General features: G+C 56.3%; 103 protein-coding genes and 2 tRNA genes (2 of these 105 cut by a window edge). 84 read left to right on the top strand and 21 right to left on the bottom strand.

Annotated features, from left to right (window positions below; all coding sequences use genetic code 11):
- The 14 genes from BM395_RS09195 to BM395_RS09130 all read left to right on the top strand — a co-directional run.
- Positions 1–679: the 3' portion of an amidohydrolase family protein gene (locus BM395_RS09195; protein WP_090510866.1), read on the top strand. It extends 386 nt beyond the left edge of the window; only the last 679 of its 1,065 coding nucleotides appear in the window; its start codon lies off the left edge, out of view; the stop codon is at positions 677–679.
- The gene (locus BM395_RS09190; RefSeq protein WP_090510864.1) at positions 679–1,530 is read left to right on the top strand and encodes a fumarylacetoacetate hydrolase family protein; all 852 of its coding nucleotides are present in this window, start codon (positions 679–681) and stop codon (positions 1,528–1,530) included. The genes BM395_RS09195 and BM395_RS09190 overlap by 1 nt, the downstream gene beginning before the upstream one ends.
- 13 nt (positions 1,531–1,543) lie before the next feature.
- A complete protein-coding gene (locus BM395_RS09185; protein WP_090510862.1) occupies positions 1,544–2,446 on the top strand; it encodes a 3-hydroxyacyl-CoA dehydrogenase in 903 nt (300 codons plus the stop codon).
- Positions 2,443–3,618: a thiolase family protein gene (locus BM395_RS09180; RefSeq protein WP_090510860.1), complete on the top strand. Its 1,176-nt coding sequence runs from the start codon at positions 2,443–2,445 to the stop codon at positions 3,616–3,618. The genes BM395_RS09185 and BM395_RS09180 overlap by 4 nt, the downstream gene beginning before the upstream one ends.
- Before the next feature lie 34 nt (positions 3,619–3,652).
- Complete coding sequence (locus BM395_RS09175; protein ID WP_244528959.1) at positions 3,653–4,123, top strand: carboxymuconolactone decarboxylase family protein; 471 nt, start codon at positions 3,653–3,655, stop codon at positions 4,121–4,123.
- A gap of 138 nt (positions 4,124–4,261) precedes the next feature.
- Positions 4,262–5,539, top strand: a complete 1,278-nt coding sequence (locus tag BM395_RS09170) for a cytochrome P450 (RefSeq protein WP_090510857.1) — start codon at positions 4,262–4,264, stop codon at positions 5,537–5,539.
- A gap of 274 nt (positions 5,540–5,813) precedes the next feature.
- Positions 5,814–7,121, top strand: coding sequence for an amidohydrolase family protein (locus BM395_RS09165; protein ID WP_090510855.1), 1,308 nt, complete (start codon positions 5,814–5,816; stop codon positions 7,119–7,121).
- 109 nt (positions 7,122–7,230) lie between these two features.
- The gene (locus tag BM395_RS09160) at positions 7,231–8,379 is read left to right on the top strand and encodes an acyl-CoA dehydrogenase family protein (RefSeq protein ID WP_090510852.1); all 1,149 of its coding nucleotides are present in this window, start codon (positions 7,231–7,233) and stop codon (positions 8,377–8,379) included.
- A complete protein-coding gene (locus BM395_RS09155; protein WP_090510847.1) occupies positions 8,379–9,455 on the top strand; it encodes an acyl-CoA dehydrogenase family protein in 1,077 nt (358 codons plus the stop codon). Before BM395_RS09160 ends, BM395_RS09155 begins: the two co-directional genes overlap by 1 nt.
- Entirely contained in the window at positions 9,452–10,252 is an 801-nt protein-coding gene (locus BM395_RS09150) for a crotonase/enoyl-CoA hydratase family protein (RefSeq protein ID WP_090510844.1), read from the top strand. Before BM395_RS09155 ends, BM395_RS09150 begins: the two co-directional genes overlap by 4 nt.
- 40 nt (positions 10,253–10,292) lie before the next feature.
- Entirely contained in the window at positions 10,293–11,417 is a 1,125-nt protein-coding gene (locus BM395_RS09145) for an acyl-CoA dehydrogenase family protein (RefSeq protein ID WP_090510838.1), read from the top strand.
- Positions 11,418–11,441: 24 nt separating this feature from the next.
- A complete protein-coding gene (locus BM395_RS23575) occupies positions 11,442–11,732 on the top strand; it encodes an alpha/beta fold hydrolase (RefSeq protein WP_244528958.1) in 291 nt (96 codons plus the stop codon).
- Positions 11,733–12,176: 444 nt separating this feature from the next.
- Entirely contained in the window at positions 12,177–13,379 is a 1,203-nt protein-coding gene (locus tag BM395_RS09135; RefSeq protein ID WP_090510836.1) for an MFS transporter, read from the top strand.
- A 131-nt stretch (positions 13,380–13,510) separates the two neighbouring features.
- Positions 13,511–14,368 carry a cache domain-containing protein gene (locus BM395_RS09130; protein WP_090510833.1) on the top strand — a complete coding sequence of 286 codons (858 nt, stop codon included), beginning with the start codon at positions 13,511–13,513 and terminating at the stop codon, positions 14,366–14,368.
- A 778-nt stretch (positions 14,369–15,146) separates the two neighbouring features.
- Here the strand turns inward: BM395_RS09130 and BM395_RS09125 are convergent.
- The 4 genes from BM395_RS09125 to BM395_RS09110 all read right to left on the bottom strand — a co-directional run bounded on the left by BM395_RS09125 (position 15,147) and on the right by BM395_RS09110 (position 20,203).
- Positions 15,147–16,412 carry an MFS transporter gene (locus tag BM395_RS09125; protein WP_090510830.1) on the bottom strand — a complete coding sequence of 422 codons (1,266 nt, stop codon included), beginning with the start codon at positions 16,410–16,412 and terminating at the stop codon, positions 15,147–15,149.
- A gap of 58 nt (positions 16,413–16,470) precedes the next feature.
- The gene (locus BM395_RS09120; protein ID WP_090510827.1) at positions 16,471–17,529 is read right to left on the bottom strand and encodes a sugar phosphate isomerase/epimerase family protein; all 1,059 of its coding nucleotides are present in this window, start codon (positions 17,527–17,529) and stop codon (positions 16,471–16,473) included.
- A 120-nt stretch (positions 17,530–17,649) separates the two neighbouring features.
- On the bottom strand, positions 17,650–19,149 hold the full coding sequence (gene pdxR, locus BM395_RS09115) for a MocR-like pyridoxine biosynthesis transcription factor PdxR (RefSeq protein WP_090510824.1): 1,500 nt from the start codon (positions 19,147–19,149) through the stop codon (positions 17,650–17,652).
- Positions 19,150–19,264: 115 nt separating this feature from the next.
- On the bottom strand, positions 19,265–20,203 hold the full coding sequence (locus BM395_RS09110) for a LysR family transcriptional regulator (protein WP_090510820.1): 939 nt from the start codon (positions 20,201–20,203) through the stop codon (positions 19,265–19,267).
- Between the two features lie 157 nt (positions 20,204–20,360).
- On the opposite strand from BM395_RS09110, the gene speB reads away from it, so the two are divergent.
- The 12 genes from speB (at position 20,361) to BM395_RS09055 (ending at position 33,024) form a co-directional block, all read left to right on the top strand.
- On the top strand, positions 20,361–21,347 hold the full coding sequence (gene speB / locus BM395_RS09105) for an agmatinase (protein WP_090510818.1): 987 nt from the start codon (positions 20,361–20,363) through the stop codon (positions 21,345–21,347).
- Between the two features lie 2 nt (positions 21,348–21,349).
- Entirely contained in the window at positions 21,350–22,858 is a 1,509-nt protein-coding gene (locus tag BM395_RS09100) for an aldehyde dehydrogenase family protein (RefSeq protein ID WP_090510815.1), read from the top strand.
- 81 nt (positions 22,859–22,939) lie between these two features.
- On the top strand, positions 22,940–23,113 hold the full coding sequence (locus BM395_RS23325) for a hypothetical protein (RefSeq protein WP_170860569.1): 174 nt from the start codon (positions 22,940–22,942) through the stop codon (positions 23,111–23,113).
- Positions 23,114–23,116: 3 nt separating this feature from the next.
- Positions 23,117–24,586 carry a purine-cytosine permease family protein gene (locus tag BM395_RS09095; RefSeq protein WP_090510814.1) on the top strand — a complete coding sequence of 490 codons (1,470 nt, stop codon included), beginning with the start codon at positions 23,117–23,119 and terminating at the stop codon, positions 24,584–24,586.
- A gap of 3 nt (positions 24,587–24,589) precedes the next feature.
- Complete coding sequence (gene betA / locus BM395_RS09090; RefSeq protein ID WP_090510810.1) at positions 24,590–26,278, top strand: choline dehydrogenase; 1,689 nt, start codon at positions 24,590–24,592, stop codon at positions 26,276–26,278.
- Between the two features lie 363 nt (positions 26,279–26,641).
- Entirely contained in the window at positions 26,642–27,622 is a 981-nt protein-coding gene (locus tag BM395_RS09085) for a quinone oxidoreductase family protein (RefSeq protein WP_090510807.1), read from the top strand.
- Positions 27,623–27,636: 14 nt separating this feature from the next.
- Positions 27,637–28,485: a TauD/TfdA dioxygenase family protein gene (locus BM395_RS09080; protein WP_090510804.1), complete on the top strand. Its 849-nt coding sequence runs from the start codon at positions 27,637–27,639 to the stop codon at positions 28,483–28,485.
- A gap of 77 nt (positions 28,486–28,562) precedes the next feature.
- Positions 28,563–29,615 (top strand): beta-keto acid cleavage family enzyme, encoded by a 1,053-nt coding sequence (locus BM395_RS09075; protein ID WP_090510801.1) that lies wholly within the window; start codon positions 28,563–28,565, stop codon positions 29,613–29,615.
- A gap of 88 nt (positions 29,616–29,703) precedes the next feature.
- A complete protein-coding gene (locus BM395_RS09070) occupies positions 29,704–31,035 on the top strand; it encodes an MFS transporter (protein WP_090510799.1) in 1,332 nt (443 codons plus the stop codon).
- A complete protein-coding gene (locus tag BM395_RS09065) occupies positions 31,032–31,694 on the top strand; it encodes a DsbA family oxidoreductase (protein ID WP_090510795.1) in 663 nt (220 codons plus the stop codon). The genes BM395_RS09070 and BM395_RS09065 overlap by 4 nt, the downstream gene beginning before the upstream one ends.
- Positions 31,691–32,017, top strand: a complete 327-nt coding sequence (locus BM395_RS09060) for a Rieske (2Fe-2S) protein (protein WP_425287593.1) — start codon at positions 31,691–31,693, stop codon at positions 32,015–32,017. The genes BM395_RS09065 and BM395_RS09060 overlap by 4 nt, the downstream gene beginning before the upstream one ends.
- Positions 32,014–33,024, top strand: coding sequence for a YeiH family protein (locus tag BM395_RS09055; RefSeq protein ID WP_090510792.1), 1,011 nt, complete (start codon positions 32,014–32,016; stop codon positions 33,022–33,024). Before BM395_RS09060 ends, BM395_RS09055 begins: the two co-directional genes overlap by 4 nt.
- Positions 33,025–33,130: 106 nt before the next feature.
- On the opposite strand, the gene BM395_RS09050 is transcribed toward BM395_RS09055, so the two are convergent.
- Positions 33,131–34,150 (bottom strand): AraC family transcriptional regulator, encoded by a 1,020-nt coding sequence (locus BM395_RS09050; RefSeq protein WP_090510789.1) that lies wholly within the window; start codon positions 34,148–34,150, stop codon positions 33,131–33,133.
- Between the two features lie 248 nt (positions 34,151–34,398).
- On the opposite strand from BM395_RS09050, the gene BM395_RS09045 reads away from it, so the two are divergent.
- The 7 genes from BM395_RS09045 (at position 34,399) to BM395_RS09015 (ending at position 45,300) form a co-directional block, all read left to right on the top strand.
- Entirely contained in the window at positions 34,399–34,953 is a 555-nt protein-coding gene (locus tag BM395_RS09045) for an RBBP9/YdeN family alpha/beta hydrolase (protein WP_090510786.1), read from the top strand.
- Between the two features lie 147 nt (positions 34,954–35,100).
- Positions 35,101–36,933 (top strand): DUF1302 domain-containing protein, encoded by a 1,833-nt coding sequence (locus tag BM395_RS09040; protein ID WP_425287594.1) that lies wholly within the window; start codon positions 35,101–35,103, stop codon positions 36,931–36,933.
- A gap of 39 nt (positions 36,934–36,972) precedes the next feature.
- Positions 36,973–38,331: a DUF1329 domain-containing protein gene (locus BM395_RS09035; RefSeq protein ID WP_090510778.1), complete on the top strand. Its 1,359-nt coding sequence runs from the start codon at positions 36,973–36,975 to the stop codon at positions 38,329–38,331.
- Between the two features lie 145 nt (positions 38,332–38,476).
- A complete protein-coding gene (locus BM395_RS09030) occupies positions 38,477–39,550 on the top strand; it encodes a WD40/YVTN/BNR-like repeat-containing protein (RefSeq protein ID WP_090510775.1) in 1,074 nt (357 codons plus the stop codon).
- 32 nt (positions 39,551–39,582) lie between these two features.
- Positions 39,583–42,114 (top strand): efflux RND transporter permease subunit, encoded by a 2,532-nt coding sequence (locus BM395_RS09025; RefSeq protein ID WP_090510773.1) that lies wholly within the window; start codon positions 39,583–39,585, stop codon positions 42,112–42,114.
- Between the two features lie 393 nt (positions 42,115–42,507).
- Complete coding sequence (locus tag BM395_RS09020) at positions 42,508–44,040, top strand: phospholipase D-like domain-containing protein (protein WP_090510770.1); 1,533 nt, start codon at positions 42,508–42,510, stop codon at positions 44,038–44,040.
- Positions 44,041–44,181: 141 nt separating this feature from the next.
- A complete protein-coding gene (locus BM395_RS09015; protein ID WP_090510766.1) occupies positions 44,182–45,300 on the top strand; it encodes an aromatic ring-hydroxylating dioxygenase subunit alpha in 1,119 nt (372 codons plus the stop codon).
- Positions 45,301–45,384: 84 nt separating this feature from the next.
- Here BM395_RS09015 and BM395_RS09010 read toward each other — a convergent pair whose 3' ends face one another.
- From BM395_RS09010 to BM395_RS08995, 4 genes are all read right to left on the bottom strand, one after another.
- Entirely contained in the window at positions 45,385–47,829 is a 2,445-nt protein-coding gene (locus BM395_RS09010) for an EAL domain-containing protein (RefSeq protein WP_090510763.1), read from the bottom strand.
- 180 nt (positions 47,830–48,009) lie between these two features.
- Complete coding sequence (locus BM395_RS09005) at positions 48,010–48,354, bottom strand: YdbL family probable chaperone protein (RefSeq protein ID WP_069901707.1); 345 nt, start codon at positions 48,352–48,354, stop codon at positions 48,010–48,012.
- Between the two features lie 11 nt (positions 48,355–48,365).
- Entirely contained in the window at positions 48,366–48,557 is a 192-nt protein-coding gene (locus BM395_RS09000) for a YnbE family lipoprotein (protein WP_090510762.1), read from the bottom strand.
- A gap of 13 nt (positions 48,558–48,570) precedes the next feature.
- Complete coding sequence (locus tag BM395_RS08995) at positions 48,571–51,186, bottom strand: intermembrane phospholipid transport YdbH family protein (protein ID WP_090510759.1); 2,616 nt, start codon at positions 51,184–51,186, stop codon at positions 48,571–48,573.
- A gap of 872 nt (positions 51,187–52,058) precedes the next feature.
- Between BM395_RS08995 and BM395_RS08990 the strand changes: the two genes are divergently transcribed.
- A complete protein-coding gene (locus BM395_RS08990) occupies positions 52,059–52,466 on the top strand; it encodes a tetratricopeptide repeat protein (protein WP_090510755.1) in 408 nt (135 codons plus the stop codon).
- 178 nt (positions 52,467–52,644) lie between these two features.
- Positions 52,645–53,994: a DNA recombination protein RmuC gene (locus BM395_RS08985; protein WP_170860579.1), complete on the top strand. Its 1,350-nt coding sequence runs from the start codon at positions 52,645–52,647 to the stop codon at positions 53,992–53,994.
- Between the two features lie 23 nt (positions 53,995–54,017).
- On the opposite strand, the gene BM395_RS08980 is transcribed toward BM395_RS08985, so the two are convergent.
- Both BM395_RS08980 and BM395_RS08975 read right to left on the bottom strand, forming a co-directional pair.
- A complete protein-coding gene (locus BM395_RS08980) occupies positions 54,018–55,265 on the bottom strand; it encodes an MgtC/SapB family protein (RefSeq protein WP_090510750.1) in 1,248 nt (415 codons plus the stop codon).
- Between the two features lie 67 nt (positions 55,266–55,332).
- Positions 55,333–58,815 (bottom strand): hybrid sensor histidine kinase/response regulator, encoded by a 3,483-nt coding sequence (locus BM395_RS08975; protein ID WP_090510746.1) that lies wholly within the window; start codon positions 58,813–58,815, stop codon positions 55,333–55,335.
- A 263-nt stretch (positions 58,816–59,078) separates the two neighbouring features.
- Between BM395_RS08975 and BM395_RS08970 the strand changes: the two genes are divergently transcribed.
- From BM395_RS08970 to BM395_RS08950, 5 genes are all read left to right on the top strand, one after another.
- Positions 59,079–59,648, top strand: coding sequence for a GNAT family N-acetyltransferase (locus BM395_RS08970; RefSeq protein WP_069901713.1), 570 nt, complete (start codon positions 59,079–59,081; stop codon positions 59,646–59,648).
- A 7-nt stretch (positions 59,649–59,655) separates the two neighbouring features.
- The gene (locus BM395_RS08965; RefSeq protein ID WP_090510744.1) at positions 59,656–60,495 is read left to right on the top strand and encodes a helix-turn-helix transcriptional regulator; all 840 of its coding nucleotides are present in this window, start codon (positions 59,656–59,658) and stop codon (positions 60,493–60,495) included.
- Positions 60,496–60,582: 87 nt separating this feature from the next.
- Entirely contained in the window at positions 60,583–61,293 is a 711-nt protein-coding gene (locus BM395_RS08960; RefSeq protein WP_090510741.1) for an AzlC family ABC transporter permease, read from the top strand.
- Entirely contained in the window at positions 61,293–61,622 is a 330-nt protein-coding gene (locus BM395_RS08955; RefSeq protein WP_090510737.1) for an AzlD domain-containing protein, read from the top strand. Before BM395_RS08960 ends, BM395_RS08955 begins: the two co-directional genes overlap by 1 nt.
- Positions 61,623–61,771: 149 nt before the next feature.
- Positions 61,772–63,646 (top strand): MFS transporter, encoded by a 1,875-nt coding sequence (locus tag BM395_RS08950; protein WP_090510734.1) that lies wholly within the window; start codon positions 61,772–61,774, stop codon positions 63,644–63,646.
- A gap of 347 nt (positions 63,647–63,993) precedes the next feature.
- On the opposite strand, the gene sugE is transcribed toward BM395_RS08950, so the two are convergent.
- The 3 genes from sugE to rdgC form a co-directional block, all read right to left on the bottom strand.
- Positions 63,994–64,308 (bottom strand): quaternary ammonium compound efflux SMR transporter SugE, encoded by a 315-nt coding sequence (gene sugE, locus BM395_RS08945; RefSeq protein WP_069901718.1) that lies wholly within the window; start codon positions 64,306–64,308, stop codon positions 63,994–63,996.
- A 158-nt stretch (positions 64,309–64,466) separates the two neighbouring features.
- Positions 64,467–65,414, bottom strand: coding sequence for a bile acid:sodium symporter family protein (locus BM395_RS08940; protein WP_090510731.1), 948 nt, complete (start codon positions 65,412–65,414; stop codon positions 64,467–64,469).
- A gap of 138 nt (positions 65,415–65,552) precedes the next feature.
- A complete protein-coding gene (gene rdgC / locus BM395_RS08935) occupies positions 65,553–66,473 on the bottom strand; it encodes a recombination-associated protein RdgC (protein WP_069901720.1) in 921 nt (306 codons plus the stop codon).
- A 163-nt stretch (positions 66,474–66,636) separates the two neighbouring features.
- On the opposite strand from rdgC, the gene BM395_RS08930 reads away from it, so the two are divergent.
- The 7 genes from BM395_RS08930 (at position 66,637) to BM395_RS08900 (ending at position 69,927) form a co-directional block, all read left to right on the top strand.
- Positions 66,637–66,712: transfer RNA gene (locus BM395_RS08930), tRNA-Val, on the top strand.
- Between the two features lie 21 nt (positions 66,713–66,733).
- Positions 66,734–66,810, top strand: a tRNA-Asp gene (locus tag BM395_RS08925).
- A 222-nt stretch (positions 66,811–67,032) separates the two neighbouring features.
- Positions 67,033–67,788 carry a BamJ family beta-barrel-assembly machinery protein gene (bamJ, locus tag BM395_RS08920; protein WP_090510728.1) on the top strand — a complete coding sequence of 252 codons (756 nt, stop codon included), beginning with the start codon at positions 67,033–67,035 and terminating at the stop codon, positions 67,786–67,788.
- Positions 67,789–68,134: 346 nt separating this feature from the next.
- A complete protein-coding gene (locus BM395_RS08915; RefSeq protein WP_090510726.1) occupies positions 68,135–68,581 on the top strand; it encodes a YkvA family protein in 447 nt (148 codons plus the stop codon).
- A 190-nt stretch (positions 68,582–68,771) separates the two neighbouring features.
- Positions 68,772–69,098: a helix-turn-helix domain-containing protein gene (locus BM395_RS08910; protein WP_090510723.1), complete on the top strand. Its 327-nt coding sequence runs from the start codon at positions 68,772–68,774 to the stop codon at positions 69,096–69,098.
- Positions 69,095–69,460: a hypothetical protein gene (locus BM395_RS08905; protein ID WP_069901724.1), complete on the top strand. Its 366-nt coding sequence runs from the start codon at positions 69,095–69,097 to the stop codon at positions 69,458–69,460. Before BM395_RS08910 ends, BM395_RS08905 begins: the two co-directional genes overlap by 4 nt.
- A complete protein-coding gene (locus tag BM395_RS08900; protein ID WP_170860568.1) occupies positions 69,460–69,927 on the top strand; it encodes an SEL1-like repeat protein in 468 nt (155 codons plus the stop codon). Before BM395_RS08905 ends, BM395_RS08900 begins: the two co-directional genes overlap by 1 nt.
- Before the next feature lie 13 nt (positions 69,928–69,940).
- On the opposite strand, the gene BM395_RS08895 is transcribed toward BM395_RS08900, so the two are convergent.
- Both BM395_RS08895 and BM395_RS08890 read right to left on the bottom strand, forming a co-directional pair.
- Positions 69,941–71,701, bottom strand: coding sequence for a bifunctional diguanylate cyclase/phosphodiesterase (locus BM395_RS08895; RefSeq protein WP_090510721.1), 1,761 nt, complete (start codon positions 71,699–71,701; stop codon positions 69,941–69,943).
- Positions 71,702–71,853: 152 nt separating this feature from the next.
- On the bottom strand, positions 71,854–73,935 hold the full coding sequence (locus tag BM395_RS08890; RefSeq protein WP_170860567.1) for a carboxy terminal-processing peptidase: 2,082 nt from the start codon (positions 73,933–73,935) through the stop codon (positions 71,854–71,856).
- Positions 73,936–74,063: 128 nt separating this feature from the next.
- Here BM395_RS08890 and BM395_RS08885 point away from each other — a divergent pair, with 128 nt between their 5' ends.
- The 4 genes from BM395_RS08885 (at position 74,064) to BM395_RS08870 (ending at position 78,649) form a co-directional block, all read left to right on the top strand.
- Positions 74,064–75,029, top strand: a complete 966-nt coding sequence (locus BM395_RS08885) for a zinc-binding dehydrogenase (protein WP_090510715.1) — start codon at positions 74,064–74,066, stop codon at positions 75,027–75,029.
- A gap of 247 nt (positions 75,030–75,276) precedes the next feature.
- On the top strand, positions 75,277–75,840 hold the full coding sequence (gene ahpC, locus BM395_RS08880; RefSeq protein ID WP_069901729.1) for an alkyl hydroperoxide reductase subunit C: 564 nt from the start codon (positions 75,277–75,279) through the stop codon (positions 75,838–75,840).
- Between the two features lie 131 nt (positions 75,841–75,971).
- Entirely contained in the window at positions 75,972–77,528 is a 1,557-nt protein-coding gene (gene ahpF, locus BM395_RS08875) for an alkyl hydroperoxide reductase subunit F (protein ID WP_090510712.1), read from the top strand.
- Positions 77,529–77,854: 326 nt separating this feature from the next.
- The gene (locus BM395_RS08870) at positions 77,855–78,649 is read left to right on the top strand and encodes an SDR family NAD(P)-dependent oxidoreductase (protein WP_090510710.1); all 795 of its coding nucleotides are present in this window, start codon (positions 77,855–77,857) and stop codon (positions 78,647–78,649) included.
- Between the two features lie 68 nt (positions 78,650–78,717).
- On the opposite strand, the gene BM395_RS08865 is transcribed toward BM395_RS08870, so the two are convergent.
- On the bottom strand, positions 78,718–79,284 hold the full coding sequence (locus BM395_RS08865; RefSeq protein ID WP_090510707.1) for a TetR/AcrR family transcriptional regulator: 567 nt from the start codon (positions 79,282–79,284) through the stop codon (positions 78,718–78,720).
- Between the two features lie 134 nt (positions 79,285–79,418).
- Positions 79,419–79,958, bottom strand: a complete 540-nt coding sequence (locus tag BM395_RS08860; protein ID WP_090510703.1) for a PaaI family thioesterase — start codon at positions 79,956–79,958, stop codon at positions 79,419–79,421.
- Positions 79,959–80,148: 190 nt separating this feature from the next.
- On the opposite strand from BM395_RS08860, the gene BM395_RS08855 reads away from it, so the two are divergent.
- Both BM395_RS08855 and lpdA read left to right on the top strand, forming a co-directional pair.
- Positions 80,149–81,312, top strand: coding sequence for an MFS transporter (locus BM395_RS08855; protein WP_090511037.1), 1,164 nt, complete (start codon positions 80,149–80,151; stop codon positions 81,310–81,312).
- 87 nt (positions 81,313–81,399) lie between these two features.
- The gene (gene lpdA, locus BM395_RS08850; RefSeq protein WP_090511034.1) at positions 81,400–82,803 is read left to right on the top strand and encodes a dihydrolipoyl dehydrogenase; all 1,404 of its coding nucleotides are present in this window, start codon (positions 81,400–81,402) and stop codon (positions 82,801–82,803) included.
- Between the two features lie 42 nt (positions 82,804–82,845).
- Here the strand turns inward: lpdA and BM395_RS08845 are convergent, their stop codons facing one another.
- Entirely contained in the window at positions 82,846–84,279 is a 1,434-nt protein-coding gene (locus BM395_RS08845; RefSeq protein WP_090510702.1) for a catalase, read from the bottom strand.
- A 362-nt stretch (positions 84,280–84,641) separates the two neighbouring features.
- Between BM395_RS08845 and BM395_RS08840 the strand changes: the two genes are divergently transcribed.
- A complete protein-coding gene (locus BM395_RS08840) occupies positions 84,642–85,328 on the top strand; it encodes a phosphatase domain-containing protein (protein WP_090510699.1) in 687 nt (228 codons plus the stop codon).
- A 91-nt stretch (positions 85,329–85,419) separates the two neighbouring features.
- Here the strand turns inward: BM395_RS08840 and norR are convergent, their stop codons facing one another.
- Positions 85,420–86,979 (bottom strand): nitric oxide reductase transcriptional regulator NorR, encoded by a 1,560-nt coding sequence (gene norR / locus BM395_RS08835; RefSeq protein WP_090511031.1) that lies wholly within the window; start codon positions 86,977–86,979, stop codon positions 85,420–85,422.
- A gap of 196 nt (positions 86,980–87,175) precedes the next feature.
- Here norR and hmpA point away from each other — a divergent pair, with 196 nt between their 5' ends.
- The 6 genes from hmpA to arsH all read left to right on the top strand — a co-directional run bounded on the left by hmpA (position 87,176) and on the right by arsH (position 91,460).
- On the top strand, positions 87,176–88,357 hold the full coding sequence (gene hmpA / locus BM395_RS08830; protein ID WP_090510697.1) for an NO-inducible flavohemoprotein: 1,182 nt from the start codon (positions 87,176–87,178) through the stop codon (positions 88,355–88,357).
- Positions 88,358–88,445: 88 nt separating this feature from the next.
- Positions 88,446–88,688 carry a hypothetical protein gene (locus tag BM395_RS08825; RefSeq protein ID WP_069901738.1) on the top strand — a complete coding sequence of 81 codons (243 nt, stop codon included), beginning with the start codon at positions 88,446–88,448 and terminating at the stop codon, positions 88,686–88,688.
- Between the two features lie 106 nt (positions 88,689–88,794).
- A complete protein-coding gene (locus tag BM395_RS08820; protein WP_069901739.1) occupies positions 88,795–89,151 on the top strand; it encodes a metalloregulator ArsR/SmtB family transcription factor in 357 nt (118 codons plus the stop codon).
- Positions 89,152–89,160: 9 nt separating this feature from the next.
- The gene (locus tag BM395_RS08815; RefSeq protein WP_090510695.1) at positions 89,161–89,631 is read left to right on the top strand and encodes an arsenate reductase ArsC; all 471 of its coding nucleotides are present in this window, start codon (positions 89,161–89,163) and stop codon (positions 89,629–89,631) included.
- Positions 89,632–89,648: 17 nt separating this feature from the next.
- Positions 89,649–90,710 (top strand): ACR3 family arsenite efflux transporter, encoded by a 1,062-nt coding sequence (gene arsB, locus BM395_RS08810; RefSeq protein ID WP_090510692.1) that lies wholly within the window; start codon positions 89,649–89,651, stop codon positions 90,708–90,710.
- 3 nt (positions 90,711–90,713) lie between these two features.
- The gene (arsH, locus tag BM395_RS08805) at positions 90,714–91,460 is read left to right on the top strand and encodes an arsenical resistance protein ArsH (protein ID WP_141124084.1); all 747 of its coding nucleotides are present in this window, start codon (positions 90,714–90,716) and stop codon (positions 91,458–91,460) included.
- A 3-nt stretch (positions 91,461–91,463) separates the two neighbouring features.
- Here the strand turns inward: arsH and zapE are convergent, their stop codons facing one another.
- Positions 91,464–92,651 carry a cell division protein ZapE gene (gene zapE, locus BM395_RS08800; protein WP_090510690.1) on the bottom strand — a complete coding sequence of 396 codons (1,188 nt, stop codon included), beginning with the start codon at positions 92,649–92,651 and terminating at the stop codon, positions 91,464–91,466.
- A 368-nt stretch (positions 92,652–93,019) separates the two neighbouring features.
- Between zapE and BM395_RS08795 the strand changes: the two genes are divergently transcribed.
- The 24 genes from BM395_RS08795 to fliQ form a co-directional block, all read left to right on the top strand.
- Positions 93,020–94,501: a flagellin gene (locus BM395_RS08795; RefSeq protein ID WP_090510687.1), complete on the top strand. Its 1,482-nt coding sequence runs from the start codon at positions 93,020–93,022 to the stop codon at positions 94,499–94,501.
- A gap of 79 nt (positions 94,502–94,580) precedes the next feature.
- On the top strand, positions 94,581–94,952 hold the full coding sequence (locus tag BM395_RS08790) for a flagellar protein FlaG (RefSeq protein ID WP_090510684.1): 372 nt from the start codon (positions 94,581–94,583) through the stop codon (positions 94,950–94,952).
- A 108-nt stretch (positions 94,953–95,060) separates the two neighbouring features.
- Positions 95,061–96,473, top strand: coding sequence for a flagellar filament capping protein FliD (gene fliD, locus BM395_RS08785; protein ID WP_090510682.1), 1,413 nt, complete (start codon positions 95,061–95,063; stop codon positions 96,471–96,473).
- A 150-nt stretch (positions 96,474–96,623) separates the two neighbouring features.
- On the top strand, positions 96,624–97,001 hold the full coding sequence (gene fliS, locus BM395_RS08780; protein WP_069901746.1) for a flagellar export chaperone FliS: 378 nt from the start codon (positions 96,624–96,626) through the stop codon (positions 96,999–97,001).
- 31 nt (positions 97,002–97,032) lie between these two features.
- On the top strand, positions 97,033–97,329 hold the full coding sequence (gene fliT, locus BM395_RS08775; RefSeq protein WP_069901747.1) for a flagellar protein FliT: 297 nt from the start codon (positions 97,033–97,035) through the stop codon (positions 97,327–97,329).
- Between the two features lie 221 nt (positions 97,330–97,550).
- Positions 97,551–99,032, top strand: a complete 1,482-nt coding sequence (locus BM395_RS08770) for a sigma-54 dependent transcriptional regulator (RefSeq protein ID WP_090511025.1) — start codon at positions 97,551–97,553, stop codon at positions 99,030–99,032.
- 183 nt (positions 99,033–99,215) lie between these two features.
- The gene (locus BM395_RS08765; RefSeq protein WP_090510679.1) at positions 99,216–100,466 is read left to right on the top strand and encodes a sensor histidine kinase; all 1,251 of its coding nucleotides are present in this window, start codon (positions 99,216–99,218) and stop codon (positions 100,464–100,466) included.
- Positions 100,467–100,470: 4 nt separating this feature from the next.
- The gene (locus BM395_RS08760) at positions 100,471–101,871 is read left to right on the top strand and encodes a sigma-54-dependent transcriptional regulator (protein ID WP_069901748.1); all 1,401 of its coding nucleotides are present in this window, start codon (positions 100,471–100,473) and stop codon (positions 101,869–101,871) included.
- Positions 101,872–101,959: 88 nt separating this feature from the next.
- Complete coding sequence (fliE, locus tag BM395_RS08755) at positions 101,960–102,286, top strand: flagellar hook-basal body complex protein FliE (protein WP_069901749.1); 327 nt, start codon at positions 101,960–101,962, stop codon at positions 102,284–102,286.
- 13 nt (positions 102,287–102,299) lie between these two features.
- On the top strand, positions 102,300–104,099 hold the full coding sequence (gene fliF, locus BM395_RS08750) for a flagellar basal-body MS-ring/collar protein FliF (RefSeq protein ID WP_090510676.1): 1,800 nt from the start codon (positions 102,300–102,302) through the stop codon (positions 104,097–104,099).
- Positions 104,092–105,108, top strand: coding sequence for a flagellar motor switch protein FliG (gene fliG, locus BM395_RS08745; RefSeq protein WP_090510674.1), 1,017 nt, complete (start codon positions 104,092–104,094; stop codon positions 105,106–105,108). The genes fliF and fliG overlap by 8 nt, the downstream gene beginning before the upstream one ends.
- A 3-nt stretch (positions 105,109–105,111) precedes the next feature.
- Positions 105,112–105,894 (top strand): flagellar assembly protein FliH, encoded by a 783-nt coding sequence (gene fliH, locus BM395_RS08740; protein WP_090510672.1) that lies wholly within the window; start codon positions 105,112–105,114, stop codon positions 105,892–105,894.
- Complete coding sequence (gene fliI / locus BM395_RS08735; RefSeq protein ID WP_069901753.1) at positions 105,884–107,248, top strand: flagellar protein export ATPase FliI; 1,365 nt, start codon at positions 105,884–105,886, stop codon at positions 107,246–107,248. The genes fliH and fliI overlap by 11 nt, the downstream gene beginning before the upstream one ends.
- A 3-nt stretch (positions 107,249–107,251) precedes the next feature.
- The gene (fliJ, locus tag BM395_RS08730) at positions 107,252–107,701 is read left to right on the top strand and encodes a flagellar export protein FliJ (RefSeq protein WP_069901754.1); all 450 of its coding nucleotides are present in this window, start codon (positions 107,252–107,254) and stop codon (positions 107,699–107,701) included.
- A gap of 141 nt (positions 107,702–107,842) precedes the next feature.
- Positions 107,843–108,148: an STAS domain-containing protein gene (locus BM395_RS08725; protein ID WP_069901755.1), complete on the top strand. Its 306-nt coding sequence runs from the start codon at positions 107,843–107,845 to the stop codon at positions 108,146–108,148.
- A 13-nt stretch (positions 108,149–108,161) separates the two neighbouring features.
- Positions 108,162–109,889, top strand: a complete 1,728-nt coding sequence (locus tag BM395_RS08720; RefSeq protein WP_090510669.1) for an ATP-binding SpoIIE family protein phosphatase — start codon at positions 108,162–108,164, stop codon at positions 109,887–109,889.
- Positions 109,886–110,239 carry an Hpt domain-containing protein gene (locus BM395_RS08715; protein WP_090510663.1) on the top strand — a complete coding sequence of 118 codons (354 nt, stop codon included), beginning with the start codon at positions 109,886–109,888 and terminating at the stop codon, positions 110,237–110,239. The genes BM395_RS08720 and BM395_RS08715 overlap by 4 nt, the downstream gene beginning before the upstream one ends.
- A 97-nt stretch (positions 110,240–110,336) precedes the next feature.
- Positions 110,337–111,665: a flagellar hook-length control protein FliK gene (locus BM395_RS08710; protein ID WP_090510660.1), complete on the top strand. Its 1,329-nt coding sequence runs from the start codon at positions 110,337–110,339 to the stop codon at positions 111,663–111,665.
- A 218-nt stretch (positions 111,666–111,883) separates the two neighbouring features.
- Positions 111,884–112,405 (top strand): flagellar basal body-associated protein FliL, encoded by a 522-nt coding sequence (gene fliL, locus BM395_RS08705; RefSeq protein ID WP_069901759.1) that lies wholly within the window; start codon positions 111,884–111,886, stop codon positions 112,403–112,405.
- A 12-nt stretch (positions 112,406–112,417) separates the two neighbouring features.
- Positions 112,418–113,386 carry a flagellar motor switch protein FliM gene (gene fliM / locus BM395_RS08700; RefSeq protein ID WP_069901760.1) on the top strand — a complete coding sequence of 323 codons (969 nt, stop codon included), beginning with the start codon at positions 112,418–112,420 and terminating at the stop codon, positions 113,384–113,386.
- A gap of 56 nt (positions 113,387–113,442) precedes the next feature.
- Positions 113,443–113,916 (top strand): flagellar motor switch protein FliN, encoded by a 474-nt coding sequence (fliN, locus tag BM395_RS08695; protein ID WP_069901761.1) that lies wholly within the window; start codon positions 113,443–113,445, stop codon positions 113,914–113,916.
- 1 nt (position 113,917) lies between these two features.
- Positions 113,918–114,370 (top strand): flagellar biosynthetic protein FliO, encoded by a 453-nt coding sequence (gene fliO / locus BM395_RS08690; protein WP_090510657.1) that lies wholly within the window; start codon positions 113,918–113,920, stop codon positions 114,368–114,370.
- 35 nt (positions 114,371–114,405) lie between these two features.
- Entirely contained in the window at positions 114,406–115,125 is a 720-nt protein-coding gene (fliP, locus tag BM395_RS08685) for a flagellar type III secretion system pore protein FliP (protein WP_244528964.1), read from the top strand.
- A gap of 2 nt (positions 115,126–115,127) precedes the next feature.
- On the top strand, positions 115,128–115,343 hold the 5' portion of the coding sequence (gene fliQ, locus BM395_RS08680; protein ID WP_069901764.1) for a flagellar biosynthesis protein FliQ. It continues 54 nt past the right edge of the window; the window shows 216 of its 270 coding nt (coding positions 1–216); the start codon lies at positions 115,128–115,130; its stop codon lies beyond the right edge, outside the window.

Here is a 115,343-nt window from a genome sequence, read left to right as displayed (position 1 = left end):
GGCCCATGCGCCGCTGAACGTGCCAGAGGCCGCTGCTGCAGAACTGCGTTACGCCTGCACTGAGCTGGGAGCTAAAGGCTTAGTAGCCGGTGGTGCCAACTTCGGTGGCCTCGAATTTGATTCGCCAGAGCTGGATGTGGTTTGGCGCACTCTTTGTGATCTTGATCTGCCGATGTTCATCCATGGCTATAACCAGTCGGTTACTTGGGGCAAAGATGCGAACACTGATCGTTATGAAACGACTGCCATCGTCGGCATGCAGTACGACGAAAGCCGTTGCTTCTGGAATCTGATTTGCGGCGGCGTGCTCGATCGTTTCCCAGATCTCAAGGTGTATATCACCCACGGCGGCGGCTATGTGCCTTACCAGTTGGGTCGTCTGGCCAAGACCAACGAGAACTTGGACGTCAAATACAACAAGAAGCCGCTGCTTGATTACATGAAGAACTTCTACTTCGACGTCGAGCTGCACGAAGTTCCAATGCGCCAAGCGTTGGTCGACATAATCGGTGCAGACCATGTTTTGTACGGCAGTAACTTCGGCGGTAGTGACGCCGTGCGTCACGATCTGACTCATGGTTTGAAGTTGTCCGATGCAGATTTGAACAAAATTCGCTATGGCAATGCTTGTCGTTTGCTGCACCTCGACCCAGCTAAGTTGGGCAAGGTAGGTGGCTGATGAAACTGGCGCGCTGTGAGTACTTAGGGACCGGTTTTTTTTGGGCCGTTGTCGATGTTGCTCAAAATCAGGTAACACCTATTTCTGGGGAGTTCAAAGACTGGGCGCCGGCAGTTGCTGCCGGCCGCGGGATTAGCTCGGTGCGCATCGCCGGCCCGTCGCTGCCGTTGTCCAGTGTGCGCCTTCTGCCACCGATTGATCCGGTCAATCGGGTGGTGGTTGCCGGGGCCAACTACGCCAAACATTTGGTGGAGTTTGGGTTGGCCGCACCGGCTCAGCCGGTGGCATTTCTTAAGGCTTATGGCGCGCTGATTGGCGCCACTGACCCGATCCGTTTTCCACCCTTGACCGAAGAACTCGATCACGAAGTGGAATTGGTGGCGGTCATTGGCACAGGCGAAATTGATATCAACAATCCTATGGCCTGTGTGCTGGGTTACACCGTTGGTAATGATGTGAGTGCACGAGATCTCCAACGCAGTGGCCCGGCGGGCATTGGCATGGATTTGTTCGCGGCTAAAAGCCAAGATCAAACCACCGGTTTGGGCCCGTGGATTGTGACTAAGGATGAGTTCCCACAAGGCTCGCCTAAGCTGCGCCTCAGCTTAAAAGTGAACGGTGAAACCAGGCAGGAAGGCAACACCAGCGAGATGACCTGGGATGTCGGCCAGTTAATCAGCTTTGTGCAACAACGCTCCAGCTTCGCCTGCGGTGATGTGCTGTTTACCGGTTCACCCGCCGGCGTAGGAATGGGCACTGGCCTGTTCCTCAAGGAAGGTGATGTGGTTGAGGCCAGCGTCGAGGGCATTGGCACATTACGTAACGTTGTCAGCCAAAAAATCCTAGCCTAATTGAGAGCGAACTATGAATTCTGAAAAACAAAAAGTAGTCGTTGTAGGTGCCGGCTTAATGGGTACTGGCATTGCTCATGCATTCGCCAGTTGCGGTTTTCAAACCTTGTTGGTCGATACCAATGCAGCTTCGCTGACTCAAGCTAAAGCGAGTATCGAAAAGATCCTTGGCGATGGCGTGCGTCTTGGCAAAGTGAGCGAGGAGAAAGCCCAGCAATCATTGGCCAATTTGCTCACCTGTAATGATCTGAGCGAAGCCGCCATCGGTGCCAACTGGCTAGTTGAGACGGTTTCTGAGCAGCTAGCGGTGAAGAAAGCGGTAATCAGCCAAGCCGCTCCGTTGCTGGCGTCTGATGCGATTATTGCGACCAACACCTCTGCCCTCAGCGTGACCGAGATTGCTGCGTCGGTGGGTTGTGCTGACCGCGTCATTGGCATGCACTTTTTCAATCCCGTGCACAAAATGAAACTGGTAGAGCTGGTACGCGGCTTAGCCACCAGCGATGAGGTGGTGGCTCGCACCCGCACCTTGTGTGAGCAAATCGGCAAAACATCCATCATTGTTAACGAGTCTCCAGGTTTAACTACCAGCCGCATGTCGGCGCTGTTGGGTAACGAGGCGATGTGGATGCTGCAAGAAGGTACCGCGACCGCTGAAGATATCGATACCGCGTTGCGTCTGGGTTTTAACCATCCGATGGGGCCGCTGGAGTTGGGCGATCTCACGGGCTGGGATACCCGCCTATCGGTACTGCGCTACCTGCACCAAACCCTCGGCGAGAAATTCCGTCCGTGCCCGCTGATCATTAAAATGGTCGCAGCGGGGCGCTACGGGCGCAAAACCGGGCAGGGCGTTTATCGCTACGAAGATGGTAAACAAGTACCGGGCTCCGGGCTCAAAGCGAGCGCACTATGAATGAAGTCGTCATCGTTGATGCTGTGCGTACGCCAATCGGCAAGTTTCGGGGCAGCTTGGCTGGCGTACGGGCTGACCACTTGGGTGCTTTGGTTATCAGCCGCCTCTTAGAGCGAGTCGATGTGTCGCCATCACTGGTCGAGGATGTAATTTTCGGCTGTGTGACGCAAATTGGTGAGCAATCAGCCAACATCGCCCGCACGGCGTTGTTGGGCGCGGGGTGGCCAGTAACCATTCCCGGGCTAACCATTGATCGCAAATGTGGCTCGGGTGAGGTTGCTGTACATCTTGCTGCCGGCGCTATCGCATCGGGCATGGCCAGTATCATTGTGGCAGGCGGGGCAGAAAGCATGAGCCGCGTGCCAATGGGCAGTAACCGTGAAATTCACGGTGAAGCGTTTGGCTGGATGGCTGCCGAGAAATACGAGCTGACCAGCCAAGGCGAGGCTGCTGAACGCATTGTCGATAAGTGGGCGTTAAGCCGCGAAGTGCTGGATGACTACGCCTTTACCAGTCACCAGCGTGCAGCAGCAGCAGCGGACGCAGGCTATTTCGACAACGAAATTGTGCCGGTACCGGTCGCTGACCTGCAGGAAAAAAAACAGGCTGAGCCGGGTGCGGTATTGCGCAGTGATGAAACGATTCGTCGTGAAACCTCACGAGAAAAACTGTCGACGCTGAAAACCAGCTTCCGGCCTGAGGCTGGACGTGTCACGGCGGGTAATTCGTCGCAGATCTCTGACGGTGCAGCGGCATTGTTGTTGATGAGCGCAGACATTGCGAAGCAACTCGGGCTTAAGCCGCGTGCACGTATTCGTGCCTTTACCACGGTCGGTTCTGATCCAACGTTGATGCTCACCGGACCAATTGCTGCGACGCATAAAGTGCTTGCTAAGGCGGGGTTGAGAATCGATGACATTGATCTTTTCGAAGTCAACGAAGCGTTTGCCTCGGTACCACTGGCCTGGATGGCAGAAACTGGTGTGCCACATGCCAAGTTGAACGTTAACGGCGGCGCTATTGCTCTGGGACATCCATTGGGCGCGAGCGGTGCTCGGTTAATGACCACCTTGCTCAACGAATTGGAACGTCGTGGCGCGCGCTTTGGCCTGCAAGCCATTTGTTGCGCGGGCGGCATGGGTACCGCAACCATAATCGAGCGGCTTGACTAAGGTGGCTCGTTTACCACTGGTGCCGGTAGCAGCCATGTCGATCGCTTTGCAAGAGGCGATCGAACGTGGTACTCGCAGCCGAATGCTCAGCTCTTCGACGCCGGTGCAAGTGTGGGCGCACCGGCCTAACGTAGCGCTGGCATGGCTTGAATTGATGCAGAGTCTGCACAGCAACAGCTTGCTGGATGAGCGCCTGCGCGAATTGGTACGGCTAAAAATTGCCAGTATCACGACCTGTCAGGCGTGTCAGTTGGCGCGTAAATCTGATGCAGTAAACGAGCAAGACATCGCTTGCCTTGCCACTAATAGCGATCATTTTACGTCTAGTGAACAGGCTGCTCTGCATTATGCGGAGCTCTTTGCCAGCGATTACATGGCCATAGGCGATGAACATTTCGCTCGCCTTGCCAGCTACTTTTCCACCGAGCAGGTGGTTGAGTTGGGGCTGTTTTGTTCACTAATGCTGGCAGGCGGCCGCATGACCCTAGTACAACAGGCGTATTAGATGGTTTGTGACAATTAATAGTTGGTCAAATTATCAGTTAACGTTCAATATCGATACTTAAAGACTGAGTGACTGCCGTCAATCGTGTACTTCCTTCAGGCTTAATCAAAAATAATGACAATAACAGCGGAGACGATCATGTCGACACCAGAACAGAGTGACCTGGCCAAGGCATATACCGATGTGGCCAGCAACTATCGCGGTACTAGCGATGTTGACCTGCACGCGATTTACCGTGAAATGCGGGCCAATTCACCGGTGCTGCAAGAAAATTTCATGGCCCGTCTTGGCGTCCCTTCGATCGCTGGGCTAGATGTAAATCGGCCGACCTTCACCTTGTTCAAATACGACGATGTGATGGCCGTGATGCGCGATGCCGGCACATTCACCAGCGGCTTCATTGCGGAGGGGTTGGGTGCGTTCTTCGATGGTTTGATTCTTACGGCCATGGACGGTGACGCACACAAAAATATCCGCAACATGCTCCAGCCAGTGTTTATGCCGGAAACGGTTAACCGCTGGAAAGAAACCAAGATTGACCGGGTGATCCGTGAGGAGTACATCAAGCCAATGGTGCCGAGCAAAGGCGCCGACCTGATGGACTTTGCGCTGTATTTCCCGATCCGCGTTATTTACTCGCTCATTGGTTTTCCAGAGGATCGTCCTGAGGAAATCGAGCAATACGCTGCCTGGGCTTTGGCCATTTTGGCTGGCCCTCAGGTCGATCCAGAAAAAGCTGCCGCCGCGCGTGGCGCCGCTATGCATGCCGCTACGGCACTGTATGACGCGGTCAAGGTGGTGGTCGCGGAGCGCCGTGCAGAAGGTGCCTCGGGCGATGACCTGATTAGCCGCCTGATTCGCGCCGAATATGAAGGGCGTTCGCTGGATGACCACGAAGTAGCAACATTCGTGCGTTCGTTGCTGCCGGCGGCCAGTGAAACCACAACGCGCACCTTCGGCACATTGATGTCGTTGTTGTTGCAAAACCCTGATGTGCTTGAGCGTGTACGTAACGACCGCAGCTTGGTCAATAAAGCTATTGATGAGGCGGTACGCTTTGAACCGGTTGCCACATTTAAAGTACGCCAGGCGGCAAAAGACCTAGAAATTCGCGGTGTGCCAATTCCCAAAGGCGCGATGGTGCAATGTATCGTTACGTCAGCCAATCGTGATGAAGATGCCTTCGACAATCCCGAGGTGTTTGATATCGATCGCAAGCCAAAACCCTCGTTTGGTTTCGGCTTTGGCCCGCACATGTGCATTGGCCAGTTTGTGGCTAAAACTGAGATCAACTGCGCGCTGAACGCGATTCTTGATCTGATGCCAAACATCCGCCTCGACCCGGCCAAGCCTGGTCCGCAGATCGTTGGCGCACAGCTGCGCGGGCCGCATTACCTGCATGTGCTGTGGGATTGATAACAACAACCGCGTAACCAAGAGCCGCCTGTGATAGGCGGCTTTTTTATGGGCGTGGACTTATCGACGGTGTGGTTGGCCGTCACCCGCAGGCTAGCTGCGGTCCGTGGCGGTGCTGAGTTCTCTCAAATAGGGTGTGTGTGCAGTTGTTGGTGTAGAGATTTGTGGTGCTCTACGAATAAAGATGAACAGAATCAAATTATCTGTTTAAATTACTATCTATCTGCACTATGATTCAGCCACAACAACAAGCCCGAATGCGAAGGGGAAAACAATGAAAGTTGAAGATCTGATTCTTGTCAGCGTCGATGACCACGCGATCGAGCCGCCGAATGCTTTTGCTCGTCATATGCCTGAGCGCTTCAAGGGGCGTGAGCCTCATGTGGTGAAGAAGGGTGACCGTGATGTATGGGTGTTTGAAGAGCAAGCCACCGGTTACATGGGGCTTAACTCGGTAGTCGGCCGTCCTAAAGAGGAATACGGCATGGAGCCGTTGGGCTACGACCAAATGCGTCGTGGTACCTGGAACATCAAAGACCGTGTCGACGACATGAACGCCAACGGTGTATTGGGTTCGCTGTGTTTCCCGACATTCCCGGGCTTTGCTGGTCAACGTTTTCAAGTGCACCCTAATCGTGACGTTTCCATGGCCGCGATTCAGGCCTATAACGACTGGCACTTGTACGACTGGTGCAATGCCGCGCCAGGTCGTTTTATCCCGTTGATGATTGTGCCGTGGTGGGATATGAAAGCCGCCGCTGCTGAAGTTGAGCGCCTGGCCAAGCAGGGCGTGCATGCTTTGTCGCTGTCGGATAACCCGACGGTTCACGGCTACCCATCGATCCACAGTGATTATTGGGATCCGCTCTGGAAGGCCTGTAGCGATAACAAGGTGGTGATTTGTTGCCACATTGGTACCGGCGTAAAAGCCAGTCACGCCTCTGATCTGTCGCCAATCGACGCGTGGATCACCTCAATGCCGATCTCTATCGCTAACTCAGCAGCAGATTGGATTTGGGCGCCGATGTGGAAGAAGTTCCCAGATCTGCGTATGGCGCTGTCCGAAGGCGGTATCGGTTGGATTCCTTACCTGCTGGAGCGTGCGGACTTCACGCACCGCCACCACAACGCCTGGACCAACTCGAACTTCGGCGGAAAAATGCCAAGCGACATCTTCAATAAGCATTTCATTACCTGCTTTATTGAAGACAACTTCGGCCTGCAGAACCTGCACCACCTGAACGCCGACATGGTTACTTGGGAAAGTGATTACCCGCACTCCGACTGCACCTGGCCGCATTCGCCAGAAACTGCATGGGAAGGCTTGAAGCACTTGCCTAAGGACATGATCGATAAGGTCACGCACCTCAATGCAATGCGTGAATTCTCCTTCGATCCATTCGCCATTCATGGCCGCGAGAACTGCACCGTCGCCGCGCTGCGCGCCCAAGCTACCCATGTTATTACTGAGCCAGCACTGGGCTTGGGTGGGGCAGATCATGGTCGCCACGATGAAAAACCTGTGACATCGGGGGATATCAACGCAATGTTCGCCGAGGCGGACGCGCAAACCGCGTTGTAAGTTGCCGTGCCTCCCCCGGTTACCAGCATGGGTGACTGAGGGGCGGCTGCGGTTCCGTGTTCACCTCCCTTGAGGTGATTACACCAGTGTCCAGCGTTAGAGAGCGCCTATGCCCATCAGTCAATTTACCTACAGTCGCCTTCCCCCTGAAGCCGAAGTACTTCGGGTAGAGGTTCGCGAGTTTATACAGCAGACCCTGGCCGATTATCCGCCGACTTTGAGCGCACAATCTTGGATGGGATTTGACGCAGAGTTCAGCAAAAAACTCGGTGCCAAAGGGTGGGTCGGCATGGCGTTGCCAAAAGCCTATGGTGGTGCCGAGGCGGGCCCCTTTGCTCGGTATGTAATTATTGAGGAGCTGCTGGCAGCCGGTGCGCCGGTGTCTGCGCACTGGATTGCAGATCGGCAAAGTGGTCCATTGATCAATCGCTTTGGTACCGAAGCGCAAAAACAGCATTACTTGCCAGCTATTTGCCGCGGTGAAAGCTATTTTTGCATCGGTATGAGTGAGCCAAACTCCGGCTCTGATCTGGCCTCAATTAAAAGTAATGCGGTGCGTGATGGCGATAGCTGGGTGCTCAATGGGCAGAAGGTTTGGACCACCAACGCGCACCATTCTCATTACATGATTGCCTTGGTGCGTACCGGCGAAAAGCCAGCATCGCGCCATGACGGTATGTCGCAGTTTATTGTTGATCTCAGCTTGCCGGGCATTACGATTCGGCCAATCCGCGACTTAGCTGGCGGCGAGCACTTTAATGAAGTGTTCTTCGACAATGTCCGCGTGCCTGCCGATGCTCTGATTGGCGCAGAAGGTAAAGGCTGGGATCAAGTAACCGCGGAGCTGGCTTTCGAACGTAGCGGCCCGGAGCGTTTTCTTAGCTGTATGGCTCTGCTGAAGACCCTGATCGACGCCGTTGGCAAAGAGCCCAATGCCATGCAATCCCGCGAGATAGGGCGACTGTCGGCGAAGTTGCTGACGCTGCGCAATATGTCCTTGTCTGTTACCGCGCAGTTAGTGGCGGGGGAGCATCCAACTTGGGCGGCTTCCTGCGTAAAAGATTTGGGCAATGTGTTTGAGCAGGAACTTCCTGAAGTTGCCCAGTTGCTGCTGGAAACCGAACCACGCCAAGAAGGCGGCAGCGAGTATGCACGTGTGCTGGCCTATCTGACGCAAATGGCGCCTTCATTTTCACTGCGCGGGGGCACTCGCGAAATTCTGCGGGGCATCATTGCCCGTGGTCTGGGGTTGCGATAATGCGCGAACTATTTGAAGCGACTATTGAACGTCTATTCGCCGACATTGCTACGTCCCATTACGTACTCAGTTGTGAGGGAGGTGAGTGGCCGGCTGAGCTTTGGGCTGCATTGGAGGAGTCCGGCTTTGCCCTGGCCGGTGTTGCCGAGGACCTCGGCGGCGCTGAGGCCACCTGGGCAGACATGTATGTGCTGGTCCGCGCCGCGGGACGCTTCTCTGTGCCTGCGCCTCTGGGCGAGTCGTTGCTGGCTAACTGGCTGCTGAGCAAGGCTGGCCTGGAAGGGCACGCAGGGCCTTTGAGCATTGCTGCTAACTCGGTATTGGTTATTGATGATGAACGCATCAGCGGTATAGCTCACGCAGTGCCTTGGGGGCGAAGTGTCGATGCTATTGTGGCCATCGCCACGACCTTGGCTGAAGGCACGCCGCAGCTGGTGCTATTACAACGTAGCACTGCTGCGCAAGTAACCCAGAGTCTTAATGTGGCTGGCGAGCCGCGTGATGATTTGAGCTTCTCGGATGCCCTGGTACTGGCGCAAGCGGCTTTGCCAGTAGGGCTGGATGTTGATGTATTAGCGCAGGGCGGCGCAATGCTGCGCGCCGGCCAAGCTGCCGGTGCCCTGCACGCATTGCTGGATATGACCGCAGGTTATGCCCGTGAGCGGCAGCAATTCGGCAAAGCCATTGGCTCGTTCCAGGCTATTCAGCAGCAACTCGCGGTATTCGCAGAGCAAACAGCTGCGGCAGGTATTGCCGCCGAAGCGGCGTTTACTGAATCTGATAACGGCTTGGCTGCACTTACCATTGCAGCCGCCAAAATCAGTACCAGCGAAGCGGCCAGCGTTGCCGCCGGTATTGCTCATTCGGTACATGGTGCGATTGGTTTCACCGAGGAGTATCCGCTGCATTTGCTCACCCGCAGGCTGTGGGCTTGGCGCAGTGAATTTGGCTCGGCCAGCCTGTGGAGCCAGCGTCTTGGCCAACAGATTTGCTCAGGCGGCAGTGCGGGCTACTGGCCATTGCTGACCAGCCACGGTCAGCAACCTTTAAATAATTCAGCGAGTACGCCTCTATGAGCACATTCCTTCAGGTTGAGCGTGATGGTGGCATCGTCAGTGTGCGGATGAATCACCCAGATACGCGCAATGCCTTGACTACACCGGAGCAAATTCAAGAGTTTGTCGATCTCTGCGCGCAATTGCGCCGCGATCAATCGGTACGCGTCATGGTGCTCACCGGCAACGGCAGTGCGTTTTGCGCTGGTGGCAACGTTAAGGACATGCACGATCGCGCTGGTATTTTTGCCGGCTCGCCTTATGAGTTGCGCAATACCTATCGAGACGGCATCCAGCGGATTCCGCTGGCAATTTACGAGTTGGATATTCCAGTGATCGCGGCTGTAAACGGCCCGGCAATTGGCGCCGGGTTGGATTTGGCCTGCATGTGCGACATCCGTTTAGCGTCCAGCACGGCGCTATTTGCCGAGAGCTTTGTACGGCTTGGCATTGTGCCGGGCGATGGTGGTGCTTGGTTGTTGCCGCGCATTATCGGCGTGCCGAAGGCCAGCCTTATGTCTTTCACCGGTGACACCATTAACGCGCAAAAGGCTTTGGATTGGGGGCTGGTAGAGCAAGTGCTGGCGCCCGAAGCATTGATGGCGGAGGCGCTTTCGCTAGCGCAGCGGATTGCGAGCAATCCTGGGCATTCGCTGCGTTTGTGCAAACGCTTATTACGCGAAGGCCAGCATATGCGCCTGGATTCATTGCTGGAGTTGTCTGCGGCCTATCAGTCGTTGGCTCACCACACCCAAGATCACCAAGAAGCCGTCACAGCATTTGTTGAAAAGCGTAAGCCCGACTACCTCGACCGTTAGTGGCTAAGCGATAAGCCGAGAAAATTTTGGAGTAATCAAGATGCGCAGCGTTTTCCGTGAAGATCACAATATGTTCCGCGAGCAAGCGCGCCGGTTTGTTGACCGGGAGATCGTGCCGCACCTCCACGAGTGGGAAAAAAGCGGCATTGTGCCCAAAGAGGTTTGGTTGAAAGCAGGTGAGACGGGCTTGCTCTGTTCCACCGTTCCGGAAGAATACGGCGGCCCGGGCGGCGACTTTGGTCATTCCGCCGTGATGATCGAAGAACTGGCGCGGGCCAACGCCACAGCGGTTGGCTTTACCACGCATTCGGAGATCGTCGCACCCTATATTGTTGCCTACGGCAGCGAAGAGCAAAAGCTACGCTGGTTGCCGAAGATGGTGAGTGGGGAACTTATCGGCGTGATCGCCATGAGCGAGCCGGGCATCGGTAGCGATCTGCGTTCGATGCGCACGCTAGCGCGTGCTGAGGGTGATGATTACGTTGTCTCCGGGCAAAAAACCTTTATCACCAATGGTGGCAACGCAGGGCTTATTGTTACTGCAACCAAGCTTGATCCTGCCGCTAAAGAGCTCACTCTGATTTGTATTGAAGAAGACCGGCAAGGCTTTTCCAAGGGGCGTTTGCTGGAAAAAATCGGACTCAAGGGGCAGGACACCGCAGAACTCTTTTTCGATGAAGTACGCGTGCCTGCGAGCAATCGTCTGGGGGAAGAGGGTCAGGGTTTTAAGTACCTGACGCACCAACTGGCTTGGGAACGTTTGATTATTGCCATCCGCGCCGCACAATCGATAGAAACACTGCTACACGAGACTATTGACTATACCCGTGAACGCAAAGTGTTTGGCAAGCCGGTACTGGATTTCCAGAATACCCGCTTCAAGCTGGCCGAAGCCAAAGCGCAGTTCACCATGCTGCGGGTGTTTGTCGACGATTGCCTGAGCAAGGTAATGCGCGGCGATTTGGCCCCGGACGTAGCCGCGATGGCCAAACTTCTAGGCTCGGAAATGCAGGGTAAGTTGCTTGATGAGTTCCTACAGCTGCATGGCGGCTACGGGTTTATGAGCGAGTACAAGGTCAGCCGCGCTTGGGTTGATGCGCGGGTTGCGCGGATATACGGCGGAACCTCGGAAATCATGAAAGAAATCATCAGCCGGGCACTGTAATGAAGGCCGTTGCAGGGTTTGCGTATGACTGATTTGGTTCTATTGCATGGTGGCAAGCACGGTTCGTGGTGCTGGGCACCCTTTATTGCTGCAATGGAGCAACACCCCGGCAAGTTCGAGTGGATTCTCACGCTGAATATGCCGGAGTGTGGTCAAAAGCGCGTTCGCGATGTTGCGGCTCTGCAACTAAGCGATGTGGTTGCCGAGCTTAACCAAGATCTGCATGAGTTAGGCGTGAGCCAAACCGTGCTACTTGGCCACTCTATCGCCGGTGCAGTCAAGCCGATGATCGTGACCGCCGCCCCAGATTTGTAGGCTCATGTGGTGCATTTGACCAGCGCGTTTCCCGATGAAGGGCAGTCTATCTTGGCCTTGTTCGGCCACACACTACATGGCCAAAAAACTGAACATGTCGGCTGGCCTTTGGATTTCATCAAGGCCAGCCCGTAAGAGATGGCTATGGCAGTGTTTGGCCAAGATATTAGCGAGCAGACCCTTGGCTGGTTATTAAGCGAAATTAGCCAGGATTCGACTGCACACTGCGTGTTCAGTGAACCGGTTCTTGGGCCAATTATCCGGGGGATATTCCCGTTATCGACATCATCAAATTCCGCGATGATATTTTGCCTGGGCCGTGGCTGCGCCGTTTTCCCAAAGAGCAGGGGCGAGCTAGGTACAAGAAATTGACACCCCCCATAAGTTGTTCATCTCCAATCCACAGTTGCTTGCGGATGGGATACTTGGAGTCGAGTTGAGAATTTGAAGGGCGATACCAGTGCTGTACATGGCGGCGAAAGTCAAACCGCTCGAGTCAATTTGCTGATTCTGTCGATTATCGTCTTCAACTTTGTTTCCTTTGTGTGCAATGGCTTACCGCTTGCTGTGCTCCCGGGCTACGTGCTCAACGAGCTAGGCTTAACATCGATTTGGGCCGGTATAGTGATTAGCGTGCAGTATTTTGCCACGTTGATTGCGCGGCCGTTGGCCGGCAGTGTGGCGGATCGATATGGCGCCAAATACTCGGTGATGTGCGGCTTTAGCGGTTTCATTCTTAGCGGCGTCTGCACCGCGTTTGCAGTTCTGCTACACACCGAGGTTTGGCTCTCCGTGGCTTTATTACTAGCGAGTAGGCTGATTCTGGGCGCATCAACCGCAATGATTTCCACGCCGTGCTGCACCTGGGCGATTGGCCTTTGTGGCGCGTCACGCACAGCGCAAGTGATGTCCTGGAATGGTATTGCCGCTTATGGCGGCACAGCGTTGGGCGCCCCGCTAGGGGTGTGGTTGCTGCATCAATTTGGTGTTGCCAGCATTGGTTTTTTTACCGCAATGCTTGGCTGCATATTTGTGCTGGTTGCGTTCAGCAAGAATGCAGCGCCGTTAGTGGCTGGCGTGCGGCTGGCATTTCACCGCGTATTGTTTGCGGTAATGCCCAACGGGCTGGTACTGGTGTGTAGCTCTGTTGGCTATGGTGGCATCACCGCTTTTATTGCGCTGTATTTCGATAGCTTGGGCTGGGAGCACGCTGCGTATTGCCTAACTGCATTCGGCACAGGCTTTATCGTCGCTCGATTAGCAACGCCAGGCGTACTGAGCAGGTTCCGCGGCTACAAAGTTGTTGCTGTCTGCATGCTGGTGCAGAGCGTGGGATTGCTGTTGGTCTGGCTTGGTCCGTCGCCAGCATTAGTCATTGCTGGCAGCGCGCTGACTGGCGTTGGTGTGTCGTGGGTCTATCCGGGCCTGGGCGTCGAAACACTGGCAAGCACCCCAGAAGCAAACCGTAACTCGGCGCTTAGCGCACTTTCGTTGTTCTTTGACGTAGCCGTTGGCATGGCGGGACCAGTTATGGGTCTGGTCGCATCAGGTTTTGGCTATGCACAGGTATTCCTCTGCGCTGCCCTGATGTCGTTGGCAGGCTTAGTGCTCGTGCTTGGTTTGTACTTTAGAGCCAGCCGCCTTTGAAAGTACGGCTGGATATTGTGCTCTTGACAGCGCTAATAAAGAGGTCGCTGCAGGCGGTGTTTGTAACCCCCACGCTAGAACCGTTGAATTAATAATACATAGGCGAATAGCCTAAAGGGAGTCATACATATATGCGCATCATTAACTCAATAGGTTGTGCCTTGCTGCTGGTATTGGGCACTGTCGGTTTTGTCAGTGCAAGCACTGAGCAGGAAACCCAGGAAGCCAATGCCCAAAAGCTGTTACACAATGCTGTTGAGTACTACCGTATGCAGGGTGATGCGGCATTTGCTGCTTTTAGCCGCCAGGGAGAATTTATTGATGGTGAGCATTATGTCTTTGTTATCGATTCTCAGGGCATCATGCTGGCTAGTGGCGGGACTTCTGCGGTGTTGATTGGTCGCAATGTCATGAATACGCTTGAGCCTGACTTACGCCATGCATTGACCAGCGTGTTAGAGGGTGTCTCAGAAGGCAAGATTCACAGTGCCGAATATCGCTGGATGAATGCTCAAGACGGACGTGTTGAGCGCAAGAAGGTTTATTTTCAGCGTGAAGACGACCGAATAATTGCCGTTGGCCTGTATCTGCCTAGAGCCACCGCACAGCAGGCCGAAAATTTTGTGGATCGTGTCGTGCTAGCAATGGAGAAAGACCCACAAGCCACGATACAAGCAATCAATGAACTATCCGCAGAGTTTCATGAGGACGACCTGTACGCTTTCATTATTGACTTGAAGAACAAGCGCTATGTCGCCCACGGCTATAATCAGCGCCTGATCGGGGCTGATTTTTCAACCATCAACGACACTCAGGGTAAGCCCGTCGGCGCGCCGATACTAAAACTAATGGCCACAGCTGAGCGTGGTGATTATGACTACCTCTGGAAGAACCCGGTTACCGGGAAAATCGAAGACAAACATGCCTTGCTTCGCAAGGTTGATCACTATCTTGTAGCAGTCGGTTATTACAGTAAGCCTCGGGATTGAATCAGTTATTTAGCTATCTTGGACATCCGTGATCGACCGTGTGCCGCTTTGCGACTCTCTGGCAATGAATCGCCCCTGGTTTCGTAGACGTTTACACGCCTCAGCTGGAGCCTGATAAGGCTGCGGGAATCTGCTTTTGGCCAATAGCGGCTTGTGCAGAAGAGCCGTAAACCAGCCAGCAGCTGTCGATCAAGAATAACCAAGACCCTACGTGCCAGGGGCTTTAATTTAGATGCGCGATAGCTAGAGATTTTTTGGGCAGAATTTGGGCAAAAATGAGGCCGCCTTGGGCCTTTCTAGACCGTTAAGAAATTCCTACTTCTTGGTTTTCTGCGGTCTGCAGCGGTATACAGAGTTTACTACTAGCGTTCAAATCCCTATCTTCCCGCCACTATTCAATACTTAAACCCCTGAAATGCTTAGCGTTTCGGGGGTTTTTGTTTTTCTGGGCATGCAATGTGTCGAAGGCTGGCAGGCGCAAAATTGGTGCAGCGGAAATTTTGTGCCTCAGTTCTAGTCTAGCAGTAGCTGTAACTCACCATGGACCTAACTTGATCGAGTCCTGAGCTTAAATACGGCCTGTAATCCAACGACGATTGAATAGCGTTAATCGCTCGATGTTGCGCAATTTGTGCTGCTGGACATTGAATTGACGGTCTACGCGATTTAACAGGTTAGCCGTATTGAAAATTAGTGTCTGCCGTTCAGTCAGGAGTAGAGCATTCATTCGACTGGAGAGGCAGATTAAGGTCTGGCCTCTCCAGTATCTGTTGCGTTATCAGCTTTGCGCTACAGCGTTCTCGTCGACAACTGCGACTTTGCTTCGGGTTGCGCGGCACAGTTGGCTGGAGACGATGAAGCCAATAATGGCCAATATACTCATCAAGCTAAACACGTAGTTGTAACCGGTTTGTCCTGGGAATTTATCGAGGATTGCGCCGTAGATAACGTAGGCGAACATGCCGGGGGCATAACCGATGAGGCAGCCAATTCCAAAAGCAGAGCCGGTGATGTGGCGAGGGATATTGACTTCTCCCATTGGTGCCCAGAACACCCCACGCATCGAGAACACGATAAGCGCAAAGGAGAGGGTGGCTGCCATCGCGGCATAAATGAAGGTATGGCTTTTGGGAATCAGGACGATGATTGCCATAGTTGGAAGCAGTGCCAAGAACGCCCACTTCAAATATCGGCTTGAGCTTTTGAAATGCTTGTCGGCAATAAACCCACCTGACGGACCGCCCAAAACTTTCAAGAAGTATTGGTTGATAATGCCGTAAGCACCTACCAACGCTACGGGCAGTTCGTACATGTCCTTTAGATAAGGGATGAAATATGTCAGGCCGCAATAGACGATATACACCATGAACACGTTGAGGCTGACCAGCCAGATGCCTGGAACCTTAATTGCCTCGAACAGATTTGCCATGCTGTTTTGCGGCGTCGTGGGTGCGTAGGTTGCATTGTCCTTAAGTAGGAGCCAGGTCAGAGTGCCTGCCAGGATGTCGATAACCGAATAAAAAATAATGGCTGACTTCAAGCCTTCAGCACCTGAGCCCATGGCTACGAAGACACCCAGAGCCGAGAATGCAACGAGGGTGTCCACAACACCACGTCCGCCCTCCAGAAAACCGAAGAGCCTTCCCTGTTCGTTATCATTCCCAAGGTTGCGGATGGCTTTAAGCAGTGCGGGCCAGAATATGCAGTCTGCACATACGGCAAGCAGGCTGAATACAACCATGAGACTGTTAAATGGCGGAAAGGTCGCGAGGTAAAGACCCAGGCTGCCCGTTCCGATCAGGCCAATAGGGATTAGCTTGCGAGTATCAAACCGGTCTGCAAGTACGCCACCCAAAACAAAAAGGGCTGTCGCGATGATCGCATTGGCACTCAGTAACATACCTATTTCAGTGTGGGTTAAGCCCATGTATTCCTGCATGGGTACATAGAAGGCGTCCTTCAAGTTCGCCAGCTTGTAGATCGTTCCACCACCGATTACTAATACAAGGAATCTTAGCCATTTGGCCTTATCACGTGCTGTCATTATTATTCTCCAGTCGAAATGGGATTAACATTGCCGATTGCGGTGTCACGCCAGCGGTTTACTCGCTGGCCAGTGATAACTCGGCTAAGGTGCGAAACTCGTTAAGAAGCCCGCGCACGTAGGTAATCTGGTTATTCGCCCAGCGGTGCTCATCCGCCATCATCTGCTCGAGTGAGTAACCACACGGGAGTGGGGTCTCGCTCATTTCTCGGTAAGCAATGAAGGGGTCCTGAGCTTCATCGGACTGGCGGAAAGCCGGCGCTATATAGTGATTTTCCTGCTCCAGGATGAACGCAATGACTTGCGGGGATTGCTCTCCAAGGAGCAGTAACTCAAACATCATCCGCGCGTTGGGTAAGTCATCTTCAACACTTCCTTGCAGCACTCCGTAATGTCCGAAGCCATTGTTTTCAGGGACAATACGCACACCTTTGAGGTGGGTCTGACGGATATGCGGCGCGAGACTTTGCAAGGCTTCGAGTGGTGCCTCGTATGCGTTGATCATATTGCCGAAGTCGAAGAGCGCATGCAGGCGAGGGTGGTTGAGGCGGCTTAAGAGTTGAGCTATTTCAGTGCTTTTAAGTTCTTCATGCTGCTCAAAATCGAAGTACAGGTCGTGTGCATCAGCCTGTTTGGCGAGGTAGTGCAGGTCGGACTCAATCATGTCCATAACCCGTGACAAAGTGCCTTCGTAGCGGGAGTAGACGCGAATATTGCGAGTTCCTATCGCAGTAGCAATGGCGATTACTTGATCCACATCTTTTTTCAGCGTGCTGCTGATTTCAAGATGGACATCCAGCCCTAAGTGATTGGCTTTGTCCCTGAACGCCTGAAGCTGTTCCGGCGTCATTTGCGACAGACTATTTTCCTCACCATCGAGTAAGTGCAGGCTTAGGCCATGCAGTTCATTGCGATAGGCAAAGTCGAGTAAGTCGGCGGGTTTAAGCGCCCCGTGAGTCAGGTTGGTCAGCAAGGGGTACGCATGCGCAAAGAGGCGTACTTGTGCGAGCTTGTCGAGAAGTTGGTGGGCCAGTTGTTTGGTTAGTTCCGGAGGTGCTGCCGCATCTTCGGCTTTGTGGCGGAGCAAGACATTGAATCGTTCTTGTATTTTGTTCATTCGAATCGTTCCTAGTGCAGACACCGGGTCTACCGGCGCAGCCTTTATCGCGCCAGACAGGAACTCTCGATAGATCCATTAAAATTTAAATATTAAGACCACTTTTACTCCAGAGTGGTCTTAAACGTCATGCCCCATTTTGCGCAGCGCTAATACCAGTGCTGCCACCCGCTCTTCCGCCTGATCTTGCGGCACGCCGGCAAAGCCAATTAACAGGGCTGGGGGCAGATACGGTTGCAGGCAATAGTCGCTCAATGCATAGGTGTGAATGTTGTGTAGGCTAAGTTCTTTGGCGACTGTGTCGGCATTGAGGCTGGGCGGCAGCCAGGCGATGAGGTGCATTCCGGCGTCAACCGGGGCAACGGTAATGAAATCTCCCAAGTTTTTCTGAAGCTGTTCAAGTAATGCCTCCTGGCGTGCTTGATAAAGCGTGCGCATGCGGCGGATGTGGCCGAGAAAATGACCTTCGCGCATGAAGTCAGCGGTAACTGCTTGCAGTAAAGTCGGAGGGCTGCGGTCCATTACTGCGCGGATGGTGCACATGGGCTCGACCAGTGCAGGTGGCAGAATCACATAACCCAGGCGCAGAGAGGGATAAAGCACTTTGCTGAATGTCCCAACGTAGATCACCCGATCCCATTGATCCATTGCACAGAGTGCAGGGAGCGGACGGCCGCTGTAACGGAATTCACTGTCGCAGTCATCCTCAATAATCCAGCTGTGATTTCGAGCCGCCCAGTCAATGAGTTCCAGCCTGCGCGTATAACTCAAGGTTGTACCCAGTGGGTGCTGGCGCGAAGGCGTGGTGAAAACCAGTCGGGCATCGGGGCACTCACGCAGTCCTTGCTCGATATCGATCCCTTGTGCATCTATGCGCAATGGGACTATCTGGCAACCGTGGGCCTGAAAGGCAATCCGTGCTGCAATATGCCCCGGGTCTTCCATCCACACGGTATCTTGCGGATTGAGCAAGAGCATTCCGAGCAAATTGAAAGCTTGCTGGGCGCCGCTGACAATCACCACTTGCTCAGACGTGCAATCGATACCACGTGAGTCGAATACGTAATCAGCAATCGCCTTGCGCAACTCCTGCAACCCTTGTAATTCGCCATAGCCGAGCATGGCCTTGGAGGGTTTCTGCAAATGACGATTCATCAGTCGTTTCCAGGTATTTTGAGGAAACGACTCGTATGTGCTGTGGCTGGGTAGAAAGGAGGTTGGGCTTGCGGGGTTCCAATCAGCGTAAGAGATGCCTTGGAAATGGTTGCTGCGCATGGACAGCAGTGATTGGCTCATCGTGGACAGGCGTGGTGGCTGCTGCTGGATACCATTTTCGGCGATTGCGCGACTGTCCCACTCGCTGTCTACATAAGTTCCGGCGCCACTGCGTGAGGCCAGAAAACCTTCAGCTGTCAGTTGGTCAAAGGCGTTGAGAATTGTGATGCGCGATAGTTCCAGCTCTTTGCTCAAAGTGCGGGTTGAAGGTAGCCGCGTTCCCCCTTGAAGCCTGCCCGTTAATATCTGTTTGCGAATCTGCAGGTAGAGTTGGCGGTACAGAGGCGTCGTGCTGGTACGGTCCAGTTCAACTCCAGACAACAGTAGGCCTGCTGGGGATTTCATCACATGCTCTTATAGGGCAGAAGTAGGGGGAGTATTAGCACCAGCCGGTCTGCAGATGCCAATGCACTTAGCGACTAAAGTAGTTTCACAGCGCTTTTGAAGCAAACGCGGACATTCAACTTTTATTGGCGAAGACCGTTGAGTCCAAGCCGTTTTGACGTGAACAGGCCGCCAGGTCCTCCAGGAATGCTTGAAGTATGGGTGGCGGAACAACCCCTCGGCGGCTGATGAGATCGAAAGGTGACATGAGCTGTAACTGGTTGGGGATTAGCTGGCGCATTTCACCATTTTTGACCCACTGCGCCGCAAAGTGTGTGGGCAGAAGGCCGATGTAAGCGCCTGAAATAATCAGAATGGCAGTCGCTTCGATGTTATCGACTGTTGCGGCCGCTTTGCTCACGCCCAACTGCTCCAAGTCATGCTGTTGCATATAGCCCCGAGCCACGATTCGACTTTCTGATATTTCCTTGAGCTGATCCGCGCCCTGGGCTTTGCTCGCGAACAGCGGATGGCGGCGACCGCAATACACGCCCAGTGCTTCCTGATAGAGCGATGAATAATGCAGGCCTGGCACGTGGATGGGGAAGTGGCCAACCGCCAGATGCAGGCGACCATCAAGTACCCGTTCTTCCAGCTCGGCAGGCGAACCGACGTAAACGTTGAGGTGCACATCATGCCCTCGGGATACAAAGCGCTGCGTGGTTCGCGGTATAGGCGAATCGGGATCACTGATGGTGCTATCGATTATGCCCAGATTGAGCTGGCCGCTGATGTCCTGTTTAAGTACGTCTGCATCCGAGCAAAAGTGCTCGACGGCGGCCAGCAAGCGCAGCGTCGCTTCATGAATGGCCACGCCTTGTTCGGTTAGTTGGAAGCCACTTCGGCCGCGCTGGCAGAGCTTCACCCCAAGCCGGGTTTCGAGGTGTGCCATCTGTTCGCTGATGGTTGATTGGCCTGCATTGAGCGCAGCCTGAGCTGCAGAAAACCCACCGCATTTAACGATTGCTGCAAAGACCCTGAGCAGTTTTAAGTCGACGTCATGCAGCTGAATCATTCAAGCACCCTCGCACTTTTATACATCGGATATGCCGATATAAGTATCTGATGTTGAGTATTTTTTCCACCCTAAGCTGCGCACATAGTCACTCCAACCGCAGAGGCCGATGAACGTCGTTCTCGCTCACAAGAACAACAGTTGGAGATGCCCGAGTATGTCGAGTAATAACTATGATTCCGGACGCCTGAATCTTCCGTTTGTGGGGCATTGCACCTTTGCCAAAGCGCCGGTGTGCACTGACTGGGATGCACTTGATGCCGACGTGGCGATCCTTGGTGCGCCCAATGACATGGGTACGCAGTGGCGCTCTGGTGCGCGTTTTGGGCCCCGTGGAATTCGCGAGGCTTCAACGCTGTTTTCGTTCGGTCATGCGGGTGCATATGACCATGAAGACGATGTCATGTACCTGACCGCAGCCGATGTGCGCATGGTTGACGTGGGTGATGCAGACATCGTCCATACCGATATGGCCAGCAGTAATGCCAACACTGAATTTGCAGTGCGCAAGATCCTGGATGCTGGCGCGATGCCCGTTGTTCTGGGTGGCGATCACTCAGTGCATGCACCCGTGATCAAGGCGTTCGAGGGGCGGGGGCCGATTCACATTATTCATGTTGATGCGCATCTGGATTTCGTCGATGAGCGCCACGGTGTCCGCTATGGCCATGGCAGCCCATTGCGCCGGGCCTCGGAGATGAATCACATCACCGGGATGACCCAAATGGGGATCCGCAACGTGTCCTCATCCAATCGTGATGATTATGACGCAGCACGTGATGCCGGCTCGCAGATTCTCTCGGTCCGTGACGTGCGCCGCCTCGGCGCGCAAGGCGTGCTGGACTTAATCCCAACTGGGGTTCCGTATTACATCACCATCGACATTGATGGCTTCGATCCATCGATTGCGCCCGGTACAGGCACGCCAAGCCACGGCGGTTTTCTCTACTACGAAATCCTCGAAATCATTCAACTGCTGGCCAAACGCAGCCAGGGCAACATCGTGGGCATGGATCTGGTCGAGGTTGCGCCTGCTTACGACCCGACCGGTATGACCTCAATTCTCGCCGCACAACTGCTGCTCAATAGCATCGGCTTTATTTTTCACGAGCGTGCACAGGCGCGCACTGCGCAGGGGGCATAACCATGGACGCGATTGTTAAGCAATATTTGCAAACCTATGGCATTAGTGAGGCCGCTCAGCGCTTTCTGAGCAAGGCGCAAAAAATGTTCATTGGCGGGGCTTGGGTCGACGGCAGTGACGGCGCCAGCGCAGAGGTGACAGAGCCTTCGACCGAAGGACTATTAACACACATTCCGATGGGCACAGTTGCAGACTTGGACCGTGCCGTCGCGGCTGCTCGTGAGCAGTTTGATGGTGGTGAATGGAGCGCGCTCAAGCCCGCAGAACGCGAGCGCTTGCTGCAACGCCTGGCCGATCTTATTGAGCTTAATGCGCATGAGTTGGCTGAAATCGAATCAATCGATATGGGTAAGTCGGTCAGCCAAGCGCTTGAAGTCGATATCCAGGGCACGATTGATACATTCCGTTATTTCGCTGGCTGGGCCACAAAAATTCACGGACGTACCGCAGAGCCCTCTCTGCCAGGCAACTATCTGGCATACACCCGAAAGGAGCCTGTCGGTGTGGTGGGCATCATTGTGCCGTGGAATTTTCCGCTGCAAACCATGGCCTGGAAGCTGGGCGCGGCGTTGGCCACAGGCTGCACAGTGGTGGTTAAACCGGCTGAGTTAACGTCCTTATCGGCACTGCGCTTTGCTGAGTTGGTGCAGGAGGCCGGGATCCCGGATGGTGTGATCAATATTGTGACCGGCCGTGGCAGCGTAGTGGGTGCAGCGATGGCGACCCATGCTGGCATCGACAAACTCAGTTTTACTGGCTCCACGCCTGTTGGCATTACGGTCGGCAAAACAGCTATGGATCAGATGAAGCGTTTGACCCTCGAGCTGGGCGGCAAGTCAGCCGTAATCGTTCGCGAAGATGCCGACATCAAGGCCGCCGCGCAGGCGGTAGCCAACGGTGTTTTCTTCAACTCGGGGCAGGTTTGTGACGCAGGAACCCGCGCCTATATTCACCGCAGTATCTATGCCCAATTTTTAGAAGAGCTGATCGCCTATACCCGCACATTGAAGGTTGCCCCCGGTTTAGATGCCGAGTGCTTTATCAGCCCGCTGGTGTCTGCACAGCAGCAGGCGCGGGTTCTGGAATACATCGAGGCAGGCAAGCAGGAAGGCGCACAAGTGGCGTATGGCGGCCAAGCAATCACCGGTCCCGGGTACTTTGTTGAGCCAACTATTTTCGCCAATTGCCGCAACGATATGCGCATCGTTCAGGAGGAAATCTTTGGTCCGGTGCTGGTGACTGCACCCTTTGACGAGGATGACGAAGCGGTGGAGCTGGCTAATGACTCTTTGTTTGGTCTGGCAGCAGCGATCTACTCGAACGATCTCGGCCGTGTTCACAGCCTGATACCGCGCCTGCGTGCCGGCTCTGTGTACGTTAACGCGCACAGCACCATTGATCCGTGCATGCCATTCGGTGGCTATAAGCAATCGGGCTTTGGCAAGGACTTGGGCGCAGAGCAGCTCGATTATCTGCTGGAAACCAAGGCGGTATGGATCACCCTGCCATGAGTTAAACCCCTCGGCATAACGCCATCGTTATGCCGAGACATAGCGTAACCAATAAGAAGAATTATACGAGGTTCAGGTCATATGAATACCGCAGCCGAAAACCTGAGGGCGCAGGACTTGGAAAAACGCATTCGCGTGTATGAGGAGATGGAGCTGGCAGATGAGTGGCCGGGTGCGCTCAGCGCCCTCGACTACACCGTGATAGTCCTGATGACGCTGGTATTGGTCGTCGGCTTCTACCTTTGGGGGTATTGAGCCATGGCAACGTCTGATTCGGTTGATTCTGGCCTTGAAGCCCAACGCGGAGATACGCCGTTGCTACCCAGTGAGCGGCTATGGGGATTTTGGGAGTTCACCTACGCCAATTCGGCGCTGGCCATTGCCACCTGGGCCTTTTTGATTGGCGGCGCAACTGCATTGTTTGTGGGCGTCACGGAAGGAATAGCGGCGATTGTAATCGGCAATATTCTGGGTGTCTTGCTGGCGTCTTTCGCCACTTGTGTGCCGTGTGGCAAGTACGGTACAGAGCAGTTTACCTTCTTGCGCAGCATGTTCGGCGGTAACGGCAGCCGCCTGGTTTATATCTTGGCAGTGGTGTTTCTGACCATGGGCTGGCTTGCCGTTCTGGGACTCATGTTCGGCCGTTCGATAGACGGGCTGACGGGGCTTCTGACTGAACATGAAGCTAACCCAACCGGCTCGCTGGTGCTGGTGTCAGGCTTGTTTGCAATTTTGCTGGCGGGCTTTGTTGTTGCCAAAGGTCCCACCTCGATCAAGGTATTCAACACCATCGTCGCGCCGGCGCTGGTACTGATCATGGGCGCCATGCTGTACATGGTGTTCAGTGATCACAGCATGGCGGAACTGCTGGCGCTGCCGGCACTCGATGCGCCATTCAGCGATAAACGCGTCAATTTCATGATTGCTGTTGAGGTCAATATGGCAGCCGGGCTGTCCTGGTGGCCGTATATCGGCAATCTGGCGCGGCTTAGCAAGAATCAGCGCACAGCATTCTGGCCCAACATTATCGGCATATTCGCCGCTGCGGTGCTGGGAGAGGTTGTCGGTTTGCTGGCATCTGCCGCATTAGGCAACAGTGACCCAACCATCTGGATGACCCACATCGGAGGCCTGGCATTTGGTGTCATCGCGCTGGGGTTTGTCGCATTTGCCAACATCACCAGCATGATCAACATCCTCTACACCTCGATTGTGGGCTTGCGTCAGTTGGCGGGAAAAACCTTCCGCGACATGAGCTGGACCCTGCTCGTGGTGATGTTTTGCGCTGTGCCGTTGTTGATTGTCAGCTTTGTGCCTGAAGTCTATGACAGCTTCTTCATATTCCTGGTGTGGACTTCGGCGTTGAACAGCGCGCTGGCAGGAATCGGAATCGCCGATTACTACTTCTTGCGGCAGCAGCGGATGAATCTGCGTCATCTGTATGCCAGTGAGGCGTTGTCACCTTATCGCTACTGGAAGGGCTTCAATCCGATTGGTTTATTCGCGCTGTTAGTGGGTGTTGGGGTGTACGTGTTCTTGTTCAATCCCCAGAGCCTGGCCAACGCGTCCTGGTTTCGTTTCATCTCCGCTTCCATTCCGTCTTGCCTGTTGGCCGGCGTGATCCATTTTGTGCTGACCAGGGCTTTTGCCGAGCGTTTAGGCTGGGGCGCCTATTCTCCGCGCGCTAAGCGTCAGCACGACTCTTTGAATTTAGATGCACAGGCTTGAGCCATGACTAAACGATACGATTACATCATTATTGGCGCGGGCTCTGCTGGGTGCGTGTTAGCCAACCGTCTGAGTGAAGACCCAAACACCTCGGTACTGGTGTTGGAGTATGGCGGCAGTGATCGCAGTGTGTTGATCCAGATGCCCAGTGCCTTCTCAATGCCCATGAACACCAAGAAGTACAACTGGCACTTCGAGACCGAGCCTGAACCCTTCCTCGATAACCGCCGCCTGCATTGTCCGCGCGGCAAGGTGCTCGGTGGGTCTTCTTCAATCAATGGGCTGGTTTATATCCGCGGGCACGCATCAGACTTCGACCAATGGCAATCATTGGGTGCTGAGGGCTGGGGTTATCGCAATTGCCTGCCGTACTTCAAACGTGCCGAGAATTACAAGTTTGGCGGCGATGATTACCGTGGCGAAGGGGGGCCGCTGAGCACCAATAATGGCAACAATATGCAAAACCCACTGTATGGCGCTTGGGTTGAGGCGGGCGTTCAAGCCGGTTACATCGAAACCAAGGATTGTAACGGCTACATGCAGGAAGGCTTTGGCGCGATGCACATGACGGTCAAAAATGGTGTTCGTTGGTCAACCGCCAACGCCTATTTACGACCTGCGATGAAACGTCCAAACCTGACCGTGATTACCCACGCAATGACGCGTCAGGTGTTGTTGGAAGGCAAGCGAGCTGTTGGCATTCTCTACGATCACGACGGCCAGACCCACACCGTGCATTGCAATCGCGAAGTGCTGCTTTCGACGGGGCCGATTGGCTCACCGCAGTTGCTGCAAATGTCCGGGATTGGCCCCGGTGAAGTGCTGCGCAACGCCGGTATCGAAGTGAAGCATGAGCTGCCCGGTGTCGGTGAAAACTTGCAGGATCACTCGGAAATTTATATCCAGTTCGCCTGCAAACAGCCGATCACTCTGAACAGCAAGATGGGCCTGTTAAGCAAGGCCATGATTGGCCTGCGCTGGTTGTTATTCAAAGATGGTCTGGGGGCCAGTAATCACTTCGAAGCGGGTGGTTTTATTCGCTCTGAGGTGGGGCTGAGCTGGCCCGATATTCAGTTTCATTTTCTCCCCGCGGCGATGCAGTACGACGGTGGCAAACCGCTGAAGGGCCATGGCTTCATGGTTCTGACCGGGCCGAATAAACCAACCAGCCGCGGTTATGTCCGTGTGCGTTCGGCAGACCCTTACACGCACCCGGAAATTGTCTTCAATTACTTACAAACTGAAGAGGACCGCGAGGGTTTCCGTCGTTGTGTGCGCCTGACCCGGGAGATTATTGGTCAGCCGGCAATGGATGCGTATCGCGATTACGAAATTGCTCCAGGCCCTGACGTTAACACCGATGAGGAGATCGATGCGTTTGTGCGCAAGAACATGGAAAGCACCATGCATCCTTGTGGTTCGTGCCGAATGGGCGAGGATGAAATGGCCGTGGTTGATTCAGCGCTGCGTGTACGCGGTATCGAAGGCTTGCGAGTTATTGATTCGTCAGTGTTTCCGACCGAACCCAACGGCAACCTGAATGCGCCGACGATCATGCTGGCCGAGCGCGCTGCTGATCTCGTCCGGGGCTTGCCGCCATTGCCGCCGGTTGATATTGAAGTTGGGCTTGCGCAGGGTTGGGAGTCCCGTCAGCGCAGCAATGCGCCCCTGCGCAAAGTCGCCAGCAGCTAACGCGCTTTGTAAAACCAGAGGGGTGTTGGTTTATACACGGCAACTAACCCTCAGCATTTCTCACAGTGAAACGAGGCCCGAGGTAAACGGGCCTCGTTTTTTTGTTTGTGGCTCGCAGCAAGCCTTTTAAAGCTATCTCTCAGCCACAAGCCATGCAGGGTTACGCCTGAGCGACGGCGTCCGCGACGTTTGCGCTGGCCCAGCTTGGGGCGTGATGCAGAGGCAGCGGTAACTCTGAACGGGTTTGTCATTAAATGAAAAGTCATTGTCGTTCGATGAGAAGCGGATGAAGCGTCTGGGCATTACATTTCAGTCAACGTATACGCCATAGGGCGTCCCGAGCGCAGATTGGAGATCAAGTAAATGCCAAAAGCCGTCCGCTTCTATAAAACCGGTGGTCCTGAGGTTATGCAGTACGAGGACGTGGAGGTTGGCGATCCCGGCCCAGGTGAAGTACGACTCCGTCAGGTTGCTGTGGGGCTTAACTATGCCGATACCTACTTTCGCAACGGCACGTACCCAATTCCAATGCCAAACGGCATGGGCGTTGAGGCCGCTGGTGTCGTAGAGGCAGTGGGTGAGGGCGTGAGCAATGTTTGTGTCGGGGACCGTGTCACTTACACCGGGTTTCTCAATACGCTCGGCGCCTATTGCACTGAGCGTCTGATCCCGGCCGCGCCGTTGATCAAACTTCCCGAGAGCATTTCATTCGAGACCGCAGCGGCCATGACCATGCGTGGTCTGACCTCCGCTTACCTGCTGCGGCGCATTCATGACTTCAAACCCGGTGACAGCATTTTATTGCACGCGGCTGCCGGCGGCGTTGGTCTGATTGTTTCGCAGTGGGCCAAGTTATTGGGTTTGCGCGTGATTGGTACCGTATCCAGTGACGCCAAGGGTGACATTGCCCGCGCACATGGTTGTGATCATGTGATCAATTACAGCCATGAAGATGTGGCCAAGCGCACGCGGGAGTTGACCGACGGGGTAGGCGTAAACGTCGTCTTCGACAGCGTAGGCAAGAGCACATTCATGGGTTCACTCGACTCGTTGAAGCGCCGCGGTCTGATGGTTTGTGTGGGCACGGCTTCAGGGCCAATTCCGGCATTCGACCCGGTACAGCTTGCAATGAAAGGCTCGCTCTATCTGACTCGCCCAGCACTGGCTGACTACATCGCCGATCCGGCGGAAAAGGCTGATCTGGCCGGCGAGCTGTTTGACTTGGTCGGCAGCGGCAAAATCAAAATCGAGATTAACCAGCACTACGGTTTGCAGGACGCCGTGCAGGCGCATCGTGACCTGGAGTCACGCAAGACCACAGGCTCTTCGATTTTCATCATTTAAGGAGATCATTAGTCATGCAAGTTGAACAACTGACCTGCAACATTGGAGCAGAGTTGCTGGGCGTTAATCTTGCCGATGCAATTCATGATGCTGGCCTGTTCGCTGAGATCCGCGCCCAATTGCTTAAGCATCGCGTGCTGTTTCTGCGAGATCAAGATATTAGCCGTGCTGAGCATGTAGCTTTTGCCCGCTTGTTTGGCGAATTGGAAGATCATCCCGTTGTCGGCAGCCATCCGGATCATCCCGGGCTGGTTCAGGTTTACAAGAGCCCGGAGAGCCCGATAGACCGCTACGAAAACTCATGGCATACCGATGCAACCTGGCGCGATGCACCTCCCATGGGTTGTGTGCTGCGCTGCGTTGAATGCCCGCCGGTTGGCGGTGACACGATGTGGGCCAACATGGTGGTGGCTTATGAGCGACTGCCGGCAGACGTAAAAGAAAAAATCGAAGGCCTGCGCGCGCGTCATAGCATTGAAGCGAGCTTTGGCGCGGCGATGCCAATCGAGAAACGTCTGGCGCTGAAAGCACAATATCCGGACGCAGAGCATCCCGTGGTGCGTACTCACCCTGAAACCGGTGAGAAGGTGTTGTTTGTTAACAGCTTCACCACTCATTTCACCAACTTCCACACGCCTGAGCGGATTCGGTTTGGCCAGGACTTCAGCCATGGCGCGTCGGAGTTGCTGCGCTATTTGGTCAGCCAGGCCTGTATTCCCGAGTATCAGGTGCGCTGGCGCTGGCGGCCCAACAGCATCGCTATCTGGGATAACCGCAGCACTCAGCATTACGCCGTAATGGATTACCCCGCCTGCCATCGCAAGATGGAGCGCGCTGGCGTGATTGGCGAAAAGACCTACTGAGCAGTCTGGCGGAAATTATCAAGCGCACAATCGCGCGCACTTAAGCCGTTTGGCAAAAATAAAAAAAGGAGACGAACATGCAGTTCTTCGATGATTCCCTGCACCCGGAAAATATGGAAAAGGTCGTGATTACCGTCGCACCTTACGGCCCGGAGTGGATGCCAGAAGACTTCCCGGAAGACATTCCGGTAACCATGGATGAGCAGGTACAGAAGGCGGTTGACTGCTATGAAGCGGGCGCTACTGTTCTGCACTTGCATGTGCGTGAGTTGGACGGCAAGGGGTCCAAGCGACTGTCTAAATTCAATGAATTGATTGCAGGCGTACGTGAGGCCGTACCCGACATGATTATTCAGGTGGGCGGTTCGATCTCCTTCGCGCCAGAGAGCGACGGTGAGGCTGCCTTGTGGCTGTCTGACGATACCCGGCACATGCTGGCGGAATTGTCACCCAAGCCGGATCAAGTCACCGTAGCGATCAACACCACGCAAATGAACATCATGGAGTTGCTCTATCCGGAGTATTTGGAAGGCACTTCCCTGGCAAACCCTGCCTATCAGGCTGCTTACAGTGAAATGACGGTTCCTGCTGGCCCTGCCTGGGTCGCCGAGCACCTCAAGCGCTTACAAGCCAGCAACATCCAGCCGCACTTTCAGCTGACGGGCATCCATGCCTTCGAAACCCTTGAGCGACTGGTGCGCAAAGGCATTTACATGGGGCCATTGAACCTGACGTGGATTGGCATTGGTGGTGGCTTTGACGGCCCGAACCCATTCAACTTCTTCAACTTCATTCACCGCGTGCCGGATGGCTGCACCTTGACCTCCGAATCGTTGCTGAAAAACATGTTGCCCCTCAATACCATGGCTCTGGCCATGGGCCTGCACCCTCGGGTCGGCACTGAAGACACCATTATCGATCAACACGGCAAGCGCTTCACTTCCGTGCAGCAGATCCAGCAAACGGTACGCATCGCTCATGAGTTGGGCCGTGAAGTTGCCAACGGTAAAGAAGCCCGTGAGATTTATCGCATTGGTGTGCAGTACTCAAGCATTGAGCAAACGCTGTTAGCCAACGGGATGGCTCCAAATCGCAAGCAAGGCCAGAAAGGCGTCCCGCAACGCGGCTGATGCTTAGCGCAGCAGGGGGCAGGCTCCTGCTGCGTGTTGAACAATATTCAAAACAATAAAAACGGGTGCAACACACCCAGGAGGCATCATGGCCTTTCACCACAGCGCTGTGGACGATGAAGAGGATACGTCTATAGGTATCCCGCGTCGGTACGCGTGGATCGTTTTCGCTTTGACCTTTGGCTTGTTGATTTCAGATTACATGTCGCGGCAGGTGCTTAATGCCGTGTTCCCGGTGCTTAAGAGTGAGTGGCTGCTGAGTGACAGCCAGCTCGGATTACTCAGCGGCATTGTTGCCTTGATGGTCGGGTTGCTGACCTTTCCATTGTCGCTGTTAGCCGACCGTTTCGGTCGCGTCAGAAGCCTTGCGTTGATGGCGTTGCTGTGGAGCCTCGCAACGTTGGGATGCGCGCTGGCGCAGAACTACCAACACATGTTGATAGCACGTTTTATGGTGGGGCTTGGCGAGGCCGCCTATGGCAGCGTGGGTATTGCCGTGGTGATGTCAGTCTTTCCTAAAAGCATGCGCGCAACCCTTGCCAGCGCCTTTATGGCGGGTGGCTTGTTCGGTTCGGTTTTAGGCATGGCTCTCGGCGGGGCTATTGCGGTGAAGTTGGGCTGGCGTTGGTCATTTGCGAGCATGGCGTTGTTTGGATTGGTGCTGGCGGTGCTGTATCCGATCATCGTCAGAGAATCGCGTATCGCCCCCAAGCGTCTTGGCGCTATCAGCCAAAAGAGTAAGGCGGCAATCAGTCGCCCATTACGCACGCTGTATTGCACGCGCTCAGTTATAGGCGCCTATGTGGGCAGTGGCCTGCAGCTGTTTGTGGTGGGTACGGTGCTTGTGTGGCTGCCCAGTTATTTCAATCGTTACTACGCGATGGACGAGGGTAAGGCTGGCGGGCTCGCCGCGTTGATTGTGCTGTGCTGCGGGGCTGGCACAGTGTGCTGCGGCATGCTCAGTGATCGGCTGTGTCGTCATTCGCAGATCCGTAAGGTTGACCTTTCGATTGCCTACTGTCTGGGCAGTTGCCTGCTGCTTTCGCTGGCGTTCGCGCTTACGGCGGGGCCATTGCAGGTGATCCTGATTGCTCTGGGAATGCTGATCGCCGCGGGCACTAACGGTACTACAGGCGCGATGGTGGCGAATCTGACCCACTACAAAGTGCACGGTACGGCGTTTGCTACGTTGACCCTGGTTAATAACATGCTTGGGCTCGCGCCAGGGCCGTTCATCACCGGGCGCGTATCCGACCTCATCGGTCTGCACGAGGCATTTCAATTAGTACCGCTGATAAGCATTGGCTCTGCGGCGGTGTTCATCTATATCAAGCGCCATTACATCGCCGACATCGCGCGCCCCAAAGGTGACGAGTCGTCTGAGGCGTGCCTTAAAAAGTCGGTTGGGGTGATGTCGTGACAGCTGTTTTACAGATTGATGCATTTTTCGATTTTGTGTGTCCGTGGTGTTTGATTGGCAAGCGTCAACTAGCGCGGGCATTGGCTCAGTTGGCTGCGAGCCGCCCTGATGTTGAGGTCGAATTGAGCTGGCACGGCGTGCAGTTGCTTCCCCATCTGCCCGAAAACGGCGTGCCCTTTGCCGCGTTTTATCTTCAGCGTCTTGGCAGTGCCGAAGCGGTCCGCATGCGTCAGGCACAGGTTGAGCAAAGCGCTGCAGCCGTCGATTTGCAGATTGATTTGAGCCGCATTGAAAAAATGCCCAACACAGGCCTGGCGCATCGCTTATTTGAGCGCGCTGCAAGTTTGGGGACTGTGGCGCAGCGTGACGCTTTATTGGAACGCCTGTTCGCTGCCTATTTTGTGCGGGGAGAGGATATCGGTGAGCGCACCACGCTGTTGGCAATCGCTGAGCAATGCGGCTTCTCGAAAGCAACTTTGGATGAATACATTGCGGGTAGCACGCAACCGGTAGAGGCGAATAACAGGGGCAGCAACGGTGTGCCTCACTTTGTCTTCAATCATCAGTATTTAGTGAGCGGTGCTCAGCCTGCCAGTGTGTTGTTGCAGGCGATGCATGAAGCGCTTGATCACGTTACGGTCGGGGGGCAGCAGGCGTGATTCAGCGTATTGCAGTGCCGAAAGACAAAGTTCCAGCGCTGGGAATGCGCACGTTGTTGAGATCAGCAGATAAAAGCCTGGCTGTATTCAATATTGAAGGGCGGCTTTATGCAATCGATGACAGTTGCCCGCATCAGGGCGCTTCATTGTGTGGCGGGCGCCTGGAAGGCCGGGTGATTCAGTGCTGCGCACATGGTTTACGCTTTGATGTTGCGAGTGGCTATTTAGTCAACTCGACCAGCTTTAAAGTGGCCAACTACCCGGTCGAGATAGAAGACGACCAAGTTTTCATCATCGTTGATGCTGAGGAATGTGCGGTATGAGTACCTTCGCTTTGGTCTCTGTGCATTCTCGCGCTCGCGAACTGCTGCCAGGCTTTATTGTTAGCCTGATTGTCGCCGCCGCTGCCAGCTTTCTCTCAGAGCACTACGACGCCCCCGTGATGTTGTTTGCCTTGTTACTCGGCATGGCTCTTAATTTTCTTGCAGCTGATAGCAGCTGCAAGTTGGGCATCGAGTTCACCGCGCGCACCGTGTTGCGCATAGGTGTCGCTCTGCTGGGGATGCGCATTACCTTAGAGCAAATTGCCGCGCTCGGCTGGAAACCAGTGGCGCTGGTGGTGACACTGGTTGTGGTGACAATTCTGGTGTCAGTGGTAGCCGCCAAACTCATGGGGTTTCAGCGTTTGTTTGGCATGCTAACCGGTGGCGCTACAGCGATTTGCGGGGCTTCTGCAGCTTTGGCGCTGGCGGCTGCGTTGCCAAATCATCCGCAGAAGGAGCGTGCGACCTTATTCACGGTGATTGGTGTCTCAGCGCTCTCGACGCTGGCGATGATCATCTATCCGATGATTGCTAATGGGCTTGGGCTTTCGCCTGAACAGGCGGGCGTATTTTTGGGCGCCACCATTCATGATGTTGCTCAGGTCGTCGGGGCGGGTTACAGCATGTCGACCGAAACCGGTGATACCGCCACGGTCGTCAAGTTAATGCGCGTGGCCATGTTACTTCCCGTCATCGTCTGCGCCGCGATGATCACCCGCATGCAGGGGGCTGATCCTGCAGGCAAGCGACCGCCACTATTGCCATGGTTTGCGGTGGGCTTTTTGATTCTTGCATGTGTAAACAGCACAGGATGGGTTGCCCCGGCGATTCAGGGTTTCACCAATGATTTGTCACGCTGGTGCTTGGTCGTCGCAATCAGCGCACTGGGGATGAAGACTCAGCTCAAGGAACTGGCTGCAGTAGGTCTGAAACCCATTCTGCTGATGGTTGGAGAGACAGTATTTCTGATAGCTCTGGTCTTGCTGTTGATGCATTGGGGGCTGTAGAAATTTAGCGAGTTGAGTGGGGGCAAATTCAGTCGAATAACGCCCTCAGCGGTTTACGCTTTTTATGCGCTGGGCGAGTACAAATCGCAGGGAGAAGGCTGGGTGTTTAGCCTTCCTTACGCGGTGCAATATTATGTGCTTTACGCCAAGAAGCTGGAGGCATGCCAAATTGGGAAATAAACCAGCGCGTGAAGGAGCTGGGCATTGAGTAGCCCAGTATGTCGGTGATTTGCCCCAGTGAGTAATAAGGGTTTTCCAGGTAGCGAATCACCAGATCGCGGCGAACCCCATTAATCAAATCGCTGAAACTGGCGCCTTCTTCGTCCAGGCGCCGCTGCAAAGTTCGCACGTTCATGCCCTGGCTTTGAGCAATTTGCTCAATGGTCGCGCGCCCCATCGGCAGCAAAAGGTAGATGGATTTGCGCACGTCGAATGCCAGCGAGTGGTCGACCTTGCCTTGCAATGAGTCAAGGTAGCGTTGAGCGTGGCGGGCCATCGCTTCGTTGGCGAGAGGGTTGGTGGTGTCAAGATTGGCCGATGGGCAAACGATGCCATTAAACTCGCACCCGAATTCAATCTTGCAGCCGAAAATCCGCCGATGCACCGTGAGGTCGGCTGGTGCTTCATGGGTGAAACATACGTTCATCGGTTGCCAGTGAGCGCCCAGCAGCGCGGCGCAAAAACGATGCATGATACCGATGGCAAGCTCGATCGCTTGGCGGTTATATGTACCGCTTTCAGTCACCAACTCCTCACGAATAATCACGGTTTTCCCGGTTTCTTCAATGAAGATCGCCAGTGAGTCATTGAGCAGATGACGGTACTGCACGATCACCTGCAGCGCATCGCGAAGATTTTTCTGATGGCTGAGCAGCAGGCTCACTTCACCAAAGTCGGATAACTGACGAAGTTCGGCCATGCGCAGGCCGAAGGTTTCACAATTACTCAGCTTGGCTGACTGCTCCAGCAAGTCGATAGCTGCACTGACCGAGATTTGCTGTGTGGGGTCGCTGAGAATCGCAACGCTCAAACCGGCGTCTGCCAGCAGTGTGTTTACGTTGAGTTGCAGGTGGCGGGCTACTTCCAAGTAGTTGGTGAGCACGGCAGATCGAGAGAGTGCGGTCATGGCTTATCTACCTTCAATCAAGTGACATAGAAGGTCTCTGTGTCGTTTTTGTCCGCCATTTATAGAGAGTTTGTCGCTGGATGGAAAGTCAGAATGACTTAATCAATTCATCAGAGTGATGTGTCACCAAATGAAAAGTGGCTGACGCTAAATGTGAAGCGCCAGGGTTAGGCGAAATCTACTGTCTGCTTACAGGGTTCGAGATATCAGCGGACCGATCGGTGACGTATCCAAAGGCGGATGTGGCGATGAGTGAAACCACTGTTTTGATTATTCCAGGCTTGCGTGATGAGGTGCCGGATCACTGGCAAACCTTGCTGGCGAAAAAGCTTGAACGGGTTCGCTCAGTGCCTCCTTTGGAAGACAACAAGCTCAGCCTCGTCGCACGATTGGAGGCTATTCAACGCGAGCTGGATCAGATTGACGGGCCGGTGATTATCGTGGCTCACAGCGCGGGTGTGCTGATGACTGTGCATTGGGCTGCGCTCAATCAACGTCCGATCAAGGGTGCTCTGCTGGTTGCGCCACCTGATCTTGAGGCCGAATGGCCGCCAGGCTATCCAACCGCGCAAACCCTCAAAGCCAACGGATGGATTCCGTTACCGCGAGAGTCTTTGCCATTCCCATCCATTTTAGCGGCCAGCAGTAACGACCCACTCTGCAGCCTGCAAGCCGCTGGCCAAATGGCTGAAGACTGGGGCAGCAAACGGGTAGACCTCGGTGCAGTTGGCCATCTCAATCCAGCCGCCGGTTTTGGCGAGTGGCCTGAGGCTAATGAGTTGATCAATCAGTTGGACGGCTAAGCCTCAGTAGCACAAACACCGCTTTAGAGCTCGCATCGCCCGAATGCCGGGTGCGGGCGTTGTTCGCACAAAAAACAACAAAAACAAAAAAACGGAGACAACATCGTGAAACATACAGCCGCTAATAAATACCTTCGGCAGAGTCTCTTGGCCACGTCCGTGATGCTCGCCGCCTTACCCGCTGCTCACGCTTTTGAAGTCGAAAATGGCAGCGATGACTGGACTATACGATTCGATAACACCCTCAAGGCCAGTTATGGCCAGCGAGTTGAGGGTGAGAACGCGAAGATCGCCAACACCTCCAATCTCAACGACGGTGACAAGAACTTTAGCGTCGGCAGTGCTGTGACCGAACGCCTCGATTTACTGACTGAGCTGGATGTGGTCTTCAAGCGCAGAATGGGCTTTCGGGTCAGCGCCGCCAGTTGGTATGACCATGCCTATGATAGCGTCGGCTCAAACTCCAACCCGTTCCCTGGCCATAGAGATAATGCCGGGAATCTGGTTGCCGCCCGGCCTGTTGGTGGTGTTATTCAAGCCGGTGACTCGCTCAATGGCCATGGATCACGCAAGCATGGCCTGAGTCGCTATACCGACCGTTACTACAATGGTCCCTCAGGTGAAATCCTCGATGCCTTTGTGTTTTACAGCACAGAGATTGGTGATGAATCGTTGCTGAGCGCAAAGCTTGGCAAGCACAACATCTACTGGGGAGAGACCTTATTCAACGCAGCTAATGGGATTAACTATGGTCAGTCCGCTCTGGACTTGGCCAAGCTGTATAACGTGCCGGGCACTGAAACCAAAGAGTTGTTTCTACCGCGCAATCAGCTATCGATGTCATTCACGGTCAACCCGGAACTTACCTTAGGCGCGCAATACTTCCTGGAATTTCAGAACTCCAGATTGCCCGAGGGAGGCACCTACATGGGTGCTTACGACATGCTCGATGAAGGCGCTGATGTGTTCTGGTTGCCGGTCCCGGCGTTATTGGGCGGGGCAGGTGCTTTCTACGGTGCGCCGCGAGGCCACGACATTAAACCTCACAACTCGGGCGATTTCGGCTTAATGGCCAAGTGGAGCCCGGACTGGCTGAACGGAACCTTAGGCTTTTACTACCGCAATACGTCGGACACTTTACCGGCGGTACTAATCAATGCCCCGAACTTGCACAAGCCAGGAGTTGCGGGTTTTGAAGGTGTTGAGTATCTCACCGCATACGCCGATGACATCGACATCTATGGCCTGAGTCTTTCGAAAAGCGTGGGGCCAGTCAGTGTCGGCCTCGACCTGAACTACCGTGAAAACATGCCGTTGGTGAGTAACTTCAGCACCATTAATGGTTCGCTCAATGCAGCAGCAGAAGCAGGGCTGATTAACGGCGCCAACCTTATTGGAGCAGTCCCGGACAATGGTGAAACGGGGCTGGCGCGCGGCAAGACTTTCCATGTAGTGCTTAACGGTTTGGCGACCTTTGGTGATACCCCGTTGTGGGATGCTTCATCGCTCGCTGTAGAAGGCGCAATGACTCACTTAATCAGCGTGGATAAAGGCCAGCAGACCTTCAAAGGCGACTCCAGTTATCAGGGCGTCGACAAGGTTGACACCAACGCATACACCATCGCAGCCAACTTTACCCCGACCTGGTATCAGGTATTCCCGGGTGTCGATATGTCCATGCCTATGGCCTACAACGTGGGGCTCAAAGGCAACTCTGCCATTCAGCTAGGCGGCAACGAAGATGCCGGCAGTTATTCCGTCGGCATCTCGGCGGACGTCTACCAGAAGTACCGGTTTGACCTGAAGTATGTGGATGCTTTCGGCCCATTCGATACCTGTGAAACCGGCTTCGATAACAACACGCCTGGCGCTAATGGCCAATACCAGTGCATTCCCGGACAGATTACTTCGCAGGCAGGTTTGGTCCCCTTGCTGAAGGACCGGGGAATGGTCACGGCTTCGTTCAAAACCACCTTCTGATTGACGCTCAGATTACAAAAATAACCGGAGAGAACTCAGATGAAATGTCTTAAAAACCTGCTGGCTGCTGCGGTGGTGGCATTAATGACTACTCAAGTTCAGGCGGCTGTATCCGCCGAGGACGCAGCGAAGCTGGGCACCAGCCTTACCGGGATCGGCGCTGAAATGGCGGGCAATGCAGATGGCTCCATACCCGCCTATACCGGGGGTATGACGACCCCGCCTGCCAGTTTTAAAGCGGGTGACACCATGCGCCCGGACCCTTTTGTCGACGAGAAACCATTGCTGGTGATCGACAGTAAAAATGTTGATCAATATGCAAGTTTGCTGACGGCAACCACGGTGGAGTTGGCTAAGCGATTCCCGACTTTCCGCGTCAATGTATACCCGAGCCACCGCACCGTGGCCTTGCCTGAAAAAGTGGTGGATAACACCCTGAAAAACGCCACAGGTGCAAAGTCATTAGAGGGTGGGCTGTCGATTGATAACGTGCTGCCGGGCGTGCCGTTTCCGATCCCGAGTTCAGGCAGCGAAGCCATGTGGAATCACTTACTGCGCTACCTGGGCGTCAGTCTCTCCACCAAGTACGACTCATGGAATGTGGACTCGGCCGGTGTTGCAACGCTTGCCACAACCGGGCGTTCATACATGAGCTATCCCATCTATGAAGACATGGATAAACCGATCCGTGGCGATGATATTTTTTATCAGATGAAGCTGTATTACACCGGCCCAGCGCGCCGAGCCGGTGAGGCAATCATGCTCAAGGACTCTGCCAACCCGTTAGCGCAACCGCGTAAAGCCTGGCAGTACTTGCCCGGTCAGCGTCGGGTGAAGCTGGCACCAAATCTTGCCTACGACACGCCCAATCCGGGCACTGCCGGCGCAGGAACTTACGATGACGTATTTGTGTTCAATGGCGCGCTTGATCGCTTTGACTGGAAGCTGATCGGCAAGCAGGAAATGATCGTGCCTTACAACACCTATAAGTTGACTTACGCTCAGGACGCCAAGCAGCTGACAACGCCTAATCATCTCGCACCGGATTATGTACGCTGGGAGAAGCACCGTGTATGGGTCGTGGAAGGGACCGTTAAAGAGGGCGCCCGACACATCTACCATAAGCGCCGCTTCTACATAGATGAAGACAGCTGGATCGCACTGGCCTCTGATCAGTACGACTCAAGCGGCAAACTCTATCGCGGCTCGTACGCCTTTCTGACTCAGAGTTATGACAAGCAAGCCCCTGATACTTCACCGTTCGTTATTTATGACCTGGTCGGTGGGTCATACAACATCAACGGCGTGGTTGGGCCATACGGCGGCATCAAGTACGGCGAGCCTTTGTCGAAAGTGCAGTGGGCACCGGATGCATTGGCGGGCGCGGGCATTCGCTAAGCAATAGCCACTCAAAGCCGGGGCACCGCTCCGGCAGCATGACGGGTCGATGAGCGCAATAACGGTCGCTCATCGTGGCGAAGCGACTTCGATGCTGGTGTGTGCGTTGAGTGCATTTCGGCGTCGCTCCCTCAAAGGGTGCTGTATGGATTCCTTGAAAAACACTCTGCTGGCAATTCTGTGCACAGCGTGCGGATTAGTGCCGTGCGCCGCCCAGGCGAGCAGCTATGTCGATGTGCTGGACATGCCTGCCAAACCAACGGCTCTGGCTACGCGCAGCCCTTTGCTCGGTGTGACACGGGCAGGGGAACGCATGGTGGCGGTGGGGCAGCGCGGGCACATTCTTTATTCAGATGATGCAGGGAAACACTGGGTGCAGGCACAGGTTCCTGTCAGTAGTGATCTGAATGCCGTAGATTTTCCAACCCCTCAACAGGGTTGGGCCGTCGGAAACGATGGTGTTGTCTTGCACAGCAGTGACGCAGGAGCGACCTGGAGCAAACAGCTGGATGGACGGCAAATCGGCGACTTGGTGGTCAAATATTATTCAGCGTTAGCCCAGGCGCAGCCGGACAACGAAAGCTGGCCAGGCTTTGTCAGCGAGGGTGAACGTTTGGTTGAGGAGGGCGCCGACAAGCCGTTTCTCGATGTTTGGTTCGCTGACGACAAACTCGGGTATGCAGTTGGTGTGTTCAACCTGATATTGCGCACCGAAGATGGTGGCCAAAACTGGACGCCGTTTCAGGACCGTACTGATAACCCGCAAGGGTTTCACCTTAACGCTATCGCTTCCACTGGCGATGCGCTGTATATCGCTGGCGAGCAGGGCTTACTACTCAAATGGGATGCGGCCTTGCAGCGTTTCAACGCCTTGCAGACGCCGTATCAAGGCAGTTTTTTCGGTGTGATTGGCAAGCCTGGTGACGTCATGGCCTTCGGCCTGCGTGGCAACGTAGTGCGCAGTACTGACGGTGGCCAGCAGTGGCGCGATGTGCCGAGCAACACGCAGGTCAGCATCACAGCCGCCGTTATCAATGCGCAGGGCCAGTATGAATTTTTCTCGCAGGCCGGTGATGCGCTGATTGATCAAGCGGGCGCTGCAAATCTCCAGCCGCTCGCCCAGCAGCCCCTGTCCCCGGTAGCTGGCGCCGCAATTGCGCCTGATGGATCGCTAGTGGTGGTGGGCAACCGTGGCGCACAGACTCTGCCTGCGCAATAAGATCTCGAAGAATAAGAGTGAGTAACCCAGACATGGGCAATATCAAGCAAGACCTCATGCCGGTGATCCGTGACTTAAGCGATTTCGATCAGCACTCCGGAAACAGGCTGGAACGATGGGTATTCAACTATCGGCCGCTGTTCATGCTGCTCATGACCTTGGTCACGCTGGTGCTCGGGTATATGGCGGTCACGCGTCTTGAGATTCGTCCCAGTTTCGAAAAGATGATTCCCCAAAGCCAGCCGTACATTCAAAACTTCTTGAATAACCGTCAGTCACTGCGCGGGCTGGGCAACTCGGTGCGGGTGGTAGTCGAGAATACCCAAGGCGATATTTTTGACCCTGAGTATCTTGAAGTCCTCAAGCAGGTTAACGATCAGTTGTTTCTCACTGATGGAGTCGACCGCGCGTGGATGAAGTCGTTGTGGAGCCCCGGAGTACGCTGGACTGAAGTAACAGAGGAAGGTTTTCAGGGCGGGCCGGTGATGCCCGACACCTATAAAGGAACCCCCGAGGACCTGGAGCAACTGCGGCGTAATATCAGCCGAGCCGGGATCGTCGGTAGTTTGGTGGCGAGTGACTTCAAATCCAGCATGCTGATTGTGCCATTGCTGGATAAAGCTTCGGCGACAGGGCAGGCCATCGATTACCAGCAGTTCTCGCGCATGCTGGAGGAGCAGTTGCGCAAAAAAATTGAGTTTGCCGGCGACAGCACCGCGCATCAATCCGGTGCGGAGGGCAATGGCCCGTATAAAATTCGAGTCATTGGCTTTGCCAAGCTAATGGCTGATCTGATCGATGGCTTAGTTCAGGTCATGATGTTTTTCGGCTTGGCAGTGTTCACCTCGCTGCTCATCATCTACCTCTACACGCGTTGTTGGCGCAGCACTTTTTTGGTTGTGGGCTGCTCGCTAATCGCTGTGATCTGGCAGTTAGGCATCGTCGCCTGGCTGGGCTATGCCATTGATCCCTATTCTGTGCTCGTGCCCTTCCTCATATTCGCCATTGGTGTGTCCCATTCTGCGCAAAAAATGAATGGCATCATGCAGGACATTGCGCGAGGCACGCACAAATGGATCGCTGCACGCTACACCTTTAGGCGTCTGTTTATTGCGGGAGTTACTGCATTACTCGCCGATGCAGTGGGCTTCGCGGTGTTGATGCTGATTGATATTCCGGTGATTCAGGATCTCGCCATCACCGCCAGCATCGGTGTTGCCGTGTTGATTTTCACCTCCTTGTTACTCATGCCTGTGGCGTTGTCTTACGTAGGCGTCGGCAGCAAGGCGGCTGAGCGTGCTTTGAAAATCGATAGGCAGTCAGCAGGGGATCACGGTTTTGGCAGGCTGTGGAGTTTGCTCGATCGCTTCACCACACGTAAGTGGGCGACAGGGGCTGTACTCGTCGCAACCCTGTTGGGCGCAGGCGGTTATGTAATCAGCCTGCAATTGCAAATCGGTGATCTCGACAGCGGAGCGCCAGAGTTACGCGCGGACTCGCGCTACAACCGGGATAACGCCTACATCACCAGCCACTATGCCCTTTCCAGTGACTTGTTCGCGGTGATGGTCAAAACCCCGCCTGAAGGCTGTTTGAACTACCAGACACTGGTACTTGCCGATCGCCTGGCTTGGGAGTTACAGCAGTACCCCGGTGTTCAGGCAACTTCATCGCTGGTTAATGCGGTGCGTCAAATTACGGCAGGTACGTACGAGGGCAACCCCAAACTCAATAGTATTCAACGTAATCAGAACGTGCTCAATTACGCAGCGCAGCAAGCCTCGGTCAACTCGCCCGAATTGTTCAATACAGATTGCTCGCTAATGCCCGTGATTGCCTATCTCAAAGATCACAAGGCCGAGACGTTGGACGCCGTGGTGGCCATCGCCAGTAAATTTGCGCAGGAGAACAGCACGGAGGATCGTCAGTTCTTGTTGGCGGCTGGCAGCGCGGGTATCGAAGCCGCCACCAATATTGTGGTGCGCGAGGCCAATAGAAGCATGCTGTTGTATGTATACGCAGCCGTAACCATATTCTGCCTGATCACCTTCCGCAGTTGGCGCGCAACAGTAGTGGCTTTGCTGCCGTTGGTGCTGACCTCGATTCTGTGTGAAGCCTTGATGGTTGGCATGGGGATCGGCGTTAAAGTGGCGACCTTGCCCGTGATCGCACTGGGCGTTGGCATCGGAGTGGACTACGCGCTGTACCTGCTTAGCGTGCAGTTGAGCTTTCAACGTCAGGGGCTATCGCTAGCGGATGCATACCGTAAAGCGGTGTCGTTTACAGGGCGAGTGGTTGGCCTGGTCGGTATCACGCTGGCCGCTGGCGTGGTCTGTTGGGCTTGGTCACCGATTAAGTTTCAGGCGGACATGGGCATCCTTCTGACCTTTATGTTCCTGTGGAACATGCTCGGTGCACTGATCCTGATTCCCGCGTTGTCGCATTTTCTGTTGCGCGAGACCGGCAGTGTTTCTTGTCGAGATTCGGAAGAAGCGAAAGAGACGCAGAAGCCTGGAAAAGAGTGCGGCGGTTTCAATAAAAAACAGTTGCCACAAGCGATGTGATTTCTATGACACCTTCAGGGTAACAGCAGGAGAATTCTGCTCTCGCCAGGCCTGAAGGTGCTTTATACCTCATTGCTTTTCAGGGGCCTGTAACACGCTCATGCAGACGCAGAATCGCGTTTCAGGCTTTTGTTTATCTGGGCATGCAATGTGCCGCTGATGCACTTGAACCTCATCGAAGTGACTAAGCCAGTCCGGCAACACTGTAATCGGCTGGATGAATCTCCAGCCTGAGCTGGCCGCAGGCTTTTGCTTCGCAGATGCAACAAACAATATCCGTCTAGAATTTCCTACTAGTTACCAAGCATTCGCCGCCAATTATGGCAATCTGGCGCTTCACCCAAGGTCTGGTCGGGCGAGTTCTGGCTTGTGCATGTTAGGCAAGGTTTAGCAATGAAGTGCATAGACAAGCTCATTGCGCTCATCATCGTGGTGCTCGTCAGTGCGTGCGCTCAGCTTCCGCAGTTGCCTGCTGAGCGTCCCTTTGAATCGGCGCCAGCGCTGGGCACAACTGCAAGTCTTGATCGAGCGCTTGCTTCTCTGGAGATACAGCATCGGCAATCAAGTGGGTTTCGGTTGGTGGCTGATGGTTATGAAGCATTCGCCTTGCGCTCTGCTTCAGCGGCTATCGCTGAGCGCAGTATTGATGTGCAAACCTACATATGGCATCCGGACAACACAGGGGCTTTTATCGTTAATGCCCTGCTAGCCGCTGCCGATCGCGGGGTAAAGGTGCGGATTTTGGTCGATGACATGGATGCGCGAGAAGAACACCTCAGCTTCTCGGCCATGGCTGCACATCCGAATATTTCCGTGCGCTTTTTCAATCCGTTCAGTGCTCGCTCTGGCACCTTCAGCAAATTTACCGAGATGGTTGCCAATTTCGAGCGGGTTAACCGGAGAATGCATAACAAGAGTTGGATCGTCGACAACCGCATTGCCTTTGTCGGGGGCAGAAATATTGGCGACGAGTATTTTGGCGCGAGTGATGAGGTGAATTTCGTTGATCTTGGATTGGTTATAGTCGGGCCGGTGGTGCGCGAAGCCTCCGATTCATTTGATCGCTATTGGAATTCATCCTTGAGTTATCCAGCCGAGTTGCTGGCTCCCGAACACGTCAATCACGATTCCTTGTTAGCCTTGCGGCATACCTTAAGCGGCCTCAAACAGTCAGAAGAAGCCACGCAATTGGCTGATACGCTGCGACGTGATCCGCTGGTTGAGAAGATTAATTTGGGTAACTGGCGTCTGCACTGGACGGATCAGTTCGGGTTCCTCAGTGACGAGCCGCTCAAAGCCTTTGCTGCTGATGGAGTTTCAGATATATACGGCCAGATACTGGCTCAGGCCAGGGGCGCTAAAAAGGCGCTATGGATTTTGTCTCCCTATTTTGTGCCGGGGCCCAATGGCGCAAGAGTGTTTACTGAACTGGCCAGGCGAGGGGTGGATGTCAGGGTGATAACCAACTCGCTCGCTTCCAATGATGTTGTGGCCGCGCACAGCGGTTATGAGAAATACCGCAAGCGTCTGCTGGAAGCCGGGGTGAAAATTTGGGAGCTCAAACCGATATCGGCCAAGCGACCTCGGGCGAGCCTGTTTGGCTCGTCAGGCGCCAGCCTGCATGCCAAGGCGCTCGTGGTCGATGGCCACAATGTATTCGTGGGCAGTTACAACCTCGACCCCCGATCCAATGAGCTCAATACCGAACAGGGAGTTCTTATGCGTCAGGGCACGGTGGCAGAGCAACTTGAAGCGTTGTTTCGCGTGCAATCAGATGCGCAGCACGCATGGCGCCTGGAGCTGCGTGACGATCAGCTTCACTGGACTGATGGCAACATCGAGCATGACAGCGAACCTGAGGCGGGAATCGGGCGCAGAGTGATGTCCACCATATTGGGTTGGCTACCCATGGAGCGTCAGTTGTAGAAGGTCATACATTCTCGCTTAATGCCCTCTGAATGGCTGGTGTTTTCAGTGCTGTTTGGCCTGCTAATGAACTGCTCACGCTGCCAGGGTTCATAAGACTTGAACCGCTCACGTTGAAACCTTTTAGATCGAGCAGCGCCTATGTTGAAAAACCTCTGGTACGTCGTGCTTCCTGCGTCACATCTAACCGCTGAATTAGCGCCTGTGCAGTTGCTCGGGCAGCGTTTTGTCGCGTTTCGCGACAGTGCGGGCAGGGCGCAATTGCTCTCAGATATTTGTGTGCACCGTGGTGGCTCGCTGTCTGCTGGGCGCAAGGTAGGCGACAGTGTGCAGTGTCCGTATCACGGCTGGCGCTTTGGTGCAGATGGGATTTGTACGCATATTCCTGCGCAGCCGCAGCTGCGCATTCCGGCTAAGGCGCGGGTCGATGCGTATCCAACCGTGGAGCGCTATGGTTGGATCTGGGCTTTTCTGGGCGATCTGCCGGAGTCGCAGCGTCCGCCGTTGCCCACACTCGATTGGCTGGAAGACCCCGAAGTACGCGTGGTGTCCGGGCACTACGATTGGCAGGCGAGCTGGGACCGTATTATCGAAAACGGCCTTGATTTCGCGCACGCGCCGTTTGTCCATGGCTCTACATTTGGTGATTCCGAGCATCCGGAAATGGACGCATTCGATGTTGAGCTTGCCGACTGGAGCGCTCAGGCGCACATGACCATGCACAGGCCAAAACGCCAAGGTATGTTGCGGCGCAAATCTTCAACAGAGCGGGTCAGTGTCGGGACGGTGCCAGGCTTTCATTTATCCGGCCCGTGTACCACTTTGGCGTTAGAACTGCCCAAGGGCTGGCGGATTTATATTGTCTCTGCGCATACCCCAATCGACGCCACCCATACGCGTACCTGGTGGATGATGGGGCGCACGTTCTTGCGCTCGCGGTTGTTGGATCGAAAGTTTATCGCCAGCAATGTTCGTATTTTCGACCAAGACCATGCGGTGCTGAAAAATGTGCGGCCGGAGCGAGTCCCGGACACTTGGCAGACGGAGGTCTCGGTTAAATCGGATGCGCTGCAAATTGCCTTTCGCAAGCGCGTGCAGCAACTTGAGCAACTGGGTTGGCGCATTGATGAGGCGCGTCTCGCCCGTGAATTTACCGGCCGTAAGGCCTGCGCAATCCCCAGCCCCGAGCGGCATAACGCCAAAGCGTGGGCGATCGAGCCCATTCCTGTAGTAGACGTCAGCGCTAACGGTGAATCGTAGAAACAGAGTTGGTCGCAGTTGGGCAAAGACCACTTTCGGCGTTTACTGCTTATTTGAATGCAACTGATGGCGAGCCGCACGCCTTCAATGGCTCGGCTGAACAGTGCGTTTGCGATTTGCAAAGGCAACACCACTGACAAGCGTACTTTCCTTGTTGAACGGGTGGGGTTTGGCGATGCCGTAGCCCTGTACGTAGTCGACACCGATATCTTCAAGCTCTTGGCGGATCTGCTCGTTCTCGACGAATTCGGCAATGGTTGCCTTGCCCATCACCTGGGCGATTCGGTTGATCATCTCGACCATCGCCCGGTCAATCGGATCGCTGAGCATGTCTTTGACGAAGCCGCCATCGATTTTCAGATAGTCGACCGGCAGGTTCTTCAGGTAGGCGAATGAAGACATGCCGACGCCAAAGTCATCCAGCGAGAATTTGCAGCCCAGCACCTGCAGTTCTTTGATGAAGTGCATGGCGTCTGTGAGGTTGGCAATGGCGCTGGTTTCGGTGATTTCAAAGCAGATTTGCCGCGGATCAATGCCGGATCGTTTGAGTTGCTGGCGCAGGAATGCGAGGAATTCGGGGTCGCCGATGGTGCTGCCCGAGAGGTTGATTGCACAGGTTTGTATCGGCTCCAGCCCGGCATTTTTGCGCTCGATAATAATGCCCAGGGCATTTTCCACCACCCAATGGTCGAGCATTGGCATCAGCCCGTAACGCTCGGCGGCAGGCATGAAGTGGCCGGGCGCGACCAGTTGATTGTCTTCGTCACGCAGGCGCAGCAGCAACTCGATGTGAATACCGCTGTCGAGGTCCTTCTGCGCGGGCATGATTTCCTGGGCGTAGAGCTCAAAGCGATGCTCTTTAAGGGCTTGATGAATACGCTGTGCCCAGGCCATTTCACCGAAGCGCAACGACAGCTCGGTATTTTCCGGATGATACAACTGCACGCGGTTGCGGCCTTTATCCTTGGCCATGTAGCAGGCGACATCCGCCGCACGAAGGGACTCCTCAAGTGTGACTTGGCTCTGACCCAACGTGACCAGGCCAATGCTGGCGCTCACATTGAAACTGCGGCCATTCCAGCTAAAGCGCAACGCCTGCACAGCCAGGCGTAATTGTTCGGCCAGCTTTGTGGAGATATCCGCCGGACAGTTTTCCAGCAGTACACCAAATTCATCGCCGCCGAGGCGGGCCAACGTATCGTTTTCACGCAGGCAGCTTTGCAGCGCCGTACAAACCTGGCGCAGTAACTGGTCGCCAGCCGCATGGCCGCAGGTGTCGTTGATGATTTTGAATTGATCGAGGTCGAGGTACATCAACGCGTGCTCGCTCTGCTGTTGTTGCAGATTTTCGAGGCTGCGCGACAGCCGGCGATCAAACTCGCGGCGGTTCAACAGGCCGGTGAGGGCATCATGGCTAGCCTGCCATGAGAGATTGGCGATGTACTGATGCTCGCGGGTCATGTCGTGCAAAACCAGCACCATGCCGCTGATTTTGTCCTGATTACGGATCGGCGCTGCCATAAGCGTGACCACCACGGCACTGCCATCGGCACGCATGAGTTTATGTGCAGTGGACTCGTTGTTGTCTGATGACATCTGCTCAAGGATCGCGGTCGCCGGTGCGACTGACTGCGTTCCGGCATCGGGTAGCAGTTTGTCCAGTGCCAGACCCGAGGCGTTCGCTCCGCGCCAGCCGGTAAGCTGCTCGGCAGCCGGGTTCATGTAGTCAATTTTGCCGGCATCGTCGATGGTCAGAACCGCATCACCAATAGACGCCAGAGTGATTTGCACCCGCTCTTTCTCCGTTGCCAGTGCGTCTTCAAATTCGCTGCGTTGGCGCATGAGCTTTGCGGTGCGGGATAAGGCCAGCAGAATCAATGCAGCAGCAATGCCCACGTTGAGCCAGACTAGAACGCCATTGAGTGCACGCGAGCTTCTCCCCAGCTCAACGCTGAACTGTTCAGTGAGCGGGGTCGCGTTGCGGTTGAGCTTGTATATCTGGGCTTTCCAGTTGGCTATCTGCTGATCATTTACCTGACCGCTTGCAACTGTTTGTTCGATCGTGCTCGCCAGCTGCTCAATCTGGACCAGGAACGCATCAGCCTCATTCCAGATAGTAATGGAGCTGCTCATGAAACCGAATCGGCTGAAATTGCGGTACAGGGTCACCATGCCAGGGGCATCTTGCGGGTCGATTCCGCCAGCAACCAGGCTTCTTTGAGCGGCATGCGGATCAAAAACCGGGCTTTCGAGTGCGCTCTTGGCGTGTTGGAAGTTCAGCGGGGAAGCAATGGCCTGCTGGTATTGCTTGAGGTAGATCTCATCCGGCTTATCGACGTACAAGCCCAGAAAGAAGATTGCATCCTTGTAGCCTTTGGACCAGAGGCTTTCACCATTGACGTAGGCGCGGACCGAAGACAACACATTCAGACTGATGAGCAGCAGCAGGGCCTGGAACAGGGCAATGCCGATAAAGGGCCAGATCAGTGACAGTAAGTGTTGTTTTTCTTTTGGGCTTTCTGGACTCATACCGCTTCCTGTCAATTCAGAAACTACAGCGTGCGCGTCAACCAATACTGATCCTTAGTATGTATATCGGCCCCATCAGGGCTAAGTTAAGCAGGCACAATCAATTCTGCAGGAACGCTGAGTATAGAGGTGCTTGGTTACTGGGCAAGCAGCGGCCTGAAGCCGGTGCGCCTGCCACAGTTATTTCTTGATCCACTTCCCGTTTAGCTGGATGTACTGGCCTGCCGGGGTCTTCTCGATGGCCTTTTTACCGGCAATCGCCTCGACATCGGTCTTCTGAATGCCATTCTGCTGAGCCAGCTTCTGGTATTCGTTGGCCCGCGCCTGGTTGATCAACTTGGTGATCGCGTCTGCCTCGCCAGCAGACTTGACCACGCCGAGGTAGCCATTGGGCATTTCACCGACCAAGCCATTGGCTTTGGCGCTGCCCAGTTCGGACATGGCTTCGTTGAGGTTCATGGCAAGGGCCGGCAAGCTCAAACTGAGTAACAGCATCAGGCTGGCAATTCGTTTAGGCAGGGTCATGGTGTGGCTCCTCAAAACAGTCCGCTTGATTCACTGAACATGCTGTCCAGCGCTTTATCAACTTTGATGTAGATCTCGTGTTCGATCTTGACGTTGAGATTGATATTGATCGGCTCGTTCGGCACCGCCAGTTGCACCGTTGGGGTACAGGCTGTGCTCAGTAAAGCTAGCAACACCGCAGCGAGTGCGTAGTTGATGCGCATAGTGCGTACTCCCTTATGGGGTTTTGGGCGAGGTGGATTTATTGTTGCGCTCCAGGATGAATTTTTGCACCCGCCGCTGAATAATCTCACTCACTTTATCGCTCAGCTGCAAGCTGGCCAACAAGGTGGGGATGTTTTCTTCCAGATTTATGTTGAAGTGGATGGGGCGACCGTTCTCTATTGCCGGATTTTGCCCTTCCAGGCGCAAGCCTAATTGCAGTTTGCCTTGCTCGCTGTAGCCAACGTCGCTGTTAAGCGTGGTGTAGTGAAAATCCTCCAGTGATTGCGCCACCAACTGCATCGCCGGATTGCTCTGGCCCAGCGCCTTGATCTTGTCATTGTTGAAGCGCAGGCGACCGCCTGGCGCACGTGCGTGTATTTCGCCTTTGTCGATATGCACGCCTTGGCGAGTCGCGATCATCGGCAGGTAGCCGTCAATCAGCCCGCTGCCAGAAAGCCCTTCTGCGGGGTACAGGGCGAACAGGGTTTGTAACTGCAGCCCCGTCACATTAACCGGGAACCGCCACTGGTTTTGGCTCATGTCCCATTGGCCGGCGGCCATGTTGACGTTGCCACCAAGCAAGCCAGCCTGTGCAAGATTCAATTTGAGCAGGCCAGCGTCCAGCGTGTTGAGTTTCGTGTTGTAGCTGCCGCGTAGCTGGATCGGCCCGACTGGAATCCCCGGATTGGCTTCCTCGATTTTTAGCGTTTTGATATCGGTGTGCAGGTTCTGGCCGTCGAGTTGCAGGCGCACATTGCCATCGATCCCGCTGATCTCAGTTCGATCATAAATCCCGCCAACGCCCTTGCCAGTGATGTTGGCTTCCAGTTTCAGCTTGCCATTGCCGGCTGGCAGGTTGAGCGTCGCATCAGCCTTGAGTTTGCCCTGATTGAGATCCAATAAGGTGGGCCAGCTTTTCAGAGTCTTGGCCAGAGGGTTGCCGGCGCGCAAAAACAGCTCAGCAAGTTCGGCCTCAATTGTCAGGCCGTTGCTGGCGTAGCTGATTTTTGCCGGCAGTTGCAGGCCGCTATCGGCGCTGAGCTTGCCATCAAGGTTCAACTGCAATGGCGTGTCACCGGCATGGCCGGCACCTTTTATAGAGCCCTGCCAATCCCAGCCCAGGCTGTGCAACTGTTCATGTTGAAGGCGTTTGCTAGAAAGTTTGAGCGCGCCGTCCATTTGCCAGCTATCGGCTATAGAAGGGGTGCTTGCGCTGAATTCAAGGCCGCTGGTGCTGGCTTCGAGGTTGCTCAGTTTTACGCCTGCGCCACTTAACTGGCTCAACTTTAGCGTCGAGTTTTTCTTGATACTCAACTCGATGGCCTCTGCATCGGCGTAAGCATCCAGCTGCAGCTGCGCTTTTGGCGTGCTCAGTTTGTAGCCCGTGTATTCAAGGCGCGGGGTGTCGGCAGTCAGGGTGGCGTCGGTCAGTTGCAGTGCCCATGGCAGGGAGTTGGCGAGCGCAAGATTGCCTTGCAGGCTGATATTGCTGGCTCCCTTGCTGACTAAATCGAGTGTCAGCGGCAGTGAGCGACCCGCCAGTGTGGGCGCTGGATTGGCCGCAGCCGTTGTAGGTTGGACGCGCAACTGCAAAGCCTCGACCTGTAGCTCGGCAGGCAGCTTGGCGAGTAGATCCGCCGGCAGGTATTTAAGGCCAAGGTCGGCCTCCAGTCGCTTGATCAGCCAGCCTTGTTCATTGCTGTCTGCCGCCAACACCAGCATGCCTTGCAACTGGCCGATCCCCGGCACAGGCCAGGGCTCGGGCAGGTTGGCTTGTACATCGACAGTGCCCGTTGCGCTGATCAGCTGATCAAGGCTGGGTGCGTGCAAATCCCAATTGGCCGCCAGCGATGCCGCGCCGGGTGCTTGTGGCAATGCCGTGTTCGCCGGCAATACCCAATGGCTGAGCCAGCGTTGTAAAGTGGTTGCCTGATTGAGATCGGGCGCTGCCAGATTGCCGCTCAGCGCAAGGCCGTCGGCTGCATTATGCGCAGTAAAGTGCAGACCCAGCTGCGGCTGATCGTCTACCAATACGCCAAGCTGGAGTTGCAGGGTTTGCGGGCTAATTTCCAGCTCGCTGGACAAAGCAATGCGTTGTTGCTGTTCACGCAGGTCGAGCTGCACTTGCAGCTTGGCGGGCGAGCTTGCCAGTTTGTTCAGCGTTGCAGAGCCGAGCAAGGTGCAGCGGCCGCTGGCGCAGGGCAGTGTGGCGCGCAGGTTGTCGATTTGGCCGGTGAGGGGCAACATCCCGGCAATCTCACTCAGCTGGTTGAGGACGCTTTCGGCAGTGGTTTGAGTGGTTTCCTGCGCGGTGCCTGGCTGCCAGTCAACAGTGGCCTGGCCAATATGTACATGTTGCCAGAACGGCGGCAGGGTGCTGAATTGCCGCCACAGCAAATCCACCTCGCCGAGTTCCAACTGCAAGGCTGCACCCTCGCTGCCGTGTTGCCTGAGGCTCAGTTGCCCGACATGGACGCCTTGCAGCGATACCTGCAGTCCCTGCCAGTCAATGTCGTCGATGCCCTGGCTTTGCAGCACGCGCTGGGTATTTATGTAGGCCAGGACAGCGAGCACGATCAGCAAAACCAGCAGGCCGATGAGGCTGTGCCCAAGTCGCCGAATTTTCACAACAATTGTTCCATCAGGGCTTTGCGTCCTTTGCACGGCCTTAGCGATCAGCAGATGGCTGCAAGTTTAGCCGAGCGCTGAATGTGCCGTGGACGTTACCGCATGTAGGGATACGTGCCAATCGACGGGCTGTGATTCTGGGCAGAGCGGGGCGTCTGCGCCACAGGCCTCAGCACTGCCACCCTCAATTAGCCGGGAGTTATCCACATCAGTGGCATCGGCAATTAAGCAGCGGGCGGTTTAACTGCGCGGAGAGTGCACGCTGAGGGAAGAAATAGTGGCAATCAATCGCCAGCAATCGACGGGCCAATAGCGCTTTTAAAGCCGGAAGATTTTTTACCCGTCAGGCATTTTCGGTTGGCCGCACGAGCAATTGTCATATTGTTGTGCGCGTCGTGTTGTCGCACTAAAGGCTAATAAAGTTTTTATTGATTTTTACGCGATGCGCTTGGGCTGTGGATTTCAGCGAGGTGGCCGATTGGCGGTGTAATGAGCCGCGGTTATAAAGCGACTGAAAATGCCCTGAAAAAGGGCATCAAACAGTTATTTTAAATTGACTTGTGCACATAGAAGATGCGCCTTATGACGCTTGATTCAGTCTCGCGCGTAAATCCTTGATTCTGCTTAAACATTTTTTAAGTCAATGAAAAATATCAATTTTTTTTCTGGTGAAAAAATCGTCAGTTTAACCTCAGGCCCCGTAGCATCAGCGCTTTGAGGCATTGCTCCCATCTTACCCCCAGAGTTATCCACAACTTCTGTGGATTGTCTTGCGGCATTACCGGTCCGAGCAAAAATTGCTGTTTGCAGGGGTTTACCTCTGAGAAAAAAGGAGTAGAGTTGCGCGCCTTTCCATCTACCGCTGTTTTCTCATGCCTCGCGTTCTGCCACGTCTCACTGCTGATACCTCCAATGCCTCCTCCAAGTTGCCCACCCGGGTTGCGATCTGGTTGCTGGATAGCCCACGCCTTGGCCATGCGCCAAGTGTTAAGCGCTTCGCTGGACGACTGCTCAAGCAGCCGGCCCGTGAAGGGGAAGTGTTGGCGCAAAGCCGTCTTGGGCAAATGCTTTGCCGCGATTGCGGCAACCCGCGTGACCGTCGCATGGGCATGGAGTTGTTGCGCCACGCCGCGCGTGCCGGAGACAGCCATGCTCCGCTGGAGTTGGGCCGTTACTACTTGAAGCCACGCCACAATGAGCCACAGCGCGCACGCTATTGGCTGGAACTGGCGGCAGCCCGCGGTTCGCAAGAAGCCAAAAAACTCCTCGACGAGGTTTAATGAGGCACTGACGTCCGCTTGAACTACTGGTTATACTTCCAGTTATATTCAAGCGGAGATGCCCATGCCTTTCGATCTGCCTTCCTTAATGATCGGCCTCGCGGCTGCCGGGATTCCCATGCTCGGGCTGGCGCTGGTGTTCCAGCGGCGCATCGTTGCGCTTCGCTCCGAAACCGAATTGCTCCAGGAACGACTCGGCGGCGCGCAACTGGCGCAAGCCGGCTTAACGGCGCAACTGGATGACGCCCGCCACGAGCTGGCTGAAATCAGCGAGATCAAATCCGACCAACAAGCTGAGCTGGCGGCGACCCGTCGCGAAACAGAACTGTTGCAGCATGAGCAGCAGGTCGCCCGCGAGGCGGCGCAATCCTGGCAAGCCCAGCGCGAGCAGCAGGAAGCCGAGTTGCGTCGTCTGGGAGCCGAACGGGCTGCGCTCAGCGCCGAGTTGCGTGAACAGCAAGACAGCCATCAGCAGCGTTTGCAGGACTTGCAGGGTTCACGTGACGAGCTCCGTGCGCAGTTTGCCGAGCTTGCCGGGAAGATTTTCGATGAGCGCGAAAAGCGTTTCGCCGAAACCAGCCAGCAGCACCTCGGGCAATTACTCGATCCGCTCAAGGAACGCATACAAGCTTTCGAGAAGCGCGTCGAGGAAAGCTACCAGACAGAGGCCCGCGAGCGCTTCTCGCTGGGCAAGGAGCTTGAACGCCTGCAGCAACTCAATCAGCGTCTGGGCGATGAGGCAACTAACCTGACCCGTGCCCTGCAGGGCCAGAAGACTCAGGGCAACTGGGGTGAGCTGATTCTGGAGCGGGTGCTTGAGCATGCCGGGCTTGAGAAGGGGCGTGAGTACCAGACCCAAGTCAGCTTGCGCAGCAGCGAAGGCGAGCGCTTTCAGCCCGACGTGTTGATCTATCTGCCAGGCGACAGGCAGGTGGTGGTCGATGCCAAAGTCAGCCTCACGGCTTATCAACAGTATGTGGCCGCTGAAGATGATGCAACGCGCCAGCAAGCACTCAAGCAGCATGTGTTGTCGTTGCGCAGTCACCTGAAGGGGTTGTCGCTGAAGGATTACCAGCGCCTTGAAGGGCTGCACAGCCTTGATTTTGTGCTGCTGTTTGTCCCTATCGAAGCTGCATTTGCGGCGGCGCTGCAGGCTGATCCGGGGCTGTTTCAGGAAGCGTTCGAGCAAAATATCGTGGTGGTCAGCCCGACCACATTGCTCGCGACGTTGCGCGTAACAGACGGTCTGTGGCGTCAGGAGCGGCAAAGCCAGAACGCCCGTGAAATTGCTGAGCGCGCGGGCGCACTCTACGACAAGTTCTACGCCTTTATCGTCGACCTCGATGAAATGGGCTCACGCTTGCAGCAACTCGACAAAGCCTATGGCGCCGCCCGCAACAAGCTCTGTGAGGGGCGTGGCAATATCATCAGCCGGGTCGAGAACCTCAAGCTGTTGGGCGCGCGCGCCAGCAAAAGCCTGTCTCCCGAGTTACTTGAGCAGGCAGCCGGTTTGCCATTGGAGGAATAACCTCCCGCGCAGTGGCTGCACGCTCACTGCAAGAACAGCGCAGCCAGCCCGACTGCAAGTCCGGCCAGCATGATCGGCACCGTGCGCCACGCCAGCGCCCGGTCGCCAATCAGCATGATCAAGAGTGCCTTGACCAGGCTGTTGACCAGCGCGGCGATGAATATCCCATGATAAGCCACGGTTGCGCTCAGATCGCTCAATGAGCTGCGCGCCAGCGTCAGACTGATGGCATCGACATCGGTAAGCCCGGACAGTGCCGACACCAGATACACCCCGGTATCGCCGAGCCAGTAGCGACCGGCTTCGACCATGAACAAAATGGCCACCAAAAGCAGGGCGAAGCGCAATGCCGGCGCCAGCTCGAAGGGGTTCTTCAGTGGCGGTTCGACCTCGCCCTGCAACTCTTCACCTGCGGTGCGAAAATGCAGCAGCGCACCGGCTGCATAGACCAGCGCGGCCAGACCAAGCGGCAGAATCAGTTGGGCGAGAAGTTCACGGTTAACGGCGGCGGTGATCAGCAAGATGCGCGGAAACATCAGGGCCGAGGTGGCGAGCAGGCCGCAGGCGAGAATCGAGCGTAAGCGCTTATTGTCATGCAGGCGGGCTAACGTCAGGGTCATTGCGGTGGACGACACCAAGCCGCCGAGCAGGGCGGTGGCGACAATGCCGTAACGGGTGCCCACCAACCGAATCGCCACGTAGGCGGCGAAGCCGATGCCGGCAATCAGCACCACCATCCACCATGTCGTGTAAGGGTTGAAGACCTGCCACGGGCCGTAGCCGACATTCGGCAGCACCGGCAGCATCACCAGCGAGATGAACATCAGTTTCAGCGCGCCGCTGAGCTCGGCAGCGGTAAGCTGGCCGACCACTCTGTGCAACGGTTCTCTCAAGCTGAGCAGCAAGGCGATGATGACCGCGCAACCGGCGGCGATTTCGCGGTATTCGCTGACTGCCAGGCTGCCCAGAAGAAAGGTCAGCACCATGGCGATTTCGCTGCTCAGGCCGCCCGCGCCCTTTTTGCGCTGTTCACTGGTGTAGCCGAGCACTACAAAGACCACCAACAAGCTGATCCACGCGGCAATGCCGAACTTTTGCGCAAACAATGCGGCCAGGCCGCCAAGCAAGCCGACCAGGCCGTAGGTGCGAATGTCGGCCACCAGTCTGTTGCTTTCCTCGCTACGCTGGCTCCAGCTGCGTTCGGTGCCAATCAGTAAGCCCAGCGCCAGGGCTGTAAGCAAATTCAGGGCTAACTCGATTGTTGGCGTCATGCGGGTATCCCATCACCGAAGTTCTCCCTAGTCTAGCTGCGCAGATGGGACACGGCCTCGTTACACATCAGCGCAGGGTCAGGTGACGGCTCAAAAGGGCGCGCAAAGCAGCCGGTTTAACGGGCTTGGCCAGGTAATCCAAACCTGCGGCATGCACCTCGGCGATGAGTTCAGGTCGCCCGTCGGCGCTGATCACCACGCCAGGCACGGGTTCGCCAAGACGCGTACGCAGCCAGCCCATCAGCTCGGTGCCTGTTTCGCCTTCATCCAAGTGATAGTCGATCAGCGCCAGTTGCGGGCGCACATCCTCGTTGAACAGCGCTTCGCACTCGGCACGGCTGCGCGCGGTCCAGACCTGACAACCCCAGCGCGAGAGCAAACTCTGCATGCCGGTGAGAATGCTGTCTTCGTTGTCGATGCAGATAACCTGCGTGCCGTTAAGCAACTGGCCCGGTTGTTCCGTGTGAGCAGGTGCAAGCTGGGGCTTGGGTTGCGGGTTGCGCGCCAGCGGCACGGTAACGCTGAACACGCTGCCCTTGCCCGGCCATGAACGCACCTCGAGGCTGTGGTTGAGCACGCGGCAGAGGCCGTCGGCAATCGCCAGGCCAAGGCCGAGGCCTTTTTCGGCGCGGGTCTGATGGCTGTCTAAGCGTTTGAATTCCTCGAAGATCACCGCGCGTTTGCTGTCCGGAATCCCCGGGCCACGGTCCCAGACTTCCAGACGCAAATGCCCGGCCTGACGGCGCACGCCGAGCAACACGCGGCCTTGCGAATAGCGGAAGGCATTGGTCAGGAAATTCTGCAAAATCCTTCGCAGCAGGCGGATATCGCTGTCCACACGCAAACGGGTGCTGCGCATGTGGAAGTCGCAGTGATACTCGGATGCCATGACCTTGAATTCGGCGCCCAACGTGTCGAACAAATTGCTCAGGGGAAAAGCGTTACGGTCCGGGGTAATGCGTCCGCTTTCCAAACGTGAAATATCCAGCAAGTCGCTGATCAGGTCTTCGGCGGAACGCAGTGAGCTGTCCAGATGATGTACCAGTTTTTTCGCCTCGCCCGGCAACTCGTTTTCCTGATGCGACAGCGCCGCAGAAAACAATCGCGCCGCGTTGAGTGGCTGCATCAAGTCGTGGCTGACTGCCGCCAGAAACCGGGTTTTCGACTGGTTGGCGGATTCGGCGTGAGCTTTCGCTTCGCTCAGAGCAAAGTTCAGTTGCGAGAGTTCATGGGTGCGCTCGGCAACCCGCTGTTCCAGGCCTTCGTTGGCGCCCTTAAGGGCTTTCTCGGCGCGGCGGAATTCGGTGATGTCGGTGAAACTCATTACAAAGCCGCCGCCCGGCATTGGGTTGCCGATCAGCTCAATCACCCGGCCGTTGGGGAACAGGCGTTCAGAGGTGTGCGGTGTGCCCTGGCGCATCCAGTACAGGCGCTTGCTGACGTTAGCCTCAACGCTGCCCTCGCCGAACAGGCCGCGTTCAGCGTTGTAGCGGATGATGTCGCCAATCGGCCGGCCGACATGAATCAGGTCTTCCGGGTACTCAAATAGCTCGATGTAGCGATGGTTCCAGGCCACCAGCCGCAGCGACTGATCGACCACACTGATGCCCTGAGTGATGTTCTCGATGGCGCCTTGCAACAGCGCCCGGTTGAACTGCAGGACCTCGGAGGCTTCGTCGACGATGCGCACCACATCTTCAACCTGCATCTCGCGGCCCTCGATTGCCGCTTTCACCACTGCACGCGTCGAGGACGCACCAAGGACACCCGCGAGCAGGCGCTCGGTGTGGGCGATCCAATCGGTATTGGCCGGATGGCTCGGGTGAAAGTCGATGCCTTGCTTCTGAGCGAAACGCACGAAGCTCTGACGCGCACGGTCCTCACCGACAAAACGGCTGGAGAGCAGTAGCAGGTCGGCGATTTGCACCGCCAGCATGCTGCGTCCGCTGGGCTTGTGGCCGAAGTCGTGACCGATAAAGCGCCCGGCCTGCCAGTGTTCGGAAACACGTGTGCGCGAGAAGAACGAGACCCAGGCAAACAGCGTGAAGTTGGCCGCCAGTGACAGCACCACGCCACGGGTCAGCGGGTCGACCTCAAAGCCTACCGGCGCATAAAGCAGTGCATGCAGGCCCGGCACGCTGTGGGAAGAAATGCCAAGGCTGTCGGCAAGCAGCGGCACAACCAGGGTGTAGAACCAAAAGAACGCGCCAACCGCGAGGCCGGCAAATACGCCCCGGCGGTTGGCTTGTTTCCAGACCAATGCGCCAAACATCGCCGGGGCAAGTTGGGCAATGGCGGCGAAGGAAACCTGGCCAATAGTGGCCAGGCTGGTGCTGGAGCCCAGTAGGCGGTAACACACGTACGCCATCAGCAGAATCAGGATGATGCTCACTCGCCGTGCAGAGAGCATCCAGTGCCTGAACGCTTCAAAAGGGCGCTCGGTGTTTTGTCGGCGCAGAAGCAGGGGCAGTAACATGTCATTGGAAATCATAGTCGACAGCGCGACCGATGCGACAATCACCATGCCAGTGGCCGCCGAGGCGCCGCCAATAAAGGCCAGCAGTGCCAGCGCCGGATGCGCCTCGGCCAGCGGCAGGCTGATCACGAAGGAGTCGGGCGTGACGCCGCTTGGCAGCAGCATTTGGCCCGCCAGTGCGATGGGAATCACGAACAGCATGGCCAGCAGCAAATACAGCGGGAACACCCAGCGCGCCAGACGCAGGTCGCCGGACTCGATGTTCTCGACCACGGTGACGTGGAATTGGCGCGGCAGGCAGACAATCGCGATAAAGGCCACGGCCGTTTGCACCAGCATCGACGGCCAGTTGACCGCCACACTCCAGAACTCATTCAGCTCCGGCGCGACGCGGGCCTGGCCAAGCAGGTCGCCAAAACCGTTGTAGAGACCGAAGGTGACGAATGCGCCGACAGCCAAGAAAGCCATCAATTTGATGATCGACTCAAAGGCAATCGCCAGCACCATGCCGCGGTGGTGTTCGGTAACGTCGAGGTTGCGCGTGCCGAACAAAATGGTGAACAGCGCCAGAACCAGAGACACGATCAGCGCCGTGTCTTGCGCGCGGGTGCCCGTGGCGCCAGCGCCCGAGCCGATCAGCAGGTTCACGCCGAGCACGATGCCTTTGAGTTGCAAGGCAATATAAGGCAGTACGCCGACCAGGCAGATGAGTGCGACAACCACGGCCAGCGGCTGTGATTTGCCGTAGCGCGCGGCAATGAAGTCGGCAATCGAGGTGATGTTTTCCTGTTTGCTGATCAGGATCATCTTCTGTAGCACCCAAGGCGCAAACAGCATCAGAATGATAGGGCCCAGATAGATCGGCAAAAATGACCAGAGTTGCTCGCCGGCCTGTCCCACCGCACCGAAAAAGGTCCAGCTGGTGCAGTACACCGCCAGCGACAGGCTATAAACCCAGGCGCGAATTTTCGGCGTTAGCGGGGTGCGACGACGGTCGCCGTAAAAGGCAATACTAAAAAGCACCGCCATGTAGATCAGGGCGACTCCGGCAATCAGCCCGCTGGACAACGGCATGCAAACTCCAAGCACAAAACTTAATAAGACTTGCCCAGTCAATTAATACGCTGCGTTGTGATGTTTTGGGCAACCAGACAACGGTTTAACGGGCAGTGGCGGATAGTGTCGCAGCAAAGGCTGCATTCGTCAGTCGCGACTAAGGTCGCAAACAGTTAAAACTCTTCGCGCGCTGATTGTTTGGTTTGTGAACCAGCGCTCAGCCTGTTAGCGTTGCCGGTTTGCATTCAGGCACCGTCTGTGTGAGTGAAAGGAGGGACGGCATGTTCAAACCCCAGTTGATTACCCTGCAACGCGGCGCATTGCGGATTGAGCCGATGATGGACGCGGACATTCCGGCGCTGGTGTCGCTCGCCGAAGCCAACCGCAATGAACTCATTTATATGGGCGGCGCACAACGTCTGGACTGGTATCGGCAGGGCATCGTCGAGCAGCAGAACAGCCGTGCGTTGCCGTTTACCATTCGCCTGGGTACTGAAATCGTCGGCACCACGCGCTACGCCGACTTTATGCCGACGCTGCCAGCGTGTGAGATCGGCTGGACCTGGCTGGATAAAGGCCAGCATGGCACCGGCTTGAACAGCATGATCAAATACCTGATGCTGCGCCACGCGTTCGAGGGCTGGCGCATGGTGCGTGTGCAACTGAAAACCGCTGCCAGTAATTTGCGCGCACAAGCTGCCATCGAGAAAATCGGTGCGCAGCGCGAAGGTATTTTGCGCAATCATCGCCGACTGTCTGAAGGCCGGCTGGATGACAGCGTGCTGTACAGCATTACTGATCAGGAGTGGCCAGCGGTGAAGAAAATGATCGAGTCAGGATTCGGCGGTTAAGCAAAAAATGAACGAGGCGCTGGAGCAAACCCGGTTTTGGCAGGCCAAGGGCTTGGCTGATGTTGAACTATTGCACGCACGTTATGTGCAGCAGCGGTTTGCGCCGCATGTTCATGAGGGTTTTGTGTTTACCGTTATTCAGAACGGCGCACAGCGCTTCCGTCATCGCGGCAGTGATCACCTTGCCCCGCAAGGCAGCATGGTGCTGATCAATCCCGACGAAGTTCATACCGGCTCCAAAGCGCATGACGATGGCTGGCGCTACCGCGCTTTTTATCCCGACAACCGCCAGGTACAGGGCGTGCTGCAAGAGCTTGATCTGGCGGGAGCCGGGCTGCCTGGCTTTGCGCTAAGCGTGCTGCACGACCCGCAACTGCATGCTGCTTTCACCGGCTTGCATCAGTTGCTTGAAGGCGGTGCCGATGCCTTGCAGCAGCAGATTGTCTGGCGTGAGGCTATCTTGTTGCTGTTTCAACGCTACGCCAAGGTCGCCGAACCCGCTGCGCCCGGCCGTGAAGCCCGTGCGGTCGAGCTGGCCAAGGAGTTGCTTAACAGTCAGTTAGCCGCGCCGCCGTCGCTTGAAGAGCTGGCCACTGCAGTGAATCTCTCGCCGTTTCACTTTGCCCGGGTCTTTCGCCGAGCAACGGGTTTGCCACCGCATGCATGGCTCAAGCAGCGGCGATTGGCGCAGGCGCGGGCATTGCTCAAGCAAGGTTGCATGCCGGCGCAGGTGGCCATGCAGCTCGGTTTCTCTGATCAGAGCCATCTGAGTCGTCAGTTCAAGCAGGTGTATGGCGTGGGGCCGGGCGCTTACCGCAATGCCAGCGCCGGAATAGCCTCGCTCTGAGTGGTCACACAACAAACGCGCAAGTGAGCAATATCGTTCAAGATCGACCAATTCGGCTGCGCTAAGCTGTGGGTCAAGGAGAAAGCTATGACCCGTTTTCAGGAATTCAATCAAGGTGTCCGCGACATGTTGCCCATGCTGTTAGGGGCGCTGCCGTTCGGCATTATCTATGGCAGTTTGGCGGGGGCGGCTGGCCTCACGCCTTGGCAAACCCTCGGGATGTCGGTGTTTGTATTTGCAGGCTCCGCCCAGTTTATTGCTATCAGTCTGCTCAGTGGCGGCGTCGGCCTGACAGTCTTGTTGCTTACAACCTTCGTGGTCAATCTTCGCCACGCGTTATACAGCGCCAGTTTGCAGCCATATGTGCGTCACCTGCCAACGCGCTGGCGCATGGCACTGGCATTCTGGCTGACCGATGAGGCGTTTGCCGTGGTGCAGCACCGCTATGTGCTGCGCGACGAATCCATCTACAAGCACTGGTATTTTCTCGGGGCCTCGCTCGCCATGTACGTCAATTGGATTGCGTGCACGATTATTGGCATGGTGTTCGGTCAGTCGGTGCCCAACCTGAGCGAGTGGGGCCTGGACTTCGCCATGCTGGCGACCTTTATCGGGATTGTTGTGCCTATGTTGCGCAATCGTCCGCAGATAGCCGCTGCACTGGTTGCCGCCGCCGTCGCGTTGGTGTGTCACGCATTGCCTTACAAGCTGGGCCTGATGGCGGCAGCATTTAGCGGGATCATCGTCGGCGTGTGCCTTGAACGGCGCGTAGTTGCAGTGGAAGGGGAGGTGGCCTGATGGAAAACTGGATACTGATATTCGGCATGATGGTCATCACTTACAGCATTCGCTACAGCCTGTTCGCATTCCCGGATTTACGTTTTCCGCCGCTGGTGCGCCAGGGCTTGCACTATGTGCCAACGGCCGTGCTGACAGCGATTGTAGTGCCGGGAATGCTTATCCCGGATGGCCAGCACTGGCAGTTTTCGGTGAACAATGCCTATTTGATTGCCGGGCTCATCACCATTGCCATCGCGGCGCTGACCCGGCACTTACTGACGACAATTGGCGGCGGTTTGCTGGTGTTCTTTCTCTTGCGCTGGGCCATGGGCCAATTACCTATATAGGCATGGCCCGGCCCTGTATTGGCAGGAAACTGTAGGCTTTTAGTCGTGCGTTTTTGCAGAATTGTTGGCAAATAATCCAACACGAGTGTGGCTTTCTTTGCGGCTGTTACAGTCAAATGCTCAACGAACCCGCACAAGGTACACGGAAGATGACCCAGCACTCTCAGTTCGCATTGCTTCGCACAAGGCGCTTCTTGCCGTTCTTTTTGACCCAGTTACTCGGCGCCTTTAACGACAATGTATATAAGCAGGCGCTGATTCTGGCCATCCTGTTCAAGCTGACCATCAGCGCCGACCGCGATTTGCTGGTCAACCTGTGTGCGCTGTTGTTTATCCTGCCGTTCTTTCTGTTCTCCGCACTGGGCGGCCAGTTTGGCGAGAAATTTGATAAAGACTGGTTGATCCGCAAGATCAAATTTGCCGAGATCATCATCATGCTGGTTGGAGCGGCTGGGGTATTGCTTGGCAACTTGCCGCTGATGCTGGTTACGCTGTTTGCCATGGGCACTCAGTCGGCCTTGTTCGGGCCGGTCAAGTATTCGATTCTGCCGCAGCACCTTGAAGAGACTGAGCTGATTGGCGGCAACGCACTGGTTGAGATGGGCACGTTTCTGGCGATCTTGGCGGGCACCATCGGCGCCGGCGTGATCATGGCAAGCAGTGCCTATGCCAGCATCGTTGCAGGCTCGGTCGTCTGCGTGGCGGTACTGGGCTATCTGGCCAGCTGTAAAATTCCTGCCGGGCCGGCCGCGCTGCCCGGGTTGGTGCTGGACTGGAATATCTTCCGCCAATCCTGGCTCACCATGAAATTAGGTCTGGGGCAAACGCCTGCGGTTTCTCGCTCCTTGGTCGGCAACTCGTGGTTCTGGTTTCTTGGCGCGGTTTATCTCACGCAAATTCCTGCGTATTCAAAAGAATGGCTGTACGGCGATGAGAGCGTTGTAACGCTGATTCTTACCGTGTTTTCGCTGGGCATTGGCTTGGGTTCTATGCTGTGCGAGAAAATGTCGGGCGAGAAAGTTGAGATTGGCCTGGTGCCCTTTGGCTCAATCGGCCTGACTTTTTTTGGCATGCTGCTCTGGTGGACCTCGGGCGGCTTCCCCGAAGCGGCGCAACCGCACGACTGGATGGCAGTGCTTGGGTACGCGCAAGGGTGGGCGATACTCGGCTCGATTCTCGGCATTGGCCTGTTTGGTGGTTTCTACATCGTGCCGCTTTACGCGCTGATTCAGTCACGCAGTGTCGAGAGCGAGCGGGCGCGGGTGATCGCGGCGAACAACATTCTCAACGCGCTGTTCATGGTGGTCTCGGCCATTGTTTCGATTGTGTTCTTGACCGTGGCCGAACTGTCGATTCCGCAGCTTTTCCTGGTTATCTCGCTGATGAACATCGCGGTCAATGCTTACATCTTCAAGATCGTGCCCGAATTCACCATGCGCTTCATGATCTGGCTGCTCAGCCACTCGATGTACCGGGTTGAGCACAAAGGCCTGCAATCGATTCCGGATGAAGGCGCTGCGCTGCTGGTGTGCAATCACGTCTCGTTTGTCGACGCGCTGCTGGTGGGGGGCGCGATTCGCCGGCCAGTCCGGTTTGTCATGTACTACAAAATCTACAACCTGCCGGTGCTCAACTTTATCTTCCGCACCGCCGGCACAGTGCCGATTGCCGGCCGCAACGAAGACTTGCTGGTGTATGACGCGGCGTTCAAGAAAATTGCCGAGTACCTGCGCAATGGCGAGGTGGTGTGTATTTTCCCCGAGGGCAAATTGACCGCCGATGGCGAGATCAATGAGTTCAAGGCTGGCGTCGAGCGGATACTTGAGCAAACCCCGGTGCCGGTCATCCCGATGGCGCTGCAGGGGCTTTGGGGCAGCTTCTTCAGCCGGGATCCGAACAAGGGCTTGCTGAAGCGTCTTTGGTCACGGATCACCTTGGTTGCAGGCAACCCTGTCGAACCAGAGCACGCCAATCGACAATACTTGCAAACGCAAGTCAGCGAACTGCGCGGCGCAACCCGCTAGCCAGCGGCGGAGAAGCACAGGGTGGGCAACGGACAACAAAGCGGCGTCCACCCAAACACCGCCAACACCCTAATCCCCGGTAATTCCAATCCCGGAGGATGGATTGCGTGCAACGCACCGCAATCCGTCATAACCCTCGCAAGGCCAATAAATCCCTAGGATTAAACGTCCGCCAGCCAACACCTATCCCGCCGGTATAAATCCTACACCAGCCAAATATCCGCCAAGTCGGCCAATCCCGGAGGATGGATAGCGTGCGAAGCACCGCAATCCGTCATAACCCTCGCAAGATCAACAAATCCCCCGACGCTGCTCAGCTTCCGCTCCAATACGCCGGACGCTCAGGCTCAATGGCTCAGCTTCAAACCCAACAAGCCACACACAATCAACCCGACGCTAATCAAACGCATCGCGCTCATCGACTCGCCAAACAAAATGATCCCGGCAATTACGGTGCCCACAGCGCCAACGCCTGTCCAGATCGCATACGCGGTGCCCAGCGGCAGTTGTTTCATGGCGAGGCCAAGCAGGCCGAGGCTGATAACCATGGCCGAAACAGTCAGGACGGTTGGAAGAGGGCGAGTGAAACCGTCGGTGTATTTCAGCCCGACAGCCCAGCCAACCTCGAACAGGCCGGCGAAAAAAAGAATGATCCAAGACATAGCACACCTCAACTGGGCAGTTAAGGGGCCGTCCCCCGGATGAATCACGTCATGCGTGTGAGGTCGTCCTCAGCCCGCTATTTTCCACACTGGGGGGCCAAAGGCAAGCCAAGGCGCCGGCAGGCCAGCGCCTGGCCAGCGCCTTAGCTATTCCAGTTCTATTGCGACTGTGCTTTATCAGCATCGCCCATGCGCCGGTAGATGCTCGCCAGCAGCGGCCCGGACAAATTGTGCCAAACGCTGAACAACGCGCTCGGTACTGCCGCCAGTGGCGAGAAGTGTGCGCTGGCAAGGGCTGCACCCAGCCCTGAGTTTTGCATGCCCACTTCAATCGACAGGGTTTTGCGCTGCGCCAGCGGCATGCCCATCAGGCGACCTGCAAAATAGCCCAGACCCAGGCCAATGCCGTTATGCAGAATCACCACGGCCATGATCAGCAGGCCCGACTCGGCGATCTTCGCCTGACTCGCCGCTACAACGGCGGCGACAATCAGCACAATGCTGACCACCGAGACCAGCGGCAAAACGTCCACCGCCAGTTTTACCCGTTCGCCCAACAGGCGCTGGACCACGATGCCCAACACGATCGGCAGCAAGACCATTTTCAGGATCGAGATAAACATTGCAGCGAACGACACAGGCAGCCATTCGGAAGCCAGCAGCCAGATCAATGCGGGTGTGACCAACGGGGCGAGCAGGGTGGTCACGGCGGTGATCGATACCGAAAGCGCGACATCGCCGCGGGCAAACCATGTCATCACGTTCGATGCGGTGCCGCCCGGGCAGCAGCCGACCAGAATTACCCCAACGGCAATTTCGGCGGGCAGATTAAGCACCTTGCACAATACCCATGCCAGCAGCGGCATGATGATGAACTGCGCAAGCACACCGGCAGCCACACGCACGGGATGGCGCGCGACCTCTTTGAAGTCTTCGACCTTCAAGGTCAGGCCCATGCCGAACATGATCAGTCCGAGCAACGGCACGATATAGGCGGTGAGCGGCAGAAAGTGTGCTGGCAACAGAAACGCCAGCACGGCGAACAGCAAGACCCAAACAGCAAATGTATTGGCTACAAATCGGCTTAAAGCAGCGAGTGCACGCATAGGACATTCCGAATTTGACAGCGCGACCCGAAGTGGCACAACACAGAACGTATGCGAGTGATTGGCTCGCTACCTTTTGCAAAGGCCTTTCATTATGAAGTCGGGTGCGCCGTTCTTATTGATAGGGGAGTGGCTGGCTTAAATGCCCTGAGGCGTGTCTTCGCCGCCCAATGCTTCGAACAACGGCGGCAGAAACTCGACCAGAGTCATCATCATCAGCGTGAAGCTGGCATCGAGTTGGCCCAGGTTGTCGTCGCCGCCATCCTGTTCAGCCTGATCCTGCAGCAGGTCGTCAAAACGCAGGCGCTTGATGACCAGCTTGTCGTCCAGCACAAAAGACAGCTTTTCCTGCCAGGCCAGTGCCAGTTGAGTCACTTGCTTGCCGCTGCTCATGTGCAGCTGGATTTCTTCGCCGGCCAGGTCCTGACGCTTGCAGCGCACGATCCCGCCATCTTCGTGGGTGTCGCGCAGTTCGCACTCATCGCCAATCACAAAGTCGGCGGCGGCTTTCTGGGTGCTGACCCATTCAGTCAGGGTGGCTGACGGGGCGATCTTCACGGTGAGCGGACGTACTGGCAAGGAGCCCATGACTTCACGCAGCGTCGAGAGCAGGTCTTCCGCACGCTTGGGGCTGGAGGCATCGACCAGAATCAGGCCCTGCGCCGGAGCGATTGCCGCGAAGGTCGCAGATTTGCGGATGAAGGCGCGGGGCAGGAATGCCTGAACGATTTCATCTTTGATCTGGTCGCGCTCTTTCTTGTAAACCTTGCGCATTTGCTCGGCTTCGATCTCGTCGACCTTTTCCTTTAGTGCATCACGGACCACGCTGCCCGGCAGAATGCGTTCTTCTTTACGGGCAGCAATCAGCAGGAAGCCCTGGCTGCTGTGTACCAAAGGCGCGTCGGGGCCTTTGCCAAACGGGGCTACAAAACCATAAGTGGCGAGTTCCTGGCTTGCGCATGGGCGAGCAGCCTTGGTTGCCAGGGCAGTTTCCAGTGCTTCGATATCAAACGGAACATTCTGGGTGAGGCGATAAACCAGCAGATTACGAAACCACATGGCGGGGTGACTCTCCATTTACACAAAGGGGGGCATTATTCTCCCCTAAAGCCTTCAGGCCAACCCTGAGCTAAGTCTTTGGCGTATCAATAAATTATTTTTTGCAAAGGGGGTTGCCAAGGTTCGAAATGCTATCTAGAATGCGCACCACTTCGAGAGTGAAGGGTGATTAGCTCAGCTGGGAGAGCATCTGCCTTACAAGCAGAGGGTCGGCGGTTCGATCCCGTCATCACCCACCAACTCGCTTTTTGAAGTTACGCGCAGCGGTAGTTCAGTTGGTTAGAATACCGGCCTGTCACGCCGGGGGTCGCGGGTTCGAGTCCCGTCCGCTGCGCCATTTTTTCCCCCTCCTGCTTCATCCCCCTATATCTTGTAATCCTCTTCCTGCAATACTCATCGACTTGTCGATATTCTCTGCTGTTCCTTGTACTTCCCCGCAAATAGCTGAACTTATTAGCATTTTCCTGTTCTGATCGATGTAGCCAGTGATCCCGTAGGCCTGATAAGCTCGCGCTTTCACTCAATTGCCTAAATTGGGCGCACCGAACAAGGAATTAGCATGAAACAGCATCGTTTAGCAGCTGCGGTAGCCCTGGTAGGGCTGGTGCTTGCTGGTTGTGATTCTCAGACCAATGTTGAGCTGAAAACCCCGGCGCAGAAAGCGTCTTACGGGATCGGCCTGAACATGGGTAAGAGCCTCGCGCACGAAGGTATGGATGACCTCGACTCCAAGGCTGTTGCACTGGGTATCGAAGATGCGGTCGGTAAGAAAGAACAGCGTCTGAAAGACGACGAGCTGGTTGAAGCTTTTGCAGCCCTGCAGAAGCGCTCGGAAGAGCGTCTGGCCAAGATGAGTGAAGAAGCCGCTGAAGCTGGCAAGAAATTCCTGGAAGAGAACGGCAAGCGTGATGGCGTTACCACCACCGATTCCGGCCTGCAGATTGAAGTGATCAAAGAAGCTGATGGCGCTCAGCCAAAGCCGACCGACACAGTAACCGTTCACTATGAAGGCAAGCTGACTGACGGCACTGTATTCGACAGCTCGATCGAGCGTGGTACGCCGATTGATCTGCCCGTGAGCGGCGTGATTCCAGGTTGGGTTGAAGGCCTCCAACTGATGCACGTTGGCGAGAAAGCCAAGCTGTACATTCCAGCTGAGCTGGCTTATGGCGAGCAGAGCCCGAGCCCGGCAATTCCTGCCAACTCGGTTCTGGTTTTCGACCTTGAGTTGATCGCCATCAAGGATCCGGCAGCCGCTGCTGCTCCGCAGGAAGAGCCTGCTGCAGCACCGCAAGAAGAACCTGCTGCCGAGTAAAGCAGCCGGTGACTAAACAGCGCCCCGTTTATACGGGGCGTTGTTGTTTTTGGCGGCGAAAATGCACCTTCCGGAGGCATTCTGGTGTACAGGTGTTACGGTTATGCACATTCTGGGAACACCATTGATCAGGCATTTGCAATGATCGGTTAAAAAACCTTTGTTATTTTTAACTTGTTGATTTTATTGACTTTTTTAAGCTGTCCAAAAAATCGCCGATCTGACGCCAGCCCGCATGGGGTGGGCGTTTGCTAAGCTCATTAAGAATTTGTTAACAAGGTTATCCACAGCTTCGGTGGATAACCGCTAGCGGGCCTGCAAATACGCGGGTTGTCGAGGAGTCAGCATGAAAGCACCTTGGAATTTCAGTCGATATCTGGCACTGGCCAAGGGATTCATCCGTCGTGGCAGGTTGCCTTCTTTACTCGCATCGGTTGCACGAAAGAGTGATCGGCAAGCGATGCGTCTATCTGGCCTGAAAGACGATTTAAAACTGTTTCAGGCGCTATGTGTTGCCTGGTTCAGGGGTGACTATCGGGCAATAAGTACCCAGGCGTTACTGGCGGCTGTCGGGGCGTTGTTGTATTTCGTTACACCACTCGATGGGTTACCCGATTGGATACTCGGTTTTGGTTACATTGACGACCTCGCCGTGCTGGCTTGGGTGGCGCGAACCTGGAGTGATGAGTTGCAGGCTTTTCGCCTCTGGCGCGAGCAGCAAACGCCCGAGCAACAGTTATTGCTCGAACATATACCCGACCCGGAAGAGAGCCCTGCGCTGCCTGTCGAATAAGCAGGCGCTGCCTCTGCGCGGCTGTAGCCGTGTATTCAAAGTACCGGCAATGTGATTTAACCGGCCACTTCCTTTGCTCATCTGACGTCAGATCAGTGAGCAAATACGCCGCTTTGGCGTGGGGCTGTTACTATTAAAAAAAATAGACTCAGTGATGAAGCTGTCGTTCGTTTGCCATGGAGTGCCAAGCATGAAACCACAAATTATCAGTCGTGACGGTCAGCCCGAGTACGCGGTGCTGCCGTGGGAGCAATACCTGAAATTGCTCGAAGCCGCACAAGGCTCGCAGCAGGTTGCTGCTCCCCAAGCCGAAGTTGCGGTGCCAACGCCGGCGCTGGCCGATATCAAGCGCATGCGTGAGGCCAAGGGGTTAAGCATCGAGCAGTTGGCGCGAGCCGTTGGCGTCAGCCCGCACTACATGAACATGATTGAGTCTGGCGAGCGCGAGCCGGATGCAGCGATTCAACGTGCGCTGGCGTGGAACCTGAGCGCTCAGCGCGCGGAGTCAGACTCTTGAGCGTGAGCATTAGTCGCCAGCACTGGCAGGCGCTGTTGGGGGCGCTCGAAGACGCCCGGCGGCAACGGCATCTGCTGACTTATCGTGCCCTGATCGAACGCCTCGATCTGCCGGTTCCGGCGATGCAAACACTCACTGCAGCACTTGAGCATCTGGCGGCGATTGATGCTCAGGCCGAACGTCCGCTGCGCAGTGCACTGGTGATCAGTCAGAGTGCCAGCCGACTGCCGCGCACCGGCTTCTTCGATTGTGTGACCCGTCTGGGGCGTTTCAGTGGCGCACCGGATGGCGTTGCGGCAGCTTCCTGGCATGCATCCGAAGTGGTGCGGGTGTTTGAGTTTGATTATGAGGCCACCGCTTAATGTTGATGAAGTGGCGCGCCGCGTTGGGCTACTGGGTTTCCCGGCGACTGTTTCATCTGCCTTGGGCAGTGAAGCAGCCGCAACTGTGGAAGTGGATGGAAGGCCAGTTTGCGCGTAAGGCAGCACTGGGCGATGTGGCTGCGCAGAGTTTTTACGGCCACATCCTGCTTTTTCGTGGGCAGGGGCTTGGCGCGCGCGAAGAGGGCATCCGTCTGCTGCGCCTGGCGGCCGAAGCCGGTGACGCCAAGTCAGCTTATCAGGTTGGCGTCGTGAGTCTGGCCGGCAGCACGCGCACCGCTCCCGATGCCGCGCAGGCTGTGCACTACTGGAAAATCGCAGCCGCTGCGGGCCATCCATTGGCAGCCAAGCGGGTGGCGGATCTCTACCGCGAAGGCGCTGAAGGCCTTCCAGCAGATGCCGCGCAGGTCGATCAGTATGCTGAAAAGGCCCGTCAATTGGGGCTTTAACGCGTTTGTAGAGCTAGGCTGACAACGCCAGCGTGTCGATTATATGCAGGCTGTAGCCGGGCTCAGCCTTGGCTTGATGTTTGGCCTGTGAGGCCAGGTTTGCCAGATCGTCGCTGTCGAGGCGGCAGCCGTTATTGGCATGCACGCGAACCACGCCGATCGACAGCGTCAGCAACGGAAACTGCTGCGGCTTACCCTCACGGTCCTCTCCGCTAAAAAATCCTGCCTGCAAATCTTCTGCGCGGAAAAATCTTCGGCATTGAGCGCGGAAGTCTTCGAGCATCTGTTCAAGCTTGTGCGGCCCGTTGCTGGCATCGAGTAGCAGAATGAAGTCGTCACCGCCAATGTGGCCGATAAATTCTTCGCTGTGATTGATGAAGCTGCTCAGGCAGCGGGCCAGGCACAGCAGAACCTCATCACCTCTGGCGTAGCCGAAGTGATCGTTGAACGGTTTGAAGTGATCAATATCGACGTAGCAAATCAGCGCTTCGCGTGGCTCAGACAACGCTTTGCTCAAGCGCTTTTGAATCGGCACGTTGCCTGGTAGCTGGGTGAGTGGGTTGGCGTAGCGCGCCTGTTGAATTTTCTCATCGGTGATCAGCTTGAGTAAGTCCATGGCGCGCCCAAGGCCTGCGTAACGGCCGTTCTGGGTGATGATGAAGTCTTCCTCAATGCGTTGCCGGGCGCGGCTGGTAAGCAGGCGGCTGACCTGCTGCAGCGATTGGCTCATCTCGACTCTGAGGTAGTCTTCACTCATCAGGCGGCTTATCGGTTTGCGGGTGAAAATTTCGGCTGCAAACGGCTTTAACAACGCTTCGGATAGCGAGTGGCGGTGGACGATACCTATTGGCTGATCCTGATCATCCAGAACTGCCAGAGTGTTGAGCGTAGAGTCCGCGCGAAAGGCATCAAGCACCTGACACGTCGTGGTGTGTTGGCGAATGGCTTTTTGCGGGTGCAACAGCTCCTGCAGGCCGCCAGAGGCTTCGCTTGTGTGGTCGGCGGCGCTGTCTTCGCGCGGCAGGATTGTTCCGGCATCCCGTGGCGGCTGGTCTTGCGGTCGGCAAATGTAATAACCCTGCAGCAGGTCAACGCCCATGTTGGCCAATACGTCGAACTCTTCCCCCAGCTCAATGCCTTCGGCGATGACTTCGGCACGCGAAGCGCTGGCCATTTTCAGGATTGAGCCGACAAACTCGCGCTTGACCGGATCGAGGTGAATACCGTCGATGAAGTGACGGTCGATCTTGACGAAATCCGGGCGCAGTTCCGACCAGAGCCGCAGGCTTGAATAGCCCGCGCCCAAATCATCCAGCGCAATATTGAAGCCCATGGCGCGGTAGTGATGCAGGGCTGTGTCGAGCAGCTGGAAGTCGTGAGTGGGCGAATGCTCGGTCAGTTCGATCACCACATTGCTCGGCGCAATGCCGTGAGTCTGGAGCATTTTCAAGGTGCAGCCTGGTTTGTGGTCCGGCTCCATGAGTGAGTCGGGTGAGATATTGAGAAACAGCTTGCCGCTCAACCCCAGCTGATTGAAGCGTTTGCAGGCGCTCTCCCGGCAGGCCAGTTCCAGTTCACTCAGACGGCCGGCCAGGCGGGCGATGGCAAACAGGTTGATAGGCGAGTGCAGGGGGCTATTGGAAGGACCACGTGTTAGCGCTTCGTAGCCCAGAATACTGCGCTGCGAAAGTGAAACGATAGGTTGGAAAACGCTATGCAGGTCGCCGTGAGCGAGGATGTTATCCAAAGCGCTCAACTGCTCGGTGACAGTCATGTAGGGTCTCGATATCGTCAGGTGTGCGCTGACGAGAATGTCAGCTCAGGTATTTGACGACAGATTGGTGACCGTTTAATGACACTTGGGGTAAAGCGTGAGGCGGGAGTAGCTGGAGTCCGGCGGGGAATCGCCGAACTCCATGTTGCTGTTTACTTCTTGGCGACGCTCGCTGAGAGGCCGGTGTAGTCGAGCAGGATTTGCCCGGCTTCACTGAGAAAGGCATCATCTTCCGGCTTTTTCTTGCTGTCATCTTCCGGCAGTTCGTCTTCGTCTTCTACCTTCAGTTTGGTCAGCAGGGTTTCGCCTTTGGCCTTGCGGCGACTGTTCTCGATGCTCAATTGCTGGGCTTCGATATCGTCATGCTCGGCGCGACGCTTGGCTTCGTTGAGGCTGACGGTTTTATCTTTCATCAGCTTCTGGGTCAGCGACAGGCGCTCACGGGCAAACGTGAAGTCTGCATTGTTTGCGGTGCGCTTCTCGTAGCGGTGCTGCAGTTCGCTCAAGAAAGGCTTGATCGGGTCACGCTCAGGCCTGATCGCCGGGCTGATGGTGTCCCACGGCATGGCTTCGGGCAGTGCGCTTTCACCGATTTCCTTGGTGTCCATGATGTCCGGGTATTTAATATCCGGCAGTACACCCTGATGCTGGGTGCTCTGACCGGATACCCGGTAGAACTTGGCCAGTGTCAGTTTCAGTTCGCCATGGTTAAGCGGCTGGATGGTTTGCACGGTGCCTTTGCCGAAGGTCTGGCCGCCGATGATGATTGCGCGGTGATAGTCCTGCATGGCGCCGGCAAAAATTTCCGAAGCCGAGGCTGACAAGCGGTTAACCAGCAGCGCCATCGGGCCTTTGTAGAAAATGCCGGGCTCTTCATCGGCCAGCACATCAACCTGGCCGTCGCTGTTGCGCACCAGAACTGTCGGGCCCTGGTCAATGAACAGGCCGGTCAGTTCGGTGGCTTCCTGCAAGGAGCCGCCGCCGTTGTTGCGCAGATCAATGACCACGCCATCCACTTTTTCTTTCTGCAGTTCAGTCAGCAGGCGCTTAACGTCACGCGTGGTGCTCTTGTAGTTCGGATCACCGGCGCGGTAGGCCTTGAAGTCGAGATAGAACGCTGGAATGTCGATCACCCCGAGCTTGTAATCGCGACCGTCGTGCTTGAGGTGCAGAATCGACTTCTTCGCCGCTTGCTCTTCAAGTTTTACCGCTTCACGGGTAATGCTCACCGTCTTGCTGGTTTGGTCATTGGGCGCGTTGGTTGCCGGAATGACTTCCAGGCGAACTTTCGAGCCTTTAGGGCCGCGAATCAGCTTGACCACTTCATCGAGGCGCCAGCCAATCACATCAACCATTTCGTCATCGCCCTGGGCGACGCCGATGATCTTGTCCGCCGGGGAAATTTGCTTGCTCTTCTCAGCAGGGCCAGCCGGAACCAGGCGCACGACTTTTACGTTGTCGTTATCGCTTTGCAGGACCGCGCCGATGCCTTCCAGAGACAGGCTCATGTTGATGTCGAAGTTTTCCGCGTTATCTGGTGACAGATAAGAGGTGTGCGGATCATAAGACATGGCAAAGGCGTTGATGTACGCCTGGAAAATGTCTTCCCCGCGGGTTTGATCCAGGCGGGTCAACTGGCGCTTGTAGCGCTTGATCAGTTGTTCCTGAATATCCTTGAGGTCTTTGCCGGCGATTTTCTGGCGCAGCACTTCGTCTTTAACGCGCTTGCGCCACAGCTCGTCGAGCTCGGCAGTGTTTTTCGCCCAAGGTGCGTTTTCGCGGTCGATCAGCAGATCTTCATCAACCGTGAAGTCGATTTTATCGACACCTTTTTCAAGCATCGCCAGGGCAAATTCAAGGCGCCCTTGCAAACGCTGAAGCTGGCGCTTGTACATGACAAAGCCAGGCTCAAGGTTGCCGCTTTTGAGAAAATCATCGAACTGATCCTGCCACTTGTCGAACTCGGCAATGTCGCCCGCAGTGAAGTAACTACGTGCCGGGTCGAGCATCTTCAGGTAGCTGTTGTAGATGATTTCCGAGCGCTCATCGTTGAGCGGCGGTTTGTTGTAGTGATGGCGTTTGAGTAACTCCACCACATTCAAACTGGCAATGACTTGCTCTCGATCTGGCTGCAAATAGTTCCAGTGATCGGCATCGTTAGTCTTTGCAGATAACGGTAGAGATCCCAGTCCTATAGTGAGTGCCAGGGTGGCGCTTAACAGTGAACGCTTCATGCAGATTCGACTTAGTGACAATTGATAACGCATATTAGGCCATCTGTAAGGGCGCCAGGTTCCATCGGCGCAATGCAAAAGCCCGGACGTCAGCGCCGGGCTCGGTATAAATGCACTATGGAGGCACTGTGAAAGCATTGCAAGGCGTTGAAGGACGGGCAGAGTGGGTTGAGCAAGAAATCCCAACCTGCGATGTAGGTGAAATTCGTATCAAAGTGGCGGCAGCTGGGCTCAACCGGGCTGATCTGTTGCAACGTGCCGGGCTTTATCCGCCACCGCCAGGCGCCAGCGAGGCGCTGGGTCTCGAGTGTTCCGGGATCGTCAGCGAAGTTGGCCCCGGCTGCGATTGGCAAGTTGGCGACCGGGTTTGCGCGTTGCTTGCCGGCGGCGGCATGGCGCAAGAGGTTGTGGTCAATGCGCAACATGCATTGCCGGTGCCTGATGGACTGTCGTTACATGAAGCGGCGGCTATTCCCGAGGTTTATGCAACGGCATGGCTGAATTTATTTCAGCTGGCCGCGCTCAAGCCGGGCGAGAAGGTGCTGTTGCATGCGGGTGCCAGCGGTGTTGGCTCGGCCGGCATTCAGTTGTGCAAGGCGTTTGGTAATCCGTGCTGGGTGAGTGTTGGCTCGGCCGACCGTCTGGCCTATTGCGAATCGCTGGGTGCGCAAGGCGGTGTGCTGCGTGGTGAAGACGGGCCGAATGCGCTGCGCGACTTTGCCCCGTTTGATGTGATTCTCGATCCGGTCGGCGGCAACTATGTCGGGCTCAACCTGGATGTCATTGCATTGGATGGCCGTTGGGTGAACATCGGTTTGATGGGCGGGCGCAAGGCCGAAGTCGATCTAGCCAAGGTACTCGGCAAGCGGGTTCAACTGATTGGTTCGACCTTGCGCAGCCGTGATGATCAGTTCAAGGCGGATCTGCTGCGCGACCTGCATGCGCAAGTTTGGCCGCTGTTTGCCGAGGGCCGTTTGAAGCCGCAACTTGAGCGCACCTTTGCCGCCAAGGATGCCGAGTTGGCCTTTGCTGAACTGGCCTCGAACAAGGTTAACGGCAAGGTTGTGCTGGTGGTGGACGAAAGCCTCAGCTAAGGCAATAAGCCGGCAATAGGGCCGCTGCGCTGCTATCTAACGGCGCGTGGCGGCCCTTTAATCTTTGCAAGGTGCGCGCAAATACTCTGCGTGCGGGCTTACTGCGTGCTGATAGATTTTCCTGCAGTTATTATAGGTCTTCGATTAGCTCACTCAATCGAGGCCATGCGTTCAATCAATGTGCTGTTTGCGGCGTTGGCGAATATTCTTGTTGTGTAAGTTTTCAACTCACCCAAGGAGTTCATCGATGTCATATATCAACAGCGAAGTTAAGCCATTCAACGCAACTGCTTACCATCAGGGCAAGTTCGTCGAAGTTAGCGAAGCCAGCCTCAAGGGCAAGTGGTCTGTCGTGTTCTTCTACCCGGCTGACTTCACCTTTGTTTGCCCGACCGAATTGGGCGATCTGGCGGACAACTACGCCGAATTCGAAAAGCTTGGCGTCGAAATCTATGGCGTGTCGACTGACACCCACTTCACCCACAAAGCCTGGCACGACACGTCCGACACCATCAACAAGATCCAGTACCCACTGATCGGTGATCCGACTGGCACCATCACCCGCAACTTCGGTGTGATGATCGAAGAAGCTGGCCTGGCTGACCGTGGCACGTTCGTGATCGATCCGGAAGGCAAGATCCAGATCGTAGAAATCAACGCTGGCGGCATCGGTCGTGACGCACAGGAACTGCTGCGCAAGGTTAAAGCAGCTCAGTACGTAGCAGCGCACCCGGGCGAAGTTTGCCCAGCCAAGTGGAAAGAAGGCGAAGCCACTCTGGCTCCTTCGCTCGACCTGGTCGGCAAGATCTAAATCGCTGCACCGCTGCCCGCTAACGGCAGGTAGTTCGCACCGTCGCCACACCGCGACGGTGCCCCAAGCGCCTGGGCGCAATCCGTCCGGGCGTTTTTGTCTCTGAAATTCGTAAAGAGGGAAGTCAAATCATGTTGGACGCCAATCTGAAAAATCAGTTGAAGGCCTACCTGGAAAAGGTCACCCAGCCGTTCGAGATCGTCGCGTCCCTCGATGACAGCGACAAATCTCGTGAGTTGCACGGCTTGCTCGAAGACATTCGCAGCCTGAGCGACAAGATTACTTTGAAGACCGATGGCACTGATGCACGCACGCCATCGTTCGCATTAAACCGTCCAGGCGCAGACATCAGCTTGCGTTTTGCCGGTATCCCGATGGGCCACGAATTCACTTCGCTGGTGTTGGCACTCCTGCAAGTCGGCGGGCATCCTTCCAAGCTTGCGGCCGATGTGATTGAGCAGATCAAGGGCATCGAAGGCGAGTTCACCTTTGAAACTTATTTCTCGCTCTCGTGCCAAAACTGCCCGGATGTGGTTCAGGCGCTTAACCTGATGGCAGTGCTCAACCCGAATATCCGCCACGTTGCGATTGATGGCGCGTTGTTCCAGAACGAAGTTGAAGCGCGGCAGATCATGTCGGTGCCGAGCATCTATCTCAACGGCGAACTGTTCGGTCAAGGCCGTATGGATGTCGAGCAGATTCTGGCCAAGATCGACACCGGCGCCGCCGCGCGTGATGCCGAAAAACTCAATGCTAAAGACGCATTCGATGTGCTGGTAGTCGGCGGTGGCCCGGCTGGTGCAGCAGCCGCTATTTATGCAGCGCGCAAAGGCATTCGCACCGGCGTTGCCGCCGAGCGTTTTGGCGGTCAGGTACTCGATACCATGGCCATCGAGAACTTTATTTCCGTGCAGGAAACCGAAGGGCCAAAACTGGCGCGTCAGCTTGAAGAGCATGTGCGCCAATACGAAGTCGATATCATGAACCTGCAGCGTGCCAGTGCTCTGATTCCAGCCGCCAGCGCCGGCGGTTTGCACGAAGTGCGTTTTGACAGCGGTGCATCGCTCAAAGCCAAAACCGTGATTCTGGCGACAGGTGCGCGCTGGCGCGAAATGAACGTGCCTGGCGAGCAAGAGTACCGTGGCAAGGGCGTGGCGTATTGCCCGCATTGCGATGGCCCGTTGTTCAAAGGCAAGCGTGTGGCGGTGATCGGCGGTGGTAACTCCGGCGTCGAGGCGGCGATTGACTTGGCCGGTATCGTTGCCCATGTGACCCTGATTGAGTTCGACAGCCAACTGCGCGCCGATGCTGTACTGCAGAAGAAGCTCGCAACGCTTGGCAACGTTACGGTGATCAAGAGTGCGCTGACCACCGAAGTGTTGGGCGACGGCCAGAAGGTCAATGCGCTGATCTACCGTGACCGCAATACTGAAGAGCTGCACACGGTTGAGTTGGAAGGCATCTTCGTGCAGATCGGCTTGCTGCCCAACAGTGATTGGCTCAAGGGCGCCATCGAGTTGTCCCCCCGTGGCGAGATCATTGTCGATGCCAAAGGCCAGACCAACGTTGCCGGGGTATTTGCCGCAGGCGATGTGACGACTGTGCCGTACAAGCAGATCGTGATCGCCGTAGGCGAGGGCGCCAAGGCTTCATTGAGTGCCTTCGATCACCTGATTCGCAGCGTCTGAATCGACGGCGTTATGTGAGCCAAAGCGGATAACCTCAACGGGTTATCCGCTTTTTTGTGCCTGCTTGTTTTGCAGCTGACCTGCTCATCCTTAATGCTGGCCGGCAGTCACACCCGCGGGTGTTTCATCCGCAGCATTTGAACCCGCTGTGCTCAGCTATTCTGATCTCTCGACCCGGCGCCGCTGGCCTTAAAAATCAGGGTCAGGCTTTGGGTTTAATTAAGATTATGGGTGTAATATAAAAATCATATTATGCTTGTAATCTAAATGGGTGGATAGTGATTCCACCGGCTCAAACGTAGCCATCTCCATCTGAGGGCAAGGCAATGAATCAACCATCTGCAAAAGGCACGGCATTGATTACTGGGGCATCGTCGGGTATCGGCGCCACATACGCGCAACGCCTCGCCAAGCGCGGTTATGACCTGTTGCTGGTCGCCCGCGATCTTGAGCGCCTGCAAGCACTGGCATCCAAACTGAGTGAGGAGAGCGGTGTTCGGGTCGAGACGCTCAAGGCTGATCTGACCAACAGTGCAGACTTGCAGATTGTCGAGCAGCGCTTGCGCAGCGATAGCGCCATTAGCCTGCTGGTCAACAATGCTGGCGTGGCGATCAATGGCACTTTGGCCGAAAGTTCGACGGAAAAAACCAATGCCCTGATTCAGCTGAACATCGTAGCCCTGACCCAACTCTCGGCCGCCGCTGCTTCTGCTTTTAGCGCTGCCGGTCGTGGCGCCATCATCAACATCGCCTCGGTTGTGGCGTTGCTGCCCGAGATGTTCAACGCGGTCTACAGCGCCAGCAAAGCCTATGTGCTGAGCCTCACGCAAACGTTGCACGGCGAAGTTGGCAAGCATGGGGTGCAGGTTCAGGCCGTATTGCCAGGCGTGACCCGAACCGAGATCTGGGAGCGTTCGGGCATGGATGCATCAGCCTTGCCTCCCGAGATGATCATGGAGGTCGGTGAGATGGTCGATGCTGCGCTGGCAGGCTTTGATCAGGCTGAACTGGTGACCATTCCTTCGCTGCCCGATTCAGCCGACTGGCAGGCACTTGTGGCAGCGCGCACCAAGCTTGGGCCGAATCTGTCGCGTAATCAGGCGGCGGCGCGTTACAAATAATCCGCATCTGCAAAAAAGCCCCGGTCTGCGAAGTCCGGGGCTTTTTTGCGGCTGTAGTTTGGTCAACCTCAGCTGGCGGATTCAACCTGCTCGAGCAGTTGCTGGCGAACAGTTTTCAGCAGGTGCTGGGATAGTTGCTGATCACTGACGCTGCGCGCCAACACCAGAGCGCCGACCATGGCCGAGATCATCATGATGCTCTGCGCCTCAGCCTCTTCGGAATCCAGACTTTCTTCGATTGCTTGCAGGCGATCACGTACCACCTGATCAGTAATTTCGCTGGCCTGACCGCGCAGGCCCAATTCAGAAGACATGGTGGGCAGCGGGCAGCCATCGCCCGGATTGGCACAATGTGCGCTCGACAAGTAACGGCGAATAAACGTCGGCAGAGGCGCGTCATTGGCAAAAATCTCATCGGTACTGGCCTTGAGCTGTTCGGCTGTGTGCGCCAAGGCCGTTTCGACCAGTTGATCCTTGGATTTGAAGTGCGCGTAGAACCCGCCATGAGTCAACCCAAGCGTCTTCATCAGCGGCTGCAAGCCGGTCGCACCAATGCCATCCCGACGAAACAGGCGCGCGGCCTCATCGATGATGCGTTGGTGAGTTTTGGCTTTGTGGTCTTCTGAATAACGCATGGGTTACCTCATTTAGCGCTTTGTATGCTGATTGACATCTTAGGCTATCGGCGTGCGCTTATATAGCCTTGCCGCTGCACCCAGGCAGGCATTGATCGCGGGCTGAAGCTCCTGAGCAAGGTGGTTTAATCGCGTTAGCTGGGGCTTCCCAGAATCATGCAGGTGGTTGAGCCCACTGCGTAAAGGCGGTCATCGACGTCATAAATGCGGCCTTCGGCGATTGCCGTGGAGCGACCGACGTGAATGATTCGGCCTTCGGCACGGATTGGCCCGATCTTGTCGGTCAATGCACGGATATAGCTGATCCGCAGGTCTGTGGTGGTATAGCCCTGGCCGCGTTGCAGGCGCGTATGAATGGCGCAACCCATGCACGAGTCGAGCAGTGTTGCGGCATAGCCGCCATGCACAATGCCGAGCGGGTTGTAGTGCTGAGCGCCGGGCGTGCCCTGGAATACAAACAGCCCGGCCGACCACTCAATTGGAACGTAATCAAGCAAGTGACCAAACGGCGGGCAGGGCAGTTGGCCCTCGCCAATACCATCAAAGAACTCCTGAGGCGACAGTTCGCAGACCTGAGCAAGCGTCATGCTGCCGGGCGCTGCCAACTTGTTGCGGGCGGTTTGTTCGGCCAACAGCCAGCTGGCGAGTTTTTCATCACGGGTTTCAGTGGACATGACGCGGACCTCGGTGGGATTCGATCAAGTGGATTGAATTATTAAATTACAGGTGTAATCTAAAGATGTAAATTATACCCATCATATAAATCGTGCAAGTCGATTGCCGGTTTGAAGTCAGCTCCTTCTCTGTAGGAACAACGCCTTGCCGAATGCCGTTCAGCCTTCGCGTCAGCTTCTCGTGTTATTGATGGCGCTTACCGCGCTGGGGGAAGTCTCGACTCAGCTAATCATCCCAAGTCTTTCTGCCATCGAGTGGGTTCTGGCCGCCAAGCCCGGCAGCAGCTTGCTGGCACTGTCGGTGTTTGTTGCAGCCTTCGGTGCCGGCCAGTTGGTGCTCGGGCCGTTGTCGGACCGTTTGGGCAGGCGGCCAATCTTGCTCGCTGGGCTTCTGGTCTACTTGCTTGCGACTGGCTGGATGCTGCTGGCCTCGAGCATGCCTGAGTTTGTTGGCGCACGGGTCCTGCAAGGTCTGGGCGCTTGCTCGGCGCTGGTCATGGCGCGGGCCATTGTGCGCGATGTGTGGCAAGAAAAATCCGGGCCAGCGTTGGCTGCAACGGTGATCGGCATGCTCTGCGCGATTGTCATTTCACCTGCATTGGGCGGCTTGTTGTACAGGCTTGGCGGCTGGCATGCGCCGATCCTGTTGGCGTTCGGATTTGCCACGCTGACCTTGCTGGTCGTGGTTGGCCGTTACCGCGAAAGCAATCCTCATCTGAGTCCGCAAGCCGGCCGTATGCGTTCACTGGCTGCCGACTATTTCGACTTGCTCAAGGCTCCGTCATTCCGCGCGCTGGCCCTGACCTTGGCTTTCACCTATGGCGCTATGTTCGCGGTTATCGCCGGCTCATCGGCTGTGTATATCGGCCTGCTGCACCTGAGCCCGAGCCAATACGGCATGACGCTCAGCGGTATTGTGCTGGCACTGATTGCGGGCGCGTTGTTTACCCGCAGTTACATCACCCGTCTGGGGCCAAACAAGGTGGTCAGTATTGGCGTGACCTTGGTTGCCGTCGGCGGGCTGGCGACACTGGCTACGTATCATCTGTTCGGCTTGTCAGTACTCGGTTTGTCGGTTCCGCAGGTTCTGGTGACGCTGGGCGGCGGCATGGTATTGCCGGCCTCGGTGGCTGGTGCTGTGATTCCTAACGCCCATCGAGCGGGGCTGGCAGCGGGTTTTATGGGGTTCGCGCAAATGGCCGGAGCGACGTTGAGCGGGATCTTGCTCAGCGCCCTGCAAGATGGCAGCGCCTGGCCTATGGTTTTTCTCAATGGCAGTTTTGCGTTTATTGCCTGGGCCATTTTTCAAGGCCTGAATCGTCGACAGCTGGCCGTCGGGGCGGCGTTGCCCTGAGTTGGGTGAATGAGTTTACGCGCAGTCGGGCGCGGCTTTTTTCGCGGCCAGGCCCTGCGCACTCGCCACTTTGCAGAGGAACGAGACATGAGTGAAACATTTGACGTGGTGATAATCGGTGGCGGGCCTGGCGGATATAACGCCGCCATTCGTGCCGGTCAGTTGGGGCTTAAAGTTGCCTGTGTCGAAGGCCGTGAAACCCTGGGCGGCACCTGCCTGAATGTCGGCTGCATGCCATCGAAGGCCTTGCTGCACGCATCAGAGTTGTATGAGGCCGCTGCCAGCGGCGAACTCAATAGCCTGGGCGTTGAGGTGCAGCCGAGGTTGAATCTTGAGCAAATGATGAAGCAAAAGGATGCCAGCGTCAGCGCGTTGACCAAGGGCATCGAGTTTCTGTTTCGCAAAAACAAGGCGCAGTGGATCAAGGGTTGGGGCCGTCTTGACGGCCCGGGCAAGGTGTTGGTGACCCATGCCGATGGCACTGAAACCACGTTGCAGGCACGCGATATTGTTTTGGCCAGTGGCTCCGAGCCGATGCCGTTGCCGGGCGTGACGATTGATAATAAGCGCATTCTCGACTCCACCGGCGCTCTGGCTTTGGCCGAAGTCCCCAGGCATCTGGTGGTGATTGGCGCCGGGGTGATCGGCTTGGAGCTGGGCTCGGTTTGGCGGCGGCTGGGGAGTGAGGTCACTGTGGTCGAATATCTCGACCGTATCTGTCCGGGACTCGATGATGAAACAGCCGGTGCGCTGAAACGTACGCTGGGCAAGCAAGGCATCAACTTCAAGCTCGGCAGTAAAGTCGTCAGCGCGCAGGCGTCGAGCGCGGGAGTTGAGTTAGCGCTGGAGCCCGCAACGGGTGGAGAGACAGAAACCCTTGCGGCCGATTACGTACTGGTCGCCATTGGCCGGCGTCCTTACACCGAGGGGCTGGGGCTGGAAACGGTGGGGATCACAACCGACAAGCGCGGCATGCTTGGCAACCAGCAGCATCGCAGCGAAGTACCCGGTATTTGGGTGATTGGTGATGTTACCTCCGGGCCGATGCTTGCGCACAAGGCTGAAGATGAGGCGATCGCCTGTATCGAGCGGATTGCCGGGCACGCTGCCGAGGTGAATTACGCGGTGATACCGAGCGTGATTTACACCAAGCCCGAGGTCGCCAGCGTGGGCAGCAGCGAGCAGGCGTTGAAGGAGCAGGGACGTGCGTACAAGGTCGGCAAGTTCCCGTTTACCGCTAACAGCCGGGCCAAGATCAATCATGAGGCCGAAGGTTTTGTGAAGGTGTTGGCGGATGAGAAAACCGATCAGATTCTTGGCGTGCACATCATTGGGCCCAGCGCGGGCGAGTTGATTGGCGAGTACTGTGTAGCCATGGAATTTGCCGCCAGCGCGGAAGACATTGCGCTGATTTGCCATCCGCATCCAACCCGTTCCGAAGCGCTTCGCCAGGCAGCCATGAGTGTCCATGGCTGGGCGATGCAGGGCTGAGGATTGCGTGGCCGCCAGAAGGTCTGGCGGCCACAGGTGCATTTACATGCCCATTGCCTTGGCGACACCGGCGCCGTAGGCCGGATCGGCCTTGCTGCAGTTGTCGATATGACGTTGCTTGATCGCCGCGGGCACGCCGTCCATGGCGCGAGCGGTGTTATCAAACAGTGCTTGCTGGCGCTCAGGGCTCATCAGGCGGAACAGCGCACCGGGCTGCTCAAAGTGGTCAACATCCACGCGGTGATCCCAGTTGGCGGCGTCGCCTTCAAGGGCCAATGGCGGCTCGGCAATGTCGCGCTGGTCTTCCCACTCGCCCATGCTGTTGGGGTAATAGGCGATGGTTGAGCCTTGGTTGCCATCCGTGCGCATAGCGCCATCGCGGTGATAGCTGTTGTGCGGGCAGCGAGGCGCATTCACCGGAATGTGGTTGAAGTTGACGCCCAGCCGGTAGCGCTGTGCATCACCATATGAAAACAGGCGCGCCTGAAGCATTTTGTCTGGCGAGAAACCAATGCCCGGCACAATATTGGCGGGCGAGAAGGCGGCTTGCTCAACCTCGGCGAAATGGTTTTCGGCGTTTTTGTTGAGTTCCAGCATGCCCACTTCAATCAGCGGATAGTCTGCATGCGGCCAGACCTTGGTCAGATCAAATGGGTTGTGTTTGTGGTGTCGGCCTTGCTCTTCGGTCATGACCTGAATGCTCATCTTCCACTTGGGGAAGTTGCCGGCTTCGATGCTCTCGTAGAGATCGCGCATGCTGCTTTCCCGATCCTTGCCGACGACCGTTTCAGCTTCGGCGTCAGTGAGGTTTTCAATGCCTTGCTGGCACTCGAAATGGAACTTGACCCACACCCGCTCGTTGGCAGCGTTAAGCATGCTGAATGTGTGGCTGCCGAAGCCGTGCATATGCCGAAAGGTTTTGGGAATGCCGCGATCACTCATGACAATCGTCACTTGATGCAGTGCTTCCGGTAACAGGGTCCAGAAGTCCCAGTTGCTGGTGGCATTGCGCATGCCGGTGCGCGGGTCGCGCTTGACCACGTGATTGAGGTCGGAGAAGCGCATTGGGTCACGGAAGAAAAACACCGGGGTGTTGTTGCCGACCATGTCCCAGTTGCCTTCCTCGGTGTAGAACTTCACCGCGAAACCGCGAATATCGCGCTCGGCATCGGCCGCGCCACGCTCACCGGCTACGGTTGAGAAACGCAGAAATAGTGGAGTTTGCTTGCCGATCTGGTTGAACAGCTTGGCCCGGCAATACTGGCTGATGTCATGGGTAACAGTGAATGTGCCGTAAGCGCCAGAGCCTTTGGCGTGCATGCGGCGCTCGGGAATCACTTCGCGGTCGAAATGCGCCAGTTTCTCGATCAACCATATGTCTTGCAGCAATGCCGGGCCACGCGGGCCGGCGGTCTGAATATTCAGGTTGTCGACGACCGGTGCCCCAGTTGCGTGGGTCAGGTTCTTCTTGCTCATCAGGAATCTCCATGGACGTTGCACATTCACCGTCGAGTCCACTCAACGGTGTATTGAATTCATGCATCAACAATAGAGCGTAGTGCATCTGCGAAGGTTCAGGCGGGCGCGCAACCATGCCACTTTCGGCGAAGCCTGCAATGACGCTCAAGGCCGGCAGCTCTGATGCGCCAAGGGTTGTGAAATTAATTGAGGCTCAAAGCCTGGATGCATTCTGTTATCAGGCCGCGACGCCGCAACACGGGCGCGAATTTAGCCAATGGACTCACATCTTGGTGCCTCAGTAGGCTTTCTTGACGGTAATTTCATGAGTTTTTCACGTTTACAGTTCTATCGTTCTGGCTCTAAAACAGGAGCCACACATGCCGTTTCTCTCACGCAAGGTGATTCTCTCTGTCAGTGTCGCCGTGATCGCTGTCGCTGCATTAACCACTGTCGGCCTGCAGCGCTATAAGCCGCTTGAGCCGGTCACCGTGACCGAGCACCAGCAAATCTGGGCCACGCCGGTCGACAAGGGTTTCAATCTCTATCAGATGACGCCCAATCTGTACCGCAGCGCATTGCCGACTGCCGACAACGTGCCCATGCTCCAGGCGTTGAATGTTGGCACTGTTGTTACCTTCATCAAAGATGATGACAAAACGTGGATGGGCAACGCGCAGATGAGCCGCGTGAGTATCCCGCTGCACGCGGATCGGGTCACCGATGCCGACGTCATACGCGTGCTGCACGTGCTGCAGGATGCCGGCGAGAAAGGGCCGGTGTTGATGCATTGCAAGCACGGCCGTGATCGCACCGGTTTAATGGCTGCCATGTACCGCATGGTTATTCAGGGCTGGAGCAAAACCGAGGCCATCAGTGAGATGCGTACCGGCGGTTTTGGCGATCCTGAGCGAATGGCTGATGCATTGGGGTATGTGCAGAACGCCGATGTCGAGGCGATCAAGCAGGCCTACAACTCCGGCAAATGCAGCACCTCGCCACTGTCGACTTGCTACGCCAAGAACTGGCTGACCAGCGTATTCTCTCTGGCCAAGGTTGACGATTGAGTCGTTCGCAGGGCCCCGCTTAATACTTGCTCAAGTGCCAACCCGTAAACGGCCTTTGACCTGCGCAAAGGCCGTTTTTTGTGTTCAGGGTTTATTGGCGAATGCCCAGTCGCTTGGCCAGCCGGTTCAGGTTGGCGCGATCCACGCCCAGTTCGCGTGCGGCGTCGGCCCATTTATGATTGTGGCGGCTCAACGCCTCGATGATCAGCGTGCGCTGATAGTTGTCCAGCGAGGTTTTCAGATCCTTGCCCGGCGGGCTCGAGACAACCGGCGCCAGTGCGGCAGGTGATTCAATTGCTGCTACGGGCTGGCTCAGGCCAAGCTGGTCTTCCTCAATGCTGACTATGCGCGCTCGTGGGGCATTATTGGCCAACGCTTTAAGCGCGGCGCGGCCGATCAGATGTTCCAGTTCACGCACATTGCCAGGCCAGTCGTAACCCAGCAGCGCGCGTTGGGCATCACTGCTCAGGCGCAAACTGCGCAAGCCAAGACGCGCGCGGTTCTGTTCCAGAAAATAACCTGCGAGCATCAAAATATCCCGGCCGCGATCGCGCAACGCCGGGACGGGCAGCGGATACACGCTGAGGCGGTGATAGAGGTCGGCGCGGAAGCGTCCGGCGCGCACCTCGCCGGCCAGGTCGCGGTTGGTCGCCGCAATAATTCGCACATCAACATGCAGCTCACGGTCAGAGCCGACGCGTTGCAACTGCCCGCTTTGCAGCACCCGCAGCAACTTGGCTTGCGTTGCCAGTGGCAGTTCACCGACTTCATCGAGAAACAGGCTGCCGCCATCGGCCAGTTCAAACTTGCCCTGGCGCTCGCTCATGGCGCCGGTGAATGAGCCTTTCACGTGACCAAACAACTCACTTTCAACTAGCAGGTCGGGCAGGGCGGCGCAGTTGATCCGAATCAGCGGTTTGCGCAGGCGCGCGGATTGCGCATGAATGGCTTCGGCGACCAGCTCCTTACCGACCCCGGTTTCGCCGGTGATCAGCACGGTGAGCGGGCTGTTGGCGATCAGTTGAATCTCGTGCAGCAGTTGTTTGTGCGCCGCGCTTTGGCCGATCAGTTCTTGTGGCTGATGTTGGCCGGCCGCCTGTTTATAGCTCTCGGCCAGATGGCGCTGGTCTTCAACACTGCGTGCCAGTTGCTTGATGCGTTCGCTGGCCATGACGCTGGCGGCAGCTAGACTGGCAAAGGCTTGCAGGCTGTCGAGATCGACGCTGCCAAAGCGTGTCGGGTCCAGCGAGTCGAGGGTCAGCAGCCCCCACGTCTCGCCGCCTACTTGTAATGGGCAGCCGAGACAATCGTGAACCTGTAAATGGCCACGATGCCCGTCAACCAAGCCGTCATAAGGGTCTGGCAGGTCGCAGTCCGAGGCAAAACGGGTAGGGCCCTGATTCTCCAATAACGCATGCAGGCGCGGGTGTTCGTCGACTTTGAAGCGGCGCCCGAGGGTGTCGGTGCTCAAGCCTTCAACGGCGAGCGGGATCAGGGTTTCGCCTTCGAGTTTGAGCAGTGCAACGGCGTCGCATGGCAGTACCTCGCGCAAGGCATGCAGCAGCCGGCGATAACGCTCCTCGTCGCTTAAATCACGCGAAAGGTCGGCGACCAAGGGAACGAGAGCGTGTAGAAGTGGATTGGTCATAATGACTCTTGTGAGTCTAAAAGACTGCAAATGTTAATTGTCATAATGACTCGCTATTTTTGTAAGTCATTGAATTTATTTGATTTATAAACTGGCACGAAGATTGACTGTTAATACGTGGGAGCACGCTATCACGCAATTTCGACTGTAGAGGCGTTGCTCATCGTACCCCTGAAATTTCTGACTTGCGAGAACACTAATGATGACTCCACAGCAGCGCGCGATTATCAAATCCACTGTGCCATTGCTTGAAACCGGTGGCGAGGCACTCACCCGGCATTTCTATCAATTGATGTTCAGTGAATACCCGCAAGTGCGTGTGCTGTTCAATCAGGCGCATCAGGCCAGTGGTGATCAGCAGCGCGCTTTGGCTAACGCGGTCTTGATGTATGCCAAGCACCTCGATCACCTTGAGGCGCTCGGCCCGCTGGTCAATCAAATCGTCAACAAGCACGTGGCGTTGCAGATTCTGCCTGAGCATTACCCGATTGTTGGCACCTGCCTGTTGCGCGCCATTCGCGAAGTGCTCGGCGAAGAGATCGCCACGGATGAGGTCATCGAGGCGTGGGGATTGGCTTACGGCATGCTTGCCGACATCCTGATCGGTGCTGAAGAAAGCGCGTATCAAGCCAACGAACAAGCTGAAGGCGGCTGGCGCGGAGCTCGCACCTTCACCTTGGCGCGCAAGGTTGCAGAATGTGAAGAGATCGTCTCGCTGTATTTTGTGCCAGCTGACGGCGGCGCCGTCGTTGCTTATCAGCCGGGCCAGTACATTGGCATGAAGCTTGAAATCGACGGTGAGGAAGTGCGTCGCAACTACTCGCTATCCGCCCTGAGTGACGGCATGCAGTACCGTATCAGTGTTAAGCGTGAGGCGCAGGGGCGTGTTTCTAACTACCTGCATGACACCTTGCAGGTGGGCGACAGCATCGAGTTGTTTGCGCCAGCCGGTGATTTTGTCTTGCAACCGTCTTCACGGCCAATTGCCCTGATTACAGCCGGTGTGGGGATTACGCCTGCAGTGGCCATGGTTGAGGCGGCGAAAAACAGCGGTCGGCCCATTCACTTCATTCACTGCGCGCGTAATGGCAGCGTGCATGCGTTCAAAGACTGGATTGAGTCGGTGACAACCGCTCACCCGCAGGTCCGTTACTACGTGAGCTACAGCGAGCCGCAAGCGGCCGATGAATGTGACGCCAGCGGCTTTCTGACACGTGAATGCCTGGGAAATTGGTTGCCGCAAGATCGTAACATCGATGCCTATTTCCTCGGCCCCAAGCCTTTTATGGCAATGGTTAAGCGCCATCTGAGTGAGCTGGGCGTGCCCACCGGGCAGTGCCACTACGAGTTCTTTGGGCCTGCCAGCGCGCTCGACGCGTAAAAGCCAACCAAGGGCGGCTTATCTCCGCCCTTGGTTGAGGCTACAGCTTTTCCTGTATGAGTGATTACTGGGTTAAGTGAGGTTAAACATGTTCATTCAATCGGCTGCGTCATGGTCACTGCATAAGCTGAGCTCGATACTGCTCAGTTTGGGCGTGCTGATGCTGGTGATCGGTGTGGTAGCTGCGTACCGGTTTGATCATTTGCTCGCAATAGGGCCGCTCATCGCAGCGCACACAATGACGATTCTGGGGCCTGCATTACTCAAAATCGGCTATGTCATGCGCCTGCTGGCTGCCAATCAGGCTAAGGCGGTTTATCAGTTGGCCTGATGCCAATCGGCGCCTGATTTTTGCAGAATCGTAAAACCCGCTGGACAGTATATATGTTTTTTCGTATATTCGAATTTCCATATATTGTCCCTGAGCGGGTTTTTTTATGTCTGCTGACTTAACCCCCACCGCTGTTTTCAAGTGCCTGGCTGACGATACTCGCGTGCGTTTGATGTTGCTCATCGCCCGTGAGCAAGAGTTGTGCGTGTGCGAACTGATGTGCGCGCTGGAGCAGAGCCAGCCGAAAATCTCCCGCCATTTAGCCCAGCTGCGCAACTGCGGCCTGCTCACCGACCGGCGTCAGGGGCAGTGGGTGTATTACCGCCTGACCCCAGAGCTGCCAGCCTGGATCGAGCACGTCATCGCTATCACTCTGGAGGCCAATGCGCACTGGCTGGCGCCCGATGCGCAGCGCCTTGATCACATGGGCGACCGCCCTCAACGTCTCACGTCTTGCTGCTAGGAAATAACCATGAAAGTCATCTTTATGTGTACTGCCAATAGCTGTCGCAGCGTGCTGTGCGAAGCGATGTTCAACCATATCGCCCCGGCCGGCATGCAGGCATTCAGCACGGGCAGTCAGCCCAAGGGGCAGATTCACCCGATGAGCCTTAAATCTCTGGAGAAAGCCGGCATCAGCACACAAGGCCTGTACAGCAAAGGCAATGAAGCATTGGCAGATTTGCAGCCTGATTTTGTTATCACCGTGTGTGACAACGCCGCGGGTGAGGCTTGCCCGATCTACTTCGGTTCTGCGCACAAGGCGCATTGGGGCTTGGCAGACCCCTCTGACTGTGATGAGTCAGAGGCTCAGATGGTCGCTGCGTTTGATGCAACTCTGGTACAGATTCGTCGCCGCCTGGAGGCTTTCATAGCGTTGCCATTTGCAGAGCTGGATCGCGAGCAACTCAATGCACAGATGGCCCGAATTGGCCAGCTCTAGGCAAAGGAGATAGCGCAATGAGTAACAGCCGTTTGTCCTTTCTTGATCGCAACCTGACGCTATGGATTTTCCTGGCGATGGCGTTGGGCATCACTCTTGGCAGTGTGTTTGAGGGTTTCCCGGTGTGGCTCGACAGTTTGTCGGTCGGCAGCACCAACATCCCGATTGCACTGGGCTTGATCGTAATGATGTACCCGCCACTGGCGCGGGTTAAGTACGAGCAGTTGCCCGAGGTGTTCAAGGACAAGCGGATTCTGTTGCTGTCGCTGGTGCAGAACTGGGTGATTGGCCCGGTGCTGATGTTCGTGCTGGCCGTGGTATTTCTCTCCGACAAGCCGGAATACATGACCGGCCTGATTCTGATTGGTCTGGCGCGTTGCATTGCCATGGTCTTGGTCTGGAATCAGCTCGCCGGGGGCAATAATCAATATGTTGCCGGGCTGGTGGCATTCAACAGCATTTTTCAGATCCTGTTTTTCAGCGTCTATGCGTGGTTCTTCCTGGGGGTTCTGCCGCCCCTGTTTGGGCTGGAAGGCAGCGTGGTCGAGGTCAGTTTTATTGACATCGCCCAGTCGGTGCTGATCTACCTCGGCATCCCATTCTTCGCCGGCTTCATCACCCGTAAAGTGCTTATCGCGCGCAAGGGGCAGGAATGGTTTGAGAACAGTTTCATGCCACGCATCAGCCCGCTGACACTGGTGGCGTTGCTGCTGACCATCGTTGCCATGTTCAGCCTGAAAGGTGACATGGTGCTGGAGTTGCCGCTGGATGTTTTGCGCATTGCCATCCCGTTGGCGATCTACTTTCTGGTGATGTTTTTCATCAGCTTTATCATGGGCAAATGGCTCGGCGCCGATTACCCGCGCACCACCGCGCTGGCCTTTACCGCGGCGAGCAACAACTTCGAGCTGGCCATTGCGGTGGCGATTGCAACCTTCGGGCTGGCTTCTCCGGTGGCGTTTGCCACGGTGATCGGGCCGCTGGTTGAGGTGCCCGTATTGATCTCGCTGGTCAGTGTGTCGTTCTGGCTCAAGCGCCGCTGGTTCGACCCTGACACTCAACTTCAAACAAAGGACTGATTGATGACCGATATAACCCAACACACCGAGCAGTTGTCTGCCACGGATCTGCCCAATACCGATGAGCAATTGTTGGATATTCCGAATATCGACAAACTCAAGGGCGCTGCTCAGCTTACCCACAAGCCGCGCATTCTGCTGCTTTACGGCTCCAACCGGGAGCGCTCATTCAGCCGCTTGCTGACCGAAGAGGCCGCGCGCCTGCTGGAGCATTTCGGTGCTGAAACGCGCATATTCAATCCGTCTGGTTTGCCATTGGCCGACGATGCGCCGGACGACCATCCCAAGGTGGCTGAGCTGCGCGAATTGATGGTCTGGAGTGAAGGGCAAGTGTGGTGCTCACCCGAGCGCCACGGCGCCATGAGTGGCGTGTTCAAGACTCAGATCGACTGGGTGCCGTTGGCTATGGGCGCGGTACGACCCACGCAAGGCAAGACGCTGGCCGTGATGCAGGTGTGTGGTGGCTCGCAGTCGTTCAACGTGGTCAACCAGTTGCGCGTGCTCGGCCGCTGGATGCGCATGTTCACTATTCCCAATCAATCATCGGTGCCCAAGGCGTTTCTGGAGTTTGATGAGGCGGGGCGGATGAAACCTTCGGCGTTCTACGACCGCGTGGTCGACGTGATGGAAGAGTTGGTCAAGTTCACGCTGCTGTTGCGTGGGCAGTCCGAGTATCTGGTCGACCGTTACTCGGAGCGCAAGGAGTCTGCCGAGGCGCTGTCGGCGCGGGTCAATCAGCGCGCCATTTAGCGCTTACTCGACTGCTTCGGCGGTGGGTGCAGGTGCCGTGATATTGTCCTGCGCCTCACCCATCTGGCCGAAACGCTGTAACTGCATCTCTTGCAGGCGACTCAGCGTGCGGCGAAACGCGAACGCCAGATACCCCTCGGTATACAACTCGGTCAACGCCACGGCGGCTTCTATATAGAGCGGCACTTTGCGGTCGTAGCATTCATCGACCAGCGCAATGAAACGCCGCACGCTGTCATCGTGTACCGACAATGCCGGTAATTGCCGGTCCCCCGCATCCACCTTTACCGGCGCATCTTCAGTGCCACGGGCTATCTTGGCCTTGCGCTGGCTGGCGCTCAGGTTAGGCACTTCACTAAGCATGATGGCGCTGAACTGATCGCACAGCGCGATGAAGTCCGGCGCGGCCAATGGCTGCATGCACAGGTCGCTGAAACGGCACCAGAGCACCGACTCGCAGCGTTGCACCAATGAGAGTGTGCGGTTGCCGATTGTCAGTGGCTCTGCGCTGCTCACTTGCCCGTTGGCGAGCTTGGCAAACAAATCGGGCATGGCGCTCGGCGCATCGGTTTCTCTTAACCAGTAGCGTTTCTGGCGCTTTCCCGGATGCTGGCGATGATCCTGCCCACCATCGACATTGACTACCTGCATGTGTTGCTCGATGGCGGCGATGGCGGGCAAGAAGCGTTCGCGGTTGAAACCATCGGCATAGAGGTCTTCGGGCGGCTGGTTGGAAGTCGCAACCACGACCACGCCGCAGTCAAACATCACCCGGAACAAGTTGCCGAGGATGATCGCATCGCCAATATCCCCTACAAACAATTCATCAAAGCACAGCACCCGCACCTCAGTGCTGAGTTCGCGCGCCAATGCTATTAGCGGGTCCGCAGTGCCGGTGAGCTGAAACAGACGCTGGTGCACCCAGCTCATGAAGTGATGAAAGTGCTGGCGCCGTGCAGGTATCGGTTGCTCGCTTGCTCGCAAGCTTTGATAGAACGCATCCATCAGCCAGGTCTTGCCGCGCCCGACCGGGCCCCACAAATACACGCCGTTTATTGCAGTCGCCTGGCCATTGAGTGCGCTGAAGCATGCCTCCAGCGCTTCAGCAGCCTGGCGCTGCGCGGGGTCTTCGTGGAAGCCCTGAGTGGCAACGGCATGCAAATAGGCAGCGAGCGGGGAGGCGGCGGGCATGAAGACTCTCTGGTTTGAAACGGCGGGGGCATTGTAATGCCTGCGTGCAGCTTGCAGGGCGCGGAGCGACTGATTGCCGCGCGCTGAAACGCAAGGGGAGGGGCCTTAGCCGCGGAAAATATTCACCGGGCTGAGCATGCGCGTTGGCAAATTCCCCCTCATGTTGGCTTCGATTGTGTCGATAACACATTGACGGCAAAGCTAAAACGTCTTGCCCGAAAGCAGTTGCAAAAAAATTTCTAAAGCAATTGCAGGTAGCGCCGATACAACTCTTGAATGCGAAGTAACTGGGTGATAGCGCAACACAGCAACCCAAACGTTCGCACCACCCGGTTACCTAAAGTACTAGCCCATTGGAGGCATGAATCATGGCCCTTACAGTCAATACTAACGTTGCTTCTCTGAACACTCAGCGCAACCTGAACTCGTCTTCCAATGCGCTGAGCACCTCTTTGCAGCGTCTGTCTACCGGTTCGCGCATTAACTCCGCCAAGGACGACGCAGCTGGTCTGCAGATCTCCAACCGTCTGGGCAGCCAGATCAGCGGTCTGGGCGTTGCTGTTCGTAACGCCAACGACGGCATCTCTTTGGCGCAAACCGCTGAAGGCGCACTGCAGCAGTCGACCAACATCCTGCAGCGTATGCGTGACCTGTCTCTGCAAGCCGCTAACGGCAGCAACGACTCCACCGACCGTTCTGCTCTGCAGAAAGAAGTGGGCGCTCTGCAAAACGAATTGAACCGTATTGCTGAAACCACCACTTTCGGTGGTCGTAAATTGCTCGACGGCTCGTTCGGTTCCACTGCTTTCCAGGTAGGTGCCAATGCTAACGAAACCATCAACGTTTCGATCGGCAACGCCAGCTCCAACAAAATCGGTGCTTACACCTCGGACAAAGCCGGTACAGCACTGGGAATCACTACTGCTACTGCCGCTGACGCAAGTGGCACACTGAAAATTTCGGCAAACGGTAAGCAAACTGACGTTCAAGCTTTCACTGCAACTGACACAGCAGCTTCGGTTGCAAGCAAAATTAACAGCGCTGGTACCCCGGTTAAAGCGTCTGCTCGTACCGATGCAGTGCTTACCAAAGCCTCTACAGTTGCAACTTTCAATCTGAAAATTGAAGTTTCTGGCACCGATACCTCAAAAGTAGATTCGACCATTGATTTGGCAGGTTTGACCAGCTTCGACCAAGTCGTAAGCGCAGTGAACTCAAGTGGTTCGGGTCTGCAGGCTAAAGTTAATGGTGATGGAACGCTTGAGATCAGCTCGGACAGTGGCGCTGCCATCAAGTTTACCGCCTCTGGTCTCCAGGCAGACGGCACTACTGCATCAGCCGCAGCAGACATCACCGTTCAGGCTCGCTCTTCGGAAGACTCGGATGGCGATAACGCGGGTGATCTCTCAACCGCCTCTAACATTGGTGCAGGTACTGCTGTTGCCAACGGTGCGCTGAAACTGAGCTCATCTTCAGCGTTCTCACTGTCTGGTACGGGTGCTGCCAAAGTGACTGGCGAGCCAGCCGGTATCCTGGCTACCGTTAGTGACGTTGACGTAAGCACAGCTTACGGTGCTCAGAACGCTATCGATGTCATCGACGCGGCGATTGCCTCTATCGACTCCCAGCGTTCGGATCTCGGTGCGGTGCAGAACCGTTTCGACAACACCATTAGCAACCTGCAGAGCATTTCGGAGAACGTATCGGCTGCAAAAGGCCGTATTCAGGACACCGACTTCGCTGCTGAAACTGCCAACCTGAGCAAGAACCAGGTTCTGCAGCAGGCTGGTACTGCGATCTTGGCTCAGGCCAATCAGCTGCCACAGGCCGTTCTCAGCCTCCTGCAGTAACACGCCGGTTAGTCAGGCAAACACCGCGGGGGGAAGTGCTTAGCGCTTCTCCCCGTCTTGCCATTCAGAGGATTTAACGATGGACGTAGCAACCACGAATACGTTGTCGTTGGTTAACAGCGGAACTAAAACTCTGCTAGCAGCTACTGGTAGTCACCAGGTAACTGCTCAAACTGATCTGATTACGGCCAGTGAACAAGCCCAAACTGGAATCGAGGCTGATGCCTCAGCTCAAACAGTTGAGCAGGCAGCTTCATCGATTCAGAGTTATGTGCAGTCAATTCGCCGAGACTTGAACTTTGCGGTGGATGACTCTTCCGGCCGTGTAGTGGTCAAGGTAACGGATTCAACTTCGGGTGATGTAATCAGGCAGATTCCGTCTGAGGATGCGCTCAAGTTAGCTGAAAACCTTGATGCCGTCCGCAGCTTGTTGTTTAGAGCTGAAGCATAAAAAGCCGTATTACTATCCAGTTATCGCAGATGTTGGATAGGCGGCATGATTTTTGATGGAGATTGGCTCTAGACGATTTAGCGTCAAACCCATGACGAGGTGGAGAACATGGTAGGAATAACAGGTCTTGGTGGTTCCGGTCTGGACATAGACAGCATTGTCAGTGCTTTGGTGAATGCTGACTCAGCCCCGAAGACAGCGCAACTGTCGCGCCTTGAAACTGCCACAACTTCCAAGTTTTCTGCGTTGGGAACACTTAAGGGTGCCTTGAGTGAGTTCCAGACTGCGTTGGCGGGGCTGAACGATATCACGTTGTTTGAGAACCGCACCGCCAGTTCCTCCAATACCAGCTCGCTGACTGCATCAGCGTCAAAGAATGCCTTGCCGGGTACCTACTCGGTGGTGGTAAACAGCTTGGCGACTTCGAGTAAAGTTGCCACGGCTGCTGTAGCCAGTACCTTTGAAAGCGGTGCAACTGAAGAGACCTTCTCTGTGCAATTGGGCGCTTCAGGCGCAGCGACTGAAGTCAAAATTGCTGCAGGCTCCGATCTTGCCAGTACGCGTGACCAGTTGAACACAGCGCTCAAAGACCAGGGTATCAGCGCTAACATCGTCAATAACCCAAGCACGGGCGAAGCGCGTTTGGTCTTTAGTTCAACCACCACCGGCGCTGGCAACGATATTATCGTCAGTGGTACTGGCAATCTATCTGCGCTGAGTGCCGACGGCAGCCAAGCCATGAATAGCGCGGATCCGGCCAGCGCGGGCTACATTACCCAATCTGCTGACGCTGAGTTCAGCGTTGATGGCTTGGTTCTGAACAGCAAAACCAACACTGTGACTGATGCGATTCCTGACGTTACTTTGTCTCTGGTTGCTGTGACTGAGTCGGGCAAGAATGCGACCGTCAAGGTCGGGCAGGACACATCAGGCGTCACCGCCAACATCAAGAAATTTGTCGACGCCTATAACACGCTCATCACTACCAGTAACGAGTTGACCCGAGTCGTTAGCGTCGGCGAGGGTAAAGAGCCTGTTACCGGTGGTTTGGTGGGCGATGCGACAGTGCGTAACCTGCTCAGTGCTGTGCGCAAAGAGTTGGTTAATCCGGCAAACCAAGCGGGAATAAGTGCGCTTGCGGATATGGGTATCACCACCCAAAAAGATGGCACACTGGCCATTGACGATACCAAGCTGCAAACCGCGATCACTGATAATTTCGATTCAATTGGCACATTCTTCACCGGTGATACGGGTTTAACCAGTCGGCTCGACAGTAAAATTGATGGCTTCATCAAAGGCGGCGGTGTGCTTGAGCAGCGTATGGATGGTTTGCAATCGACGCTGACCAATATCGATAAGCAAAAAGAAGACCTCAATCGTCGCATTGAGTCACTTCAGGAACGACTCTATAAGCAATTCAATGCAATGGATGCTCTGGTAAGCCAGTTGTCGCAGACCAGCGACCGCTTGACGCAATCGCTTGAGGCGCTGCCTGGTATCGTCAAGAAAGATAACTGATAGTAGGGAAGGGCAGTCTCGGCTAATCAGGCCGGGACAAAATGGCTGTTCTTGAGCCTTTCCGTCTCGAATTTTGGCAAATTTCCGTTAAAGCATCTCGCCCCCTTGCCGATACCTTAAGTATCAGCAATCAACACAGCGAGAGCGACAATGAACGCGATGGCAGCCCTTAAGCAATATCAAACAGTCAACACGCACGCGCGTGCCGTGGACGCAAGCCCACACCGTTTGATCCAGATGCTCATGGAAGGTGGCTTGACTCGCATCGCTCAAGCACGCGGCGCCATGGAGCGTCAGCAGCTGGCACTCAAAGGTGAAATGATTGGCAAGGCCATCGCCATTGTTGGCGGTCTGCGTCAGGGGCTGGATTTCGAAAAGGGTGGCGAACTGGCCACTAATCTGGACAACCTGTACACCTACATGGAAACTCGCCTGATGCACGCCAACTCCAAAAACGAGCTGGCGCCACTGGATGAAGTATCCGCACTGCTACGCGAAGTTAAATCCGGTTGGGATGCAATCGGCTGATCAACCCTGATTTGTACGTAAGGAAGTCGATATGAGCTCATCCGTCCAGCGCCTCGAGGAAACCGGTACTGCACTGCGCAGTGCTTTGGCGACACACGACTGGAGCGCGATCAGCGAGCTGGACTTGCGCTGCCGTCAGGTGGTGGATGATGCCATGCTCGAAACCGTGCAAGACGAAGAGTCGCTGCGCCTGCGCATGCAAGAGATGCTCGACCTGTATCGCGAGTTGGTCGCTGTTTGCCAGGCCGAGCAAAAGCGTATTGCGGCTGAGCTGCGTCAGCTCAATCAGTCGCATCAAGGTGCCAAGGTTTATCAGATGTTTGGCTGACAGCCGCTTTATAGCAGCATGTTCCGCGCATATCCCCGCGCTAGAGTCCTGCATGCTGGTTTGCCGTTGTTCTTGAGAAAACGGCTCCACGTATCACTCTGCAAATAAAACACGCCATTAAATTGACATGCCAGGGGTAAATTGATTTAACTACTGGCAACATGCTGGCGGCCCATTTTCTTGAGGGCGCCTCGAATACCCCGGGGAAGTCCAAAAAAACTATGTGGCGTGATACCAAAATTCTGTTGATTGATGACAACATCGAGCGCCGAAGGGATCTGGCGGTCATTCTTGGTTTTCTGGGTGAAAGCTTTGTTGCCTGCGGCAGTCAGGACTGGCGCGAAACTGTGGCCAAACTTGAATCAAGCCGCGATGTTTTGTGTGCCTGGGTCGGTGAAGTTGAAGCCTCACAGCCACTGATAGGCTTGCTCAAACACATATTCGAATACGACGCCTGTCTGCCCGTGTTGCTGGTGGAAGAGGCGGTTGCGCCTGAGTGGCCGGAAGACATTCGCCGCCGGGTTCTGGCCACCCTCGAAATGCCGCCAAGCTACAACAAGCTCCTGGATACGCTGCATCGCGCTCAGGTCTACCGCGAAATGCACGACCAGGCGCGTGATCGTGGCCGTCAGCGTGAAACCAATCTGTTTCGCAGCTTGGTTGGCACCAGTCGGGCCATCCAGCATGTACGACAGATGATGCAGCAAGTGGCCGACACTGAAGCCAGCGTGCTGATTCTGGGCGAGTCGGGCACTGGCAAAGAGGTGGTTGCGCGCAATCTGCATTATCACTCCAAACGCCGTGAAGGCCCGTTTGTGCCGGTTAACTGCGGCGCGATTCCGGCCGAGTTGCTGGAGAGCGAATTGTTCGGGCACGAGAAGGGCGCCTTTACCGGTGCAATTACCTCGCGCGCCGGGCGTTTCGAGTTGGCGAGCGGCGGCACCTTGTTCCTCGATGAGATCGGCGATATGCCGTTGCCGATGCAGGTCAAGCTGCTGCGGGTGCTGCAGGAGCGTACGTTTGAGCGCGTGGGCAGCAACAAGACGCAAACCGCTGATGTGCGCATTATCGCGGCGACTCACAAAAACCTGGAGGATATGATCGAAAGCGGAAGCTTCCGCGAAGATTTGTTCTACCGGCTCAATGTGTTCCCGATCGAGATGGCGCCGCTGCGCGAGCGCATCGAAGATATCCCGCTGTTGATGAACGAGCTGATCTCGCGCATGGAGCACGAGAAGCGCGGTTCGATCCGCTTCAATTCGGCCGCGATCATGTCGCTCTGCCGCCACGACTGGCCGGGCAACGTTCGTGAGTTGGCAAATCTGGTCGAGCGCATGGCGATCATGCATCCCTATGGCGTGATCGGGGTGAGCGAGCTGCCGAAGAAGTTCCGCCATGTGGATGATGAAGACGAGCAGGCGAGCCAGACTTTCTTCGACGAGATGGACGAGCGTTCAGCAATCGTCGCCGGCTTGCCGGGCATGGACATGCCGGCGATGCTGCCAGCGGAAGGGCTCGACCTGAAAGACTATCTCGGCAATCTTGAGCAAGGCCTGATCCAGCAGGCGCTGGATGATGCCAATGGCGTGGTGGCGCGTGCGGCTGAGCGGTTGCGCATTCGCCGCACGACCCTGGTTGAGAAGATGCGTAAATACAACATGAATCGTCGCGACGAAGACGGCATGGACGACAGCGCCGGCTAAGCGCTGAATCACCGGTCGAGTCAGGCGATTGGCGCGACCCCCGCAAATAAAGCCGAAGGTTTGACAGAATCTTCGGCTTTATTTTTATGTGATTGATTTATAACGATATTTTTTTAGGCACGGGTATTGCTAACTCTCTGCTAACTGACTGTCTTATGACGGCTCGCCGCGCGAGAGAAAAGCATGAAACCGAGTGCCTTACCTGTTCAATCCATCGAGTCCGCTGGTCGCCTTGAAGCGCCACGTGTTGCTGTGTCCGCAACTGCCGAGCCGTTGGAGCAAGCCAGCCGCGAAAGCCTGGAGCATGCCTTTAATCTGTTTAATCAGATGTCCTCGCAGCTCACCGAGTCTTACAGCATGCTCGAGGCGCGGGTCACTGAACTCAAGGGCGAACTGGCGTTTGTCAGCGCTCAGCGCATGCAGGAGCTGGCCGAAAAAGAACGTCTGGCGCATCGTCTGCAAAGCCTGCTTGATCTGTTACCGGGCGGGGTCACGGTTATTGATGGTCAGGGCGTGGTGCGCGAAGCCAATCCGGTGGCGCGTAACTTACTTGGTCAGCCCCTGGTCGGGATGCTCTGGCGCGAAGTGATTGCCCGCAGTTTTGCCCCGCGTGACGACGATGGCCATGAGGTTTCGCTCAAGGACGGTCGGCGTTTGTCGATTGCCACCCGTTCACTGCGCGGCGAGCCGGGCCAATTGGTATTGCTTACCGATCTCACCGAAACCCGTCGTTTGCAGGATCAGCTCTCGCGTCACGAGCGGCTTTCGGCGCTGGGGCGCATGGTCGCCTCGCTGGCCCACCAAATTCGCACACCGCTCAGCGCCGCGCTGCTGTATGCCAGCCATCTGACTGAACAGGTGCTTCCGGCTGAAACCCAGCAGCGCTTTGCCGGGCGCCTGAAAGACCGCCTGCATGAGCTTGAGCATCAGGTGCGCGACATGCTGATTTTTGCCCGTGGCGATTTACCGCTGCCGGACCGCCTGACACCGCAGGCTTTGTTCGGCGCATTGCGTGCCGCTGGCGATTCGCATGTTCAGGGCATGCAGGTGCGCTGGCAATGTGATGCTTCGGCGGGCGAGTTGCTGTGCAACCGCGACACGCTGATCGGCACGGTGCTTAATTTGGTCGAAAACGCCATTCAGGCGGCCGGACGTGATGCGCGCCTGAAGATCCATCTGTACCAGCGCGGCAATACCCTGCGCCTGGCGATTACCGATAACGGCCCCGGCATTGATCCCGCTGTATTGACGCGTCTCGGCGAGCCGTTCTTCACCACTAAAACCACAGGCACCGGGCTTGGCCTTGCCGTGGTCAAGGCGGTTGCGCGCGCGCATCAGGGTGAGTTGCGCATGCACTCGCGGCTGGGCCGCGGCACCTCTGCACTATTGATATTGCCGCTGATTCCAGTGGCGCAACCGGTTACTCAGGAGTAAGCCCATGTCTGCGAAAGTTTTGCTGGTCGAAGACGATCGCCCGTTGCGCGAAGCGCTGGCCGACACCCTCGAGTTGGGTGGTTACACGTTTCGTGAGGCTGACAGCGCCGAGGCTGCACTGGTTGCGCTGGCGCAGGAGCCGTTTGCGCTGGTCGTCAGCGACGTCAACATGCCAGGCATGGACGGCCATCAATTGCTGGCGGTGATTCGCGAGCGCTATCCGCAATTACCGGTATTGCTGATGACTGCGCATGGCGCTGTCGAGCGTGCGGTGGATGCTATGCGTTGTGGCGCTGCCGATTATCTGGTTAAACCGTTTGAACCTAAAGCGCTGCTGGAACTGGTTGCGCGACATGCCAAAGGCCAGTGGGCGAGCAGCGACAAGCAAGGTCCGGTGGCTGTCGAACCGGCCAGTCAGCAATTGCTGGCGTTGGCAACGCGGGTGGCGCAGAGCGATTCTACCGTGCTGATTACGGGTGAGTCGGGGACTGGTAAAGAGGTGCTGGCGCAATTTATTCACCAGCAGTCGCCGCGTGCGCAAAAGCCGTTTATTGCCATCAACTGCGCCGCGATTCCCGACAACATGCTGGAAGCCACTTTGTTCGGCCATGAAAAAGGTGCCTTTACCGGCGCTGTTGCCAGTGCGCCAGGCAAGTTTGAAATGGCCAATGGCGGCACTATCTTGCTCGACGAGATTTCTGAAATGCCGCTGGCGCTGCAAGCCAAGATGCTCCGTGTGCTGCAAGAGCGTGAAGTTGAACGAGTCGGCGCGCGCAAGCCGATCGAGCTGGACATTCGGGTGCTGGCGACCAGTAACCGCGATCTGGCAACAGAAGTGGCGGCGGGTCGTTTCCGCGAAGACTTGTTCTATCGTTTGTCGGTGTTTCCGCTGGCCTGGTTGCCATTGCGTGAGCGCCCGGCCGACATCGTGCCGCTGGCTGAAAGAATGCTGGCCAATCACGTCAAAAAAATGAACCACGCGCCCATTCGATTCTCCGAGGCCGCGCAGTTCAGCCTGCAGGCGCATGCCTGGCCGGGCAATGTGCGCGAACTGGATAACGCCATTCAGCGCGCGCTGATCTTGCAGCAGGGTGGTTTGATTCAGCCGCAGGATCTCTGTCTGCCGGGCCCGGCGGGTATGCCTAACCTTGCGCCAGCCGCCGCGCCTGCCGTGGCACTAGTGCGTAGCGCGCCAGTCGAACCGGCCGCCACGGGCGCAGGAGTGTTGGGTGACGACCTGCGTCAGCGCGAGTTTCAGGTGATTATTGACACCTTGCGGGCCGAGCGTGGCCGGCGCAAAGAGGCGGCTGATCGGCTCGGCATCAGCCCGCGAACCCTGCGCTACAAGTTGGCCCAAATGCGTGACGCGGGTCTGGATGTCGAGGCTTATTTGTTCGCCAGTTAAGCGTTAGGGCGTAACTGGCACCCTTGTTGCAATCACCTTGTTATAGCGCCGCCAAGTGTCAAAAAAGCGCGGCCAACGGAGGAATGTGATGAGTCAGGGTGTCGAATTCAATCGCTTGATGCTGGAAATGCGTTCCATGCAAGCCGAGGCTATGGCGCGCAAACCCGTTGCCAGCACGCCAGAGCCGGGCGCACCGAGCTTTTCCGAGATGCTCGGCAGCGCGGTGAATAAGGTTAACGAAACCCAGCAAGCGTCCAATCAACTGGCCACCGCGTTCGAGATGGGCCAGAGCGGCATTGATCTGACCGACGTGATGATCGCCTCGCAGAAGGCCAGCGTCTCGTTTCAGGCCATGACGCAGGTGCGCAATAAGCTGGTTCAGGCGTATCAAGACATCATGCAGATGCCGGTTTAAGGCGGGTTGAATCATGGCTGAAGCATTAGCAGCAAACGTCCCGGCGACTACCGCCGCCAGCGACGCCAAAAAACCGTTATTCGGACTTACCGTTCTGGAAAACCTGTCGGACATGAGCATGCTCCGTCAAGTTGGCCTCATGGTCGGTCTGGCTGCCAGCGTGGCAATCGGTTTTGCCGTGGTGCTGTGGTCGCAGCAACCTGATTACCGTCCGCTGTATGGCAGCCTTGAAGGCATGGACTCCTCGCAGGTTATGCAGACTCTGGCCGCCGCCGATATCGACTACACCGTTGAGCCAAGCTCCGGCGCGTTGTTGGTACAAGCCAGTGATGTGGCGCGTGCGCGCATGCGTCTGGCCGCTGCCGGTGTGGCGCCGGTCGATAAAAGCCTGGGCTATGAAATTCTCGATCAGGAACAAGGCCTGGGCACGAGCCAGTTCATGGAAACCACCCGCTATCGCCGCGGTCTGGAAGGTGAGCTGGCGCGTACGGTCTCGAGCCTGAACAACGTTAAATCTGCGCGTGTGCACCTGGCCATTCCCAAGAGCTCGGTGTTCGTGCGTGATGAGCGTCGGCCAAGTGCCTCGGTGTTGGTCGAGCTGTATTCCGGCCGTGCGCTGGAGCCCAGCCAGGTCATGGCGATTATCAATCTGGTCGCGACCAGCGTGCCGGAACTGGATAAATCGCAAGTCACTGTGGTCGATCAGAAGGGCAACTTGCTGTCGGATCAGCAGGAAAACTCGGCCATGACCATGGCCGGCAAACAGTTCGATTACTCGCGCCGCCTCGAAAGCCTCTTCACCCAGCGCGTGCACAATATTTTGCAGCCGGTGTTGGGCAGCGGCCGTTACAAGGCTGAAGTTTCGGCCGATGTTGACTTCAGTGCTGTCGAGTCGACGTCCGAGATGTTTAATCCGGATCAGCCGGCACTGCGCAGCGAGCAGAAAGTTGACGAGCAGCGCAGCAGCAGTTTGCCGCCGCAAGGGGTGCCTGGTGCGTTGAGCAATCAGCCGCCTGGCCCGGCAGCTGCACCGGCGCAAGCCAACGCAGCCGCCGCTCCTGGCGCAGCGGGGCCGGTTGCAGCGGGTCAGCCGTTACTCGATGCCAATGGCCAGCAGGTCATGGACCCGGCGACTGGCCAGCCAATGCTGGCGCCGTTTCCGGCGGACAAGCGTGAGCAGGCAACCCGTAACTATGAGCTGGACCGCTCGATCAGCCACACCAAGCAGCAGCAAGGCCGTTTGCGCCGGTTGTCTGTGGCAGTGGTGGTTGACGATCAGTTGAAGGTTGATCCGGCCACCGGCGAGACCACGCGTACACCGTGGACTGCCGATGAAATCGCCAGATTCACCCGCCTGGTGCAGGACTCGGTCGGCTTCGATGCCAGCCGTGGCGATAGCGTCAGCGTGGTTAATACGCCGTTCAGCACTGCAGCGCCGGAAGAAATTGCCGATATTCCGTTCTACACCCAGCCGTGGTTCTGGGATGTGGTCAAGCAGGTGCTCGGCGTGCTGTTCATTCTGGTGCTGGTGTTTGGCGTTCTGCGTCCGGTGCTGAATAACCTCACCGGTGCCAACAAGAGCCGCGAACTTGCCGAAGGTGGCCGTGACGGTGATATCGAGCTGGGCGAAATGGGCGGGCTCAACGGTGATTTGTCTGCCGACCGGGTAAGCCTTGGTGGTACACAAAATCTGCTCTTGCCAAGCCCTTCAGACGGGTATGATGCGCAGCTGAATGCGATCAAGGGGCTGGTCGCGGAAGACCCGGGCCGAGTGGCGCTCGTAGTTAAAGACTGGATCAACGACGATGACTGAGAACCGCGCTGCAGTTAAGCTGAACAAGGTCGACAAGGCTGCAATCCTGCTGCTGTCTCTGGGCGAGACCGATGCCGCGCAAGTGCTGCGCCATCTCGGGCCCAAAGAGGTGCAGAAGGTTGGCGTGGCCATGGCCAACATGCGCAACATTCACCGCGAACAAGTCGAGCAGGTGATGGGCGAGTTCGTCGAGATTGTCGGCGACCAAACCGGCCTCGGCGTGGGCGCGGATGGCTACATCCGTAAGATGCTCACTCAGGCACTCGGCGAAGATAAAGCCGGTAACCTGATCGACCGGATTCTGCTGGGCGGCAACACCAGTGGTCTCGACAGCCTGAAGTGGATGGAGCCGCGCGCGGTTGCCGATGTGATCCGTTACGAACACCCGCAGATTCAGGCGATTGTGGTGGCTTACCTCGACCCCGATCAGGCCGGCGAGGTGCTCGGTCACTTCGATCACAAGGTGCGCCTGGATATTGTCATGCGCGTGTCTTCGTTGAACACGGTGCAGCCGGCGGCGCTGAAAGAACTCAATCTGATTCTCGAAAAACAGTTCTCGGGCAACTCCAACACCACACGCGCCAGCCTCGGCGGGATCAAGCGTGCGGCCGACATCATGAACTTCCTCGACAGCTCGGTGGAAAGCCAGTTGATGGATTCGATCCGCGACATGGACGAAGACCTGTCGAGCAAGATCGAAGACCTCATGTTTGTCTTCGATAACCTGGCCGATGTGGATGACCGTGGCATTCAGGCATTGATGCGCGAGGTTTCCTCGGACGTGCTGGTGCTGGCACTCAAGGGTGCGGATGAGACGATCAAAGAAAAGGTGTTCAAGAACATGTCCAAGCGTGCGGCCGAGTTGCTGCGTGACGACCTTGAAGCCAAAGGCCCGGTGCGCGTCAGCGACGTCGAGGCGGCACAAAAAGAAATTCTGACTATCGCCCGGCGCATGGCCGACGCCGGTGAGATTGTTCTGGGCGGCAAAGGTGGCGAGGAGATGCTCTAAGCCATGGCCACCAAGGAACCCGTTAGCGAGGTTATTCGCGCGCAGGACGTCAACGTATTCGACCGCTGGGCGCTGCCAAGTTTCGATTCGCATGACCCGCAGGCAGAGCCTGAGGTTGTCGACGAAGTAGTCGAGGCCGAGCCGCCCGCTACCCACGAAATCGAGGATGTTGAGCCCGAGTCGGTTCAGCCGATGACTCTCGAACAACTCGAGGCCATTCGCCAGGAAGCCTATAACGAAGGTTTCAGCACCGGCGAGAAAGACGGTTTTCATGCCGGCCAGCTCAAGGCCCGGCAAGAGGCGCAGGCCGCTTTGGAGCCCAAGCTGGCGGCGCTTGAGCAGGTCATGAATCAGTTGTTCGAGCCGATCAACGAGCAAGACCACGCCCTTGAGATGACCCTGGTGAATCTGGTCAGTCATATCGCCCGCGAGGTGGTGCAGCGCGAATTGACGACCGACTCCAGCAATCTGCGTCAGGTGTTGCGCGCGGCGCTAAAGTTGCTGCCGAGAGGCGCTGAAAACATCAGCATTCATCTCAATCCGCAAGACTACGACCAGATCAAGGCGCTGCGTGACCGTCACGAAGAAGATTGGCGGATCATCGAAGACGATGCCCTGTTGCCAGGCGGCTGCCGGGTTGAGTCGAATCACAGTCGCGTTGATGCGAGCATCGAGACACGCCTGAGCCAGGCGCTCAAGCAGCTCTTTGACCAGCAGCGCGAACAGTCCGTGCACCCGCTGACGCCGGATCTCAATGTCGATCTGGATAACCCGGATGCGCCTTGAACGAATAAGCCTGAGCAAACGCATGAGCGGCTACGCCGACGCCGTCAAATTGCCGCCGGTGCCGGTTGTCGAAGGCCGCTTGCTGCGCATGGTCGGCCTCACGCTCGAAGCGGAGGGACTGCGTGCCTCGCTGGGCAGCCGTTGCCTGGTAATCAATGATGACAGCTACAACCCGATGCAAGTCGAGGCTGAGGTCATGGGTTTTTCCAACGGCAAGATATTCCTCATGCCGGTCGGCAGCCTCGCCGGGATAGCGCCAGGCGCCCGCGTGGTGCCGTTGGCTGATACCGGTCGCTTACCGATGGGTATGTCCATGCTGGGTCGGGTGCTGGATGGCACCGGCGCGGCGCTGGATGGCAAGGGCCGGATGAAGGCCGAAGACTGGGTGCCGATTGATGGCCCGACCATCAACCCACTCAAGCGCCACCCGATCAGCGAACCGCTGGATGTTGGGATTCGCAGCATCAACGGCTTGCTCACGGTGGGCCGTGGCCAGCGCTTGGGCCTGTTTGCCGGTACGGGTGTGGGTAAGAGTGTGCTGCTCGGCATGATGACGCGCTTTACCGAGGCCGACATTATCGTGGTCGGGCTGATTGGTGAACGTGGCCGCGAAGTTAAAGAATTTATCGACGAAATCCTCGGCACCGAAGGCATCAAACGTTCGGTTGTGGTGGCGTCACCAGCCGATGACGCGCCGCTGTTGCGCCTTCGTGCGGCGATGTATTGCACGCGTATTGCCGAGTATTTTCGCGACAAGGGCAAGAATGTCCTTTTGCTGATGGACTCACTGACGCGCTTTGCTCAGGCCCAGCGTGAAATTGCTCTGGCCATTGGTGAACCGCCTGCGACCAAAGGCTATCCGCCTTCGGTATTCGCCAAGTTGCCCAAGCTGGTGGAGCGCGCCGGTAATGCCGAGCAGGGCGGTGGTTCGATCACCGCGTTCTATACCGTGTTGTCCGAGGGCGATGACCAGCAGGACCCAATCGCCGATGCGGCGCGGGGTGTGCTCGACGGCCACTTTGTGTTGTCACGGCGTTTGGCCGAAGAAGGTCATTACCCGGCAATCGACATCGAGGCGTCAATCAGCCGGGTGATGCCGCAAGTGGTGTCTGCCGAGCATTTGCGTGACTCGCAACGCTTCAAGCAATTGTGGGCGCGGTATCAACAGAGCCGTGATCTGATCAGCGTCGGTGCCTATGTGGCGGGAGGCGATGCGGACACCGATCTGGCCATCGCCAAGATGCCGCTGATGGTCAGTTATCTGCGTCAGGGTTTGGGCGAGAGTGAAAATATTCTGCGCAGTTGCGCCCAGCTGTCGGCCACTCTCAATCCTCCCAACAAACCGGCAGGTTGATAGATGTCGCTGAGTCGCGCCAAGCGTCTGTTACCGGTTATCAGCATGGCGGAGAAAGCTGAGCGTGAAGCCGCCTTGCAGGTGGGCCATTGCAATGGCCTGGTCACGCAGGGCGAAGTGCAACTCGGCACCCTCGAAAGCTACCGCGCCGATTATCAGCAGCAATGGATCACCGAGGGGCAGCGCGGTGTTTCCGGCCAGTGGCTGATCAACTATCAGCGCTTTCTCGGCCAACTCGACACCGCGATCAATCAGCAGCAAACCAGCCTCGACTGGCATCGCAACAACCTCGGCAAAGCCCGGGAAATCTGGCAACAGCGCCATGCCCGGCTCGAAGGGCTGCGCAAACTGGTGCAGCGTTATCAGGACGAAGCCCAGCGCGCCGATGACAAGCGCGAGCAGAAATTGCTCGACGAGCTTTCCCAGCGCCTGTCGGCGCACCGTCACGATTAAGCGTCTATCATCCACAGCGGTCCGGCCCGGCTGGCTGATTTGTGCGTGCGTCTTGCGGCAATTTTATTCAGCAGAGCTAGGCGAAAGCTGTAAACCCTGTGATGATTGATCCATCAAGGCCGTTTAGCAAAAGGAGTTCACATGGTTATCACTTCGCAGCCCTCGACTGATGGAAAAGTGCTGACTATTCAGGTGCAGGGACGGTTCGATTTTGCCGCCCATCAGCATTTTCGCGACGCCTATGAAAAAGCCTCAATCTCGCCTTCGCGCTATGTGGTTGATCTGGCGGAAACGACCTATCTCGACAGTTCGGCGTTGGGCATGTTGTTGCTGCTGCGCGACTATGCCGGTGGCGAAACCGCGAAAATCAGTGTGATCAACAGCAACGCTGATGTGCGCAAGATCCTCTCCATTTCCAATTTCGAACAGTTATTCGACGTTCGTTGAGTGAGCGCCACGCATGGCTGAGCGCTTGACCATTCTGATTGCCGAGGACAACGCTGCTGACCGTATGCTCTTGTCGACCATTGTCAGTCGTCAGGGGCATCGCGTGATCACGGCCGCCAATGGCCTTGAGGCCGTGAGCCTGTTTCATAGCGAGCGCCCGCAACTGGTTTTGATGGATGCCCTGATGCCGGTCATGGACGGCTTCGAAGCGGCGCGCCTGATCAAGCAGGCTTCGGGCGAAGAGCTGGTGCCGCTGATTTTTCTCACCTCCCTGAGCGAGGGCGAGGCGCTGGTGCGCTGCCTTGAGGCGGGCGGTGATGATTTTCTGGCCAAGCCCTACAACCGCGTGATCATCGAGGCCAAATTGCTGGCGATGGACCGGCTGCGCAGCCTGCACGCCACCGTGTTGCAGCAGCGCAATCTGATCTCCGCACACAATGATTATCTGCTGAACGAGCAGCATGTGGCCAAGGCGGTATTCGATAAAGTCGCCCACTCGGGTTGCCTGAATGCGGCCAATATCCGCTACCTGCAATCCCCTTACGCCGTGTTCAGCGGTGACTTGCTGCTGGCGGCTTATCAGCCTTCGGGCGACATGCATATTTTACTCGGTGACTTCACCGGCCATGGCCTCAGGGCCGCTGTCGGGGCCATGCCCCTGGCGCAGATTTTCTACGGGATGACCGCCAAAGGGCATGCGCTTGAGGACATCCTGCGGGAGATCAACGGCAAGCTGAAGCAGATATTGCCGGTGGATGTATTCTGCTGCGCGACCGTGCTGCATGTCGGTTTCCAGCAGAAAATCGTCAAGGTCTGGAATGGCGGTCTGCCTCAGGGTTATCTGTTGCCAGATGATGGCGGTGAACCGGTGCCATTGGTTTCGAAGCACTTGCCGCTTGGGGTGCTCGACCCGAAAGCTTTCAGGGCCGATTTCGAGGTGTACCCACTGGCGGATGGCGATCGGGTCTTTCTGCTTACCGATGGCGTGCTTGAAGCGGCAAACGCTCAGGGCGAATTGTTCGGCGAGGCCCGCCTGCTTGAAGTACTGGGTTGTGAAGAAGGCCGGCGCAATGTATTTACTGCGATCCAGCAGGCCCTGGGCGATTTTCGTGGCGAGGCCAAAGACGACGTCAGCTTTATTGAAGTGAGCATGATCGACACGCCCGCTCACGGTCGCGCCAGCGCGGCGTTTGCTCACGACAGTCACGAAGGGCCGGTTGATTGGGGCACGCGTTTTGAATTTCGTGGCGAGACGCTGCGCAGTTTCAATCCTCTGCCCATGTTGCTGGATATGCTCCTGCGCACGCGCGGCCTGCAAGAGCGCATGGGCGATATTTACAGCGTGCTGGTCGAGCTGTATTCCAATGCGCTTGAGCACGGCGTGCTGGCGCTCGATTCGAGTCTTAAAGTCGATGCGCAGGGGTTCAGCGAATATTACCGTCAGCGTGGCGAGCGGTTGGCGACGCTGGAGTCGGGCTACGTGCGCTTTGATGTGCAACTGCGCCCGCAAGGTTCCGGCGGTTCGCTGATCATACGGGTTGAAGACAGCGGGGCAGGCTTCAATGCTCAGTCAGTCGCCCGGCAAAGGATATCCAGCAACAGCTTGCGCGGGCGCGGGCTGACGTTGATCAAGCAACTCAGCGATACCTGTGACTGGAGCGATGCCGAAAATGGCATTCAGGTCGAATTCAAATGGTCGGGCTACCCCGTCGAAACATCTTCTTCGAGTATTAACGGATGAACAGTTCACCCATAGACATGGATATTCTGCTGGCACTTGAAGATTTGATGGGCGCTGATTTTCCCCTGCTGCTGAAAACCTTCCAGATCGATACCGCCGAGCGCTTGGCCAAGCTGCAGCGTGCCTGTGCGCAGGCGGACCGGGCGCAATTGCACCTTACCGCGCACAGCCTCAAAGGCAGTTCGAGCAATATGGGCGCAACCGAGTTGACCGAGCTTTGCCGCGAGCTGGAGCTGGCGGCCGACAACCAACCGCTTGCGGTGCTGGAGGCGTTGGTTGCCCAGTTGCAAGTGCAATGCGCGCGGCTGGATAGTGCGCTTGAGGTCGAGCTTCAGCGCTTGAATGCCTGAGCAAGCGCTCATGCACGTGGTATCTGTGCCGCCAACTTAAAGTTGGCCCAACGTTTGCTATCTCCTGTGCAAGATCCATTTCGCACGGAGAGTGCTTATGTCCGCCGCCCCCGATTTGCTATTGAAGTCGGCTTCAGTCAACAACAGCCGGGTAGACTCGGCCAGGGCCTCGAGTCGCGCTGCAGAAGCCCCAGCCAATAAGGGCTCCAGCTTCGCTGATGTGTATGCGCAGGAGCGTCAGGACCAGAGCAGAATCGCTCAGGAAAACGCCAGCAAGGCGGCCCAGCAGGAAAAAAATCAAGCGCAAAAGAAATCCGCGACGACCGATGATGCCGCTGCATCTGGCAGCCAGTCGCCAGCGGTTGCCGACAACGGCAAAGCCTTGCCGGGTGATGACACGGTCGCGGCCACTGACGACGAAACCGTCACGGCCACCGATGCATCGGCAGGCGAAGACGCCAGCACAGACGATGCAACGGCGGCGGACGCCACTTTGCTGACCGAAAATGCCGGGTTGCTGGCAACCCCGGAGAATCTGGCGGCGCAGGCGCAGCTTGGCAGTAGCAGTTTCAAAAGCTCGGGGCCTGCGAGCATGACAGCCGCAAGCTTCGACCCAGAACTTGATGCCCTCAATCAACTGCCTGCGGTGAAGATGGCGCTGGAACTTGGCGCCAAAGCCAAGGCTGCCGCAGCGGCGGCGACTGCAACAGGCAGCGCTGAGGCGACTGGCAAGATGGTCAGCCCCGATGGTGGGTTTGCCAGTGCCATGGCCGCGATGAGCCAGGACCTCAACGCTGGCGTTGAAGAAGGTGGTGAGCTGGGCGATATCAAACTGGGCGATCTGTCGGTCGATCAGCTCAAAAGTCTGGAGCAGGGCGCAACAGATAGTCGTCCCGAAAACTTTGTCAGCAAACTCAATGCACTGACGCAGGCGATGAATCAGCAGCAAGGTGTGGCCAAGCCGGTTCTGGTTCCGGGCCAGCCGATTGCCATGCAGCAGGGCGGCTGGAGTGAGGCGGTGGTGGATCGCGTTATGTGGCTTTCCAGCCAGAATCTGAAGGCTGCCGAAATTCAGCTGGACCCCGCTGAACTGGGCCGCCTCGATGTGCGCATTCACATGAGCGCCGATCAGACCCAGGTCAGCTTCGCCAGCGCCAACCCGGTGGTGCGTGACGCGCTCGAAGGGCAGATGCACCGCTTGCGCGAGATGTTCAACCAGCAGGGAATGGGCCTGATGGATGCCAGCGTATCTGATCAGTCATCGGGGCGAGGCTGGCAAGGGCAGGGCTCGGATGATGGCGCTGGCACTGGTTCAAATCGGGGTTCTCTGGCTGCAAGCGATGAGTTGGAGCCGCTGAGCGTGGCGGTCGAGTCGCGCCAGATGACCGGCGCGAGCCTGCGCAGCATGGTCGATTACTACGCCTGATCCATAGCCTGCGGCAGATTAATCCGGCGCCCGGCTTGCTTATGCATACCGGGCGTTGTCGTGTTTAACGTGCGCTCAAGTCAGTAAATGCTACGCCGATATACGCTTCAATGGCTGCGTTGCTATAAAGTAGCGCCCGCTCTACCCGCAAGCTGGCATAACACTTGCTCCAAACCCCTTAAAGCGTATTTCGCGCAGCGAAGCGACGGATTATTGGCATGGCTAAGAAACAGGCAGCGCAGGACGCTCCGGCAGCAGACAAAAAGCCTTCGGGCAAATTGAAAATCATTGTCCTCGGGTTGGTCGCCTTGCTTGTGATCGTTGGTGCAACCGTGGCCGCTACCTGGTTTTTTCTGGGCAAGAACAGCGACGCCCCGGCGCCCGCCGCCGAAGAAGCGGCAGCCGCTGAACCCGTGCGTAAGCCGGCTATTTATGAAGAATTGACGCCGGCCTTCGTGGTGAATTTTTCGGACAACGGCCGCGCCCGCTACATGCAGGTCAGCGTTGCCTTGATGTCGCGTGATCAGGCGGCTCTGGATGCGCTCAAAGTGCACATGCCGGTGCTGCGTAACAAGCTGGTGATGCTGTTCTCCAGCCAGCAATTTGCTTCGGTGGCAACGCCGGTAGGCAAGGAAATGCTGCGTCAGCAAGCGACTGCCAGCGTGCAGGAACTGGCGCAAAAAGAGATCGGCAAACTGGCTGTAGAGCAAGTGCTGTTCACCAATATCGTAGTGCAGTAGTCAGGAGCTCAGATGTCTGTGCAAGATCTGCTTTCACAGGATGAAATCGATGCCTTGTTGCATGGTGTTGATGATGGCCTGCTCGAGCCCGAAGATGCAGTAGAACCGGGCAGCATCAAACAATATGACCTGACCACTCAGGACCGTATCGTGCGTGGGCGCATGCCGACGCTGGAAATGATCAACGAGCGCTTTGCCCGCTATACCCGCATCAGCATGTTCAACCTGCTGCGGCGCAGTGCCGACGTGGCCGTGGGTGGCGTGCAGGTGATGAAGTTTGGTGAGTACGTGCATTCGCTGTATGTGCCAACCAGCCTCAATCTGGTGAAGATGAAACCGCTGCGCGGCACCGGCTTGTTCATTCTTGACGCCAAGCTGGTGTTCAAGTTGGTGGACAATTTCTTTGGTGGCGATGGCCGGCACGCCAAGATCGAAGGCCGTGAATTTACCCCGACCGAATTACGCGTCGTGCGCATGGTGCTGGATCAGGCGTTTATCGACCTCAAGGAAGCGTGGCACGCGGTGATGGATATCAACTTCGAGTACGTCAACTCGGAAGTTAATCCCGCCATGGCGAATATTGTCAGCCCGAGCGAAGTGATCGTCGTCTCGACGTTCCATATCGAACTGGACGGCGGTGGCGGAGACCTGCACATCACCATCCCTTATTCGATGATCGAACCGATCCGGGAGATGCTCGACGCCGGTTTTCAATCGGATGTTGATGATCAGGATGAACGCTGGGTCAAGGCGCTGCGTGAAGACATTCTCGACGTCAGCGTGCCGCTGACCGCCACTGTTGCACGACGTCAGCTCAAGGTTCGCGACATTTTGCACATGCAGCCCGGCGATGTAATTCCCGTCGAGCTGCCGGAACACATGGTTATGCGCGCCAATGGCGTGCCGGCCTTCAAGGTCAAACTGGGTGCCAACAAAGGCAATCTGGCCTTGCAGGTGCTTGATCCTATCGAACGTCGCTAAGGGGCATTTCGCCCCTGGCAGACGCCTAACTGTTATCCGCCAGCCGAGGAAAGACCATGGCAGACGAAAATCAAACAACCTCAGCCGAGGAGCAAGCGCTGGCTGATGAATGGGCTGCGGCGCTAGCCGAGTCGGGCGACGATGATGCCAATCAGGCCGACATCGACGCCATGCTGGCCGAGACCGCCAAGCCTGCGGCGCCGCGTGCGCCAATGGAAGAATTTGCCGGTGGCGCTGCGCCAAGCAACAGCGCGCTGACCAATCTCGAAGGACCGAATCTGGATGTGATTCTCGACATTCCCGTGTCGATCTCGATGGAAGTGGGCAACACCGACATCACCATCCGCAACCTGCTGCAGCTCAATCAGGGTTCGGTTATCGAACTCGACAGACTGGCCGGCGAGCCGCTGGATGTGTTGGTTAACGGCACCCTGATCGCCCATGGCGAAGTGGTCGTGGTCAACGAGAAGTTCGGCATCCGCCTGACCGACGTTATCAGCCCAAGCGAACGCATCAAGAAGCTCCGTTGAGATGAAAATACTGCCGCTGCTGTTGTTGCTGCCCGTGCCGGCGTTCGTCGAAGAGGCGGCAGTTAAAGCTGTAACTGAACCGGCCAAAAACCTCGCAACCAGTAATGTCAGCGGCCAGTTGGCGCAGCTGGTTCTGGGCTTGCTGCTGGTGATCGGGCTGATTTTTTTGCTGGCCTGGCTGGTGCGTCGGGTGCAGCAGATTACCCCGCGTGGCGGGCAGGTAATCCAGATCGTCGCCACCCAGACGCTGGGCCCGCGTGACCGTCTGGTGCTGGTGCAGGTGGGGGGCGAGCAGGTTCTCATCGGGCTCACGCCGGGGCGTATTGCGCCGCTGCATGTGATGGCCGAGCCGGTTTCTGCGGCGAGCAGTACTCAGGCTTCGGGCGATTTTGCCCAGCGCCTGATGCAGGCACTGGGCAAACAGTCGGGTAACGCCAATAAGGATGTTGATTGATGCGTGTTCTCGCGTTACTGCTTTTGCCGTTGTTGATGCTGGCTGCGCCGCATGTGTTTGCCGCCGAAGACCCGTTGTCGATCTCGGCCATTACCCTGAGCACCGATGCACAGGGCCAGCAGGAATATTCGGTCAGCCTGCAGATTCTGCTGATCATGACCGCGCTGAGCTTCATTCCTGCGGTCCTGATGTTGATGACCAGCTTCACCCGGATCATTATCGTCTTCTCGATTCTGCGTCAGGCGCTGGGTTTGCAGCAGACACCGTCGAACCAGATTCTCACCGGTCTGGCGCTGTTTCTGACCATGTTCATCATGGCGCCGGTGTTCGACCGGATCAATCAGGACGCCTTGCAGCCCTATCTCAATGAGCAATTGCCGGCGCAAGATGCGATTGCCAAGGCCGAAGGCCCGATCAAGGATTTCATGCTGGCGCAGACCCGCTCCAGTGACCTTGAGTTGTTCGTGCGTTTGTCCAAACGTACCGACATTGCCAGCCCGGATGATGCGCCACTGACCATCCTGATTCCGGCGTTCGTGACGTCCGAGCTAAAAACCGCATTCCAGATCGGGTTCATGATCTTCATTCCGTTTCTGATCATCGACCTTGTTGTATCGAGCATCCTGATGGCCATGGGGATGATGATGCTGTCGCCGCTGATTATCTCGCTGCCATTCAAGATCATGCTGTTTGTGCTGATCGACGGCTGGGCGCTGATCATGGGCACGCTGGCTGCCAGTTTCGGAGGGGTTTAGGCATGACACCCGAAGTCGCGGTCGATCTGTTTCGTGATGCCTTGTGGCTGACGGCTCTGATTGTTTCAACCATTGTGGTGCCCAGTTTGCTGGTGGGTCTGGTCGTGGCCATGTTCCAGGCGGCGACCCAGATCAACGAGCAAACCCTGAGCTTTTTGCCGCGTCTGATCGTGATTTTGCTGACATTAATCGTTGCCGGGCCCTGGCTTGTGCAGAAA

Source organism: Pseudomonas marincola, from assembly GCF_900116605.1.
Classification (GTDB): domain Bacteria; phylum Pseudomonadota; class Gammaproteobacteria; order Pseudomonadales; family Pseudomonadaceae; genus Aquipseudomonas; species Aquipseudomonas marincola.
Note: the sequence above shows the minus strand (reverse complement) of the source record. Positions and strands in the feature narration are given on the sequence as shown.

Coding starts and splice junctions, on each gene's coding strand:
- betA (WP_090510810.1), top strand. CDS start 24,590: ATGACTAAACGATACGATTACATCATTATTGGCGCGGGCTCTGCTGGG.
- ahpF (WP_090510712.1), top strand. CDS start 75,972: ATGTTGGACGCCAATCTGAAAAATCAGTTGAAGGCCTACCTGGAAAAG.
- BM395_RS09155 (WP_090510847.1), top strand. CDS start 8,379: ATGCGCGAACTATTTGAAGCGACTATTGAACGTCTATTCGCCGACATT.
- BM395_RS09145 (WP_090510838.1), top strand. CDS start 10,293: ATGCGCAGCGTTTTCCGTGAAGATCACAATATGTTCCGCGAGCAAGCG.
- BM395_RS09005 (WP_069901707.1), bottom strand. CDS start 48,354: ATGACCCTGCCTAAACGAATTGCCAGCCTGATGCTGTTACTCAGTTTG.
- BM395_RS08725 (WP_069901755.1), top strand. CDS start 107,843: ATGGTTATCACTTCGCAGCCCTCGACTGATGGAAAAGTGCTGACTATT.
- BM395_RS09150 (WP_090510844.1), top strand. CDS start 9,452: ATGAGCACATTCCTTCAGGTTGAGCGTGATGGTGGCATCGTCAGTGTG.
- fliN (WP_069901761.1), top strand. CDS start 113,443: ATGGCAGACGAAAATCAAACAACCTCAGCCGAGGAGCAAGCGCTGGCT.
- BM395_RS08765 (WP_090510679.1), top strand. CDS start 99,216: ATGAAACCGAGTGCCTTACCTGTTCAATCCATCGAGTCCGCTGGTCGC.
- pdxR (WP_090510824.1), bottom strand. CDS start 19,149: ATGAAATCCCCAGCAGGCCTACTGTTGTCTGGAGTTGAACTGGACCGT.
- BM395_RS09110 (WP_090510820.1), bottom strand. CDS start 20,203: ATGATTCAGCTGCATGACGTCGACTTAAAACTGCTCAGGGTCTTTGCA.
- BM395_RS09000 (WP_090510762.1), bottom strand. CDS start 48,557: ATGCGCATCAACTACGCACTCGCTGCGGTGTTGCTAGCTTTACTGAGC.
- BM395_RS08760 (WP_069901748.1), top strand. CDS start 100,471: ATGTCTGCGAAAGTTTTGCTGGTCGAAGACGATCGCCCGTTGCGCGAA.
- fliH (WP_090510672.1), top strand. CDS start 105,112: ATGGCCACCAAGGAACCCGTTAGCGAGGTTATTCGCGCGCAGGACGTC.
- BM395_RS09185 (WP_090510862.1), top strand. CDS start 1,544: ATGAATTCTGAAAAACAAAAAGTAGTCGTTGTAGGTGCCGGCTTAATG.
- BM395_RS08960 (WP_090510741.1), top strand. CDS start 60,583: ATGACCCGTTTTCAGGAATTCAATCAAGGTGTCCGCGACATGTTGCCC.
- BM395_RS09070 (WP_090510799.1), top strand. CDS start 29,704: ATGGCCTTTCACCACAGCGCTGTGGACGATGAAGAGGATACGTCTATA.
- BM395_RS23575 (WP_244528958.1), top strand. CDS start 11,442: ATGACTGATTTGGTTCTATTGCATGGTGGCAAGCACGGTTCGTGGTGC.
- BM395_RS09080 (WP_090510804.1), top strand. CDS start 27,637: ATGCAAGTTGAACAACTGACCTGCAACATTGGAGCAGAGTTGCTGGGC.
- BM395_RS08910 (WP_090510723.1), top strand. CDS start 68,772: ATGAAACCACAAATTATCAGTCGTGACGGTCAGCCCGAGTACGCGGTG.
- fliG (WP_090510674.1), top strand. CDS start 104,092: ATGACTGAGAACCGCGCTGCAGTTAAGCTGAACAAGGTCGACAAGGCT.
- bamJ (WP_090510728.1), top strand. CDS start 67,033: ATGAAACAGCATCGTTTAGCAGCTGCGGTAGCCCTGGTAGGGCTGGTG.
- BM395_RS08795 (WP_090510687.1), top strand. CDS start 93,020: ATGGCCCTTACAGTCAATACTAACGTTGCTTCTCTGAACACTCAGCGC.
- BM395_RS08820 (WP_069901739.1), top strand. CDS start 88,795: ATGTCTGCTGACTTAACCCCCACCGCTGTTTTCAAGTGCCTGGCTGAC.
- BM395_RS08940 (WP_090510731.1), bottom strand. CDS start 65,414: ATGCGTGCACTCGCTGCTTTAAGCCGATTTGTAGCCAATACATTTGCT.
- BM395_RS08815 (WP_090510695.1), top strand. CDS start 89,161: ATGAAAGTCATCTTTATGTGTACTGCCAATAGCTGTCGCAGCGTGCTG.
- BM395_RS08970 (WP_069901713.1), top strand. CDS start 59,079: ATGTTCAAACCCCAGTTGATTACCCTGCAACGCGGCGCATTGCGGATT.
- BM395_RS09035 (WP_090510778.1), top strand. CDS start 36,973: ATGAAATGTCTTAAAAACCTGCTGGCTGCTGCGGTGGTGGCATTAATG.
- BM395_RS09045 (WP_090510786.1), top strand. CDS start 34,399: ATGAGTGAAACCACTGTTTTGATTATTCCAGGCTTGCGTGATGAGGTG.
- rdgC (WP_069901720.1), bottom strand. CDS start 66,473: ATGTGGTTTCGTAATCTGCTGGTTTATCGCCTCACCCAGAATGTTCCG.
- fliI (WP_069901753.1), top strand. CDS start 105,884: ATGCGCCTTGAACGAATAAGCCTGAGCAAACGCATGAGCGGCTACGCC.
- ahpC (WP_069901729.1), top strand. CDS start 75,277: ATGTCATATATCAACAGCGAAGTTAAGCCATTCAACGCAACTGCTTAC.
- arsB (WP_090510692.1), top strand. CDS start 89,649: ATGAGTAACAGCCGTTTGTCCTTTCTTGATCGCAACCTGACGCTATGG.
- BM395_RS08715 (WP_090510663.1), top strand. CDS start 109,886: ATGAACAGTTCACCCATAGACATGGATATTCTGCTGGCACTTGAAGAT.
- BM395_RS09130 (WP_090510833.1), top strand. CDS start 13,511: ATGCGCATCATTAACTCAATAGGTTGTGCCTTGCTGCTGGTATTGGGC.
- fliJ (WP_069901754.1), top strand. CDS start 107,252: ATGTCGCTGAGTCGCGCCAAGCGTCTGTTACCGGTTATCAGCATGGCG.
- BM395_RS08895 (WP_090510721.1), bottom strand. CDS start 71,701: ATGACTGTCACCGAGCAGTTGAGCGCTTTGGATAACATCCTCGCTCAC.
- BM395_RS09020 (WP_090510770.1), top strand. CDS start 42,508: ATGAAGTGCATAGACAAGCTCATTGCGCTCATCATCGTGGTGCTCGTC.
- BM395_RS09075 (WP_090510801.1), top strand. CDS start 28,563: ATGCAGTTCTTCGATGATTCCCTGCACCCGGAAAATATGGAAAAGGTC.
- fliD (WP_090510682.1), top strand. CDS start 95,061: ATGGTAGGAATAACAGGTCTTGGTGGTTCCGGTCTGGACATAGACAGC.
- BM395_RS08915 (WP_090510726.1), top strand. CDS start 68,135: ATGAAAGCACCTTGGAATTTCAGTCGATATCTGGCACTGGCCAAGGGA.
- speB (WP_090510818.1), top strand. CDS start 20,361: ATGTCGAGTAATAACTATGATTCCGGACGCCTGAATCTTCCGTTTGTG.
- BM395_RS09095 (WP_090510814.1), top strand. CDS start 23,117: ATGGCAACGTCTGATTCGGTTGATTCTGGCCTTGAAGCCCAACGCGGA.
- BM395_RS08770 (WP_090511025.1), top strand. CDS start 97,551: ATGTGGCGTGATACCAAAATTCTGTTGATTGATGACAACATCGAGCGC.
- BM395_RS08855 (WP_090511037.1), top strand. CDS start 80,149: ATGGCGCTTACCGCGCTGGGGGAAGTCTCGACTCAGCTAATCATCCCA.
- BM395_RS08975 (WP_090510746.1), bottom strand. CDS start 58,815: ATGCCGTTGTCCAGCGGGCTGATTGCCGGAGTCGCCCTGATCTACATG.
- BM395_RS09160 (WP_090510852.1), top strand. CDS start 7,231: ATGCCCATCAGTCAATTTACCTACAGTCGCCTTCCCCCTGAAGCCGAA.
- BM395_RS08865 (WP_090510707.1), bottom strand. CDS start 79,284: ATGCGTTATTCAGAAGACCACAAAGCCAAAACTCACCAACGCATCATC.
- BM395_RS09180 (WP_090510860.1), top strand. CDS start 2,443: ATGAATGAAGTCGTCATCGTTGATGCTGTGCGTACGCCAATCGGCAAG.
- BM395_RS09175 (WP_244528959.1), top strand. CDS start 3,653: ATGTCGATCGCTTTGCAAGAGGCGATCGAACGTGGTACTCGCAGCCGA.
- BM395_RS08950 (WP_090510734.1), top strand. CDS start 61,772: ATGACCCAGCACTCTCAGTTCGCATTGCTTCGCACAAGGCGCTTCTTG.
- BM395_RS08710 (WP_090510660.1), top strand. CDS start 110,337: ATGTCCGCCGCCCCCGATTTGCTATTGAAGTCGGCTTCAGTCAACAAC.
- fliT (WP_069901747.1), top strand. CDS start 97,033: ATGAGCTCATCCGTCCAGCGCCTCGAGGAAACCGGTACTGCACTGCGC.
- BM395_RS08860 (WP_090510703.1), bottom strand. CDS start 79,958: ATGTCCACTGAAACCCGTGATGAAAAACTCGCCAGCTGGCTGTTGGCC.
- BM395_RS08900 (WP_170860568.1), top strand. CDS start 69,460: ATGTTGATGAAGTGGCGCGCCGCGTTGGGCTACTGGGTTTCCCGGCGA.
- BM395_RS09120 (WP_090510827.1), bottom strand. CDS start 17,529: ATGAACAAAATACAAGAACGATTCAATGTCTTGCTCCGCCACAAAGCC.
- BM395_RS08870 (WP_090510710.1), top strand. CDS start 77,855: ATGAATCAACCATCTGCAAAAGGCACGGCATTGATTACTGGGGCATCG.
- fliP (WP_244528964.1), top strand. CDS start 114,406: ATGCTGGCTGCGCCGCATGTGTTTGCCGCCGAAGACCCGTTGTCGATC.
- BM395_RS08955 (WP_090510737.1), top strand. CDS start 61,293: ATGGAAAACTGGATACTGATATTCGGCATGATGGTCATCACTTACAGC.
- BM395_RS09100 (WP_090510815.1), top strand. CDS start 21,350: ATGGACGCGATTGTTAAGCAATATTTGCAAACCTATGGCATTAGTGAG.
- BM395_RS09170 (WP_090510857.1), top strand. CDS start 4,262: ATGTCGACACCAGAACAGAGTGACCTGGCCAAGGCATATACCGATGTG.
- BM395_RS08840 (WP_090510699.1), top strand. CDS start 84,642: ATGCCGTTTCTCTCACGCAAGGTGATTCTCTCTGTCAGTGTCGCCGTG.
- BM395_RS09050 (WP_090510789.1), bottom strand. CDS start 34,150: ATGACCGCACTCTCTCGATCTGCCGTGCTCACCAACTACTTGGAAGTA.
- BM395_RS09165 (WP_090510855.1), top strand. CDS start 5,814: ATGAAAGTTGAAGATCTGATTCTTGTCAGCGTCGATGACCACGCGATC.
- BM395_RS08965 (WP_090510744.1), top strand. CDS start 59,656: ATGAACGAGGCGCTGGAGCAAACCCGGTTTTGGCAGGCCAAGGGCTTG.
- fliO (WP_090510657.1), top strand. CDS start 113,918: ATGAAAATACTGCCGCTGCTGTTGTTGCTGCCCGTGCCGGCGTTCGTC.
- BM395_RS09125 (WP_090510830.1), bottom strand. CDS start 16,412: ATGACAGCACGTGATAAGGCCAAATGGCTAAGATTCCTTGTATTAGTA.
- BM395_RS08845 (WP_090510702.1), bottom strand. CDS start 84,279: ATGAGCAAGAAGAACCTGACCCACGCAACTGGGGCACCGGTCGTCGAC.
- BM395_RS23325 (WP_170860569.1), top strand. CDS start 22,940: ATGAATACCGCAGCCGAAAACCTGAGGGCGCAGGACTTGGAAAAACGC.
- hmpA (WP_090510697.1), top strand. CDS start 87,176: ATGATGACTCCACAGCAGCGCGCGATTATCAAATCCACTGTGCCATTG.
- BM395_RS09055 (WP_090510792.1), top strand. CDS start 32,014: ATGAGTACCTTCGCTTTGGTCTCTGTGCATTCTCGCGCTCGCGAACTG.
- sugE (WP_069901718.1), bottom strand. CDS start 64,308: ATGTCTTGGATCATTCTTTTTTTCGCCGGCCTGTTCGAGGTTGGCTGG.
- BM395_RS08990 (WP_090510755.1), top strand. CDS start 52,059: ATGCCTCGCGTTCTGCCACGTCTCACTGCTGATACCTCCAATGCCTCC.
- BM395_RS08825 (WP_069901738.1), top strand. CDS start 88,446: ATGTTCATTCAATCGGCTGCGTCATGGTCACTGCATAAGCTGAGCTCG.
- BM395_RS08890 (WP_170860567.1), bottom strand. CDS start 73,935: ATGAAGCGTTCACTGTTAAGCGCCACCCTGGCACTCACTATAGGACTG.
- BM395_RS09010 (WP_090510763.1), bottom strand. CDS start 47,829: ATGAGTCCAGAAAGCCCAAAAGAAAAACAACACTTACTGTCACTGATC.
- fliF (WP_090510676.1), top strand. CDS start 102,300: ATGGCTGAAGCATTAGCAGCAAACGTCCCGGCGACTACCGCCGCCAGC.
- BM395_RS08980 (WP_090510750.1), bottom strand. CDS start 55,265: ATGACGCCAACAATCGAGTTAGCCCTGAATTTGCTTACAGCCCTGGCG.
- arsH (WP_141124084.1), top strand. CDS start 90,714: ATGACCGATATAACCCAACACACCGAGCAGTTGTCTGCCACGGATCTG.
- fliE (WP_069901749.1), top strand. CDS start 101,960: ATGAGTCAGGGTGTCGAATTCAATCGCTTGATGCTGGAAATGCGTTCC.
- BM395_RS08790 (WP_090510684.1), top strand. CDS start 94,581: ATGGACGTAGCAACCACGAATACGTTGTCGTTGGTTAACAGCGGAACT.
- BM395_RS09030 (WP_090510775.1), top strand. CDS start 38,477: ATGGATTCCTTGAAAAACACTCTGCTGGCAATTCTGTGCACAGCGTGC.
- lpdA (WP_090511034.1), top strand. CDS start 81,400: ATGAGTGAAACATTTGACGTGGTGATAATCGGTGGCGGGCCTGGCGGA.
- BM395_RS09015 (WP_090510766.1), top strand. CDS start 44,182: ATGTTGAAAAACCTCTGGTACGTCGTGCTTCCTGCGTCACATCTAACC.
- fliS (WP_069901746.1), top strand. CDS start 96,624: ATGAACGCGATGGCAGCCCTTAAGCAATATCAAACAGTCAACACGCAC.
- BM395_RS08720 (WP_090510669.1), top strand. CDS start 108,162: ATGGCTGAGCGCTTGACCATTCTGATTGCCGAGGACAACGCTGCTGAC.
- fliL (WP_069901759.1), top strand. CDS start 111,884: ATGGCTAAGAAACAGGCAGCGCAGGACGCTCCGGCAGCAGACAAAAAG.
- BM395_RS09190 (WP_090510864.1), top strand. CDS start 679: ATGAAACTGGCGCGCTGTGAGTACTTAGGGACCGGTTTTTTTTGGGCC.
- zapE (WP_090510690.1), bottom strand. CDS start 92,651: ATGCCCGCCGCCTCCCCGCTCGCTGCCTATTTGCATGCCGTTGCCACT.
- BM395_RS09085 (WP_090510807.1), top strand. CDS start 26,642: ATGCCAAAAGCCGTCCGCTTCTATAAAACCGGTGGTCCTGAGGTTATG.
- fliM (WP_069901760.1), top strand. CDS start 112,418: ATGTCTGTGCAAGATCTGCTTTCACAGGATGAAATCGATGCCTTGTTG.
- BM395_RS09025 (WP_090510773.1), top strand. CDS start 39,583: ATGGGCAATATCAAGCAAGACCTCATGCCGGTGATCCGTGACTTAAGC.